Here is a 115343-nt window from a genome sequence, read left to right on the forward strand (position 1 = left end):
TAATTACATCATTCTGGAATCTGATTTAGCACTAGCTTATAAAGATTACTTATCAAGAGGGGGAAATGCAAGTAGCCAACAAGCAAGGTGTGAGGTTTTAGAAAACCTGATTGTTAACAAACTTTTATTAGCGAAAGCTGAAATTGATTCAGTGACAGTACCAGAAGCTCAGGTTGATGCTCAACTGGAAAACAGAATGAGAATGATGGTACAACAAATAGGTTCTGAGGAAAAAATAGAAGAATATTACGGTAAATCATTAGAAGAATTCAGTATCGAAATCAGGGATGATGTGAAAGAACAAATGATAATCGGTGAAATGCAAAGAACCATCACTGCTGATATTGAAGTAACTCCAAGACAGGTAAAGAAATTCTATGCCGATATCCCTAAAGACAGTCTGCCTTTTTACTCAACTCAAGTTCAAGTAGGGCAAATTGTTAAAAAGCCAACCATGAGCAAAGAAGCTAAAGACAACATAAAGGCTAGACTTAATGGTTTAAGAGAAAGAATATTAGAAGGTGAGGATTTTAGCGACATAGCAAGGCTTTATTCACAAGAGCCTGGAGCTAAGCAAAGTGGTGGTAATATAGGTTTTTTTGAAAGAGGCCAATTAGCCCCTGAATATGAAGCAACTGCTTTAAGGCTGAAACCAGGAGAAATTTCCAAACCAGTTGAAACTGATTTTGGATTTCACATTATTGAATTATTAGAAAGAAGAGGAAATGAATTCAATACTCGTCATATTTTAATAATGCCAAAATTCACTCAAAAAGATTTAGATAGAACGGAAAATTTCTTGGATAGCATTCGAACATTAATCATTAACGATAGTATTACATTTGAAGCTGCAGCTGCAGAACACTCGGATGATATGCAAACTTCTTCTAATGGAGGATACTTTATGGAAGGAGAATCAGGAGGCACAAGAGTATCGGTTGACGAATTAGACCCTAATATATTCTTTACTATTGATACTATGCAAGTTGGTTCTATCACAAAACCTTTGACATTTCGGCAGCCTGATCGTTCTCAAGCTGTAAGAATTTTGTATTATAAAGATAGAATAAAGCCGCACAGAGCTGATATCAATATAGATTATCAGAAGATAAAGATGGCGGCATTGAATAAAAAGAAAAGTGAGAAGTTGGCAAAATGGTTTGAAGAATCTAAAGATGAAGTTTTCATTGTATTAGATGAAAATTACCAAAACTGCCAGATATTGAACTGACAAATATGGATAAATTTGAAAATGAAGTTGCAGCTGCTGATGCTTTGCATGAAAAATATGAAAGCCTAAGAAAAGAAATTTCAAAGGTAATTGTAGGGCAGGATGAAGTGGTAAGACTTGTTATCAGTTCTTTCTTCTGTCATGCACACAGCTTATTAGTGGGTGTACCCGGCTTAGCAAAAACTTTATTAATCAATACGGTAGCATCTGCTATGAATTTAAAATTTAACCGTATTCAGTTTACTCCTGATTTAATGCCTTCCGACATTATTGGGGCGGAAACCTTAGATAAGGATAGAAATTTCAAATTTATAAAAGGACCAATTTTTAATAACATTATCCTTGCGGATGAGATCAATAGAACGCCACCAAAAACTCAGGCAGCTTTATTAGAATCAATGCAGGAAAAGAACGTAACTGTTGCAGGTGAAACATATCCTTTACCTGATCCATTCTTTGTTTTGGCTACACAAAACCCAATTGAACAAGAAGGAACTTATCCTTTACCAGAAGCGCAATTGGACAGATTTATGTTTAACATCAATTTAGATTATCCTTCTTATGAGGATGAGCTAAACATTGTAAAAAGCTCTGGACAGGCAATTGATACTGTAAATGCAGTAATGAATGCAGAGGAAATACTTTACTTCCAAAAGCTGGTAGACAAAGTACCAGTAACGGACAATGTTATTGAATTTGCCGTGAAACTCGTTCAAGGCACAAGGCCTAATACTGAAAAGTCATTCGAGATTACGGATGAATATTTAGAATGGGGTGCCGGACCAAGGGCTTCTCAATTCTTAATAAAAGGTGCTAAATGTAATGCCTTATTAAATGGTAAATATTCTCCTGATATAGAGGACGTAAAAGCAGTTGCAATTCCTGTTTTAAGACACAGATTGGTAAAGAATTTCAAAGCGGATGCAGAAGGCATGACAATTGAAGAAATTATAGATAAACTTATCCAGAAAGTAGAGTCTAACTGATTAAAGTTTATTCATAAAGACTCTGTGATTTTATAAAAGCCAATCGATAGGGCATTTACAACATTTATGGAAGAATTTTGTCCATACATGGGAATGTGAAAATGCTCTTCACATAAATTCAACACTTTATCAGATACTCCCTGTCTTTCAGAGCCAACTATAATTGCAATTCTATCAACATTCGAGTTCTCAAAATGTTGAATGGACTTACTTTTTCCAGTTATTTCCAATGCGATTGATCGATACCCTTCTTTTTTAAGTCTTTCTAGTTCAAATTCAGCGTTTGAATTAAAAGTAGACTGTACTGTTTTGTAAGTATTTCTAGAGGCTCTTTTCACTTTGGTGGTAAAATCAACAGCTTTTTCTCCTGCAAAAAATATTTCTCTCACCCCAAAAGCTTCAGATAACCGCATCATCATACCCACATTTTCAGGTGTACGAATATTTTCAGCTATTAGGATTATGTTTAAATGATGTCCAGCATTTTGTGTTTCGTAATGAGATTTTTGCATAAAATATTGCCCCTTTTAGTGACAAAATAAATCATTTTGAATTTCAAATAAATAATAAATCTGACTATTTCCCATGTTAAGCTAATACAAATGTCATAATGTCAGACAAAATACAGCTATTTCCTATTGGCACATCCATTGTTATACAAGAAGAAAAAGAATTTAGAATTAGAAAATAAATAGATCATGGGAAAAATTATTGGAATTGACTTAGGTACTACCAACTCCTGTGTGGCGGTAATGGAGGGTAATGAACCCGTTGTAATCCCCAACAGTGAGGGTAGAAGAACTACACCTTCAATTGTAGCGTTTTTGGATGAAGGGAAAGGCGAACGAAAAGTAGGTGATCCTGCAAAACGTCAAGCTATTACCAACCCTGCCAATACAATTGCATCCGTAAAAAGATTCATGGGTAAGAAGTTCTCTGAAGTTTCAGAAGAGAAAAAAATTGCTTCTTATAAAGTAGAATCTGGAAATAACGATACAGTTAGAGTTAAAGTAGGAGACAGAAACTATACTCCTCAGGAATTATCTGCTATGATTCTTCAGAAAATGAAGTCTACTGCAGAAGATTACCTAGGACAAGAAGTAACAGAAGCTGTAATAACAGTACCTGCTTACTTTAATGATGCAGAACGTCAGGCTACTAAAGAAGCAGGACAAATCGCAGGTTTAGAAGTAAAAAGAATTATTAACGAGCCAACTGCAGCTGCTTTGGCTTACGGTCTTGACAAAAGAGATAAAGACCAAAACATTGCCGTATACGATTTAGGTGGTGGTACTTTTGATATCTCCGTTCTTGAATTAGGTGACGGTGTATTTGAAGTAAAATCTACTAATGGTGATGTACACTTAGGGGGTGATGATTTCGACCAAGTAATCATTAACTGGTTAGCTGACGAATTCAAAAATGAGCATGGCGTTGATCTGAAACAAGATCCAATGGCCTTACAAAGATTGAAAGAGGCTGCAGAGAAGGCTAAAATTGAATTATCAAGTTCTACTGAAACAGAAGTAAACTTGCCATACATCATGCCGGTTGACGGTGTACCAAAACACTTGGTAAGAAAATTAAGCCGTTCAAAATTTGAGCAATTATCAGATGACTTAGTGAAGAGATCAATGGCTCCAGTTAAGAAGGCTTTAGAAGATGCAGGTTTATCTGCTTCTGAAATTGATGAAGTAATCTTAGTAGGGGGTTCTACTCGTATACCTAGAATTCAGGAAGAAGTAGAGAAGTTCTTCGGTAAAAAACCATCTAAAGGAGTTAACCCTGATGAGGTGGTTGCTATTGGTGCAGCCATTCAAGGTGGTGTATTAACCGGTGAGGTTAAAGATGTATTATTATTAGATGTAACTCCTCTATCATTAGGTATTGAAACTATGGGTGGAGTGATGACTAAATTAATTGAAGCGAATACTACCATTCCTTCAAAGAAGTCAGAAACATTCAGTACGGCATCTGATAATCAGCCTTCTGTTGAGATTCACGTTTTACAAGGTGAGAGATCAATGGCAAAAGACAACCGTTCAATTGGTAGATTCCACTTAGATGGTATTCCACCAGCACCAAGAGGTGTTCCTCAAATCGAAGTAACATTCGATATTGATGCTAACGGTATCTTAAATGTATCTGCTAAAGATAAAGGAACTGGTAAAGAGCAGAAAATTAGAATTGAGGCTTCTTCAGGCTTATCAGAGGAAGAAATCGAAAAAATGAGAAAAGAGGCGGAAGCAAATGCTGAAACCGATAAAAAAGAGAAAGAGAAAATTGATAAAATCAATCAAGCTGACTCTTTAATCTTCCAAACTGAGAAGCAAATGAAAGAATTTGGTGACAAGCTTTCTGAAGGTAACAAAACTGCCATAGAAGGAGCTTTAACTAAATTGAAAGAAGCACACAGCAGCCAAAATGTTGAAGCAATTGATTCTTCTATGGAAGAATTGAATAACGCATGGCAGGCAGCTTCTCAAGAAATCTACCAAGCACAGCAAGCTGCTGGTGGCGCTGAAGGTGGGCAGCCTGGCGGAGACGCTGGTCAGCAAGCGCAAGGCGAAAGCGGTGATAGTGTAGATGATGTTGAGTACGAAGAAGTAAATGATGATGATAATAAAGATTCGAAATAAGAATCTGTAATTCATAGATTATAAGGAAAGCCTCTCGGAGAAATCTGAGAGGCTTTTTTTGTTAATAATTCTTGTGCAAAAAAATTAAGGTCAATGATACATATGTAGAGATACAATCGATGAATCCCTACATAGCATCGATTAACTGGATCAAAATCTTGTTATTGCTTTGTAACTTTAGTATTAAATCCAAAACCAATATGAGACCTATCCTAAGCCTGATTTTAATCCTTCCCATATTAGCTTTCTATAGCTGCAACAAAATTGAAAGCGGACATGGTAGAGCTTCTTTCTACTTAACAGATGGCCCCTTGGAAAGCAATAATGTTTCTGGTGTGGTGATATGTATCACAAGAGTGGAAGCCTTTGGTCCAGATGGATGGAAAGTAATAAAAGAATATGAAAAGCCCGAAGCAGTCGATTTATTTTCCCTTCAAGGTGGTGAAACACTTTTCTTAGAAGAGAAAGAATTAGTGAGCGGAAAATATGATCAAATAAAATTAGGTCTCGTTGTTTCTCAAACTTCTGATGGCGGAAATTTACCTGCACATTATATTAAATTCAATGACGGGACGGTTTCGGAAATAAGTGTACCTATTGGTGACCAAGCAGGATATACTATTATTGGGGATTTCACTATTCCTGATGGAGGTATAACTTCTATTATTATGGATTTTGACCTAAGAAAATCTGTATTAAAAATGCAGAATTCAGAACAAATCATTTTAAAACCTACTGTAAGATTACTCGAGGAAGCTAAAGTTGGATCAGTTCAGGGAGTTATCAGTGGAATTACAGGAACAAGGGTAGCATATGCCTATAAGGGCGGTAATTTTAATGATAATGAGTCCACTCCTAATGCTGATGGTGTTCTATTTAATAATGCAGAATCTAGTTCAAATATAGATGAAAATGGTAATTATTATATCTCTTATTTACCGTCAGATGAATATGATATTGTGGTTGCATCTTTTGATGGTGAAGGAAATTTCATTGAAGTGAAAACTATTGAAGAAGGCGTGGTGATTAATGACGGAGAACTAAAGACTTTAAACATAACAATTTAAATAGATAATCAAAAAATAGTACTCAAACTGTTCTTGATGCTATTATTAAATCATAAAAATATTTTAAGACGTCACAAAATGGAATTATTTAGATGAATCTTCCATTCATAGATTTTTACTCAATAAAGAAATTAATTAACATCCTGAATTATTGATTAACAACAGCAAAAACCTTTTGTGTATCCTCTCCACCCAAATCATCAATAATTTTTAGTTCATTCCAGCCTGATTTAAACTGAATGGCCATTTTATGTTGTCTATCGGTTTCTCCCAGAAAAACTTCATTTAAATACCAGTAAACCTTTTTGACAGAAGAGCTATGACCTACCTTACAAATTACCTTTTGCAATTCCCCGTTAAAATCAACAGGAAGAAACAGTTTAGCATCCATATTAGGATAAATAATTTTACTGCTATTTTCAGCTCTATATCGGCTACACTCAGGATTATGAGGCGGTATGCTTTCTATGAAAGTTCCTTTTCTTCTTAAGTAATAGGCTATATCTGGAGGATACGCCAATAATTTTGTAGGGATTGCTCCTAATTTATTCCAACATGCAGAGCAAGTCTGTAAATCCAATTGATGGCTCAGGTATTTGGTTTGATGGTATTCACAACTTTTCATTGACTTCATACTATAGGGTGCATTAACCACTTCCGTTTTAATGCAGTTTTCTGAAGATCTAAAACCTGATACAGCACATATTTCGAGTTTTTGAAAGTCCATTTCCTTAAACTGAAACCACTCATTTAAAGAATCCGCAGGAAGAGCTTCCAATAAATCAAAAAGAATAGGTCCTGCAGAATTCGCACCGCTCAAATTTTTATTACTTTCACCGTCAAAATTTCCCACCCAAACTGCAATGGTATAGTTAGGGTTCAAACCCACTGCCCATGCATCTTTATGCCCATAGCTGGTTCCTGTTTTCCATGCAAACTCTCTAGAGTTGTTAAACTTCTGCCAAAAATATTCACTGCCCGGTCGCTTTAGGTCTTTTAACATATCCAGTGTTAAATAGACACTTCCTCCACTGATGAGTTGCGCACTTTCTTGAGTTTTACGTGTTTCATTTTTCAAAATAATGTTATCCGAAAATTTTCCTTCATTGGCCAGTCCTCGGTAAAGTCTGGCCATATCCCACACACTCACTTCTGCACCTCCTAGAATTAAGGGGAGACCATATTGATCTGCAGAGCGAAATAAGCTACTGACTCCTGCTTCTTTCAGAAAACTGTAAAATTGAAACAAACCATAGCCATTTAGTAAACGAACTGCAGGGATGTTCAGGGATTTCACCAAAGCCTCTCTGGCAGACACCACGCCTTGAAAATCCTCATTGGCATTATTGGGGGAAAAGCCATCAAAGTAGGTCGGAAGATCCCTGATAAATGTTTCAGGAAGAATCATTCCCTCATCCATACTTAAGGCGTATAAAAATGGCTTAAGAATACTGCCACTGGACCGATTTGCCCTTACCCCATCAACTTGTCCTTTATGTGTATTATCATAGAAATCAGGAGAGCCCACATAAGCTTTGATTTCAGCTGTTTTCGAATCAGAAATCAAAAACGCAAGGCTGCTTATTCCATCTTCTTCATAAAGCTCTTTATATTTCAGGGCTATTTGATTGGCTTTATGCTGTAATCTTTCATCTATTGTAGTATTTAGTATTTTTTGATTAGGATATTGGGTTCTTAAAAAGGAAGCAGCATGAGGAGCTGAACTTTTGAAAGGGATAAAATCATCAGGTACGGATTCCAAAACACTCAATTGATAAGTGATTTCATCAATGAATTCTTTTTCATAAAGTTTTTTCAATAATGAATTTCGCTTTTGCAATAATTTATCACTGGTTTTAGACGGATAAATCAGACCCGGTGCATTTGGTAAAACGGCTAAAGTAGCGGCTTCACTCCATGTTAAAGCGTTGATTTGTTTGCCAAAAAATTTGTGTGCTGCTGTTTGATAGCCAATAACATTACCACCATAGGGTGCATGCTGCAAATACATTCTCAAAATTTCCTTTTTTGAAAAGTGTAAACTCAGCTTAATGGCCTCAATGGCTTCCAGTGCTTTGTAAAATAAATTTCTACTATTCTGATACTTTAAGCGAGCAACTTGCATGGTTAAAGTGCTGGCACCACTCACTATTCTTCCTGCCTTTATATTTTGTTTGAGTGCACGGAAAACAGCTCCGATATCGACCCCAAAATGCGAATGGAAATTTTGGTCTTCATAGGAAAGAACAGCAGTTTCCAGTTTCTTGGGAATATCTGAGGTGTCTGGAGGCAACAACCATTGCTCATTTTTATTGAGGAAAACATGCAAAAGACTGCCCTCCTCTGATTTCACCACTGTACTATAGTCCACCTGAAAATAAGGTTTTTTAAAGGGGTAGGAAAAATATATAATGGCAACGGATATGATCAAAATCAAGATCCATTGCCATTTTTTTACCTTAGTCCATGCTTTCCACATATACCTTTTTGCTTGTATTTCTGGCTTTATAATCTGGATTATACATGGCCTCCACTAAGGTTGCAGGAAGCTGATATTCCCCCACAGAGACTGCATTTAACTTCATCACGAAATCATATTCGGTATTACCTTCCAAATCAAAGAACCACATGGCTCGGTCATCCCGAATATCAACATAATCCTCCTTATTGATATTCCATTGATTCATCCACTCAGGCGCAACTGATTCTTTTAATCGAGTATTATCAATTTGCCAACCCGAAGGTAAAATTTGAACAAGTGCAATTTCAGATGCTCTGCTGGCAGGACTAGTATTTTTAACCCTAAAACGAGCATAGAATGATTGCCCTTGCTTTGTAGATTCAGGATTAATCATTCTTCCCTCATCATCATAATAATCAACTTCTAATGAAAGATTCTTTTCTTCGCTTGCTGCTTCATCTTTTAGAGGAACACCATTCCATGAAAGGGCAGCATAAACTTTATCTACATTAGAATCATCACTCAAGCTAATACTGATGTTTTGGCTAAAATTATTTTTTATTGGAATTCTGAATCTTCCATTTTCATTAAATTCAACCGTGCTCCCATCAGCCAATTTAACATCTCCTTTAATCACCTTTCCATCACTTAAGTCTATTCCTGCCTTATCGAAGTAATGCCCCAAAGCCAGTAGCATATAGCCGGAGCTTTGCGTACTTAAATACTCTTTGGAAGATAAACCTTTAGCTACTTGCTTAGCCATCAGCTCCGCTGTTTCCATATCTTCCAAAATGGTGGCGCAATACAAAATGATGGCATCATCACGGTATTTAGAACCAAAATTATAGGAGAAAGCATCATATTCTTCTGTTTCTGTGCCTGCCGCTACAATGATGTTATCTTTAACATTGTCAACTCCCGAAAGATGATATGCTGCAGCCAACATCCATCTTTCTGCATTATTCATTTTAGATAACTCATTTTCCATTAAAAGATTCATCTCTGAAATAGGCCTTTTCTTTGCCAAGCTAAGAATAAACACCCTGTTAACTCTGGTGCTTAATTCACCTCTTCTGCGACTTGATTGTCTGCTTAATCCATCAATAGCATTATCGTAAATAAAATCAGGAACTGAATAGCCCAAATTCTTAGCTTCAATCAGATAGTGCGTGGCATAATTTGTTCCCCACTCTGAAGGTTTATTGCTTCCAGGCCAATAAGAAAAACTACCACTTCCCAGTGCAAATTGTTGGAGGCGGTTGATCCCTTCGTTAATATTTTCATCGATCTCACTGAGTTCTTCCTTGCCAAAGTAGCCCATCTTCTTGAGATATAATTGGGGAAAAACAGAAGAAACGGTTTGTTCAATACAACCATACGGATATCTAATCAACCATTTCAAACGATGTTCAAAATCCATATTAGGGAATATATTGATATCTAGAGTAGCGTAGTTAGTCCCGTCTATTCCTATTTTAGGAACTTTCATATCAATGCTTTTGCCAACATTAACATCTACTGTCTTCTTATCATAAACCCTACTAGCGGAAGGAGTGATGGCAATATCAGTCTCATTTTCTACTTTAATATTTCCTGAAACACCTTCAATCCTGATTTTGGCTTTACCTACAGCTTCTTTTACCCTAACCTTAAACTTAATTTGTGTGTCATCCTGATTACTAAAATCAACCGTTTTGGAAGCTTCTCCAAGTATTTCTAAGGGCCCATCAATTTTCAGCTCAAATTTAGCTGTTTTAACATTTTGATTTACCTTGAATAAAGCAACAGGCAGGGTGAACTCATCTCCTGGTTTTAAAATTCTAGGAATGGTCGGTTGCATAATAATTTCGGATTTAACAGGAACCGTTTTTTCTGCATGACCATAACTTCCATTTTGAGTTCCCACTACCATTACCCTTACCGCTCCATTGTAATTAGGCATATGAAATTTCACCTTAGCCTTCCCATTTGCATCTGTCATAAAAGGCCCTTTAAACATACTTACCGGCTTGAATCGCTTAGTATCATCATTCAAATCGGTTTGTGATTCTCTGTAATCCATCTCCATGCCTCCTCCGATGGAAAAGGTTTGAAATACATCGTTTTTATTGGCACTAATTATATGAGAAAACACATCGTAAGTATTTACCTGCAGCCCTATCTTTTTGTAGAATGAAATCCACGGATTAGGTGTTCTAAATTGCGTTAAACTGAGCAATCCTTCATCTACTACAGCAATTGTAAACTGTGATTTTTTACCATTAGTAGTATTAATATTCACCTCGAAATCTTCATTTGGCACCAGATTTTGAGCCATATTGATATTGTATCCAATTTTAGTATCTGGATCTTCAACCATAATTGGAATAATTCCGAACATTCTAATGGGTCTGTCATTTTGAGTCTGCTCATGTCGTTGAATCACAGAAACTGTTGCATAGACATTCGGCACCATGTTTTTCCTAATCGGAATATCCACGATCAGTTCATCAGAATTCTCTTTAGAAGGATCTACCCAAAACCAATCCAACATATCATCGCCTTGTTCTAAAGTGACTAACACTCGTCCGGACTTCGGATTTGGTAATTTTATTTTGGCTGTCTCACTCGGAGCATACTTTTCCTCATCTGATTTTAGAGCCAAATTGCCTTCGTTCAAATCTCCACCGGGAACACTCCCATACCGATAAGCGCTAAAGAAAGAAGAACTGACATGTCCATTTCCTCCATCACTTACTTCAATCAAATACTCACCACTTTCTTGGGGACTAAAACTAATATAATCGATCTTGTCCGAAGTGGTGATTTTTCCTTCAGTTTCCAAATAGGTCTGGCTATCTTCCTTATATTTCAGCTGATAATTTCTTCTGTTGTTGTATTGATACCACCATCTACTGTCATTTCTATACACTTTGTAGTGAAGAGTTTTGCCACTCATTTTATTGCCCTTTTCATCTAAAAGAACAACTGGAAACCTTACTTCTTCACTAGTTTTATAATAGTGATAACCGCTAGGATCTTTTAATCCTACATAATTGGGATATCGGTGGAGATCTACAACATTATAATTCTCATTTGGCTGACCTCCGGTTTCAAATACTTTCGCAATAATCTTTGCTTTCAAAGCTGAAGGAATAGTGCCCAATTCTGGAATCACCCAACTACTGCTGAGCAAGCCATCTGCATCAAGCTGTGATTTTAAAACATTCTGACTAAGTGCTCTAAATTCAGCATCAGCACGGCTAAAATTGAAATCTTTGTATTTCGGGAAACTGATTTTCCATGGCAAGATTTCCACACTGACTTCGGTCTTCAATTTTGAGGCAGGGGTTCCGAATAAGTAGCGCGATTCAATATCAAAATCCAAGGTCTTATCCGTCCAGCTAAAAGTTCTCTTTTCTGGCTTTACCATCACTTTGAGCTTTTCTGCCACCACTGTTTCTATTTTTAAATTCTCACTAAAAGAGGAACCTCCTGCATTTATTCTGATGGAGTAATTTCCTGTTGGAGCATTATCTTCCGTATTGAAAGCAAACACAAAAAGACCATCATTAGATCTTGGTTGAGTGGCTTCATGAACAATTTTGTATTCAGGATCCCTGACGGTAATAGTTGCCTTATTATTTTGAGGGAAAGTATTGTTGGAATTTCTTACTATGGCACTAACATGAATGGAATCACCTGGCCTATAGACTCCTCTTTCTGTATAAATAAAAGCTTTGGTTCTACCTCTATTTGAATAAGTACCTCCCACATCAAAACCTGAAGTACTCCACTGCATTTCATTTTTTTTCAGTGCAGTAATTTGATTACTCTTTTCTGCTAACAAATAATAAAAATAACTTTTGCTGGTATGGACATGCCCGTTATCTCCCGTAGTGAAAGTGTAATCTACATTGCCATTATAATCTAACAGTTTAATATCTACTCCTGAGACAGGTTCAGCAGTAACGAGGTCTGTGGCAAAAATATCCAAGCCGTTAGAAGTACTTTTTACCGTGATACCTAAATCACTTATAAATAAAGGCTTGTATATCTGTCCCTTTTCCTGGATATGACTCAGCTCATCCCCTTCAATTGGAATGCTTACATCAGAAGGAGTAAAATTAACTCGGACTAAAAATATCCCATGCTGATAGGTGCTAAATAAATCCGATAGATCAAATTCATTCAATACCCACTCATTTTTTTTATCCTTCAGTTCAATGGTTTGGTTTTTTACTATAACACCAACCGTACTGGAGTAATCATTATTAAAAGCTTCATTTCGTGTTTTTTCACTCTTGAGTTGCTCAGCAGTAAGAAACTGACCTACCTTATTTGTATAAAGCTTTTTGACTTCCAAATGAACCCGTTTCAAATTAGAAGTATAAAATTGAATTTTACTTTGGTTGGAGGAAGGCAAAATGATACCATTTGACCCAAATTCAATTTGTGGTTGAATGTTTGACAGACTGATTTCTTCGGTTTTTTTACTTTCTGTTTTGGTACCCCACTTACTTCGAATCCCCTTTTCAATGGTAACAGCATAACTTTCACCAAATTTAAATTCTCCATCTAGGATTACTGCTTTCCCCAATTTTTTAGGTGATATTTTTACATTAGGTGAGATGCTTACTAGGCCTGATATATCTTGATCCACATCCAAGTCATCAGAAAAAGTTAAGCGCAATCTTGGCTTTTTACCACTTTCATCTGCTGACAATTTTGTCATTTTCATCTGCGTAATTGGCGCAATATTGAAAACTTCTGTATAGCCATTTGAAATATCAAGACTCTTTTTATCTATATTAAAACTGAATTCCTGATCTTCATCAGTTCTATCAATGGGACTGGAAGTGAATTTGAAGTTTTTGTCATCAAGTTTACTCCAATTTATTATAACATCGCCACCTTCAATCTCCGTGGCTTTTTCAACAGCTTCGAGAGTAGTTTTTTCAGTAAAGGACAGCCCACCGCTGTATATTACCTTTTTAGGATTATTTCTCTCTACTAATTCTACGTTTCCAGTGAAGCTACTAATCTCTCTACCGATAACGCTTAAATGAAATATTATATCTTCTAATCCTTTTTCTTTAAAAGAGGGTGAAAGCTTTTGAAGATCGAGTTGACCTTCTATCTCTTCTCTCATGGGAAGTGCTGCTTCAGGAATAAATTTTAGCACACTTGTACTTACCCAAACAGCCTTTCCATCTATCGATGGATCGAAATTGAAAATGTCAGTAGGACTACTATCCACCTCATTTTCTTCAATAACGGGATTGTTGAAAATCACCTGTATTTCATCATCAAAGTGAACATCTCCATTAGTCACGAAACTGACTTCTTTTGCAATCTCTTCAGAGAATTCCAATTTGGCCTCCTGACTTTTCTTTTCAGAATTCTTTCCACAGGAAACCAACAATATTAAACAAAGTAAACTAAACGCGATTTGCTTGAAGGGGAGACTAGATTTCATAATGTATAAATGCTTTGTAAAGTTAGACCTTAAAACTAAGTAAAAATGAAACAAAGCATATCGGCTATAAACAGATTTATTTAAAAAATTATTTAATTCTCAATGGATTGTATAAATGAATGTTTCATGCAATATCCACAGTTCTGATTTCAGAAAATTTTTAGAAATAAATTAATGCAAGCTTGTTTTAGAAATCAAGTACCTGATTTTTTCATCCATTCTGGTGTTTCAGGTGCTTTATAGGATTCCATCTTTTGAAGTAGATTATTCATATCAGTATCCTGCAAAAGCATATCCTTATTTATCGTTTTTAGAAAATCCTGCTTGTTCATTCCTTGTATCATTGCCAATAAAGGCTGATAGAACTCTTTGATGTTTAATAATCCAATAGGCTTATGATGAAGACCTAGTTGAGCCCATGTTAAAATTTCAAACAGCTCTTCCATGGTACCGAAACCCCCAGGTAAAGCAATAAAGCCATCTGACAAATCATGCATTTTTAATTTTCTTTCATGCATAGATTTCACCACTATCATTTCCGATAAATCGTTATGAGCTACTTCTTTGGTTTGTAAAAAGTCAGGAATAACGCCTATAACTTCTCCCCCTTTATCTAAAGCACCTTCTGCAACCGCACCCATCAGTCCAATTTTTGCTCCACCGTATACTAGCCCAATATTTTTTTCAGTAAGCAACTGACCCAGTCTAAAAGCTTCCTGTTCAAAATAAGGGTCAATCCCAGCACTCGAACCACAAAATACCGCTATTCTATTCATAAAAAGCTATTTAATTAAATTAAGGTTCTAATCACAATTTTCTACCACCTGGATTTTTATAATTATTGAAGAAGGATAAAATAATAACAGCTTTTTTCTCTTCATCAATTTGATAATAAAGACTATTGTATTTCAGAATCACTGCTCTGTATATGTCCTTACTTTCAGACTTGGGATATAATCTGGGGTTCTTTTCAATAAGATTAATAGTGATATTTATGGCTTCTTTCAAATTATCAGTAACTACATCAGGCCATTTATTCTTCAAATAATTAGAAATCTCTTCTAATTCTCTTAACGCTTTTTCAGTCTATAAGACTTTATAGCCATTTTTCATATCGCTTTTTCGCTTCAGAATGAGGAATCAGTTTGCCTTTTTTTGCATCTTCCCTTCCCAACCTTATTGACTCTTTTTCGGCTTCAGATAAATCTGCCCAAAAATCTTTTTCAGAATATTTTCTAATATCCTCAATTTGACGCAATATGGCATCATTTTCCTGAGCATTAATCCAGCTTATCAGATCTTGCTTTAAATCCTCTATTTTGGTATTCCTCATATTCTTAAGTTATTAAATATAAAACTTAAATCAAATCATTTAAATTCCGTTGTTTTTAAACAGCATCCTCTCCCCTGTTCCAGCCTCAATAATTTCCCCATTATCATACGCCTTATTACCATTAATAAAGGTAGTAACTACAGAAGCTGGAAATGTATGCCCTTCAAAAGGAGACCATTTACATTTAGCCAGAATATTTTCTTTTGAAACCGTGTATGCAGTATCAAGGTCTACCAATACACAATCAGCGTGGTAACCTTCTCTAATGAATCCCCTATCTACTATTCTGAATAATTTAGCTACATTATGCGAGGCTTTTTCTACTATCTTTTCTAAGCTTATTTTTCCTTGCTTATAAAACTCAATTAAGGCTAGTAAATTATGCTGAACCAAGGGACCACCCGATGGTGCAGAAAAATATTTATTTTGTTTCTCTTCCAGGGTATGAGGTGCATGATCTGTAGCTAAAACATCAATTTTGTCATCTAATAAAGCCTGAAAGATGGTATCTCTATCATTAGCAGTTTTTACTGCAGGATTCCATTTGATTAAAGTTCCTTTTTCTTTATAATCTTCATCAGAAAACCATAGATGATGCAAGCATGCCTCAGCGGTGATTTTCTTCTGCTCTAATGGAATTGAATTATCGAATAGTTCTGTTTCTTTTCCTGTTGAAATATGGAGTACATGAAGTCGAGAACCATGTTGCTTTGCCAACTTAACCGCTAAAGATGAGGATAAATAGCAAGCTTCCTCCGAACGGATAATAGGGTGCATTTCTATTGGAACATCTTCTCCGTATTGCTCTTTGAATTTTGCTGTATTAGCCCTAATTGTTGCTTCATCTTCACAATGCGTTGCAATCAACATCGGCACTTTTGAAAAGATGTTGTTCAAAGTATCTTCATTATCCACTAACATATTTCCTGTTGAGCTTCCCATGAAAACTTTTACACCACAAACTTTAGAAGCATCAGTTTTGAGTACCTCCTCAATATTATCATTGCTAGCCCCCATAAAGAATGAATAGTTAGCTATTGAATTTTTAGCAGCTATCTGATATTTATCTTCTAATAATTCTTGGGTAAGGGCATTTGGAACCGTATTTGGCATTTCCATGAACGAAGTTATACCTCCAGCTACAGCCGCTCTTGATTCAGTAAAAATATTAGCTTTATGAGTTAAACCAGGCTCTCTAAAATGGACTTGATCATCGATTAATCCAGGTAAAAGATATTTTCCATTTGCATCAATTACTTCATCTGCCTCTTCTGGATTTATTTGTGAAGTAATCTTTTCAAAGCGTCCATTTTTCATCAGCACATCTAACTGCTGAATTCGGCCTTCATTTACTATATTTGCATTGACGATCAGAGTGGTTTTCATAATTCACTAATTTTTCTCTAAATAATTGACTATATGTCGCAATTTACCGCATCCTTCCAAAATTTTAAACTTAATAAACAATTATTAAACGCTATTAAGGATTTAGGCTACGAAAAACCTTCTGAAATCCAAGTAAAAGCCATTCCAAGAATTTTAAATGGACATGATGTTATTGGTATAGCCCAAACAGGAACTGGTAAAACTGCGGCTTTTGTATTGCCTTTAATCATGAAATTAAAATATGCTCAATCTGATGATCCTAGAGCATTGATCTTAGCACCCACTCGAGAGTTAGTGATGCAGGTATATGAAAATATTTTAGAACTGGGGAAATATACTGATTTAAGAACAGTATGTCTATACGGGGGAATTGGTCCTAAAAAACAAGCAGAAGAAGTAGCTCAGGGTTGTGATATTATAGTTGCTACGCCTGGCCGACTATTAGATATTTATAATGCTGGTGTATTGCAAACAAAGCAAATCAAAACCTTTGTTTTAGATGAAGCTGATCGCATGATGGACATGGGATTCATGCCTCAAATTAGGAAAGTGTTGGAGCTTCTACCCATGAAAAAGCAGAATTTATTTTTCTCTGCTACCTTTCCTGAAAAAGTGGAAAAATATGCTCATGAGTTTACCGATTTTCCTGAAAAGGTTGAAGTAACTCCTCAAGCAACAACCTCTGAATTGATCGATCAGTATCTGTATCATGTCCCTAACTTTTTAACCAAAATAAACCTACTTAAATATTTACTGGATCAAGATGAATTCAGCAGAGTATTGATTTTTGTGAGAACCAGAACAAATGCTAATAATGTTTTTCACTTTGTAGAAAGAAAAATAACTAAAGAGGCCAGAGTTATTCATGCCAATAAAGCACAATCCACAAGGATTAATGCCATTAAGGACTTTAAGGAAGGAAATATAAAAGTTTTGGTAAGTACCGATGTAAGTGCCAGAGGTATTGATGTGCAAGAAATTTCTCATGTGATAAACTTTGAAGTACCTAATAAATATGAAGAATATGTTCACCGTATTGGTAGAACTGGAAGAGCTGAACATCAAGGAATTGCCATTAGTTTTGTTGACCCTTCTGATGTTTATCACATTGAAAAAATTGAAGAATTAATTAATCAAAAGATTACGGTTAATAAACTTCCACAGCAAGTGGAGCTAATGGAAACCATGCCTAAAGAACAAAAAGACATGGATCAGGAAATTGATAGACAAAAACATCTTGAAAACCCTGACTTTAAAGGCGCTTTTCATGAAAAGAAGAAGAAAAACTTAAGTGGCAAAGCAAGAGATAAAGCTTTTGGTAATAAACCTAAAGATAAAAGAAGGAGAAAAAGATAACATTGTAATTGAGTAGAATGGTTTATTTATCATGAACGTATAAATCTCAAATAACGAATGGTCACTTTCATTCGTAGCCTATTAAAGTAATTATAAATTGTAAAGACTTTTATTCTTAAATAGATATGAAATTAAATTATAAAGAATTAGGAGATAGCGGACAACCCCTTATAATTTTACACGGTTTATTTGGCTCTTCAGATAATTGGATGACCATCGGGAGAAAGTTATCTGAAAAGTTTAAAGTTTATTTGGTTGACCAAAGAAATCATGGTGATTCTCCACATAATGAAGTTCATAATTATGAAGTGATGGCTTCCGATTTGGCTGAATTTATAAAAGATCATCAAATTGAAAATCCACATATTATAGGCCATTCAATGGGAGGTAAAACGGCTATGCATTTTGCTGTTGAGCATCCCGACCTTTTCGATAAATTGATTATCGTGGATATTGCCCCTAAAGCCTACCCTGTTCATCATGATACTATTTTAGAGGGATTATGCAGTCTGAAATTAGATGAATTGAAATCGAGAGGCGATGCAGATAAGCAGCTTGCAGAATTTGTACCTGAAAAAGGCGTGAGACAGTTCTTATTAAAAAATTTAACTCGTAATCAGGACAAAGAGTTCGAGTGGAAAATAAACTTACCTATTCTAGAAAAAAATATTGAGGTAGTAGGAAAAGGTTTAGAAAAAAGATTGGCTACTGAAAAGGATGTGTTATTTATTGGAGGAAAAAATTCGCATTATATAAAATCAGAAGACTATATTGCTATCAATAACTTCTTCCCTAATGCAAAAATTGAGATGGTTGAAGGTGCTGGGCATTGGATACATGCAGAAAAACCGGAGGAATTTTTAGCCTTGATAGAAGATTTCCTAAAATAATATGTAATACCTTAATATTTTCAAAAATGAAAAAGCTACTGACCGCCTTCTTATTGAGCACCATACCTGGTCTTTTATTGGCACAAAATTCAGATTACAATGCTGAATTAGCCGATTCTTTAGGAGCAGACGACTATGGTATGAAATCTTATACCTTAGTAATGTTAAAAACTGGCGGTGTCAATATTGAAGATAAGGCAAAGGTAGACAGTCTTTTCAGGGGTCATTTGGATAATATCGGAAAGTTAGCCGCTGAAGGTAAAATCGTTGTAGCGGGTCCTTTGGAAAAGAATGAAAACAATTACAGAGGAATATTTATTTTTGATGTATCCGATAAAGAAGAAGTAGCAAAATTACTACTTACAGATCCAGCCATAAAGGAAGATCTATTAGCATATGATTTATATAATTGGTATGGCTCAGCAGCTTTGCCTGTTTATTTAGAAACTCATTCCAAAATAGAAAAAATAAGACCTTAACATATCCTAATTATTCTTTTGAATGCAATTACAATATGCCCTTGAACTTTTAGGTACATTAACATTTGCTATTTCTGGAGCACTGGCTGTAAAAGATAAATCAGAAGACTGGTTTGGTGCTGGCTTTACTGGATTTGTAACCGCTATTGGTGGGGGCACCTTAAGGGATATAATGCTAGGTAGTTATCCATTATCTTGGGTGGGTGATATGAATATAATTTACACCATCTTGGGAGGTGTTTTACTCACTAGTTTCTTCAATAAGTATCTACAAAAATTAAGAAGAACCTTAAGCTTATTCGATTCTATGGGAATTGCATTGTTTACGGTTTCTGGAGTTGAAAAAGCTCTTTCAATGGGTGTAAGATGGGAAATTGCTGCTATTATGGGAATGTTTTCAGCAGTATTTGGAGGTGTAATTCGAGATACATTAGTAAACGAAACGCCAGTTATTTTCAGGAAAGAAATATATGCAAGTGCATGCCTATTAGGAGGCATGCTTTACTTGTTATTAAGCTATTTTGATTTTGACAGAAATCTCAATTTTATTTTATCAGCTTCATTTATAGTATCAGTAAGACTTTTGGCTGTTAAATATCATATCAATTTTCCAAAGATTTAATTATAAAACAATATCTTCAAGTCTCAACTGCTTGGTAAGGTACTCGATCACCTCATTTTCTTCCTCAGAAACTCCATCAGAGGCACTGGCAAATAAGTACATAGTCTCTACCACAAATTCTCTGGAAGTCTCATTTTCACTGAAATAATCTTTCAATGCTGCTAAGAATTTATCTTGCCATTTGTCTAAATTTTTAATGAGATGACGAAATTCTGAACGGTATATCAGCATCAAATTCTCTTCTTTTTCCTCACCGAGATCATCAGAAGCAAATTCATCCCCTAATATTTTAGCTAATCTTTTAACAGTCACCCATTCTTCCTGATCGATAATTCCATCAGACATTGCTACCCTAAATGCCGGAAACAAATTCACTATGTATACAAATTGCTCCCTATTTAATTTTAAAAATCTTTCTTTTGTATACTCTTTGAAAAGTTTATCAATCTTTGACATGCTGTGTGTTAATTAAATTAATGTATTATCATCTGGTTTAGTTAAATCATTTTCAGAGTTCATCAATAGTTCATATTGTTGATAACGCTCTAAAATTTCTTTTACATAATTGACAGGCTCTTGCCCTCTACAATATCCATATTTTACAACTGGATCATTATAATATTTCTTTTGAGATTTTAACAGCAGATATTTTTCTACATTATCTTCCCAAACTGAAGGATCACCTCCATATTTTTTAGTTAGCTTAATGGCATCCTCCATATGACCAATACCTACATTATAAGCGGCTAACACGAATTTCTGTCTTTCTACGCTGTCTGCAACATACTTTTTAAAGTTTCTTTGTAACCATTGTATGAATTTACCACCTGCTGCTAAACTTTGTTCTGGATCATACAAATTAGTAGCACCAAATTCATGAGCAGTAGGCTCCATCATCTGCATTAAGCCAATAGCGCCTGCCCATGATTTTACGTTTGGGTCAAACTTACTTTCCTGATAAACTTGAGCCGCCAATAATTTCCAATCCCAGCCAATACTATCGGCTGTTGCCTTAATTATATCATCAAACGGAGATAGTTTGCCGCCTTGTACAGAAGAATATTCAGAATACGATCTGCTAGCAGATCGTTTCAAGTTTTTGAAGTACTTATTATATATAACATAATAATCTGTTTCTTTTTGTCTTTGTTCTAACCAATAATTTATTCTATTCTCCAAAGAATCAGCATTTGGCCTTAAAGCCCAAGCGATTTTTTGAGAAAAACTAATAGGCGTTTTAACATCTATATCAGGATAGTAAGTGGCATTTAACATTGCTACATCTTCATCTGCAACTGTGTATTCTATTTCACCTTCTGCCACCATTCTAATCAAACTTTCTACCTCTAAACTGCTGCTATCCTCTATTATTACAATATCACCCCCTATTTCATCAGAAAGATTAGCTAACCTCATAGAAAAAGAAGAACTTTTTCTGACATGTACCTCTTTGCCTGATAATTGAATTGGATCACGAATTAATTCATTTTCAATTTCATGGAGCTTCATTTGTCTCCAATTTTCGGGCTTTCTTTGAACTAAAACTTGCCTAACAAAATAAAGTGGATCTGTAAAATCAACGAATTGTTTTCTTTCTTTTGTTACCGTAAGGTTGAAAGCTGCTATATCTGCCTCACCTCTATTCACCTTCTCTAAAGCTGAAGAAATGCTATTATCTTTAATGATTTTAAGTTCTACATCAAGATCATGGGCTAACCAATTTAACATTTCATACTCATAGCCCATGGGTTGCCCTTTGTATATGAAATAGCTTGTAGCGCTATTATCTACTACAGCAGTAAGGTATCCTCTTTCTTGAATTTTCTCGAAGTCAAAATCAATTGGTTCTATTGCATAGGATAAATCCTGACTTTGGGTGTCTGTTTTAGTTGAACAAGCCCCTAAAAGGACAAAAATTAAGATTGATAACCAATAAAAATATTTGTTGAAAAAGTTCATCATATCTTTATTTTAGATTTTTAAATATAGCCATTAAAATGATGGGCAAGGAAAATGCTTTTAGTTTTTCGATTGAATGCCCGTTTTAACGGATAATACTATGACTATATAAAATACTAAAAAATTAATAAAGAGTTTAAAACTATTTGATTATCAACAAAAAAGCCATTCAGCATATTGCTGAATGGCTTTTCAAATAGTTTAAATAACTATTAAAATTCTTCTTCTTGATTTTTCTTTTTATTAATACCTCCTACAATTAATGCTCCGATTGCATAAAGGACTAATTTCCATAAAAATCCTAAAGCCTGTGCTTGAAGTGTATAACCTTTTTTTATGCCTTCTGCCATACCATCCATCATCTCAGTGTTTCCTCCACCAAATGTCTCCATGGCTTTCATAGTAGTTTCCATTTGAGTATCAATCAAAATTGGAATAATATCCGGATCGATAAAATTGAAAAGAATAAAATCAAATACAGTTCCGATAAACCCACCTACTGCAAAAGCTACAAATGCATGTAAAAAAGCATCTTTAAATGATAAATAGCCGCCAACTTTGGATCTGAAATCTCTTCCAGAGAAAATGCCAAATCCTATAAATAAAGCTATCCATACGATGGATATATAGGAGCTAACAACTAAAGTAATATCAATAATATATATCAACAATGAAATAATTATTAATAAAAGGCCTAATATACCACCCCATTTTAATGAATGTTGGGTGTTGTTTACTTCAATTTCTTGGTTTTCCATATTCTAAAAATTTAGGTTTTAGTTTATTATTTAGTTCATTTCACATTTATCCTTTAAACGTGAATCAATGATATAAATAATTTTCCATTTTTCATTCATTTTGATAAACTGAAATGAATTTATTCCGCAATGGCTCAATTGATCTCCTAAATAAAATGTATAGTTCATCCAGGCGGTTGCAACCGCTCCATCAGAAATAATTTTAATATTATTGACTTGTTCATTCCATACCTTTCCACTCGTATTATTAGCAACTGCATTTAACCAGGCTTCAGGACCATTCAGTTTACTCACTTTATTACCCTCAGTTGAAACAGTTAAGCTTTGCATTTTTGCCTCTTCATGAAAGTGGGGAGCCATTTTACTAGTATCTGATTCCCGCATGCCATCAAAGACATTTTCAATGATTGCCATAATGGCAACAGAATCAGATTCTGAACTTTGTGAAAAAGCTGGATAGAGAAAAAGTGTAAATACACTTAATAATAATAATCGCTTCATAATTGAAATTTAGTTCGAAGTTTGAAAAATTATGGACACGAATACAAATGTATTTACACAAATGGTAATTGTAAATTATTCAATTACATCTTCAAAGAAGGACCAAACGAATGCCTTTGGTATTGGACTCACCACTTTAAAAGGTTCTTTTTTAACAGGATGTTCGAAACTTATAGCGCGGGCATGTAAAGCAATCGAGCCATCTTTAGTGGGTTTAGGAAATCCATATTTTACATCTCCTATTATTGGACAACCAATTCTTGATAGTTGCACTCGTATTTGATGCGGCCTACCAGTTATGGGCTTCACTTCAATTAAATTCCTATCTCCAAGCGCTCTCACTAATCTGTAAGATAAAGTTGATTTTAAGCCTCCCTTCTTATCACTCATATAGGCATGAGTCATATTTTTATTTGAATCTTTTTTAAGCCAATGCGTAATAGTATCTTCTGTTTTAGGAGGCCTCTTTTCAGTTATTGCCCAGTAAGTCTTGTCAACTTGTCTTTCCTGAAACATCTTTGAGAGTCTTTCCAAAGCTTTGGAAGTTCTAGCTAAAACTACGGTTCCACTTACAGGTCTGTCTATTCTATGAGGTGTACCACAGAAGACATTACCTGTTTTATTGTACTTCTCAGCAAGATATTTCTTTGCGTGTTCAGGTAAAGGTGTATCACCGGTTTGGTCACCTTGAACCAGCATGCCAGAAGGTTTATTTACCACCAATAGGTGATTATCTTCATACATTACGATTTGTAGAAATTCTTGATAAGTCATAATTAACCTTTTAAATATTGATTAAAATTCAGATTGGAAGTGGAATTCAATTTCAGGGAAGTTATCCTGCACCATTTGTAACCAGGATTTTGTTTCTGCCATAAACACAAGCTTACCATCTTTATCTCGGGCAATATGTCTATGTTTTGATTTCACAAACTCATCCAACTTCTTTTTATCAGAACTGCTAAACCAACAAGCCTTATATAAATTCATAGGAGCAAATTCACAAGAAGCCCCATATTCATTTTTCAACCTATGTTGAATCACCTCAAACTGAAGATTCCCTACAACCCCCACAACTTTTCTAGCTCCCATTTCAAAAGTAAATAGCTGCGCTACTCCTTCATCCATTAATTGCGTTAAGCCTTTATCAAGTTGTTTGGTTTTCATGGCATCTTTATTGATGACCTCCTTAAAAATTTCAGGAGAGAATGAAGGTATACCTTTATAAATACCTTTTTCACCCTCTGATAAGGTATCACCAATTTTCAAATTACCTGTATCAAACAATCCGACAATATCACCAGGATAGGCCTCATCAACTGTTTCTTTATCCTGCGCCATGAAAGCTGTAGCATTTGAAAATCTAAACTTCTTATCATGACGAACATTTAGGTAGCTACTTCCTCTTTCGAATTTTCCAGAACATATTCTCACGAATGCAATTCTATTTCTATGTTTAGGATCCATATTAGCATGAATCTTAAATACGAAACCTGAGAATTTATCTTCATTAGGTTTGATTACCCGCTCTTCTGTTTCTCTTTCTTTAGGTGCAGGGGAAATATTGATGAAAGTATCTAACATCTCTTTTACACCAAAGCTATTAATGGCAGAACCAAAGAATACGGGGGCTACTTTTCCAGTTAAATATTCTTCTTGATTCAACTCAGGATACACTCCTTCAATTAATTCCACATCTTCTCTTAATTGATCCGCTAGCGTATCCCCAACATTTTTATTCAATCTTTCATCAGAAAGATCTTTTATCTCAATCCCATCAGTATTTAGTTGCTGTTTACTTGGTTGAAACAACAATAAATTTTTACTAAATACATTATATACACCTTTGAATGTTTTACCCATACCAATTGGCCAGGTTAAAGGACGTACTTGGATATCGAGTTTCTCTTCAATTTCATCGAGTAAATCGTAAGGATCACGACCTTCTCTATCTAATTTATTAATAAAGCAGATAACAGGCGTATTTCTCATCCTACAAACCTCCATTAACTTCTCAGTCTGTTGCTCTACACCTTTCACACAATCAATTACCATCACTACGCTATCCACAGCAGTTAAGGTACGATACGTATCTTCTGCGAAATCTTGGTGACCAGGAGTATCAAGTAGGTTGATTTTAATGTCTTTGTACTCAAATCCCATAACTGAGGTTGCGACCGAGATACCTCTTTGTTTCTCAATCTCCATCCAGTCGGACTTGGTTGCAGTATCAATTTTATTAGATTTTACCGCACCCGCTTTATTTATAGCACCACCAAAAAGCAAAAGCTTCTCCGTTAGGGTTGTTTTACCTGCATCAGGGTGAGCAATAATCCCAAATGTTCTTCTCTTGCTAATCTCTTGTTCTAACTTATTCATATAGATTCCTCAATCAAGCTGCAAAATTACGAATAAGTATTGGAATTGCAGAACAAAGGCCTTAATGAAAATTAAAAGCAGTATAAGCTAATAAAAACACACTGCTTTGAGCTGAGCAATGTAAATTATCATCTAGTTTACTTCAATATGTCTCTCATTACTACAAATAACACAAAAGCCTGTTAAAAGAATAAAGGACGATTTTAAGTATAAAATACGTAATTTTACTTAATTTATTAATTTACATTCTTACTATATTTACATTATTATAAATATAATATAACATATTAAATAACTTAAATCATAATAATATGGTAGAATCTAAAGAGTTTGACAGTATAAAATTAAGTTATGATGAGGATGACAAATATATCAATTTCGAATATTTGAAATCATCAAAATCAGATGATTTTAGAGCTGCTTGGAATGCCGCACTCAAAATACAAGAAGATAAAAACTGTAAGAAATGGCTACTAAACCAAAAAAAACAAAGTATACATCCTGAAGATCAAAAATGGGTAGAAACGGATTGGATTCAAAGATCAATGAAAGCGACCCCATTCTCTGAGGACGATCCTCGCTATGTAGCAATAATCCAAGCCGAAAATTTCTTTGTAGAATTTTCAACAAAGAAGTTTATCAAAGAAAATAGCTTCCCTGGCTTTATTATCAATATTTTTCGCAATGCAGAGGATGGCGTAAAATGGCTGAAGGAAGTAGGCGCATAGTTTATAATAAGGGGGGGGGCGGTAAATCACGGACATCAAAAAAGCTTTTAACTTCTTTGATGTCCTTATATTAGAATACATATTGTAATGAAAGAATATAATTTCTACCTGGAGCAGATAGTCCAGAGCTGTATGGTCTGTATCTCTGATCCGTTATATTCTCAACACCTCCATTGATATGCAAATCTTTAAATAATTGATAACTCAGTTTTAAGTTCAAAGTATACCAAGCAGGGGAATACGTATTTCCATCCTCATCCAGCGCATAAATTTCAGTTTTTCCTCTTTCATCAACTGCTAGTTGATCATGACTTCTTTCTACTTGATAATTTGTATAGACCTGAACCATAAAATCAGCTGAATTATAAGTTATGCGAGTTACTCCAAACATAGGAGCAGCATGTCTTGAAGGACTAATTTCTCCATTATCTAATTCTTCTTCACCTAATTGATAATTTAAGTCTGATGTTATGTTTATTCCTGCCCATAGTTTTACTTCAATACCTGCCTGAACGCCATAAACTGTAGCTCTGGCAGCATTTTGTATGGCTTGAACTCTACTATTAACACCATCGTATATTATACTGTCCTGACCATTTAATTGAAAGTTTCTACGGACCATGGCATTGTTTAAGAGTGTATAATAAGCTGTAGCATCAACCTTCAGAAAATCATTGAAAACTTTCGTAACTCCTAAATCCCAATTATAAGCATATTCAGCATTTAAATTAGGGTTAGGAACTGTGACAGCACCTGGTTCTGAATCAAATATTTTACCTACATCATCAACATTGGGTGATCTAAAAGCTGTCCCAAAGTTAGCATTTATGATTAAAGAAGAATTAGGTATATAAACTGTGCCTATACTTCCTGTAAGAGCTCCATTATTTATTTTAGCTTCTTTAAAAGGAAAATCATAAAATGAATTATCAAAATCAGCATTTAATAAAAAATGATTGTAGCGCAGCCCCCCTTGCAAAGTGATTTGACTAGAAGGTTTGTATTCATAATTGGTATAAAAAGCCATAGAGTTCCAATTGGCATTAGGATATCTGGAAGCGGAGATAATTTGGTCACCATTTAGGATATTCTCTTCCATCCCATTTGAACTCACATCATTTCTCACATACTCAACGCCATAGAACAATGTATTGTCCTGATTAACAGATTTAATCAAGTCAACATTAGCAGAATAGGCCTCTACATTCTCCGCTCTAGTTCTTCTAATTTCATCCTGAAAAGAACGATCTATTCTACTCTCCTGGAAATTTTGATGTGCCAGTCTTACAGAAAGCTGATCAAAAAATAAAGACTCATTAGAATAAGTGATGTTTAGATTATTCATCATCCATTTCTGAGGCCCATATTTCCATTCTGCATATCGTGGCAACCCATTTCTCACTCTATTATGCCTATCATACCTGCCGTAATCAGAAGTTTCTGAATAGTGAAATCCATATTGAAAGTCTAATTTATCATTAGGCCGAAACCTAACTTTCTGCATTAAGTTGGTTTGCGTATAGGCACTTGGTATTTGCAATAATGGATCATCCTGTTCAAGGATGCGGTCTTCACCATTCTCCGTCTCTACATAATAAGGTTTCACATAATCCTGTGGCCCATTACTACCCTGTCTCAAATGATCATAATCCCATCGACTTGCACTTGTCACAAAAGCCCATTTTTTCCATCCGTAATTAAAATCCGCATGTAGAGTTTTTTCTTTATTAGCTGAAGATATTCTAGTATTTACCTTACCTGAAAGGATCATATTATTAGAGTCCGAAAGTTTAGGGGTTAAGGTCTGAAAACTCATTACACCACCAATTGCATCACTTCCATAAATAACAGAACCTGGGCCAAATAAAACTTCTGTATTTTCTATTGCAAAAGGATCTAAGCTGATGACATTCTGAATATTTCCACCTCTGAAAATCGCATTATTCATCCTTACCCCATCAACTGCATATAACAAACGATTGGTTGCGAAACCTCTAATCATAGGGCTTCCTCCACCCTGCTGACTTTTTTGAATATATACTTTTCCAGATACTCCTAGCAAATCAGCTGCAGTTTGTGGATTTTGTAAGGCTACCTCCTCAGGAGAAATTGAAATGATTTTTGAAGGGGTATCAGTACTAAATTGCTTCCATCTGGTTGCAGATACCACAACTTCATTCAAATCAAAATTTTGTGACCTTAACAAAATGATAAAATCATTAGCCTTAAGCTGATCATAACTAAAAGTTTCAGTATGATAGCCCAAACGTTGAATTTGAATCTGCTTCTCTCCTTTTAGTTTTGATATATCTGCTTCTCCGTTTTTATTAGTATTAATAAATATATTTTTATTTACACTCATAATGGACACCATTTCTATGGGTTTAGAAGTTTCGGCATCCTTTATTAGAACTGTTTGAGCATAGGTCATAGAAAAATTACCTAAAAACAAACAGAGCAATAAGATATTCCTCATTATAATTTAGTTTATAAATTTTTAAAAAGTTTTATGAAGGCTGGTCTAAAAATTTAAAAGCCTTACATTCAGGAAAATTTATATGAAGAATTTCGGAGGGGGTGTTTCGGCAATATGGTCAGCATTTACCAAACGACAATTAAAATCAGATTGATGGTTGATGAAACTTGTGAACTGAATAAAGTTTACGGTAAATGATTGCTCGCAAAACAATGATTTATAAAATGAAATCAATTGAGATTCTTGTTCATTTTTCTTTTTATCATTCCCTAAAATCTCATTGACTAATTTTGTAAGTTTTTTATTTAATGCAGTCTCTTCATGATCCCACCAACACCAATATTTAATACTATCATAAGTTTTTTCTACTTGAACTATATCATACATCTCGCCTTTATATTCAAATTCCTTTGAATGTTCCCAATCTAATTCAGTTTTTGCTTCTGCTTTTGAAAGCTTAATCAATACTAATTCTGACTTGTCTAGTGATTGTATGATATTCTCCTTTACCTCACGCTTAATTACGCTTTTCTCATACTGAAATATTAGAAAAGTAACACCTGCAGGAGCAAGCAAGCAAAATATGAGCAATATTTGAATAGATCTGTTTTTCAAATCTTGAGGTATATAAAGTAAATTTACTGATTTTGTTTGACTATACTGTTAACAAATTCTCCAGTTCCATAAATGGTTAATGCCAGTGATAAGTTCAAATCAATATAAACCTTAATTAAAAATTAATTAAATTGATAAGATTAAATATCAATATTATGAAAATAAAGCCTACAAAAAGAACCTATGAATCGGACGATATAGTTGTAGTATGGCAACCTTCACTATGTATGCACAGTGAAAAATGCTGGCGTGGATTACCAGATGTATTTCAAAGAGATGCAAAACCATGGGTAAATACTGATGGTGCAGATGATAAGCGAATTAAAGAGCAGGTTGACATGTGTCCTTCAAGAGCGCTTTCTGCATATTGGAAAAATCAAGAGGCAGAAAATTCATTCGAACACGCAGATATAACGCATATAGAAGTAAGTAAAAACGGACCTTTAATTGTAAAAGGAAAAATTAAAATTTCCGATTCAGAAGGGAATACTGAAATAAAAGAGAGGAATACAGCCTTATGCAGATGTGGGGCTTCGAATAACAAACCTTTTTGTGACGGAACGCATAATAAAATTGATTTTAAAGGATAAAAAAAGAGGAAACAATTATTAGTTGTTTCCTCTTTTCATCTTAATTACTCAGTTTGAAATATATCGGAATATTCATCCTTACACGAACAGCTCTACCTCTTTGTCTGCCTGCTTCCCATTTTGGAGCATTTTCAATTACTCTTTTGGCTTCTTCATCAATCCCTTTTGAAACTCCTTTTAAGACTTCAACTTGCGTTAAGGATCCGTCCTTTTCAATGACAAAAGTTAAAACTACTCTTCCTTCAATACTTCTATTTTGTTCATATCGCGGATATTCAATTGATTCAGATATGTATTTGTAAAATGCTTCAATTCCGCCATTAAATTTAGGTGCTACCTCAAGCAAGTTGGAATTATAAACCTTATTATCCTCTACTTTTTCTTCAGGAATTTTAAAGGTAGTCCCAACATCAACCAATACTTCCTCTATTTCTACTTCAGTCGGCTTCTTTTCTGCAGGCAATTCTTTCGCCTCCACTATATTAATCTCACCTTTAGGTTCAATTACTGGTTTTGGTTTCGCTTTAGGGGGTTGTGATGTGCGTAATACATCCTGACTTATAATAAGAATTTCATCTTCAGGAAAATCTATCTTTTCGTCCTCTGAAATAGATACTTTAAATTCAAAAGCAATAAAGCATAGACTAATTGCTAAAACCAAACCTACATTAAAAAATAAAGGTCGTTTTGAATACAATTCGCGAGTGGCATTTTTGAAATGTTCCATAGTGAATAATCATTTTAAGTTGAACATGATTATTCATACACCTACTACTTTAACGCAAAGCAATTGCATTAATTGTATATCCTAAGGATTTTAATGTTTATTGGCTAGCTGACCACAAGCTGCATCAATATCTTTACCTCTACTTCTTCTTACATTTACAATCACCCCTCTATCCTCAAGAAATTTTGCAAACTGATCTAGTTTATCTTCTTCTGTATTCGTGAAATCAGCTTGGTCAATTGGGTTATACTCGATTAAATTAACCTTAGCTGGAACATATTTAGTAAACTGCCAAAGTTCTTTTGCATCTTCTAAACTATCATTAAAGTTATTAAAGACACAATATTCAAAGGTTACTCTGCTTTTAGTTTTATTATAGTAATACTCCAGTGCCTCTCTTAATACTGGTAAATTATTGCTGTCATTAATTGACATGATGCGGCTACGCTTTTCATCATTTGCAGCATGTAATGAAAGTGCAAGATTAAATTTAGCTTCATCATCAGCTAATTTCTTAATCATTTTGGAGATACCAGCTGTAGAAACAGTGATTCTTTTTGGAGACATGAATAATCCTTTCTCGGAAGTAATATGTTCAATTGACTCCATCATATTTTTATAGTTAAGTAATGGTTCTCCCATCCCCATATACACTATATTAGTAAGCGGCATGTCATAATGAGTTTCGGCTAGTTCTTTAATCATTACGACTTGGTCATAAATTTCAGCAGCCTCAAGGTTTCGCATTCTTTTTAAATAACCCGTTGCACAGAATTTGCAACTTAATGAGCAACCAACCTGAGATGAGACACAAGCTGTCATTCTATTTTCGGTAGGAATTAATACACCTTCTACCTCATGACCATCATGTAGTTTAAATGCAACTTTTATGGTTCTATCATTACTTAATTGTTTTGATGCAATAGTAATTCTATTGATACAGTAGTTTTCATCTAACCACTCTCTCAATCCTTTTGATAGGTTAGTCATTTCTTCAAAAGAGGCAGCTGATTTAACCCAAAGCCATTCATAGATTTGCTTAGCTCTAAATGCTTTCTCACCAAATTCAGTCAAATCTTGAGCTATGGCTTCAATAGACATCTTTCTAATGTCTATCTTTTTCAGATTAACCTCAATTACTTCCTTTTCAATATGTACTGCTTTCTCTTGCATATCACAAAATTACAATAATCAGCAGACATAAGCCTAATGAGTTGGTATTAGTTCAAAAATTGTAAGGAAATTAAATAATTAGGCGAATAAATCGATTTCTTTAGCAATACCTTTAGCGTTTACTATACTAATCTTTTTGCCATTAATATCGATTAATCCATCCTTTTTAAAGTCAGACAGTAATCTAATTAAGGTTTCAGTAGCGGTTCCCACTATTTTAGCTAAATCTTCTCTTGTTAAGGCAATATCAATTTCTGTTTTTTGATCGCCATCAATTCCATAGGAATTTTTTAGCATCAACAAAGTAGTGGCTAATCTTTGACGTACTGTTTTATTTGCCATATCGGCCATCTTTTGTTCCATCACTCCTAAATCATGACAAACCGCTTGCATTAACTTATTCTGAAAATCTTGATCTTTCGAAATAAGATCCGTGAAGCTACTTTTAGGGATGAAGCAAACTTTTGCATTTTCAAGGATAGTTGCAGATGAATTATAGTTTTCACCAGAAAGTAGTGCTCGGTAACCTAAGAAGTCCCCATCTTTAGCTAATCTTACAATCTGCTCTCTTCCTGAGTCATCAGTTTTGTAGATTTTCACCTTCCCTTCGCTTATGCAAAATAATCCCATTGGTTGGGTGCCTTCAAGGAAAAGAACTTGACCTTTATTGTGTGCTAAAGTACTTTTATGCTCACTCAATGTGCATAAAGCTTGTTCAGGAATTTCATTAAACATAGATTTCCTCCTACTAAGGCATAGTTCACAAGGGATATTTTTAACTTTTTTGGACATAACAACGGATAATTATCATATTCTTTTAGGCTACATAAAGATAAACTTTTTCCGAGAAACTCAAAAGATATAAATATCATGTTTTTTCATATTACCCTTTAGTTTTAATAACTTCATATTTGACGTAAATTTAATAATTATGAAAAAAGGGCTTTTAAAAGGAATTATTTTGATTGCGATAGGAGCATTTATAATCTATTGGTCTGTCGATCATAGTCCAAATGCTTCCATTGGTGAGAAAGTAAATGATTTATTAGATGATAATGCTTACCGAATGAGCGAGACTTGGTATTACACCTCGCTTGTTGGGGGTAGTATTATAGCATTATTAGGTCTGAGAAGTTTGTTAAAATCTTAAAGTAATTCCCAAGGCCTCTATCTGAGCCCTTGGGAAATAATTTTTATACTTTATTAAATACTTTAATCACTCCATTCCTAATTTCGGGATGCTTAAAGTAGTGATGTATTGTATCTGCTATTTGAGAAGGTTTTACCCAATCATCAAAATTCATATCAGACATTGCCTCCCTATTTGGTGGAGTATCAATAATGCTTGGTACTACCACGTGGGCACTAATATTATGCTCTGCGAAATCTGCATTGATTATATCTGCAAGACTAAATATTAGTTGTTTGGCTAAACCATATGAAACTACGTTTTTCAATTCGTCAGCTGATAAAACAGGTTTGGCACCAATTAAAAATATTTGCCCTCCTTTAGGCATTTTTTCCATCAAAGGCTTTACAATATTGTATGCAGTATCAAAATTCAGCTTGATTTGCTTATGGATATCTTCTATTCCCACATCCTTAATACCTCCACCAGCGTAACCTCCAACTGTCAGAACTGCTCCGTCTAATTCACCATAGGTTTTGGATGCATTTTCCACTGCTTTTTCAGCTGCACCAGCATCCATCAAATCAAACTTTTGCTTTTGAAATGATTTTTCGGCATCACTTACATTTTCATCTAGTCCTACTAAACCGAATATATTATGTCCTTCAGAATTGAGTTTTTGAGCTACTGCGCTTCCTAAATTACCATCAGCGCCACTTACGATTATATTCATAGTTAATTTTATTTTTCAAAAGTTATACCCTCTGGGTTCGCACCCAACATTTCTAAATATTTACTAACATCCTTTACCATAGCATCAGGACCGCACACATAAAAATGCTGAGTAAAATTTTCTATATGCCTTTTTAGAAAGTCCATATCTACCATTTTGTTTTCATGACCTTCAATATTTTGATGTGTCAAGGTTGAAATGAAATTCTCTCCTAAAATGTCATTGAAATATGATTCTAAAATGACATCATCACCAGTTTTATTTGAAAATATCAGACTATTCTCCCCTATCTCACCTTTTTTTTCTAAGTCTCTAAAAATTGCAATGAAAGGAGTGATCCCCGCACCACCGGCAATGAAAGTCCCTGTTCCTTTATATTCTATGGCACCCCATGCATCATCTATAATTAATTCATCTCCTTCAACAAGGCTGTCAATTTCATTGGTTACACCATTATGATCATGATAAGTTTTAATTACAAATTCTAAGTGATCCTCATCTGGCAATGAAGTAAATGTGAAAGGCCTTTTTTCTTCAGTCCAATCTTTTTTATTGATTGCTACCTCTGTCGCCTGTCCTGGTGTGAATTGATAGCCATTAGGTTTTTCGGTTTTGATTCGCTTTACGTTGTGCGTTAGAGACAGCACATCCAAAATTTTTACCTTATTTGCCATTTTTATAAAGTTTAGTTCTTTTATAAAAACGGATATAGAAAAATATGTTTAGCAAATAGAAAATCTATTGATCTAGTTTATTAACTATTTGTTCGAGGTTAAGATTTTCCCAGTTTTCTAACACATCGGGTTGTTGCATTACTTCATCCATAATGCGCTGTTGTTTCATGCCTATTTCACAAGCTTCAGAATATCTTAAATCACTGAAAGTTACCATAGAATATAATGGCATCCATTTTTCAGGGTATAAATCATGAAGTTTTGCTTCAATTTTCTTCTGAATCAGAAATTTATCATCTGCTACCAAATCCCGCATCTCCACAAAATTATGTAAAGCTAAATCTGCGATAGCATCTCCATCACTTTTTCGCAAGTTTTGATAATCTTCCAACACCTTTTCCCAATCATCCTCATATTTATCTAGCAAAACATTTAACTCAAAGCAGTCTTCAAAACCAGCATTCATTCCTTGCCCATAGAATGGAACAATAGCATGAGCAGCATCTCCGATAAGAACACAATTATTTTTCACCCAAGGCTCACATTTGATGGTCACCAATGATGAAGTAGGGTTTTCAAAATACTCTTGCTGAATATTTTTCAAATGTGGTAAGCTATCAGGGAAGGTATTTTTGAAAAAATGTAATACTTGTTGCGGTGTTTGTAAGCTTTCGAAAGAAGGTTGTCCTTCAAATGGAAAAAACAAAGTACAAGTGAAACTCTTATCTAAGTTTGGAAGTGCAATTAACATATATTGACCTCTAGGCCAAATATGTAAGGCGTTGGGTTCAATTGCAAACTCACCATCTTCAGTAGGGGGAATGGTTAATTCCTTATAACCATGAGGAATATAATATTGATTATAATTAAAGCGATCAGATTTCATCATAGCCTGACGCAATTTTGAAAATGCGCCATCGGCACCTAAAACTAAATCAAATTCAAGAGTTTTCTCCTTAGCTTCAGGTGTTCCGAAAGTTACTTTGGTTTCTTCTAAATCAACTGCTTTACAAGGATGTTCAAAATGAATTTTAACTCCTGATTTTTCAGCTCTATTTAATAATATTTTATTCAGATTTGCCCTCGATACGGAATTAATATATTGCCCTTCTTTACCATAAGGCTGAAATGTCAAATTGCCATCTAAGCTATGCATCATTCTGCCCTTCATTGGAAGCATAATCTCCTCCACTTCATCCAATACATCAATATCTTTTAACGCTTTTATCCCCCTTCTGCTGAGCGCCAAATTTATTGAGCGCCCTGAATCAGAAGAAGACAATCTCATGTCATCTCTTTTTTCAAAAAGATCGACATTATAGCCTCTTTTTTTAAGATATATACTTAATAATGTACCGACTAATCCAGCTCCTAATACTGCAATATGTTTAATTTCCGTATTCAAAATAGGCTTATTTTAATGCTTCAACAGACTCTTTCAATTTTTGGATAAAAAGATACTGTTCTTCAAAAGTATTGTATAGTGGAACGGGCGCTAAACGGATTACATTAGGCTCTCTCCAATCACCTAAAACACCTCTTTTCATTAATTCATCGAATAATGGCTTCCCGTATTTTAATAAATATAATGATAATTGGCAACCTCTATTTTCAGGCTCTTTAGGTGTAATTATTTCTAATATTTTTTCTTCTTTATTGAATTCATTAATTAAGTATTCCAGATAACCGGTCAACTTAATACTCTTTTCACGTAAAGCTTTCATTCCAACTTCTTTAAATATTTCTAAAGAAGCATAATGAGCAGCATGACCCAAAACATTTGTATTGCTTAATTGCCAGCCATCAGCTCCTTCCATAGGAATAAAGCCTTTTTTCATTTGGAACCTCTCTCCTTCATCATGTCCCCACCAACCCGCAAATCGAGGAAGCTCTTTATCATTTGCAAAGCGTTCATGTACATAAATTCCCGACACATTTCCAGGTCCTGAGTTTAAATATTTATAGGTACACCAGCTGGCAAAATCAACATCCCAATCATGAAGTTTTAATTCTATATTACCTGCTGCATGAGCAAGGTCAAAACCAGCATAAGCACCCACCTCATGTGCTGCTTTCGTAATTTTTTCTAAGTCAAAGAATTGTCCAGTATAATACTGAAGACCTCCCATCATCACCAAACATAGCTCATTCTGATGCTTTTGTATAGTGGAAATAATATCCTCCGTTCTTAGGGTGTCTTCACCTTCTCTAGGCGCAATTTCTACTAATGCCTTTTCAGGATCAAATAGATTTTGACCTGCATGGTGAGCGTGAAAATTTAATTGTGATTCGAATACATATTGATCCGAAGGAAAGGCCCCTTTTTCTACAATGATTTTATACTTCTTTGCAGTTGGTCTATAGAATGAAACTAACAGCAAGTGAAGATTTACCGTTAAATTATTCATGGGAACCACTTCAACTGGTTTAGCCCCTACGATTTCAGCTATCGCCTCCTTTCCATATTCATGGTATTTAAACCATATATTTTCTTTTTTCTTATTGAAATGACCTTCAACCCCAAACAGCTCCCAATCTTTCATTTCCTTTTCAATAAATGCCCGGGTTCTTTTAGGTTGAAGTCCTAATGAATTTCCTGTATAATATATTACTTGTTGTCCATCAATTACTGGAATATGGAACTCATCTCTGTATTTATTTAATGGATCTTCTTGATCCATCTTCTGTGCATATTCTAGTGAATTACTGTAATTTTCTATCATTATTGAGTTAATATATTATTTAAAATAAGCCTAGTTGCCGGTTTGATTCAATTTCAATTAACTGTCTTTTTATGGCTAATCCGCCTACATAACCTGTAAGTGCTCCCTTAACTCCTACTACTCTATGGCATGGGATTAAAATTGGAATTGGATTTTTACCTACTGCATTTGCTACTGCCCGTATTTTTTTGACATCTCCTAATTGAGCTGCTAATTTACCATAGCTAATGGTTTTTCCGTAGGGTATTTCCATCAATTTTTCCCAAACTTCTTTTTGAAAGTCTGTTCCATTCAAATAATATTCAAACTGAAAATCTTTTCTATGACCATTGAAGTATTCCAAAAGTTGATTTTCTATTGAAGTAACTACTTTAGGCTTAATCCCTTTTAATGAATTTTGTGGTTGATTAAATGAAATTCTAGCAATTTTGTTTTGTTTTATTCCAATTAGAAGTTTACCAAATTTAGAATCTATGAAAAATTCTTGCTCAATGTGTTGCATATTCTTCTTTCTCCAAGCCTAACCACTTTAAAGCATTTTTACCTAATAATTTTGCTTTTAGCTCATCTGAAAAATTACTCGTTTCAATAATTTTCCCAGGCTCTAACTCTCCTAATGGAAAGGGATAATCAGTTCCTAAAGCAATAAAATCCTCTCCCATGGTTTTAATAAGATATTCAAGCGTTGAAGGATCATGTACTAATGAATCCACATAAAACTTTTTCAAATACTTAGTGGGATGATGCGGATTATCAATTGCGCATAAATCGGGTCTAACATCAAAGCCATGACCAACTCTACCTATAGTTGCAGGAAAAGAACCGCCACCATGCGCAAATGCAACTTTTAAATTAGGTAAACGCTCGAATACCCCTCCGAATATCATGGAACATATTGCTCTTGAAGTTTCAGCGGGCATACCTACTAACCAAGGAAGCCAATATTTTGGCATTTGATCCTTACCCATCATATCCCAAGGGTGGATGAAAATCGATGCTCCTAAATCCTCTGCAGCTTGAAAAACAGCAAAAACCTCAGGAGCTTCTAGGTTCCAATCATTAATATGCGTTCCGATTTGAACTCCAGCTAAACCTAGTTCTTTTACACATCTTTCTAATTCTTTAATAGCCAAATCGGGTGCCTGCATAGGCAAAGTTCCCAATCCTATAAAACGATCAGGATAGCGACTAACAACTCCAGCAATATGATCATTTAACATTCTAGATAGATCGAGAGTATCTTCTGGTTTTGCCCAATAACTAAACATTACTGGAACTGTAGATAGCACTTGAACATCTACATTATGATTTTCACACTCATGCATACGTGTAACTGGATCCCAGCAATTATCTTCTACTTCCCTAAAGAATTTATCATCCATCATCATCCTTGCGCAACAAGGTTTATGATGCTCAAGCCTGATGAAGCCGCCATATCCATAACGCTCTCTCAAATCTGGCCAATTTTCAGGCAAAATATGAGTGTGAATATCAACCTTTAAAGGTCTTTTATTTGCTAAATTCTCTTTAGTTTCCATTACACAAATCTTGGATCTGTTTCCATTACATGACCACAGTTATTGCAAGTTCTCAAATCTTCTGAGGCATAAAACTCTGTAAACCTTGGTAAAAAGTCTTTTTCGATATCCACCAAAGGAAAATAGGTTTCATGTAATTTGTGATTACAATTATCACAATACCATAATAAACCATCCTTCATATCCGTTCCCTTTCTAATTCTTTCAACCACTAACCCAATAGAACCTTCCTTTCTTATGGGGCTGTGCGGTGTTTTAGCCGGACATAAAAACATATCTCCAGGGCCTAAATCCATTGTAACCGCTTTACCATCTTCTTGTATCTTAACCTGAATTTCACCTTCAAGCTGATAAAAAAGTTCTTCGGTTTCATTATAATGATAATCTTTTCTGGCATTAGGCCCAGCTACTATCATTACAATATAATCACCTGCTTCTTTATATAGATTTCTATTTCCAACAGGTGGCTTTAAAGAATCTCTATTTTCTTCTACCCATTTGGTTAAATTAAAAGGTTTTTGAATTGCCATTACTAATTATATTTATATGAGCTTATATCTTCTAATATAAGATTTGATTTTGTTTATCTTTTAAATTTAGTGAAATTAAGACGTAGTTTAAAATCAGATAATTAATAAAATTTAAAGACATAAATCAGAAGTATAATGGATTTAGATCTATCAGGAAAAAGAATATTAGTAGGTGGAAGTACAGCAGGAATTGGAAAAGCAATTGCTCATGCATTTGCAAAGGAAGGTGTAAATGTTACTTTAATTGCAAGAGACCAATCTAAACTAGAATCCACTAAAAATGAATTAAATAATGATAATCAAGACCACCACATATTAGTAGCGGACTTCTGCCATCCTGAATCCTTACGCGATATCGTAATTGATTATTGTGCTAAAAACACAGTTGATATTTTAATTAATAACACAGGCGGGCCTAGTCCGGGCGCTGCGCATGAAGCATTAGGTAAAGATTATATGACTGCTTTCCAACAGCATTTGATATGCAATCAATACTTAGCTCAGGCTGTTATTCCTAAAATGAAAGATCAAAACGAAGGTAGAATCATTAATATTATTTCCACTTCAGTAAGACAACCCATCCCAAATTTAGGGATATCCAATACTATAAGAGGTGCTGTGGCAAGTTGGTCGAAGACTCTATCAAAAGAATTAGGCCCATTTGGCATTACTGTTAACAATATTTTACCAGGCGCAACAATGACAGGTCGATTAAAAGGTTTAATCCAAAATAAAAGTAAGGCCAGTGGAAAAAGTATGGATGAAGTTAGCGCTGAAATGCAAGCACAAATTCCTGCCAGACGTTTTGCTGAACCCGAAGAAGTAGCAGATGCAGTTTTATTTTTAGCATCAAAGAAGGCAGCATATATCAGTGGGGTCAATTTACCAGTGGACGGTGGTCGATTAGATTGTATTTAAAATGGAAAAAATAGCTAATTATATAAATGGAGAACTTATCACTCCATTTTCTTCACAATACATGGACAATATTGCTCCTTCAACTGCTGAGAAATATTCAGAAATACCTTTATCTGATAATTCAGATTTAGATGAAGCTATAAAGGCGGCAGAAATTGCATTTCCTAGCTGGAGTAATTTAAGTGCCAATGAAAGAGCCTCTTTTCTTTTAAAAATATCTGAAGAGATTAAAAAGAATTTACATGAATTAGCTAAAGCTGAGAGTAGGGATACAGGTAAACCTTTAAGCCTTGCTATGAATGTTGATATCCCCAGAGCAAGCGCAAATTTTGAATTCTTTGCTCATGCCATAACTCAATTTAGCAGCGAATCACATTCAGGGGTAGATAGTATAAATTACACCTTAAGAAAACCTATTGGAGTAGTAGGATGCATTTCACCATGGAACCTACCACTTTATCTTTTTACTTGGAAAATTGCTCCTGCCTTAGCTAGTGGGAATTGTGTAATTGCAAAACCATCTGAAATCACACCTTACACTGCTTTTTTATTAAGTAAAATCTGTAAAAAAGTAGGCTTACCAAAAGGTGTATTAAACATCCTGCATGGTAAAGGAGCAGAAATAGGAAATGAAATTGTAAAAAACGGTAAAATCAAGGCTATATCATTTACAGGCGGTACCGCCACAGGTAAGAAAATAGCCGAGATTTCTGCCCCCATGTTTCGGAAAATCTCACTTGAATTAGGAGGGAAAAATCCTGCTTTAGTTTTTGCAGATTGTGACTTAGAAAAAACTGTGGATGAATTAGTAAGAGCCTCATTTGCCAATCAGGGTGAAATATGCCTATGTGCTTCTAGAATATACATTGAAAGCTCAATTTATAAGGAGTTCAAAAAGATATTTGTTAGTAAGGTGAAAAACTTAAAGGTAGGAGACCCAAATCAAGAGGATACCAATATGGGTGCCTTAGTTTCAGCTCAACATAAAGAAAAAGTTATAAACTATATTCAATTAGCAAAGGAGGAAGGTGGAACATTATTATGTGGCAATGAAACCTTAAAGCTAAATCCCCCTTATGATCAAGGTTATTTTCTAAGGCCTCATGTATTTGAAAACCTTAATTCATCTTGCAGAACGAATCAAGAAGAAATATTCGGCCCAGTAGTAAGTTTAAATACTTTTGAAAATGATGATGAAGCAATTCTATTAGCAAACGATAGTGATTATGGTCTTGCCTCAAGTATCTGGACTTCAGATTTATCAAGAGCTCATCAGATTAGTGAAAGAATTAATACAGGTATTGTATGGGTAAACTGCTGGATGAAGCGCGATTTAAGAACTCCGTTTGGTGGAATGAAAAATAGTGGTTTAGGTAGAGAAGGAGGACTTGAAGCATTAAGGTTTTTTACTGAACCTAAAAATGTATGTATTCAATACTAATTAAATTGTCCTAATTACTCTTAAAATAATAAAGGCCAATCAAATGATTAGCCTTTATATTCAAATTAGATATGCTCTTAAGCAGAAGCGTCAGTTGCTGTTTCAGCACTAGGCTCTTTCAATTTAGCAATGTGGAAAGTCTTTCTAGCTTTATGACCACAATATGAGCATTTGAAATATTTCATTAACTCACCATCTTCAGTTACTGTAGGTGATTTTATAATTTCTTCTTTTACAACTTTTAAAGTTTGGTAATTACATTCAGAACATTGTAATGCGTGTAAGTGACCAGAATACTTCTCGATTTTAGTATACCCAGTTTCTTCATCTACCCAAACATCATAATCCACTGAGAAAATATCTTCTTCCGCCTGCATACCTTCATCAAGGTAAACATCTTCTTCCTCTTCACTCAATAATTTCATTGGCTTACCAGTTTTAGGAGAGACTCTAGGCGTATAACGTAATTTCTTCAATCTCTTTTCGATGTAAAAAGGAAAGTAGAAACGTAATACATTTTGAATAATTACACCAATTATTAGAGCTAACATAGCCGAAACAAAAACTTTCACAGCAAACCATAAAAATTCTTGCTCTCCAAATACAGAGTTCACCCAAATAACTACACCTACTAATAAAATTACAGCAGAACGCCATAAAGCATCAATTTCATTTTTATTGATGTAATCATACCTCTGTTTGAATTCTTTCAAGGTGCCTAATCTTAAATAATAAAGTAAAACAAGTAAGACGGCTATTCCAACAGTAACCATTCCTACATATGGTCCGTATTGGTTAATCATGTCAAAGATATCTGCCATAATTCAGTTTTTTAGTGATGGTAAATTTAGTTTTCTAATGCGAAATATGAATAATTCATTGTAAAAAAACAACGAAACTTCAAGCAAGTTAAAATTAATTCGTTAAAATTCTATCAATAAAGTTATATAAATTAATTGAAATACCTAAAAAAATATTTTTTTATCCTTTCATCTTAAGTCAATACTCTAAGCAATGACTACTAATCAACTTATTACTAGATGATTACAAAGCCAATTTGAGATTATATCTTGATACAGAAGAATATAAAAAAGGATAGAATAAAAATTTACTGAAAATTATTCTTTAAATAGACAACCTTCTAGCAATTATTCGTGTCTTAAAATTATCCGAGTAACAATACTTGGATATAATTATATCGCGTATTTTTTATATTATTAAAAGAGATTTATTATGATGAAGTTATTGAAAAATGGATTGCTTCTAGCAATTACAGGTTTATTCATTTTCACAGCCTGTGATGAAACTGGAGATGAATTACCTACTGGTACTGCGCCAAATGTGACTGTTAGTGTTGCAGACCCTCAAGACGAATATTTTCCTGGAGATGAGGTTAATGTGTTAATCGAATTTACTGCAGATGCACCAATTGTTCTAGGAACTATAAGTGCAGAATCAGAAAATTTTTCACTTGATTTATCCGCCATTGACGGAATATCGGCTGCAGGAGAAAATGAACCTTACACTATTGATTTAAATGCTTTTGGAGTTGCTAATCAAACTAGTGGGACTATAGATTTAGGATTATTAGTAATAAACGAAGGACTTGTTAATGAAACAATAACTTTTACAGCAGCTATCGGAGATGAAGAAGATAGAATAGGTGAAGGAGATCTAGATGTCGCTGTAAGTGCCCTCCCAGAACCAGATCCATTAACATCATTCAGTGCGATTTTATTGGCTGCACCACTTCAGGATGCTGATGGAACAACTGCAAGTAAAACATCCAAAACTTTCTTTAGTACTAATACTGGGGAGACTTATTCTATGAATGACATTAATAGTACATCTGACCCACTATCTGCTAATATTGATTTTGGCTATTTTTATGGTTCAGGAAGTGCTAATACAGAAGCAACAATAGCTTCTCCAGCCAATTACCCATTTGACTATGGTCAAGATGCATGGGGAACTCTAAATAACACCTTAATTAGAGCAACAGATGTAACTGAATCACAATTCAACGAAGCTAACTTAACTTTCATTAATGACGCATTTGAGAATGGTACTCCAGGTTCAACTGATGGAAGAATCACTAATTTATCAGTAGGTGATGTATTAGCTTTTGAAACAGACTCTGATAAAGATGGAGGTGCTAAAAGAGGATTATTATTAGTTGAAGCTATTACTGCTGGTGATGGTGAAGATGGCCAGATTGAATTTTCAATTATAATGGAAGAATAAAAGCATTATTTATAAACAAAAAAGCTCAGAGTTACTTCTGAGCTTTTTTTATGCATATATTTCAACTAATTACTTTACCGCTTCTAATGCTTTTTCGTAATTAGGTTCATTTCCAATTTCAGGAACCAATTCGTTATAAACAACCTCTCCTTCAGGATTAACTACTACTACTGCTCTTGCATTTAATCCTTTGAATCCGCCATCAACTAACTCTACTCCATAATCTTTACCAAAACTATCATTTCTAAAATTTGAAACAGGAATTGCATTTTCAATGCCTTCTGCTCCGCAGAACCTAGCCTGAGCAAACGGTAAATCTTTTGAAATACATAAGACTACAGTGTTATCTAAAGCCCCTGCTTTTTCGTTGAACTCACGAACTGACATTGCGCAAACCTCAGTATCAACACTTGGGAAAATGTTCAATATAATGTTTTTCCCTTTGTAATCTGACATTGAGACTTCCTTCATATCAGTTTTAACCAGATTGAAGTCAGGAGCTTTATGACCTACCGAAGGTAAGTCTGATATGGTATTGGATGGATTGCCACCTAATGTTACTTGTGCCATAGTTTATTATTTGTTTTAGTTTACATTTGTTAACTTAAAATGCAAAGATTAGTTACTGATTATTTATAGTTATTAAAATGAAAGAACTTAAACTTTACGCTGTCGTATTAGGCGGGGCAGCTGAGAAATCAAATACTGAATTACATGATGTAGTTTTTGCGGTGGGTAAATCCATTGAAGATTGCTACACACAACTATTAGATAAATGGTTTGGCATTAAAGAGAAAATGCACATTGATTCCTACATTGAACTTGATGTGGTTGACGGTTATGAAATTAGTCTTGAAAAGGAAAAGAGTGATAATTCAGACAAAAAATTATTCTTTATTAATCTTGGAGCTTATAAAGAAGGAGATTTTATGGAACATCATGCCAATACTTTTTTAGTAGGAGGACTAGCCACCGAAATAAAAAAGAGAGCAAAAGCTAAACTATTAAAAGGATATGACGAAGTTCATAAAGATTATCTATATGAGGTGGATGATATGATTGCCATTGAAGAATTAGAAGGTTATCATGTTCATCTTAACCCTACTACTAAAACTGAAAACTTGAAACCGATCAATGGTTATCATGTCCTACCCAAAAAAGTAGTAAGAGATTATTTAGCATCACATTAATAAAAAAGGGATCAAATGATCCCTTTTTGTTTTATAATCTATTTTTACTCTTCCTTCTTTTTGTCCATGGTTAAGGCTTTAAACAAAAACACTAAAAAACCTCCCACTGTGATAGTAAGACATACTATCATTCCTATTATTGCTTCTGTACTCATTTTTTAACAAATTTTTTGTAAAACCATCCATTAAATACTATTGCGATTAGTAATGCTATCCCCCACTGCGTTACAATGGTCGCATTACTATAAATATCCATCACATTCCAATTTCCATTTTCATCAAACCACGGATATTCACTGTAGCCTTGGCTCATCCACCAATAAACAAGGAATAAACCTGCAACAAAGTTGAAATAAATCATTCCAGTGAAATACTTAGGCGACACCTTAAAATCAGAATTTTGATCAATAAAATCTTTCTTGAATTTAGCAGGGCCGTATTTGATGATAAGAAATGAAATAAATATCCCACTTACTAATAATCCAACTCCCCATACCCAGTCTTGGTTCTCAAAAACAGATAAAAACCATGCTGATGGAAATCCAATTACAAAACAGGCTGCACCTGCAATTATAGCAGCCTGTTTTTTAGATAAATCATAATCCGTTAAATTCCTGATGATTAATTGCATCATCGGCAATATCGAACTAAAAGCAGCCATTGCGAAAGCCCCGAAGAATATCCACGATAAGAATGGACCACCCGGCATTTTAGCAAATAACTGAGGTAAAATAGTAAATACTAAGGCTGTGTTTCCGTCATGAAGAAAATCAACCGCTTCATTAGGGGTAGCTGCCATTGCAAATACTGCTGGTAAAATAGCCATTGCCGCTAATAATGCTGCCGTATTATTACCAAATGCACCTAAAAATGTATTTAAAGTAACATCTTCTTTCGATCTTGAGAAGGAACCAATCGTGATCATTAATCCCCAACCTGCACCTGTACTCCAGGCTGAGTCGGTAATTGCTTCAATCCAAATTATTGGATCTTTAAATTTCTCAAAATCGATTGTGAAAAGGTATTCTAACCCCTGTGTACCACCCGGCATTTGAATTGCAAATGCAGAAACTACCATAAGTAAAATAAAAAGGGTCGGTATTAATATCTTGTTCGTTTTCTCTAAGCCTTGCTTAATTCCTTTACTTAATACCCAAATGGCAATACTAATGGTAAACATGTAGCATAAAACTGCTTCCCAACTTGAGTTAGATAAACCTGCCCAAAATGTGTCCATGAAATTTACATTCGGATCAGCAAATTTTGCATTCATGGCGCCTGAGCCAAAAATGTAATCTATTAAATTTTGTGTATTTAAAAGGAAGTATCTCAATGACCACCCTGTCACAACGGAATAATAAAATGCAATACCCATAGTAACAATGGTCACGAAGGTACCCATCCAGTTAAATTTTTTACCTGCTAAGCTACCCAAAGCACCTAAAGTACCCTTTTTGTAATGCTTACCAATGGCTAGCTCTGCCATTAAAAGAGGAATGGACCATACTACAAGAAAAAGCATCCAAAGGATGATGAATGCGCCACCATGTTCTCCGGCTATTCTAGGAAATCTCCATAAATTTCCAGCTCCAATAGCCATACCTAAAGCGGCCAATATTATTCCCCACCTATTACTAAACTCTTCTGTTTTTTGCGCCATATATGTTTTATTTTGATTAAAAACATGCCGAAATTAGTTAAACAAATGGCTTATTCAAACTTAAACGGAGATTGATTTCAAGATTTGCAATCAGGGAAAAGTTATAATTTCAGTCTTTTGCGAAAAAATTTTGAGATTTTAAGAATGTTAGGATATATGAAAATTTTTAGCTTGCTTTTTGCTTTTTAGCTTTCTGGTTTAAGTATTTCACTAATTTATCATATTCTGTATTCTCTTTATTAGATAGCTTGATCACCTTTTTCTTTCCATAAAGAATTTTAGTCTCCTTAAATTCTCCTTGTTTGGTTTTCACCACATCTTCTCTCCAACCCCTGATTTCGGATAGCGGTAAATCAACTTTTGATCTGGTTATTGGGAAAAATATATTCAATTTATTATTTCCAGCCTTAACAATTTTTATAGCTGCTAATAATTTACCTAGCACTAACAAGCCAATTACCAATACTATCGGTGTTAGTATGAGTTTTATAATGAAATAAGATTGATTATTAAGTAAACTATCTAATAAAAGAAAAAAAGAACCAAAAATAAGGACCAAAAAGATTGATAAAGCAAATACAGTATTAATTCGTGGTTTTGATACTATCATGCTTATTTGCTTTGAAATTCTAAATCAATTTTTGATAATAATTCGAGTTCCCCACTTTCAAATAGAGCTGGCAATTCTGTAAGATCTGTTCCTTTTTCCACTTTATAATTATTATAGTCTCTAAAAATCACTCCGTTTACCCTTTCCGAATTAATAGATTCTCTAAATCTCACACCTCCACCATTAGTATGATAGGAATATGCAAAATAGTCCATGTCATACGTTTTGGTATTAAACCAGAACATGAAAATATCTTCATAATCTGTACCTCCACCCTTTTGCTTAAATTTTACTTCAATGGTTTTATAGGCTTCACCATTTATTAATGCATCATCCTTATTGGTAGCAATCACAGCTGCATCATTTAAATTATAAGGAAGTAATGCGAAATAATGCACTGAATTTACTGAATTAGCATAGGCTGCAGAATCTTCAGTAGACAAATCTGCATTTTCTCCATCAATTAACCTTTTAAACCCATCATTATCTAAGATATCATCAATATGCTGACCAGTGCTATCTGTAAATATTCTCTCGTATTTAAAGATTCCATTATTATGATATAATTTATAATCCTTATCTCGGAATTTGAACTCAACTTCTAAATTGGAGTATGCATTCCCCCCATGATGTTGAATGGCTTCTTGAATATGTTCTTCTGCTGATTTCTCAGTTGGATTACAGGCAGCAAATATTACTGCAATAAAAACGAATGCTAAAGTTTTTCTCATAAGTAAAAAATACGCCTCTCCATTAAAATAGTTTAGAATGCATAACAATCCATCGTTCAGGTAAATCACCATTCATAGCTTGTTGATAATCTGAATAGCTGCATGGAACAATAGAATTTCTATTAAATCTATTATCGCCTGAAGGATTAGGCACTTCCATCCACCATTTATCTATAAAATTACTTTTATAAAAAGTTAATGATTCGGGTTCATTAGGCATAGCCACTACATATTTCATGTAATCATTCGATCTGAAATCACGTGACTCTTTTCTTGAATAAAAACCTTCAATAAAATACCAAATCATAGTGGCTAAAACGGCTGCTGATTTATCAGAGTCATCTTCCCTCGTAACATCAAATTCGTAAAAGCCTGCAGCGCTTAGTTTTTCATTAATACCAGCATACCAACATAATTGGCAAGCCTCCTCCCCTGTCAAACCAAATGGCTGTGGTTGACTGGTTGCGGGGAAATCCGCTGACTTTATAGCTGATAAATCAAAACTTAGCATATCAGCCTGACGAATTACGGGCTCCATTTCTTTTATATCATGTCGTAAAGCCCCAATTCTATGAGCTTCAAAATAGAGTTTTTCAAGTGTTGCTATTGCCTGAGGATTAACTAAATAAGTTTGATAGGCAAGATGACTATAGTTAAATAAAAAATTAGGCTGATGCATTAGTAGCTTTTGAACATGCCTTTGGTTTGCTGGAGAGTCTTTATCCTCCATATCTAAAAAAGCATCAACATTTAAGACGCTAATTAGCTTCTCCATTTCTTCATAGGCCAAATATTGAGCAAAACTCATATCATGTGAGCCTCCAATTAAAATAGGCAACACATTATTCTCAATACATGCATGACATACTTCTTGAACTCTACCTAAAGTTTGTTCAGTATCGATGGCTTCAGAAATATTACCAAGATCAACAATATTGTAAGCTCCAGAACCTTTCGTAAGCCTATATAACTTTTTCCTTAAGGCATCAGCGCTACCCACAGTTCCAGCATTTTCTCCATTTTCACCTTTATCCGATATTCCAATTAGTGCGATATCCGCGCTTTTATAATCTGGAAATTTCTCTTGGTATACTTTAATGCTTTTGTAGAAGCTTCCTTGTTTTTTAATGTCTGAATAAAGTTGCTCCTGAATTGGGGTGAAGAATAGTCTTAAATCCATGGCATGAATTTAATAACAATAATTAGATGAACACGAAATATAATCTAAAGAAAATCAATAATTAGTTTACAATTCCCCTTACCATTTCTTTTTTTCCGGGAGGACCCGCTAATGTTTCTACCTCAAACCCAACTTTTTTCAAATCTCTCTTAAGTTGTCCTTTAGCACTATAAGTAGTAAAAACACCATCTTTTCTTAATAATTGATAGCATTTTTGCATCATTTCTTCAGTCCACAATTCTGATTGTTTATTAGGAGCGAAAGCATCGAAAAATATAATATCAAACTGCTTTTCCCCAGTGAAATCTTCCAGCTTACCTTTAACTTTTTTCAATGAAAAAAAAGGGTTAATCTCTACTAATTCATCCCACTTAGCAGTATGTAATTGTTTAAAGGTTTCTTTTAATTCTTCCTTACCGATCTGATCAATATAATTTAGCTGGTTTATGGTATCCATAGGAACCGGAAAAGGTTCTACAGAGGTGAAATTTATTTTGACCTCATTTTCTGTAGCAAATTTTGCAGCTAATAGTGCATTTAGCCCTGTGCCAAATCCTACTTCAAAAATATCTACCTCTTTGGGCAGTCCGTTTTTTGTTCTCCAAAATCTTAAGCCTTTTTCTATAAAAACATGAATAGACTCTTGAAGTGCACCATGAAAAGAATGGTAGGTTTCTTTCAATCCCTCATGATAAAGAGAATGAGACCCGTCTTCAGTAGTTATTATTTTAATATCAGCCATAGCCTATGAATCTAAATCATTATGATGCCCAACTTTATAAATCAAGGCAACTGCATGAGCGTCTACTCCTTCTTCTCTACCAACAAACCCCAATTTCTCTGTTGTAGTAGCTTTTAATGATAAATCATCTTCACTGATCTTCATCACCTTCGCTAATACACTCTTCATTTCAGGAATTAGTGGATTGATTTTAGGTTTTTGAAGCCCTACTGTTACATCTAAATTCCCAATTTCATAGCCTTTATCGCGTAATAAGGCTACTGTCCTTTCTAATAATATCTTGCTATCTATCCCTTTATATTGTGGATCCTGATCAGAAAAATGATAACCGATATCTCTTAAATTAGCTGCGCCCAATAAAGCATCGCATATAACATGAATCAAAACATCAGCATCGGAATGACCAACACCGCCTTTATGATAATCCAGCTTTATTCCACCTAGCCAAAACTCTTCACCTTCAGCTAAACGGTGAACATCATATCCATACCCTATTCTAAAGTTCATTTGTTTGATTTATAATAAATAGTGGAACAATTATCTTCTCTCAAAACCTCATTGGCAGCATTATAAATATCATGAGTATTCACCGCTTTAATAAAATCAGTTTCTTCATTCACAAGATTGGGATTACCCATAGCAGCCCCGAAGGCAATCGACATAGCCCTATTAAGAATATCTACCTCTCCGTAAACTATTGAAGATATTGCCTGATTTTTAACCTTTTCTAATTCTTTGTTAGCAATTTCTTCTTCTTTTAATTCTTTAATAATTTGCTTTACGGCTGTATCAGCTGCTTCAATACTAATTCCTGAGGAAACCTGGCCACTGATCACTATCAATCCGGGATCAACTGAACCAGTTACATAGGCTGCTATACCAGAAAATATGCCTTCTTCTTTAACTAATTTTTTATACAATCTACTAGACTTCCCTCTTCCTAAAACATCACTCATTAAATCTGTAGAATAATATTTTTCATCCGTTTTGGCGGGCATGTGATAAGCTTTGTATAAAGCATCCACTGGAACATCTGCTTTAATTTCTAAAAACCTAGCTTCTTTTTGTTTTGGTTCTTTTGGTAAATCTCTTTTCTTCTTTTCCCCTGCAGGAATTTCACCAAACCATTTTTCAGTTAATTTTTTAATGTTCTCAGTTTCCACATTACCCGCCACTACTAAATAGGCATTATTAGGTCTATAGTGAGTAAAAAAGAAATCCTTTACATCCTCCATGGTTGCATCCTCAATATGAGAAATTTCTTTACCTATTGTAGCCCATCTATAAGGATGCTTTTGATATGCTAAAGGCCTCAATTTCAACCATAAGTCTCCATAAGGTTGATTTAAATAACGTTGTTTAAATTCCTCAATCACAACACTCCTCTGAACTTCTAATACTTTAGGATCAAAAGAAAGAGACATCATTCTATCGGATTCTAACCAAAAAGCAGTTTCAATATTTTCAGCAGGAAGTGTTACATAGTAGTTTGTAACATCCGGACTGGTAAAAGCATTATTCTCACCCCCTACTCTTTGTAAAGGTTCGTCATAATTTGGAATGTTTTTAGAACCACCAAACATTAGATGTTCAAAAAGATGGGCAAAACCTGTTTTTCCAGGCTTTTCATCACGTGAACCCACATCATAAAGTAAATTTACAATCGCTAATGGCGTGTTTTTATCTTCATGAACATACACGTTTAAACCATTATCAAGCGTAAATGAATTATATTTTATCATAAGCTTAAGAGTGAATCAAAAATAAAAAATATAATGGCTTTTGCAGATTAGACCATTACTTTAAATTTGTCAGATAATTCTATCTGATTTTTAGGAATCCCAAAGATAGAAACAGTAATTTAAAAACTAAACTTAAACTTATAAAGCCTCAATCAAAGGTATTTTTTAATGCAATTCGATAGAAAAAAATTATCCGACAACCAGTTAATTAACCTCTATAAACATATTTTGTTGCCCCGCCTTATCGAGGAAAAAATGTTGATTTTACTTCGTCAAAATAAAATCAGTAAATGGTTTTCAGGGATTGGGCAAGAAGCTATTTCTGTAGGCTCTACAGCAGCTCTTGAAACTGATGAATATATTTTGCCAATGCACAGAAATTTGGGAGTATTCACAACTCGAAACATTCCGTTAAACAGACTTTTTTCTCAATTTCAAGGAAAAATGCAAGGCTTTACTAAAGGTAGAGATCGATCTTTCCATTTTGGAACGAATGATTATAACATTGTAGGAATGATCTCTCATTTAGGCCCACAATTAGGTGTAGCAGATGGAATAGCTTTAGCTAATAAGTTAGTTAAAGATCAAAAAGCCACATTGGTTTTTAGTGGTGATGGTGGAAGCTCAGAAGGGGATTTTCATGAGGCATTAAATGTAGCCGCAGTATGGGATTTACCTGTGATCTTCATGATTGAAAATAACGGATATGGTCTTTCTACTCCAAGTGATGAGCAATTCAAATTCAAAAATTTTGTAGATAAAGGGCCTGGTTATGGCATGGAAGCCATTAAAGTAGATGGTAACAATATATTGGATGTTTACCATGCAGTGGCTAATGCGGCTGAAAAAATGCGAAAAAATCCAAAGCCTATTTTAATTGAAGCCATTACTTTCCGAATGAGAGGACACGAAGAAGCTTCAGGAACCAAATATGTTCCTCAAGAGCTTTTTGACAATTGGGCTAAAAAAGACCCAGTTGAGAATTATGAAAAATATTTACTAAATGAAAAAATTATTTCAGATAGTGATATTGAAGCTTGGAAAGCGGATATCAAAAAACAAATAAATGAAGGATTGAAACTGGCTAATGAAGACCTATATCCTGAAATAAGCACAGAACAGCAACTCCATGATATTTATGCTAAAAGTAAAGTAGAAATCATTGAAGCAAGTAAAAATAAAACTACCAAAAGATATGTTGATGCTATTTCAGATGGTTTAAAACAATCATTGGAAAAATATCCTGAATTGGTAGTAATGGGACAAGATGTAGCTGATTATGGTGGCGTTTTTAAAATTACAGAAGGATTCATAGATCAATTTGGGAAGGACAGAATTAGAAACACCCCTTTGTGTGAATCTGCTATAGTGGGAATTGGATTAGGAATGAGCATTAAAAAGCAAAAATCGGTAATTGAAATGCAATTTGCTGATTTTGTAACCTGTGGATTCAATCAGATTGTAAACAATTTAGCCAAATCTCATTATCGTTGGGGCCAAAATGCTGATGTAGTGGTTAGAATGCCTACAGGAGCAGGTGTTGCAGCAGGCCCATTCCATTCACAATCAAATGAAGCCTGGTTTTTCCATACTCCTGGTTTAAAAATAGTTTTCCCATCAAACCCATCAGAAGCAAAAGGATTATTAAATGCTGCCATTGCGGATCCAAATCCAGTTATGTTTTTTGAACATAAAGGCTTGTATAGATCCTTATCAGAAGAGGTAAGTGATGATTATTACATAACTGAAATTGGAAAAGCTAGAGTTATAAATGAAGGAACTGACATTACTATTATTACCTATGGAATGGCTGTCCATTGGGCAAAAGAAGCAATGAATGATTTGGGTGACATTTCTGTTGAGCTAGTAGACTTGAGGACTTTATTACCATGGGATAAAGAAACTGTTAAAGAAAGCGTTAATAAAACGGGCAAGGTTTTAATATGTAATGAAGATTGCTTAACTGGAAGTATCAGTGGTGAAATCGCAGCTTGGATCAGTGAAAACTGTTTTGAAGCTTTGGATGCTCCGGTTATGCGTGAAGGAAGTTTAGACACTCCTGTTCCATTTAATGCTGATTTAGAAAAGAACTTTTTACCTAAAGAAAGAATTAAAGAGAAGCTTAAAAAACTTGCTGAATACTAAAATTTATTACCTCTGGTATTAAAAAATTCATATTCTAACAATTTGGAATTAAATTGTAAGTTGATAAATCAAACTTGATTAAAAAACTACCATATTATCCTTTTTTAGCAATTGTTGTAATGACAATTGCTTTTGCTATGCCAAATAATTTATTCGCACAAAAGACTGATGGCGATAAATTAGAGGTTACAAAAAATGATGGCCCACAGAAAATGGATAATAAAAAGATTAGGACCAAAAAGCAGATAAAGGCAAAAGGCAATCCTAATCAAGGTAATAATAGAGTTATCAAAATAAATCCCTTCAAGTGGGATTGGGATAAAGTGATGTGGTTTAAGGCTAAAAAAAGCGATTATAAAACCAAAAAATACAATCCTAATAAGAGAACCAAACGTGAAACTTATGACAATAAGCCAAATTATAAGTCTGCTGATCGAGATGCGATAACCAATCCATCGGAGATGAGAGAGCCTTTGATTCCTTATGATAGCCGAATTTCAGAAAAGGGGCCAGTCTTGAACAAAAAATCAAAACCTAAAAATGTCAACCTTCAATCTGGTGGGCCACAAGATAAACCTCATTTGATTGAACTTAATGAACCCTCTCAAACATTATCAAAAGCATCTAAAAAAGAGAGAAATAGCAAAGTAGATGGTAAAAGATTATACAGTAATAATAAAGATACTAATAGAAAGCCTTTCAATAACAGTAAACTAGAAACAGCTGAAAAGATTGATCCAGAGCCAAAAATGGATGATGATAAAATCATGTTCAAAAAGCAGGATAAAGATTATTCAAAAATGAATAATGACAAACTAATGACTGCTCAAAAGCCTGATTATAAAGAGCAAGATTTAAATGGCGACCGACTCAACACAGTAAAAGTGAAAGATAACAAGAGAAAGCCATTTGATGATGATAAATTAATGACCGCCACAGTTCAGGATAAAGAGAGAAAGCCTTTCGATGACGATAAACTGATGACCGTTAAAATTAATGACTCTGAACGAAAAGAATTTGATGAGAGCAAATTAATGATTGTAAAGGTTAACGATAGGGAACGAAAACCTTTTGATAATGAAAAATTAATGACCGCTAGCCCTGCTAATCCAAAAAGAAAGGAATATGATTACGATAAATTAATGGTAGCCGAAAAGATTGATCCTAAAAAACAGGATTTGCATGATGACAGACTTTTAACAGTGCCAGAAAGAAAAATACCAACGGCCGAGATGAAGGACTTATCAAAGGATATTTCAAAAGAAGATGGTGATTATGTGAGACATTTTTATGTTACTAATGAATCGCATCCTGGCACAAAAATCTTAGCAGCAGAAAATTCAAAAGCTCCATTCTTTGCAAGAACTTTTCAATCCATTTCTTCGTTTTTCACCAATATTTGGTCAGATGATACGCAACCCAATTATGTAACTCGTAAAAAACCGAAAGAAAGAAGGGATAAAAAAGAGGGACAAATTTGGGATAATTCGGTTCATCCTGACACATGGAAGAAACCTGAAGCGGAATCAGGTGAAACTCAAGAAAATTAAATTATTAAAAGTAATGAACTGGGAAAGAATAGACAGTATAGAAAGTTTAAACAACATTGTAGAGGAATCACAAGACAAAGCTGTGATGATATTCAAACACAGCACTAGCTGTTCCATAAGCTCTATGGCATTAAATAGATTAGAAAGAAGCTGGAGTGAAGACGAAATGTCAAATGTAAAAGCCTATTACCTTGACCTAATTTCTTATAGAGATATTTCTAATGCTATTGCTGATAAATTTGGAGTGATGCACCAATCACCACAGATTTTATTAATAAAAAATGGAGAATGTGTGTACGATGACTCACATATGGGTATCAGTTATCAAAATCTAAAATCTAGCGTGGGCGTCTAGTTAAAGCATAATAAAACTGATTTTTTGCTCAATATCGGGATGCAAACTTTTTGCAACTGGGCAATTCAACCCTATATTTTTTAATTTTTGAATCTCTTTTTCAGGCAAATCAGTTTTCCAACGCATTTCTATAGTTATGGCTTTTATCCTTCGTGGGTTAGAAGCCATTTCTTTTTGTAAATCACATTCAATTTCTCCAAGATCTAAACTGTTCTGATCAGCATAAATTCCCATAACGGTCATCATGCAACTTGCAAGAGAAGTAGCTGCCAAATCAGTAGGAGAAAAATAAGCGCCCTGCCCATTATTATCCACTGGGGCATCAGTAATTAAAGAATTTCCTGAACGATTATGGATTGCAGTTGTTTTTAATGGATGTGTATATTTTATTGTTGAAGTTGGCATAAACTAAGTCAATCTTTTATCGTTATTTCATTGCAAGATAACATTTATGATTAAAATATCTTTTAATGTTGCATTGATGTAAGTAGTTTTAGATGAAAGGATTAAAAAATTATTTAGTTTCCGCATTTAAAACCATAAATTTGTAATTCATTTAAAATACAATGAAAAAAGTTTTTATACTTTCCATATTTATGATAGCCCTTCTTTTTGATGCCAAAAGTCAAAAAGAAGATCCATTTGATTATGGACAAGAATTCCTATTTGGAATTACAAAAGCTACAAATGGCGGGCTTTTTTCAGGAGGTTTTTTTAGATATAGCGCTAAAAAGTCAGATAGAATATTCCAAACTTTTGGAATTGAGGTTGCCAATATTAGACATCCACAAGAAAGACGAGTTCCTAGCCCAACTTTTTTTAGCACATCATCATTTTACGAAGGCAAAGAAAAATATTTAATCAGTACTCGACTTATGTATGGCTATGATATGTTGCTATTTAAAAAAGCAGAAGAAAAAGGTGTACAAATAAATGGAGTACTAACTGGTGGGCCAACCTTAGGATTTGTTTCTCCATATTTATTAAGAAGTGAAGGTGGTGGACTTGTAACCTATTCACAATTTTTAAATGGTTCAGCAATTATTGGACCTGCTGGTTATTTTGCTGGAATCGATCAAATGGAATTAGTATTAGGCGCACACATTAGAGCCTCATTGCTTTTCGAATTCGGAACATTTAAATCTAAAATAACAGGTTTCGAAGTAGGCTTTTTAGGCGAAATATTTAGTAGAGAAATTCAAATAGTTCCGCTAGGAACAAAAAATTATAGTTTTTACCCGGCAGCCTTTGTAAGTATTTTGTTTGGGTCGAGAAAATAAGTTTAAGGATAGAATAATAAGTTGATATGATAGATTTACCGGTAGTAAGCCAGGAAGAAAAGAAGAAAAATAAAAAACCGGATTGGTTAAGGGTAAAGTTACCTGTTGGTAAAGAATATGCTAATGTTCGAAAAATTGTAGACGAAAATAAGCTACATACTATTTGCGAAAGTGGAAACTGTCCTAATATGGGTGAGTGCTGGGGTGCTGGTACTGCAACTTTTATGATTTTAGGAAATGTATGTACTAGAAGTTGCTCATTCTGCGCAGTTGCTACTGGCCGTCCACCAGAATATGATGAGCAAGAACCTCAAAGAGTAGCGGAAGCCATCAAAAAAATGGGCGTTAAACATGCCGTTATCACTTCTGTTAATAGAGATGAATTAAAAGATCGTGGTGCAGAAATTTGGTATCAAACTGTTGTAAAAACGAAAGAACTTTCTCCTGAAACAACAATAGAGACCTTAATTCCTGACGTGAAAGGAAAATGGGATGCTCTTTATAGAATGATTGAAGCAGGGCAAGAGGTAGTTTCGCATAATATCGAAACAGTTCCAAGTTTGTACAGAAGAGTTCGTCCTCAGGCAAAATATCAAAGAAGTTTGGATCAAATTAAATTGACTAAAGAATACGGTAAAAGAACAAAAACCGGAATCATGGTAGGTTTAGGCGAAACTCAAGATGAAATGTTTTCTACTATGGATGATTTAGTAGAGCACGGATGTGACATTTTAACTGTAGGACAATATTTACAACCTACTAAAAGACACCACGATGTGATTGAATATATTCACCCTGAAGTTTTTGATATGTACAGAGAAGAAGGCTTAAAAAGAGGACTTAAATATGTTGAGTCAGGGCCATTAGTTCGTTCTTCTTATCATGCTGAAAGACACGTAAACGTACCTATCTAAGGAATACATATATTTTGAAGAACCACAGCATAAAGTGATAATCACTTATATTGCTGTGGTTTTTTGGTTTTAAACATCAATGGTAAATTTTTACATTTTTTTAGTTCAACAGCTTAAATTTTATGCAAGATAATTTCATCATAACCCTAGAAAACTTAAAGTTAAAAGACTATCGAAGCTTAATAAAGTCTATGAAAAAGGCTTATGCGGGTTGGGATGACTTGTGGGAGGTTGAACATATCAAAAGTTTAATTGATAAATTCCCTGAAGGACAGTTATGCGTTTTAGTGAATGGTCAAGTTGCAGGATGCGCCTTATCAATTATTGTGGACTATTCCGATTTTGGTGACAATCATAATTATCCTGAAATAACAGGAAAAGAATCTTTCAATACTCATAATCCTGAGGGGGATGTATTATATGGAATAGATGTATTCGTACATCCTGATTTTAGAGGAATGCGAGTTGGAAGAAGATTGTATGATGCACGGAAAGATTTAGTGGAACAACTTAACCTCAGGTCAATAGTGGCAGGCGGCAGGCTTCCGGGGTATTCAAAATATTCAGATAAATTTTCTGCTAAGCAGTATATTCAAAAGGTAATCGCCAAAGAAATTTATGATAAAGCATTATCCTTTCAATTATCAAATGACTTTCATGTTAAAAAAGTATTAAAAGGATATCTACCAGGTGATAAACAATCTGCTGAATATGCAGCTTTAATTGAATGGAATAATATTTACTACGAACCGTCTGAAGAATATGTTCATATTCCTAAAACAGTTATAAGATTAGGATTAGTACAGTGGCAAATGCGTCCCACTCCTTCCTTAAAAGCTATGCAAGAGCAAATTGAGTTCTTTATTGATGTAGTAAGTGGTTATCAATGCGATTTCATATTATTCCCAGAATTATTCAATGCCCCTTTAATGGCTGAATTCAATCATTTGGATGAAGCATCAGCAATTCGTGAATTAGCTAAATATACGGAACCACTTAAAGAGGTTTTTCAAGAATATGCTATTAATTATAATGTAAATATAATTACGGGTAGCATGCCAGTGATGAGTCGTGGAAAACTTTACAATAAAGGCTTTTTATGTAGAAGAGATGGTACCAGTGAGACCTATGAAAAAATTCATATGACTCCTGCTGAAGTAAGTGCCTGGGGAATGAGTGGAGGCAAGAAAATTCAGGCCTTTGATACGGATTGCGGAAAAATTGGAATCAATATTTGTTATGATGTGGAGTTCCCTGAAATGGGAAGACTATTAGCAGATGAAGGAGTTAAAATTTTATTTGTGCCTTTCTTAACTGATACTCAAAACGGATATATGCGAGTAAGGCTTTGTGCGCAAGCACGCGCTATTGAAAATGAGTGTTATGTAGCTATAGCTGGAAGTGTAGGGAATTTACCAAAAGTAAATAACATGGATATTCAGTTTGCTCAATCTGGAGTATTCACCCCTTCCGATTTTTCATTTCCAACAAATGGCGTTAAAACAGAAGCTACTCCTAATACAGAAATGACAGTAATTGCAGATGTAGATGTTAATTTGTTAAAAGAATTGCATACTTACGGAAGCGTGCGTAATTTGAACGATCGAAGAAAAGATCTGTACTCATTAAAAAAGAATAAGTGAAGTGAAGGTAGAAGAGTTTGTAAATTTAAGCCTGTTTAAAAAGATAAAAACATTATATGTTGAGGGTGAATTTGTCACCTCTATTCGGTATTATCGGTATAAGGTGAATTTATTTTTATTAAATGATTTTTATGTTGAAGCCTTTTACCATCCCAAAACAGATAGAATCGAAAAGATTGTTCCATTCGATAGTAACCACTCTAGAAAAAAATTCTATACTGACCAGGTAAAACTACCACATTGGTTCGAAAAAGTTTCCTAATATGATTGATTTAAGAAGCGACACCATTACTCAGCCTACTACCGCTATGAAGCAAGTTATGTTTGAAGCTCCAGTTGGTGATGATGTTTTCGGTGAAGATCCCACTATAAATGCTCTTGAGGAAAAGGCTGCTGCATATTTTGGTATGGAAGCCGCAATATTCTGCCCTAGTGGCACCATGACGAATCAAATTGCGATTAGAGTTCATACTGACCCCCACACTGAAGTAATTTGTGATGAAAAATCTCATATCTATCTATATGAAGGGGGTGGAATTGCTTATAACTCTTTTGCATCTGTCAGACTACTGCACGGAGACCGTGGCCGGATAACTGCGGAAATGGTAAAAGATAATATCAACAATCCTGATGATGTACATGCTCCTATTTCCAGACTTGTTTCATTAGAAAACACGATGAACAAAGGGGGTGGATGTGTTTATGATTTCAAAGAGATTGAGAAAATTGGTCGATTATGTAAAGAAGAGAAGCTGAAGCTTCATCTTGATGGAGCTAGGTTATTCAATGCTTTAGTAGCTTCAGGAGATGATCCTGAAAAATACGGTGAAACCTTTGACACCATCTCCATCTGTTTATCCAAAGGTTTGGGATGCCCGGTTGGTTCTTTATTAGTGGGCGATAAAGATTCCATTAAAATGGCCCGAAGAATTAGAAAAGTAATGGGAGGTGGAATGAGGCAGGCTGGTATTTTAGCTGCTGCTGGAATTTATGCTTTAGATCATCATATAGAAAGACTAACCGAAGACCATAATAGAGCCAAAACCATTGCTGAAAATATAAAGGATTTAGCCTTTGTTGAATCGGTTCTTCCGGTAGAAACCAATATTGTAATATTTAGATTATCAAATAATCAACTCGCTACGGATTTTGTAGAAAAGCTTAAAAATCATGGGATATTAGCCGTTCCTTTTGGAAAGCATGATGTTCGCTTTGTAACTCATCTTGATTTTTCGGATGATATGCTGGATGAGCTTATTAAAAAATTAAAACAGATATAAATGACCCTTTCAGAAAAAATTAATGCTGAAATCCGTGATATTAAAGACTTTCCAAAGCCTGGTATAGTATTTAAAGACATTACCCCAATTTTAAGCCGTCCAAAATTAGTATCTGAAATTGTGGATTGGTTCGTTGAAAAAGGAAAGCAGGATAAAATAGATGTAATTGTTGGAGTTGAATCCAGAGGTTTTTTATTTGGGATGATGGTAGCAGAACGATTAGGATTACCTTTTGTGCCCGTTAGAAAAGAAGGCAAACTGCCACATAAAACCATTAAACATTCTTATGAATTGGAATATGGTAGTGCTACCATGGAAATTCATAGCGATTCCATAAAGCCAGGACAAAAAGTAATGATTCATGATGATTTATTAGCTACAGGGGGAACAGCACTTGCGGCAGCAAAACTAGTGAAAGAATTAGGCGGAAAAGTAGGCAACTTTACATTCTTGATTGAGTTAGGTTTTCTAGAAGGAGAAAAAAAGCTGAAAACAGAAAATGAAGCGGTTTACAGTATCGTTACTTATTAATATATTTGAAATTTAGTTGAATAAAGATTTTTTAAATAAATCATGGAAGAAGCACAGTTAGAAAAGAAAAATGAATTACAGCAAAAAGTAAAAGACGTAATGTCTGAAGTTAGCAAAGTTGTTGTAGGTCAAGATTATATGGTGAATCGCCTTTTAATTGGATTATTCACCAATGGACACATCTTATTAGAAGGAGTTCCAGGCTTAGCCAAAACACTAACCGTTAACACTTTAGCGAATGTTTTACATTTAGATTTCCAAAGAATTCAGTTTACTCCAGATTTAATGCCTTCTGATTTAATCGGTACGATGATTTATAATCAGAAGCAAGGTAACTTTGAGGTTAAGAAAGGTCCGATTTTTTCAAATTTAGTATTAGCAGATGAGGTCAACAGATCTCCAGCTAAAGTACAATCAGCCTTACTTGAGGCGATGCAGGAAAAGCAAGTAACAATTGGAGAAACTACTTTTCAATTAGATCGTCCATTTTTAGTATTAGCCACTCAAAACCCAGTAGATCAGGAAGGAACTTATCCTTTACCTGAAGCGCAAGTTGACCGTTTCATGCTAAAAGTAATGGTGGACTACCCTACTAAAGCTCAGGAATTAGAGGTGATGCGTAGAATGTCTAATATGACTTTTAATAAAGAAGTCAAAACTATTCTTACGAAGGAAGAAATATTCAGCATTAGAGAACAAGTGAATAATGTTGAAATTTCTGAATCTTTAGAGCGATACATTATTGAATTGGTTTATGCTACTAGATCTCCTTTGGAATACGGATTAAAGCAAGAAGCTGATTATATTCAATATGGAGTATCTCCTAGAGCAAGTATAAATCTTAACTTAAGTGCTAAAGCAGTAGCCTATATGGAAGGTCGAGATTATGTTTTACCAGAAGACATTAAAGAAGTAGCCTTTGATGTTATGAATCACAGAATACTTTTAAACTATGAGGCTGAAGCTGATGGTGTTACTACTAAGGATATCATTGAAAAAATCTTAAAACAAGTTCCCATTAGTTAAAATTAAATTGACCCTAAACCGTCCTAAATAAAAAGCATCCGATGACTAGCGGATGCTTTTTTTGTTTTACCTCAATATTAACACATTAATGAATTAGTAACAATTTGCTAAAAAGTCTGACAAATTCAGTTAACAATTAAAAACCACCTTTGCATCAAAGAAATTTAAACTTATTCAAAATTAGTCACAATGAAGAAATTTAATTTAATCGCGATGCTAGCAATGGTATCAGTTTTTATCTTCTCATCATGCGAAGAAGAAACTGCAGAACCAAACAACCTAGTAACAATCGAAGGAATTCCAGCAACAGCTGAAATTGAAAACTTAGGGACTGTAGGCCCTGTTTCTGCTACAGTTACAGCTCAAGATGGTATTTCAAGCATAGTAGTTACAAAAGATGGTGACACTTTCTTAGAACCAGAATTCACAGCTGAAGCAACTACAGCAACATTTGAATTCTCATATACTGCAACTGAAGCAGATGCTGATCAAAACATTGTTTTTGAATTTACTGCTACTGATGCAGATGGTGATACTGAGTCTGTTACTCACGTATTATCTGTTGGTGCTGCTCCTCAACAATTACCAAATCAAGTATTATCAGGTCTTATCGAAGAGGATCTAACATTAACAAACGACAGAATATGGGAATTAGCAGGTCGCGTAATTGTAACTGCAGGAAATACTTTGACCATTCAACCAGGAACTGTAATCAAAGGACGTCCAGGTGATGCTGCTGCAGCTTCTGTATTAATTATAGCTAGAGGTGCAGATATCCAAGCTAATGGAACTGCTGAAGCTCCAATCGTATTTACTTCAACTGCTGATGAAATCCGAGTTGGTGAATTCGAAAGTTCTTTAGATTTAACAACTCAAAGAGGTCTTTGGGGTGGTGTATTAATTTTAGGAAATGCTCCAATCTCTGCTGAGGCGGATGAAGCTCAAATTGAAGGTATCCCAACTACTGTAACCGAAGGTTTATACGGTGGTGATGATGCGGCAGATAATTCTGGTGTATTTGAATACGTTTCAATAAGATTTACTGGTGCTGAATTAGGCCCTGGAAACGAATTACAAGGATTAACTTTAGGCGGTGTAGGATCTGGTACTACAATCAATCACGTAGAATCAATCAATAGCTCTGATGATGGTGTCGAAATTTTCGGAGGTACTGTAAACATTACCAATTTTATTGTTTGGGCACAAGATGATGACGGTTATGATACTGACCAAGGATGGAGTGGAACTATAGACAACTTCGTTTATATCGGTGCTGATGAAGCAAATGGTTATGCTTGGGATGGCGATCACGGTATGGAATTAGATGGTTCTGAAGGTGACGATGGATCTGCTAACTTAGTAGGTAAATTCATCAACGGATCTTTAAGAGGACTTTCTTCAAGTGATTACGCTGATTTAAGAGATGGTGCAAAATATGATATTCAAAACACTTATTTCTTTGACTTTGCTGAAGGTTCTGATATTGAGATAGATGCTGATGATAATGATGATGATCCAAGAGGATCTGACAACTATGCAAATGATATCACAGTATTCAGTGGACTTGAATTCAATACTACAAATGTGATTGGAGATATATTTGTTGATAAATTAGATGCTGCTGCCGCTGCTGCTGCTAATGATAGAACTGAAGCTGAATTTGCTGCACAAATCACTGCGAATGGTGAGAAATTTGTTAGCAATAATTCAGTGGTTACTGAAGCAACTGTTGGTGCTGATGTAAGCGTTTTATCTTGGTCTTACGCTGCTGCACAAGGCCAGTTAGACAACTTCTAAGATACTTAAACATATTCTTTAGGAATAGCTCTCAGGAAACTGAGAGCTATTTTTTTTTAATGTATATTAAGTTAATGTTTTTGTTAACATATTATTAACACATAGACAATTCTATGATAAACTAATCTGATTTTATTTGAACTACTTTTGCATGAAATATTTAATTAAAATTAATTATGAAAATTAAAGTAGGAATTTTTACTGTCGCATTTCTTTTTATATCAACTCTTTTAGTGGCACAGAAGGGTACTATTAGAGGTAAAGTAATTGATAATAAGACAGGGGAAGAAATGATTGGAGTTTCTGTTGTAATTAAAGGTACAGCAAATGGTGCTGCAACAGATCTTGATGGTGCTTTTTCTTTTGGTGCTGCACCAGGTGTTTATGACCTACAAGTATCTTTTATTTCATTCGAAACATTAACTGTAAGTGGAATAGAAGTAAAAGCAGGAGAAGTTAGCAATGTAGGAACAATCAGACTTGGAGAGTCGGTAGAGCAAATGCAGGAAGTAGTTGTTAAAGCCGAAGCCATAAGAGAGACTGAAGCTGCTTTATTAACAGTAAAAAAGAAATCTGCTAATATAATGGATGGAATATCATCAGAAACTTTTCAATTAATTGGTGATTCTCATGCTGCAACTGCCGTAAAACGTGTTGCTGGTGTTTCCATTCAAGATGGTCAATATGTTTTTGTAAGGGGACTTGGAGATAGATACACTAAAACCACCCTGAATAAAATGAACATTCCTGGACTAGATCCCGATAAGAATGCTGTTCAGATGGATATTTTCCCTACAAGTTTAATAAACAATATAATTGTATATAAATCATTTACTCCAGAATTAAACGCTGACTTTGTTGGCGGAACTGTAGATATTGAATTGAAAGACTTTCCTACTGCAAAGACTTCTAGCTTTTCATTTAGCACAACCTATAATCCTTCTATGCACTTCCAGTCAGATTATAGAAGTTATGAAGGAGGTAGTTTAGATTTCTTAGGAATTGATGATGGCACAAGAGACTTACCATATAATGCAAAATTAGATGGTGGAAAACTTCAAAGCACAATCCCAACCAATGATGAAAGTATTAGATTTCTAAGTAATGTAACTAGAAGTTTTGATTCAAAAATGGCTGCCCAAGTTTACGGAAACAATTTGCCAGATATGAGTGCTTCATATTCTAGAGGAAATCAATTTGACATAAATACTTACAAATTAGGTTACAATCTAGCAATCAATTACAATAAAAGCACTAACCACTATCAAAACGCGATAGATGGATATTACCTAAGACCACAGGATGCAGATGAATTTGAATTAATTTCTGATAATATCTATGAGGGTCCTTTAAGCTCAAGAGACACTAGATTAAGTGGGCTAGCTGGACTATCATTAAAAACTGATGCTTCTAAATATTCTCTTAAAGTACTAAGAATACAAAACGGCATATCAAGGGCAGGACAAAGAACTAGAACAGCTTCATTGACCAATTCATATACTGCATTTTTAGATAATTTGGAGTATACTGAAAGAATTATGAATAATGCTACTTTAGATGGTACGCATAGCTTCAATAGAGGTGAATTTGAAATTGATTGGATTTTGGCTTCAACTTTTTCTTCTGTAGAGGATAAAGATGTAAGAATAACCCCATTCACAATTGCTGATGATGAAGGAAATCTTGCTATTCAATCTCAAGAAGGTGGGGAACCACAAAGAATTTGGAGATTATTAGATGAGCAGAATTATAGTGGAAGAGTAGACTTCAAAAAAGGATTTAACCTAAATGAAAATGAATCAAAAATTTCATTTGGAGTTAGTGAAGATTTCAAACAAAGAGATTACGAAATCCAAGATTTTGGAATTGACTTCTTCGGTAATCAAAACCTTTTAGAACTAAATGGTGATGCTGACAGAATATTTTTACCAGAAAATATAATTGGTGAGCTTGAAGGTGTTGATGATTCTAGATTTGGAACATATGTTGGAACTAGATTTACACCTAGTAACGCGTTTAATGGAAGCATTAACATAGTTGGAGCATATGTAAGTAGTGAATTAGTTTTCACTGATCAAATCAAAGCGATCGTTGGTGTTAGATCAGAGAAGTACGATCAATTTTTCACAGGTCAAAATCAGAATGGGTCAAGGGTATTTGAAAATGAAAATGTTTTATCATCTTTAAAATTATTCCCTTCACTAAATCTAACTTATTCACCATTTGATGATACTAACTTAAGAGCTTCATATTCTAAAACTGTTGCTAGACCTTCTTTTAAAGAGAAATCAACTTTGGAAATTCCTGATGTATTAACAGGTTTAACTTTTATTGGTAATATCGACCTTGTAGAAACAGATATTGACAATTTAGATTTAAGATATGAAATGTTCATGAGCAGAGGTCAAACAGTATCAGTTGGGGCATTCTTTAAAAGATTTGTAAATCCAATTGAACTTGTAAGAAATGATATTCAGTCTGATAATGTTAGCCCTCAAAATGTTGGGAACGGTCAAATAATGGGTGCTGAGTTCGAAATCAGGAAAAGTTTAGATTTTATAACTCCTGCTTTAGAAAACTTCTTATTCAAAGGAAATTTCACTTACGCTAGCTCATTTATAGAAAGAAATGAAACAGAAGCTGACGGTACAAAAAATGGCTTGAGAACTGGAGAGGAATATTCAGATAGAAGAGATTTCCTTGGACAACCACCATATATCATAAATGCTGGATTAGATTATGTAGATTTTGAAACTGGTTTTGAATCAAGTATTGCATACAATATCCAGGGACCTACTTTAGCTATTGTTGGTGTTAATAGAACTCCAAGTACTTATACTGTTCCTTTTCACAGCTTGAACTTTAATATGAGCAAAACTTTTGGTTTAGATGGGAAAAACAAAATTGGATTAAGAGTTAATAATATTTTAGGAGATATTCAAGAAAGAGTATTTAGATCTTTTAATGCTGAGGATCAAATTGAATTTAGCAGAACTCCTGGAAGATCTTTCAGAATTAAATACTCAAGAACATTCTAAGTTTAGGTTGACTTAAATATTTAAAAGCTTTCGGGGAAACTCGAAAGCTTTTTTATTTTGTACAATTTCTTAATCGCATAAAAAAACCTGTGAAGGACACTCCACAGGTTTATATAATTTATCTTAAAACCGTCAACCAATCTTAGGACGGATCAGCGTTTTATTGAAATTTATCTCTCAAGCTGATAAGCCACTACTTTATTGCTAAAGAAAGTAGGAACGTATACAATTTCTTTTTCCGCATTCAAACCAATATCAGCAGTTTGAGAAGCTTCCTCAGTATCTAATAATAAAGTGGCTTTATTACCCGCTACATGGTAAATTTCTCCTTTCCATCTACTTGCAATGTAAGTACCGTCATTTAAAACTGTAAGTCCATCTCCACCTGTAACTGACTCATTAACCATTTCAAATTTATTAGAAGCTAAGTCTAAAGATCTTAGTCCCATTCCATCTAAAGTCATTAAATGATCTCCTTTGCTTAAAAGGCCATTAATACCTTTAACTCCTTCAGCTACAGTTGATAGTTCTCCATTTTCAATTTTATGAATTAAACCTAAACTCATATCTGAAATGAAAACAGCAGATTCTGAAGTTGTAATATCATTCAAAAACTCAGCTTTTTCAGGAGTAAATTCTTTTGCTATTTCACCCGTTTCAAGATCAATCGCAACCACTCTATCTATATCAGTAACATACAGATGACCATCAAAAATGCCCATTCCTTTAGGTGCATTTAATCCGGTAGCCCAATTTAAAGACTCAACACTACCATCTAGATTTAAAATAGAAATAAATCCTTCTCCGTTTTTATCTAGTGGCTGTCCATTGATGTTTGACACGAAAAGTCTGTTTCCTTCACCATCATACAAAACTGACTCACAAGTAGTCATGACTGTATCCGTTTCCCAAAGCTTCACAAATTTTGGATCAGCTGGTTTTTCCACTACTTCTTTTTCTACTGCCTCTTTCTCTTCTGAATTTTCTTTTTTTGCTGGTTGGCATGCAAAAATTAATAATGCGAAGCCTAAAATAAATAATGTATTTTTCATAGTAACTTATGTTGATTTGTTATAAAGTTACAAAACTTATGAAAAACCTAAGTGTTTCGTTTTTATGATAATACCTTAAACTTTTTCCTCTCCTATATATTGTAATACTTTCCTTAAAGCTACTTTTCTAATATCTTTTTCTCTAACTGCAGAATGTCTATGCAATACAAATTGAAATTTTAAGGAAGTGAAATTTTCATTTATTTTAATTATCCTTAACATATAACTATCGTCTTTAATGTATTGCTGATAGTCGCTTAAAGCTTCTATAATATATTTTTCAACGGCACTAACATCCGTGATTAATTCATTTTTGAGGTCAAAATCAAAACTAACCTTTCGAATAGCTCTTTTAGTGTAATTATAGATTTGAGAGGTAAACACTAATGAGTTTGGGATGTAAATTAAATCTTCATCATCATTAGTTATATGTAGATTAACTAGTGTAATATCAGTGACTTTCCCCTTAACTTCACCAATCTTAATTTCATCTCCAATCATAACTTCCCCATTAAACATGATCAACATACCATTGATCATATTGGCTATATAATCTTTAGATAAAATAGCAATGGCAGCAGCGACAATACTTAATGAGGTGATTAAAGCGATGGGATCTATATTGAATAATAATAGAATTGTCCCAATCAAAATAAAGGTGTGTAGAATATTAGCAATATGATCTATGCCTAATACAAAGTTATTTTTAGTACCCCTTGAGAGTTTATGCTTTTTCTTATAATAAAATACAACCCCCAATCTGATGAGTGAAACCCATAAATCAGCATAAAGGTAAAAGCGAGCTGCTTTAACATAATTCTCCCCTATTCCATATTTTAATATTTCAGCATGATAGGTGTTGATGGCAAATAATGCAGCAATAAAAATGATTGCTTTCACTAAAAACTTGATTCTTCTTTTATACTCAAGTTTACTGGCCGGGTTAACAGATTTTCTATTCATTTCTCAAAGTTATAACAATCTAATAACACTTAAAGTAGGTGCTCTCGGCTTCATCCATTATTTTTGTGAAAATATTTTACAAATTAAAAATGATAGACAACAAAAGAAACCCTTGGCACGACATCCATTATGGTGATGAAGCGCCAGAATACGTGAACGCTGTAATAGAAATTTCGAAAGGGAGTAAGGGTAAATTTGAGTTAGACAAAGAAACTGGTTATTTAATGCTTGATAGAGTATTATTTAGCTCTGTACATTATCCAGCAAATTATGGGTTTATTCCGCAGACTTATTGTGATGATAAAGATCCATTAGATATCATGGTAATTACTTCTATTGAATTACCTCCTCTATGTATGGTAAAAGCTAAGGTATTAGGTGTAATGAAAATGATGGATCAAGGCGAAGCAGATGATAAGATCATTGCTGTTGCGGCTAATGATATGTCAGTAAACCATATGAATGATATTCACGATTTACCTCCTCATACATCAAAGGAAATGCAGAGATTTTTTGAGGATTACAAAAAGCTTGAAAACAAAAAGGTAGTAGTAGAAGACTTTTTTGATAAAGCCGAGGCTCACAAAGTGATTAATGACAGTATTGAATTATACAATAAAACTTTTTAATACGCTTAGATAAGCAAAAAAGGCTTCTTAAATAATATTTAAGAAGCCTTTTTATATCAATCAAAAGAATTACATTCTTGAAACTTTACCTCCTGAACTTGAATCTGCATCAACAATTGCCGGGCTTCCTCCATAACTGATCTTACCTGATGAAGATGCTTTTGCCACTAATTCTTTTTCTACATTAAATTCAACTCTACCTGATGAGCTTGCTGAAACATCAGCATTATCACAAGTAAAATCAGTCGCAGAAATTCTTGCTGAACTACTTACCTTAGCTTCAAAATTATCTGATTTCCCGGATAGCGTTATTCTGCACGAGCTACTAGCTTTCGCTTCAATATTGCCTGCCTTAACACCTACATCTATTCTTGCTGAACTTGAACCTGAAATTTCTACATTTGTAGCCTCAACTTCAACATCAATTCTTGCTGAGCTAGAGCCTTTAATTTCGATATTATTAGCTTTTATTAGCCCTTCTGCTGATAATCTTGATGAGCTGCTAGCTTTCAACTCTTCCAACTCTTGATAGTAAACTGTAACTTCTACTTCAATATTTCTATAACTTTTATTTGAGGCCATTTCGATAACCAAATCCTCACCTTTAACATCAGTGATAACATCTTCTAATTCACCAGTTGTGCTTACCTCAACTTCTGGCTGGCTCCCCTTTTTCAATATAACTCTTATGCTTTGTGATGATGATACAGATGTAAAATCATCAATAGATCTGGTTTCAGTTTCCTGAGCAAATAACTGAACGCTTAAAAGAACAAAGATTAGGGCTAATAGTGATTTTTTCATGATTTTATAAGTTTGTTTATTTGATAGATTCAAAAATCATGAAAAGGTTGCATGTTCAAAAAAATAAAATAAAAAAGGCACGACTGATAAAGCCGTGCCTATAAAATTGTTAGTATTTTATACGATTAAAACTTACTTAAAACCTTATTCACTTCTGAATCAGGGTTAGCACATTTTTCTCCAGGTTGTTTCCCGCAGAAACTACATGCTTCACCATCCTTATTTAAAAAAGGGCTTTGAGAAGCACATGTACCTTTAAATTCACCATTTTTTACAAATAATAGCCTTACTGACATTAATACGAAAAACGCTGCTATTAATCCGATTGCTAATAAAAAAGTAGTCATATTTTTAATTTTTAAGACTTTCCAAAAGCCTTTTGAATTCGTTGTGCAAATTTAACATTCTAAAATCATAACGCCTAGTAAGAATGCAAAGTTTCTTAAATTGCGATTAACTAATGAAGAAACACATCCCTATGAAAGAAGTTCAAAAATTCCCTGATAATAGAAGAAAAGAAAAAATTGAAGCTTTCGATAGATTATTAACCATAATGGATCAATTAAGGAATTTATGTCCTTGGGATAAAAAACAAACTATTGAAAGTATAAGACATTTAACCATTGAAGAAACTTTTGAATTATCTGATGCCATTCTCGATAATGATTTAGAAGAAATCAAAAAAGAACTAGGTGATATTATGCTTCATATAGTGTTTTATGCAAGAATGGCAGATGAAAAGAATGCATTTGATATGGCTGATGTATTAAATGGTATTTCCGAAAAATTGATAAATCGTCATCCTCATATCTATTCTGATGTTGAGGCAAAAGATGAAGAAGCCGTAAAAGAAAATTGGGAAAAGATTAAGTTGAAAGAGAAAGGAAATAAGTCTGTTCTAGGAGGAGTACCCAAATCGTTACCCGCATTAATAAAAGCAATAAGAATACAAGAAAAAGCAAGAGGCGTTGGCTTTGATTGGGATAATAAAAATCAGGTTTGGGATAAGGTTGAAGAGGAAATGAATGAATTTCAACATGAGGAGGAATCTGGCAATAAAGAAAAAGCAACTGAAGAATTTGGAGATTTACTATTTAGCTTAATTAACTACGCAAGATTTTCCGATATCAATCCTGAAGAGGCATTAGAAAAAACCAATAAAAAATTCATAAAACGATTTCAATTTCTCGAAGAGGAAAGTAAAAAGGATGGAAAGCAGATTTCTGAAATGAGCTTAGCTGAAATGGATACTTACTGGGAGAAAGCTAAAAAATTACCCTAAAAATTTAAAATTATTGCAAATATATAAGATAACAGTTTGAAAATAAACCATAAAATTAATAAAAAACAATTTTTTACCACATAGAGGTTAATTATTATACCTTATCCATTTAATTTTTAGGTTAAATTCATAAATTAGGGTTTCATTAAACCCGATTTTTATGAATTTAATGTTTTTAAGCTCATTTAAAGCTTTATTTACACCCTTATTAGCAACAAATCTAGAAAGTGCGGCTTCTCAAGTTAACATTGAAGTACTAACAGTAAATAATGTATGGATGATGCTATGCATCGCTCTCGTATTTATCATGCATTTAGGATTTGCATGCGTGGAAGCAGGCTTCACACAATCTAAAAATACAGTTAATATTTTATTTAAAAATACAGTCACACCTGCAATAGGACTAGTTTCTTATACGATTATAGGTTTTAACCTTATGTATCCTGAATTTGCTGATGGTCCAGGTTGGTTTGATTTCAATGGATTTTTCTTAAATGATTTTGCCGGCATTAATTATAATCAAAACTATACCTATTGGACAGACTTCCTTTTTCAAGCCATGTTTGCAGCTACAGCCGCAACAATTGTTTCTGGAGCTGTTGCTGAAAGAATAAAAATTTCCGGCTATTTTATTTTCACCATCATATTTGTAGGGTTTGTCTACCCTGCTATTGGAAGTTGGAAATGGGGCGGTGGCGCATTAGATGCTATGGGCTTTTATGATTTTGCAGGCTCAACTTTAGTTCATTCAGTAGGTGGCTGGGGAGCTTTAGCGGGCATTATTGTTCTTGGACCTAGAATTGGTAAATACGTAAATGGAAAAGTGATTGATAAAGAAGGATCAAGTGTTCCATTAGCTACTATAGGCGTATTCTTATTATGGTTCGGATGGTTTGGTTTTAACGGTGGATCCGTACTTTCTGCAGAACCCAGAGCGACATCTTTAGTCATTATGAATACCTCATTAGCTGCCGCAGCAGGCTCATTAGGAGGATTTCTAATGGGATATATCACCTTTAAAAGACTTGATTTAGGCATGGTGTTAAATGGTACACTTGCGGGATTGGTCGGTATCACTGCGGGTGCTGATTTAATGACCCCTGGACTATCTTTATTGATAGGTTTTATTGCGGGTATGTTGGTGGTATTGTCAGCGATTGGACTAGACAAATTGAAATTAGATGATGCAGTGGGAGCTGTGTCCGTCCATCTAACATGTGGAATATTCGGAACTTTAGCGGTTGGAATTTTTGGACAAAAAGCGGGTTGGGAACAATTCGTCAATCAATTAATAGGCGTAGCTGCTTGTGGAGCTGCTGCATTTGGTTCTGCTTTTATTATATTCTATGTACTAAAGAAAACGATTGGCTTAAGAGTTTCGAAAGAACATGAGGAACAAGGCTTAGATAGCCATGAACATGGTATAAGAGGATACACCATTACTTATGAATAAACTATACAGAGCTTGTCTTATTAGAAGCAAGCTCTTTTCTTTATAAATACTGATCTAGATATCCCGCCATATCTTTTTGAATCTCTAAAGCTTTGATACCAGCAGTTTTAGCAAAATCTTGACCATTTGAAGCATATATAATTCCTCTGGATGAGTTAACTAATAATCCTCCATCTTTATTTAGGCCATTTTGAGATAGCTCTTTAAGATTGCCTCCTTGTGCGCCTACTCCTGGAACTAAGAGAAAATGATTGGGTACTAGTTTTCGTATTTCTTTAAACTCATCAGATCGGGTAGCTCCCACAACATACATCATATTTTCTTTAGTACCCCATTTTTGAGAAACCTCTAATACTTTTTGGTACAATAGGCCTCCCGAATTTAAAGATTCAAATTGAAAATCCTTACCTCCCGCATTTGAAGTGAGAGCCAATAAAATCACCCACTTATCTTCAAATTCAAGAAAAGGCTCCACAGAATCACTCCCCATATAGGGCGCTACAGTTATGGAATCAAAATTCATTTGTTCAAAAAATGCTTTTGCATACATTTTTGATGTATTTCCTATATCCCCTCTTTTTGCATCTGCTATCGTAAAAACATCATCAGGTAAGTATTCAATAGTCTTTTGAAGACTCTCCCAACCTTTTACACCCATTGATTCATAAAATGCTATATTAGGCTTGTAAGCAACAGCATAGTCAATTGTTGCATCAATGATCTGTTTATTGAATTCAAATATCGGATCCTCTTCTTTTAAAAGATGTTGAGGTATTTTATTAATATCAGAATCCAAACCCACACATAAGTAGCTAGACTTAGATTTAATTTGTTGAGAAAGTTCTTGGTAGTTCATGATAGTATAAAGGGCTACAATATAAACCTGTCAGGTTTCTAATTAAATCTACAATGGTTGTATTCAGGAATAAATCATAATAAACCTTAAACCTGACAGGTTTGAATCATTTAATAAATGAATTATCTGAAGTCTAATACCTCAATATCAGGGTATTTAGATGGGTCAAATATGAAATCTTTATCTGTTAAACTATTATCAACTTTAAAATTAGTCACTTCGTAGTTAAAGATGTTTCCTGCCCTGTCAAAGATGGTCCACTTGTCTAACAGATTAGTTTTCTTGTCAATTTTTAATCTTATTTTATAAAATGATTCATCTTTATCTTCAGGCACTAGATCAATTACATGGTATTGAGCATTTCCTTCGCCCGCCATATATAAATATTTGTAACCTTCTTGATAAGCCTTATAAATCTTACTTGGATTCATCTCTCCAGCCTCTGCATCATAATCATTAATCGTAACTTCATTAGCATCTCTCAGGTAAGTCCAAACCGTTTCATTATTATTAACAATTAACTGACCTGCAACATCTGCTTTGAATTTATCGCCACTCACTACAATTTCACCTTTAAAGGTATCAGTGAAATCTTCCATTTTATTTTCGAGCGATTGAGTGAAAGTTGCTGTAAAGCCAGGTATATCACTGTATTTAGCACTCATATCATCTAAAATTGCTTTGGCTTTTGGATCATTTTGCGCAATTACTGCGATGCTAAAAAGGCCTAGCATCAAGATTAGTGTGTATTTTCTCATCTCTTTTATATTCTTATTTAATTGTTATTATCGATATTGTTCAATAATTGTTCCAAACTATATTCATCAGGAATTAAAACTTCTCTCGCTTTACTTCCTTCGAAAGCTCCCACAATCCCGGCAGCTTCTAATTGGTCAATTAATCTACCTGCTCTATTATAACCTAGTTTAAGTTTCCTTTGAATTAAAGATGTACTTCCCTGTTGGTGCATCACAATCAATCGTGCAGCTTCATCAAACAATGCATCTCTTTCCGATAAATCAACCTCTCCCACTTTACTATTATCATCATCACCTGAAAATTCTGGCAACTGATATGCTTGTTCATATCCTCTTTGATTACCAATAAATTCAACAACCTCATCAATTTCTGGTGTATCTATAAAAGGGCATTGCAATCTGATTAAATCCGAGCCTTGAGAAAGCAACATATCCCCCATTCCTACTAATTGTTCTGAGCCACCTGTGTCTAAAATAGTTCTGGAATCAATTTTTGAGGTAACTCTAAATGATAATCGAGCAGGGAAATTCGCTTTAATTATACCTGTAATAACATTAACAGACGGACGCTGAGTAGCTACTACTAAGTGAATTCCAATTGCTCGAGCTAACTGAGCTAATCTAGCAATTGGAGTTTCAACTTCTTTTCCAGCCGTCATCATCAAATCGGCCAACTCATCTATTACTAATACAATATAAGGTAGGAACCTATGCCCTTTTTCAGGATTAAGCTTCCTGTTAACAAACTTATTATTATACTCTTTTAAATTTCTACAGCCTGCATCCTTTAATAAATCATATCGATTATCCATTTCGATACACAGTGAATTCAATGTATTGACTACTTTTTTAGTATCGGTAATGATGGGTTCCTCTTCATTTGGAAGCATTGCTAAAAAGTGGCGCTCTAACTTATTAAATAAAGTTAATTCCACCTTTTTAGGATCAACTAATACAAACTTCAACTGGGATGGATGCTTTTTATAAATAAGCGAAGCAAGCATCACGTTTAACCCTACTGACTTACCCTGACCTGTAGCACCTGCCATTAATAAGTGAGGCATTTTAGCTAAATCAGCAATAAAAACATCATTGCTAATAGTTTTCCCTAAAATGATGGGCAATTCTTTATCGCTTTTTAAGAATTTATCAGTGGCAAGTACTGATTTCATACTTACCATCTCTCTATTCTTATTGGGTACTTCTATACCAATAGTCCCCTTTCCAGGTATAGGGGCAATAATTCTAATACCTAAAGCAGCTAAACTAAGGGCAATATCATCTTCTAAGTTTTTAATTTTAGAGATTTTAACCCCAGCTTCTGGCACTATTTCATAGAGTGTAACTGTAGGGCCAATTGTAGCCTTAATACTCTGAATTTTAATTTTAAAGTTAGTAAGCGTTTCTAGAATTTTATCTTTATTGGCCTCTAACTCTTCCTGCGTAACCTTTACTTTTCCTGAATTATGATCTTCAAGCAAGTCTAATATAGGATACTTATAAGATGATAGATCCAAAGTCGGATCATAATTCTCAACCTTTTTACCCAGTTTTTCATCAAAAGCTGATTCTTCTACCTCAAAATCTTGATCTTTAACTTCAGATTCAATCTCTGGCTCTGAAATCACTTTATTTTCTAAAGTGTTCTCGACTTCCATGGTTAATTCTTCTTTCTGAGGTGACTTTTTAGGTTTTTGTTCGGTTACTGTCCAAGTACTTGCATCATCAAAAGATTCATCATCATCTTTATCAACTTTATTTTCTTTTTTGTCGAAAACTTCTTCTTTCTCAGGCTTATTTACTTCATCAACAGAAACATTATTCTTTTCAACTTCCTCTTCTTCATCCATAATTTCAGAAGGGTTTGATGAAAACAATGAAGTCACATCAAAATAGAAGACCATGAAAATCAATAAAGATAAGATTAATACTAAATAAGTCCCCCACCCGAAAAGACTATTGAAGAGTACTGCTAATTCATATCCAATACCACCGCATAAAAATGAAAAAGCTGTTATTTTTCCAGATTCAAAAACCATGAATCCTAATAATAAACTAGCCCAAAACAAAAAGAAGACCATGAAAGTAAAGGCCCTTCGAATAGAAAATATTTCTTTTTGAAAAGTAATTTTGTAGCCCGCCAAAAATAAAAAAGGCGGAATAAGAAAGGCAGCAAGACCGAACCATTTAAAAACGAAATAATAAGCAGACTGAGCTCCTAATAAACCCAACCAGTTGTCCATTTCAGCTCCAGATGCTTTGATTCCATTTTCATAAGCAGACTGTAGAACACTCATATCTGCTTTACCAGTAAATAAATAAGAAATAAAGGCAGTAAATAAAAAAATAGAACTTGACAATAGAAAAAAGCCGAAAGCAAGGTGCAATCTTCTATCTTTAAGAAACCCAATATTAAAATTAAACTTTGGACTCTTCTTTTTACTATCAGATTTTTTAAATGTATTTGATTTATAGGTGTTTTTAGCCATAAAAATTGCCTGCTAAGCTGTAATAAAGTTGCATAAATTCCATTAAAGTGCAAAATACTAATCTTCAATTAGAATATAGTATGTTTTTAACGATCGCTGAGATTAATTCTTACTTCTTAAAATTTGAATTATGATTAACTCAGTAAAAACGACTTGCTTGGACAAAAAAATAGCCTGAATAATTAAATTCAGGCTATTTGAGATGGGTGGAAGATGGGACTCGAACCCACGACCTCCTGAACCACAATCAGGCGTTCTAACCAACTGAACTACGACCACCATTTTGAGCACACAAAGGTAAGAAGGTTTCTGAAATTCAAAAAAGGTTTTAGTAAAAATTATTATAAAGATTTGTTAATGCTTTTCAGTCAATGATAATGGATATAATAAAAGACTTCCCAGAAATCTTGAGTGTATATTTAAGATTTAAATTACATTCCCTTTTTAAGTATTATAAAATGACTAATTTTGCACTTCATTTGGATTATATATGAAGAAAATAGCAGTAATCGGTTTAGGTTATGTGGGATTACCACTAGCCGCTGAATTTGGTAAATATAGAGAGGTTCTCGGTTTCGATATTAATGAGAAACGCGTTGAAGAACTTAAAAAAGGTTTTGATAGAACCTTAGAAGTTGAAGATGAGGAATTAAAAAAATCAAAACATCTCACTTACACTTCTAAAGTAGCAGATTTAAAGGACGCAGATTATTATATTGTAACTGTTCCAACACCTATAAATGAGTATAAACAACCGGACTTAACGCCATTAAAGATGGCTTCTGCTACTGTTGGCAAAACTTTAAAAAAGGGAGATGTTGTAATTTATGAATCTACCGTCTATCCTGGTTGTACAGAAGATGATTGTGTGCCTATTTTGGAAAAAGAGAGCGGATTAATATTCAATCAAGATTTCTTCTGTGGATATTCACCAGAAAGAATCAATCCAGGAGATAAAGAACATAGATTGCCTACTATCAAAAAGGTTACCTCAGGCAGTACTCCTGAAATTGCAGAGGAGGTAGATCAATTATATAAAGAAATCATTACCGCTGGTACTCACAAAGCCGCTACCATTAAAGTAGCAGAAGCCGCAAAAGTAATTGAAAATTCCCAAAGAGATCTAAATATTGCTTTTGTGAATGAGTTGGCACTGATATTTGACAAAATGGGTATCGATACTGCAGATGTATTAGCAGCAGCAGGAACAAAATGGAACTTTTTACCATTCAAGCCAGGTTTAGTAGGCGGTCATTGTATAGGAGTAGATCCCTATTATTTAACTCACAAAGCTGAGTCATTGGGCTATCATCCACAAGTAATTCTTTCTGGTAGGAGAATCAATGACAATATGGGAGCACATGTAGCCAGTTCTGTTGTAAAATTAATGGCACAAAAAGGTTCAGTGATCAAAGGCTCAAAGGCATTAGTCCTCGGAATTACTTTTAAGGAAAATTGTCCTGACATTAGAAATAGTAAAGTAATTGATGTTATTAAAGAACTGGAATCCTACGGTATACAAGTAGAGACCTACGACCCTCAAGCTGATAAAGAAGAAGTGAAGCATGAATATGGGGTTGAATTAATTGACAAGCCAAGTTCAGATTACAACGCAATCGTATTGGCAGTTTCACACAAAGAATTTAAAGATTTCAACTTATCCAACCATTTGAGTGATAATGGTGTCAGCTACGACATAAAAGGATTTTTTGAAAGAGGTTTAGCAGATAAGAGATTGTGATAATGGATAACATTCAAATGGTTGACCTTGGAGGTCAATTGAAACATATTAGAAAGGAAGTAGATGAGGCGATTGCAAATGTATTGAATACTACTGCTTTTATAAAGGGTGAGGATTTTAAAGAATTCACTTCAGAATTAGCCCTTTGGAATAATTCCAAACACACGATAGGTGTAGCAAACGGTACGGATGGTTTACAGATTGCCATGATGGCTTTAGGTTTGAAGCCAGGTGATGAAGTAATTGTTCCTGTATTTACATATGTGGCAACTGCTGAGGTGATTGCTTTATTACAATTAAAGCCTGTTTTCATTGATGTTGAACCAGACACATTCAATATTGATGTCCGACAATTAGAAACAGTTTTAACTGCAAAAACTAAGGCAATTGTTCCTGTTCATTTGTTTGGACAAATATCTAATATGAATTCAATAAATGAATTTGCTATAAAAAATAGTCTTTATATAATTGAGGATGTTGCTCAAGCCATAGGAGCAGAATACAATGGCAAAAAAGCTGGTAATTTAGGACATATAGGAGTAACCTCTTTTTTCCCATCTAAAAACCTAGGTTGCTTTGGCGATGGGGGAGCCATATTCACAAATGATGATCAACTGGCTGAAAACATCAGGATGATTGCCAATCATGGACAAAAGGTTAAGTACTACCACGATGTAATTGGAGTAAATTCTAGATTAGACACTCTTCAAGCGGCAATACTAAGGGTTAAATTGAAAGAATTGAATAATTATATTATTAGTAGGCAAAGTGCTGCACAATATTACGATCAAGAACTATCAGAGGTAGATTGGATTGAAACACCTGGTAGATTTGAAGATAGCACACATGTGTTTCATCAATATACCATAAAAGTTAAAAATGGTAAGAGGGATAATTTAAAAGAGTATTTACAGAATAAGGGTATTCCATCCATGATCTATTATCCTGTACCTTTACATTTGCAAAAAGCTTATAGTGGTTTGGCAGTAAAAGGAGATTTCCCAGTTTCCGAACAACTATGTGATGAGGTTTTATCATTGCCCATGCACACTGAATTAGATGACCACCAATTAGAGTATATTTGTAGTACTATAAAATCATTTAAATGACAGAGTTAAAATATTTTGTACATGAGACTGCTGTAATTGATGAGCCATGTGAAATTGGGGCAGGAAGCAAAATATGGCACTTTTCTCATATCATGCAAAATTGCAGGTTGGGAGAGAATTGCAATATTGGCCAGAATGTAGTGGTCTCTCCTGAAGTAGTATTAGGGAAAAATGTTAAGGTTCAAAATAATGTATCTATCTATACAGGAGTAACTTGCGATGATGATGTTTTTTTAGGGCCAAGCATGGTTTTTACTAATGTTATTAACCCAAGAAGTGCTGTCAACAGGAGAGGCGAATATTCTAAAACTCATGTTGGTAAAGGTGCAAGTATTGGTGCAAATGCAACTATAGTTTGCGGACATAATATTGGTAAATTTGCATTTATTGGCGCAGGTGCAGTAGTAACAAAGGAAATCCATGATTATGCACTAGTAGTTGGAAATCCTGCTAAACAAATCGGTTGGATGAGTGAATATGGACATAGGTTAAAATTTGATAACAATAACATCGCGATTTGTCCAGAAAGTAACGAAAAGTATAAAATTGAAGATAACAAGGTAATAAAATTATAACATGAAGAATTTTGCACTTATAGGAGCGGCAGGTTATATAGCCCCACGACACATGAAGGCTATGAAAGAAACAAACAACAACCTTGTTGCTGCTTACGATCCCTTCGATAGTGTTGGAATCATTGATAGTAATTTTCCTGATGCTGATTTTTTTGTCGAATTCGAGAGATTTGATCGACATATAGATAAATTAAAAAGGGAAGGAACAAAAGTTGATTACGTTAGTGTTTGTTCACCAAATTATTTACATGATAGCCATATTCGTTTTGGTTTAAGACAAGGAGCAGATGTAATTTGCGAAAAGCCCATAGTGTTAAATCCTTGGAATATTGACGCCCTTCAAGAAATTGAAAAAGAGACAAATCAAAAGGTATACAATGTATTACAGCTCAGATTACATCCAAGTATAATCGATTTAAAGAAAAAAATAGAAAATGGATCAAAAGACAAGGTGTATGATATTGACCTTACTTATTTAACTTCAAGAGGCAGTTGGTATTACACCAGTTGGAAAGGGGATATGACCAAATCTGGAGGTATTGCTACAAATATTGGAGTCCACTTCTATGATATGCTAACTTGGGTGTTTGGCTCAGTAAAAAGTAATAAGGTAAATATCCATACACATGATAGGGCAGCTGGTATTTTAGAGTTAGAAAAGGCTAATGTAAGGTGGTTCTTGAGTATTAATTACGATACAATCCCTGATGAAATAAAAGAAAAAGGTATGAGAACCTTTCGTTCCATTACGATAGAGGGTGAAGAAATTGAGTTTAGTGGAGGATTTACGGATTTGCACACTTTAACATATCAGGATATTTTAGATGGTGGTGGTTTTGGTTTGGAAGAAGCAAAAACAGCAATTAACATCGTTCATGATATAAGGCATTCTGCACCTATTGGTTTGCAAGGAGACTATCATCCTTATGCTGCTAAGAAATTAACTAGACACCCATTCACTTAAAATTGCTAATCTTAATTTAATAAGAACGGAACTGCAAAACTTTTAATACTTCAGATTTATCAATTGCACTGTAGCTCAACATATAAAAAGGCGTACTGCATAGCAATTTATGTGGATCGAATTATTTGATTTAATTTTAAAAATTATTTAAACCTAAGGATTCTAAAAAAACGGACTTCGAGAGTTTTAAAATAAAATAATGAAGCTTAATTCAACATAAAACAGAAAAATGATTTATTTTAAAATGAAACATCTTGTTTTTCTTATTGTAATAAGCACTTTGGTTGGATCCTGTAAGGGAATTGAAGGTTTACAAACTCAAAAAAAGTGGAGAAAATTATCAATCGACTTAACTGAGAAGGCTGAAACTACAACAATCAAGTTAGGTCAAAATCATTATATCGCCTATCTTACATATGCCAACGCATTGTTATATGGTTGGAAACATGAGAAAGTGAAAACTAAACTTAACGCTTTATATGAAGAGATTGAAAAGAATGGTTATGGACTAGGTTATTCATGGGATGCATTTCAAGATGGATCAGTTAATCCGGACACTACAAATTATACTATAACTATAACTGACCACGTAGGATTAGTGCTATTGAAAGGCTATTTAGCCGGAGTTGTAGAAGAAGCTAGAATACATCACCTAGTCAATGCCTTGCAACGAATCCCTCTGGCGGATTCAATAAAGTTGGGGAATTGCTTAGCGTACTCCGATAGTCCTTATGATCAAATTGGGTGTGTCCATAACGTTAATATTAGTGCGGCACAATTTTTAAATTCCATTAATGTACTAACAAATTTGAAGGTAAAAAATATAGATTATGAGATTGATCAAATTTTAACTCGTGAGATTAATAGCTACCAACCAGCAGAAAAGAACTTTCTTTATTGGGATGGTGGCTCGAGATTAACGGATCAAAATCACTTGGCTTTTCAGGTTTGGTGTATGTTAGATTTAGATAAAAGTAAATTAGATGTGATAGCAGAAGAGATTTTAGATTCATTAATAGTTAATAGAGAAAAAACTATTTCTGCATTGATTGGGCAGTTGAGGTTATTGACTTATAATGATACAAATGCTAATTCTATAATGACAGAATTATTACTACTACTGTCAAATCATAAACCAACACTTGATGAATATAAAATAATTAATAAGTTAGACAATCCACGGGAATTAGCTCAATTGGCAGTTTGGTCAGCAGTTTACAGCAAATATCTACAGGGAAATACTTGGTAATGATAAAATCATGAAAACCATAGTTGAAAATAGAGGCGATGCAAGTTCCTAAAATATTTAAAATCTTTTTATCATTTTCTTATGGCTCATGGGTAAATGCGCTGATCTCATTAATTAGTGTTCCTATTATAACTTCATTTGTATCTCCGGATGAATTTGGGAAAGCCGCGATGTTCACTTTGTTTTATAATTTAAGTGTAAACATCTCATTGCTAGGAATAAATCACAGCTATATACGTTTCTATAGCGAGATTAATCCAAATAAACGTTTTATGCTGTTCTCACAGTGCTTGAAGTTAGCTGGGGCCGCTACTACTATCTATTTTTTGATTGTAATTTTGTTTGCCAAAGAGCTTACACTACTTCTATTTGGGTCACACAATAAAGAATTAATGCTAATTCTTCCTTTAAGCGTAATTATCGGCTTTTTACATCAGTTTGCTTCTGCTCATGTAAGAATGCATCAAAATGGTGCTTTTTATAGTTTTAATCAAATTTTATTTGCTTTGGTAAGCTTCACCTCCAGTGTGAGCTATTTCGTATTAATTGAACGTAATTTTACGGGGATAATTTGGGGTTTTATTTTTGGATATTTTACATCGGCAATATTATCAATCTGGAAATATAAAAATGACTGGATACAGGCAATTAAGACAATTCCTGTTCAACAAAATTATAAAGCTTTACTAACATATGGCTTACCACTGATTCCTGCTTTCCTATTTGCTTGGGCTATGGAAGGAGTTGATAAAATGTTACTCCGGACATTTTCAAGTCTAGCAGAGTTAGGCATTTATGCAGTTGGCCTGAAACTTGCACTTAGTCTAAATATAATCAAATCGGGATTTACGAGCTTTTGGATTCCGTTTTACTATGAAAAATATGAGATCAATCCGAATAATAAAGCATTTTACAACAACATTTTTTCAGCCCTGTACCTTTCCTTTTTTCTTTTCATCAATTTTTTTATCCTATTAAAGGACTATATTTTTTTTCTGTTTCCACAGAGCTATCAACAATCATCTGTTCCTTTTATTTATCTATTATTTATACCTACTTTTTACACTTTAGCAGAGATTGCCGGTGTGGGCATTAGCCTTAAGAAAAAAACATACTTTCACATGTTTGTATTTATCTGTTCACTAATACTTAATGCAGGACTTGGATTTATTCTGGTTCCAAAACTAGGATCGCTTGGAGCGGCAGTTTCAACAGCCATCACATTTATTTTCTTTTTTTTACTTAAATCAGCAATCGCCAATAGTTTGTATAGCTTAAAGCTTAATTGGAAATCCTTTTTTGTATGTCTTTTATTAACTTTAGTTTCAATTATAATTATGCAACTCTATGATAATAATACCTTTGCTGTAATAAGCTGCATCTTAATAATTATTATAAACTGGCGAACTCTTTTAAACCTCACTGCTAAATTTAGTGCCTAATATGCATATTCTCAAGATTTGTCACGATTACCCTAATTATTACCGTCAGAGTTCGGGCTTCTTTTGTCATCAGCAAGCCCAAGCCGTTTCTGGGTTTTGCCGCGTTGGAGTTTTAGCTATTGAGTTAATCTCCCCCCAGTTAATTTTTAAAAGAGGCCTAAAAATAGGCATACAGCCATCTACAGACCAAAGATTAAATCAATTAGTATTTTTGTTTCCTAACATTCCAAAGGTGATTCGACTTCAGTATGCCATTAGATTGGCATTAGGTAAATACTTATTCGATAAATACATAAAAGATTTTGGAAAGCCTGACTTAATACACCTACACGTTTATGTTATGGGAGAACTGGCTGCGTGGATAAAAGAAAAATACGATATACCTATTGTCTACACAGAACATTTTAGCAATGTTTCTCGCAATCAGCTCACGAGATCAGGTAATTACGCGATTAACCGGGTTATTGCAACTTCCGATTATAGAATAGCAGTAAGCAAGCAGTTTAAGAATTTGTTGGAAAATAAATATCACGTGAAATTCAATTATGTCCCAAACTTGTATCAAAGTGATATTTTTTATTACACCTCTCCGGTGAAAAATAATAATTATTTTACATTCATTAATGTTGGTTATTTAAACAAGAACAAAAATCACCTTAGATTATTAAAAGCTTTCAAACAAGTCCATAATCAGATTCCCCATGTACGACTAATAATCGTTGGGAGTGGTCCTGAAAAGGCCAATTTAACATCATTTATAAGAAAAAACTGTCTTGAAAAAAATGTGATATTAGCTGGTGAAAAAAATAGTATACAGTTAAAAAGCTTATTTGATAAGTCTCATGTTAAAGTACTGTCAAGTAATATTGAAACTTTTGGGGTTGTATTAATCGAAGCGATGGCGTGTGGGCTTCCTATCATTTCAACAAAGTCTGGCGGTCCGGAGTCTATAATTGAAAATGAATCTCTCGGCATTTTGGTCGAAAAGGAAGATTACGATTTATATTTAGCTATGAAAAAAGTTTTAGAAAATTATAATAATTATAATTTAAAACTAATTTCAGAAAATGCCTTGCTCAAATACTCATATAATGCGATAGGTAAAAGATTATTTAACATATACACCCAATGCTTACTCGATTACTAAGATGGCTATTATTTATCGGGGTTTTCTTTGGCCCGTACGCTCATGTCTTTTATCAAAAACTACATTTGATAAGGATCGTAGCGCCTTTAACTATTTTGTTTCTATTAGTAAGTAAAACGAGACTAAATAAATTACAAGCCTATTCAGCCACATTTTTCATTTTTTATTATTTGTACACGTCTTCAATTTCTTTGTTTAGAATAGAGCAAGTGGAGCTAAGTTCATTCTTAAATTTCAGTATTCTTCTTTGTGTCATAATCAGCGTTATTGGAATCTCTTCGAAAGAGAACGGAAAATTTTTGAGGGATTTAAACGCATTTTTATCAATTTATCTGATTGCATCTTTTTCGCTTGCCGTTTACGAACATATAACATTAAAGCACCTTCCTCTTTCAGCGTCATACCTGGTCACAACTATTTGGGATGGTTATTACCATGCTCCTTCAGGATTTTTTACTAATCAAAATGATTTTGCATTGGTTTTCGTAATGGCAACGATGTTTAAGTTAAGCTATCTAAAAAAAGGTAAAAAAAATCATTTAATCAATTGGTTGCTAATAATTATGTGCCTATGGATAACACATGTCACCGGTTCAAGGCTTAACCTTATGGGTTTTATCATCTTTCTCGCTTTCTATTTTAGATTTTGGGAACTGAAAAAGTTGCTTCTTATTGGAATATCGTCCATCATCATTATTTCTTTTTTTAGTTATATCTTCGTTAATAGCTCATTCTCTTTAAAGGGGCATTCAACCAATACCAGGATTAACTTATACTATCAGGCCTTATTATCTATTCCTGAAAGTTACGGAGTCGGTTATGGAATCGATTTGTCAAAAAATTTTTATCAAGATAGGCCTTCTAATGCTGGTATATCAAATTTTATTAATCCCCACAGTTATATATTTGAGCTACTAATCAACAGTGGTATTCTAACCTTTATTGTATACTTATCACTTTATGCCTTGATTTTAAGAAAAGCTATTGTTTTCAAAACTAGATTGGATATCTTTATACAACTTATTCTTTACAATTTATTACTTTTTTCATCCAGCAGTAGTCTTTTTCTATGGCCACATTATTTCTTTTTCGTAGTTTATATTAATTATGAATTTTTAAAACCAAAAGATGATTGAGCGCATTCTGCATTTCCTACTTATAATATTTAGTTTTTCATTGCCTTTTGGCCTTAATTATTCCAAATGGGTAATACCTTTGATCATTATAATAATATTTGTTCATTTCATAAGGACGAGAAACTATTATCCCCCTAATAACTATCAATTTTTTTTGGCTAGTTACTTTTTCCTGTATTTGATTTCCTATTTAGTTAATTTCCAATCCGGAAACTTCATTGCTATTGAAAAGAGACTCTCATTTATTTTATGGCCTGTTCTATTATTATTTTTCAACCCAAACCTCGTACAGACAAAGATTAAGCAATCATTTGTTTATGGATGCGCAACGGCTATTTTAATCAACTTTGCAAATGCCATATGGCATTCTTTAGAGTTACGGGAGGGTGTGTTAATTTTTGATGCCTCAGTCTATGGAGATACGGATTTCTTTTTCTCAATCAATCACGTGGGTAACTATTTCTTTTATTCCTATTTTTCCTCTTTCTTACATCCTTCATATGCTTCAATATACTACATTTTTTCCCTAGTATTAAGCCATTTTATCAAAATTAGATATAAATACTCTATTCAGAGCATTCTGTTAATGGGTATTATATTAAATTCGTCAAGGATTGGGTATGTGATTTTATTCTTGATACTCATAACATATTTCATTTACATCCTGGTATACCAGAAGAATAAAAGATTGCTAATAGTAGTCACTGTGACTTTTATAATACTGTCAACGGCATTGAGCTTTCATCCACGAGTACAGGATTCCATAAAAAATCCATCCGGATTTTTTGATGGGGAGAAATATAAAAGAATAAAAATATGGGAAACTTCAATGCAATTAATAGGTGAAAATCCTTTTTGGGGCGTTGGTGTTAATAATGTGCAATTAAGAATGCGTGAGATGTACAATATAAAAAACCATGAAGAACTATATGAAAAGAATTACAACGCTCACAATTTGTATTTTGATACTTATCTGGCAATTGGTGTTTTTGGTTTCTTCGTACTTCTAGCAATTTTTTACTTATCCACCTATCTAGCTTACAAGAACAAGAATTATGAGCTTCTTTTCTTTGGAATTATTTTTGGGATATTTGGTTTAGTTGAATCCAATCTTTCACTTTATGCAGGTGTTTCCTTCTTTTCTTTCTTTTTAGTAATGCTATCTAAAAAAATATGATATACTAGTTCTTATGTATTTCAATATTAAATTGTTTTCTTATTTTATATCATTGAGACCTTCCAAATAAATTAAATTATGAAAAAACATCTTATCTGCCACCTAACAAGTGCTCATTCCAGATATGATACAAGAATATTTCTTAAAGAGTGTCATTCTCTTAAAAAGAATTCGTATGATGTAATATTCATTGTTGCAGATGGATTAGGTGATGAGATTATTAATGGTATCCAAATTCTGGACGTGGGCTTATCTAAACCAGGTAAGATACAAAGAATGATTTCAACTACAAGAAGAGTATATCTAAAAGCTAAGTCTTTGAAGGCCGACCTATATCATTTTCATGACCCTGAAATGATGCCCTACATGCTAATATTGAAGTTGAGTGGAAGAAAGGTAGTTATGGATATTCACGAGTTTTTCCCGAAGCAAGTTATCACGAAGGATTATATTCCTAAATTCATTAGACCCGCCTTAAGTATGATCGTTGCAAAAATAGAGAAATTAACTGCAAAACAAATGTCAGGAGTAATTGTGGCTTTACCAAATTTGAAGATTCAATTTAAACAAGTAAACGAGAATACAGCATTAGTTCAGAATTACCCCATATTATCTGAATTAAAAACAGATGGTAATGCTCTTCCTTACTCGAAAAGAGAAAGGGCAGTTGCATTTGTGGGCGGAATTACTAAAATAAGAGGTTTAGATTACTTGGTAAAGTCTTTAGAAATATCAAAAGTGAAGTTATATTTGGCAGGAAATTGTGCTTCAGAGCCATATTATAATTATTTAAAATCGTTACCTGGTTGGAAGTTTGTAGTTGAATTAGGACAGATATCTAGAGAGGATGTTTCAGTTTTACTAAATAGAGTGATGGCAGGATATGTGACTTACCTTCCTGCTCCCAATCATATTGAGGCACAACCCACAAAAATGTTTGAATATATGTCTGCAAGCTTACCCGTAATATGCTCTAATTTTCCTTTATGGCGGTCCATTGTAGATGATAAATGTGGAATTGCAGTCGACCCTGTAAATATCGATGACATCGCTCTAGCAACAAAAAGCATCACTGAAAATGAATCTCTATGGAATAAATTTAGTGCTGTGGGTCAGAATTTAATTGAAAACAAGTATAATTGGGAACATGAGGAAAAAGCTCTATTAGATTCTTATAAAAACATTTTATCATGAAAATATTAACTGTAATTGGTGCAAGACCTCAATTTATTAAAGCGGCTGTGGTATCTAAAGCAATACTTGATAAACCTGGGGTTGAAGAGATAGTTGTACATACTGGTCAACATTTTGACCCCAATATGTCAGAAATTTTTTTTAATCAGCTTAATATTCCTAAACCAAAGTACAACTACAATATTAATGGTATGTCTCATGGGGCAATGACAGGGAAAATGCTCGAAAAAATTGAAGAGACACTTTTAGCTGAGAGGCCTGATGTAGTATTGGTATATGGTGATACAAATAGCACATTAGCAGGAGCTTTAGCTGCTAAGAAACTACATATAAAAGTAGCCCATGTAGAGGCTGGATTGAGAAGCTTTAATATGGAAATGCCAGAAGAAATAAATCGAATTTTAACCGATCGAGTTAGTGATGTTTTATTCTGCCCTACAGAAACGGCTATAAATAACCTTAAAAATGAAGGTTACGCTAACTTTGATTGTGAAATAGTAAACTCGGGTGATGTTATGTATGATTCCTCTTTATTATTTAAAGAGATTTCAGATAAAGACATAAATAATTCGAAAAACATACCTTTAACGGACTACGTTTTAGGAACTATCCACAGAGCTGAAAACACGGATGATACCAGTAGGTTAAAAAGTATTATTGAAGGCCTGAATGAAATACATAACACCTTGATCAAGGTTCTGGTACCGCTACATCCAAGAACAAGGAAAATTATTAGCGATAACAACATAGATATTGATTTTGAGATTATTGATCCCGTAGGTTATTTAGAAATGCTTCAACTTATAAGTAAAGCAAGTCTAATAATTACTGACAGTGGTGGATTGCAAAAGGAAGCCTATTTTTTTAAGAAATTATGCGTAACCATGCGAGATCAAACAGAATGGATCGAATTAATCAAAAATAATTACAATGTTTTGGTAGGAGCAAATCATGATAGAATTGTCGAGAAAACTAAGGAATTTTTAGAAGGAGGAAAGCATTTTGATAAGCTGCTTTATGGTAACGGAAAATCTGCAAGTAAGATTGTAAATCACTTGTTTGATAATCTATAATTATTTACTCATCTTGAAAACTTTTTTTATGACAAATAATTACAATAAGATTTTAGTATTAGCTCCCCACACAGATGACGGAGAATTAGGGGCCGGAGGAACTATAGCTAAATTTCTAGAACAAGGCTCGGAGATAACCTACGTTGCCTTTTCTACAGCAGGTGATTCTGTTCCAAAGCATTTACCAAGAGATATATTAAAAACTGAGGTCAAGCAGGCAACGAATGTCCTAGGTATTAAAGAAGAAAATTTGATTATCTATGACTATGCAGTTAGAAAATTAAATTATGTACGACAAGAAATTTTAGAGAATTTAATTGAATTACGAGCGCAAAAAGATTTTGACTTAATCCTTATCCCTTCTATTAATGATATCCATCAAGATCATCTAACAATTGCACAGGAGGGAATTCGTGCATTCAAGCAATACAATATATGGGGTTATGAATTGATTTGGAATAACTTACAATTTAATACAACTTGTTTTGTTAAACTTGATTTGTCTCATGTACAGTCAAAGGTAAATGCATTGAAAATGTATAAATCACAAGGATTTAGAGATTATATGTCTTCAGAATTCATTCATGCACATGCAAAAACAAGAGGGGTGCAAATTGGGTGCAATTATGCTGAGGCATTCGAAGTAATAAGGTCAATAAATTAATACTAATATGTTAAAGTTAAAAGATATTATCTCAGAAATCAAATATAGTTCATTTATTGGCGCGGAGGAGACTAGAATTGAAAAACTAGCCCCAGCAAAAGACTTTCAAAATTTTACGTCTGCAACTTTATGTTGGGTCAGCAAGAAACATGAAGCTATTATATCTGATATTAAATCAGGTTCAATAATTTGTGGTCAAGATGTAGACAGTTCCCTCCTAAAAGATAATTGTAATTATATTCTAGTAAAAGACCCAAGAAATACGTTCTCTGAGATAATTAATAAATTTTTTAAAAAGCAGGATCCGGTCGGCATTAGTAAAAGTGCCAAAATAGAAGAGGATGTGCAAGTAGGTCAAAACGTATGGTTAGGTGAAAATGTTGTGATTGAAAGTGGTTGTATTATAGGAGACAATGTGAAAATTAGCCATAATTCAGTAATTAAAAGTGAGACCATAATAGAAGAAAATGTTACTATCGGATCAAATACCACCATAGGAGGAGTTGGTTTTGGTTATGAAAAAGATGAAAAAGGTTTTTTTTATCTCATTAATCATATTGGAAATGTAGTGTTAAAGAGAAATGTGGAAATCGGTAACAACGTTTGTATTGATAGAGCAGTTTTAGGAAGTACCTTGTTGGGTGAGAATGTAAAAGTAGATAACCTTGTTCACATAGCACATGGAGTAGATATCGGAGAAAACTCTGTGGTTATTGCAAATGCAATGGTTGCTGGCAGTGTTGAGATTGGAGCAAACACTTGGGTTGCCCCATCATCATCTATACTTAATGGGCTGAAAATTGGTTCTGATACCCTAATAGGTATTGGTGCAGTAGTTCGAAAAAATGTTGAGGATTCTGACATAATTGTAGGAAACCCAGGTAAAAGCATCAAGAGAAAATGAAAAATAATACCAAGAAAACGATTTGGATGTTTTTCCAAGAAGGTGGTACTCCCACCAATAACTCTTTTTGTAGACATCACTTTTTAGCGCTTGAGTGGATAAAGTTAGGATATGAAGTGAAAATATTTGTGGGGAGTTTTTCACATTTATCTTCAACGGAGGTTAAATTTAACAAATGGTTCAATGAAGAACAGATTAATGGAGTTGATTACTATTATGTCAAAACACCTGTCTATTCTAACACAAGCGGATTAGTACGAATATATTCTTGGCTTTTAACTAGTTTAAGGCTACTTTTTTATAAAGCAGCGAAAGGCTCACAACCTGACTACCTTCTTCTATCTTCCATGCCCATGTTTGCCATGATTAATGCTTTGATATTTAAGAGGAAATACAAATCCAAGAGGATAATTTTTGAAAAATTGAATTTCCATGGATTGGTAGATCGCAAAAAAATGCCTGAGTTTATTAGCAAGCAAGATATTATAGTTTATCCATCATAAAATGAAAGCTTTGGAGTTTCAACATTGGAGGCAATGGCAATGAAGAAACCAGTGGTAGCCTCTAAAATACAAGGACTAGCGGAAATTATGGAAGATGGCAAAACAGGTTTACTATTCAAAGTAGGCGACTACAAGATGTTAGCAGAAAGTATTTCATGATTAATTGAAAATGAAAATTTTCGATATGAAATTCCTAATAATGCATACGAAATAGTACACAAGAAATATAACTGAGATTACTGTGTAAATACGATGTTAGATATATATAAAAAAATATTATGAAAGTTTGGGTGTTTTTTCAAGATGGTGGTACTCCTGATCAAGGATGGGGTGAGAGACATTATTATATTTCTCAATCTCTACTTCATAAAAATGATTTATCTTATGAAATTTTTGCTGCTAATAATTCTCACCTATTTAAAAAAAATAAAAATTTTAAAGGATTATATAAAAAATGCAATGAAAATGGTACTTTCTATAATTGGATCAAAATTCCTTCATATAAAAAGTCTATATCACTCAAAAGAATACTTTCTTGGTTTTGGTTTACCATTATGACCTTTATTATTGGCATATTCAAAAAAAAACCAGATATAATTATAGTTTCAAGTATACCACTTTTCCCGATCTATTCAGCATTAGTCTTTAAGTTTCTATTTCGTACAAAAATAATATTCGAAATAAGAGATATTTGGCCATTAAGTGTATTAGAATTATCAACAATAAAAGCCTCTCATCCTTTTATTAAGTTATTAGCCTACACAGAACGAATTGCCTATAAGAATTCAGATCATATTGTCTCAGTTCTTAATAATGCAGACAGACATATAAAATCAATAATCCCTAACAAAAAATTTAGCTTTACCTGGATTTCAAATGGATACTTCCCGGCATCAACAAAAGTTTATGAAGAGTTTAATATTAAGCTAAAGTATAAGACTATAGCATACACAGGAACAATTGGAGAAGCTAATGCTCTTGAATATTTATTTGATGCCTTTATTGAATTAATCGAAGAAGGTCACGAAATCCAACTCATTATAGCAGGAAGTGGCCCATTGGCGGAAGAGTTTAAAGAAAAATATGCTTGTTCTCAAATCAAATTTTTAGGAAAAATAGATAAAAGTGCTGTTTCAGAATTATTACGGAAAGTTGACGCATCTTACATTGGTTCGCGAAATAAAAATCTTTATCAATACGGGGTTTCTGCAAACAAAATCTTTGAATATATGAATGCTGGTAAACCCATACTATATAGTGGGCTTTCAAATAATTTGATTGAAAAACATCGCTTGGGTTTAACATGTGTACCTGAAGATTCACAAGATATCAAGAAGGGAATTATGCAAATCTTAAATCTGTCAAAAAATACACAAGAAGAAATAAGAATTCGTTCAAAAGAGATACTTCAAAGCAATTTTACATACAGAGTACTTTCTGAGAAATATTATAAACTTTTAAAGGAATTAAGTTAAATTCGATCACAATTTTCAAAATAACTAAAATGTTACTAATCACAGGAGGTTCAGGATTTATAGGTTCATATTTTAATGAAAAAATGTATACAGAAATAATCAATTTTGATTTGAGAAAACCTATTCATCCAACAAAGCATAAATATATCAAAGGAGATATTTGTAATTATGATGAGTTAAATAAAACTGTAAAAGAAAATAATATCCAGACAATAATTCATCTAGCAGCTGCTCATCATGATTTTGGAATATCGGAAGATGAATATTTTAAAGTGAATGAGTTTGGGACTGAAAATATTTGTAAGGTAGCAGAAGAGAACAACATAAAACGGATTGTATTTTACTCATCCGTTGCAGTTTATGGTGATAATAAAAAGCCCTCAACTGAAGAAATGACTCCAATTCCTTCAAACCATTATGGTGCATCTAAACTCGCAGGTGAAGCTAAACTGAAAAAATGGGCGGATAAGGAAGGGAATCAAGCAATTGTCATTAGGCCCTGTTTAGTTTACGGTCCTCGTAATACAGCAAATATGTATAATCTGATTAAGCAAATTGATTCGGGTAATTTTTTTAATGTAGGAAAAGGGAATAATGTAAAGTCAATCTGCTTTGTAGAAAATATAGTAGAGGCGACAATCCATTTGATGAATACCGATCCCCACAAAGGCTTCAGTTTTTATAATTATGCTGATTCCCCTCAACTGACTTCGAAAGAAACTGCTAACCACATTTCTGAATGTTTAGGAAAGAAAAAGCCGGTTAGTGTACCGAAATTTTTACTGCAAATTGGTGCTATCCCATTTGACATATTGATTAAAGTTACAGGAAAAAATCTACCTGTATCATCAGCTAGAGTGAATAAATTTGCAACTGAGACATACCATAAAGCAGAGAAGATTTTAAAAACTGGATTCAAACCAAGATATGATAATTACCAAGGTTTAAAAAAGATGGTTGAATGGTATAAAGTCATTAAAAATGGTTGATACCTTGAAAACACTTTTATAAAAATTTATGTAAGGTGTAATTATAAAAATTAGATAGTTCCTAAAAACCCGTTAAATTTGTTGAACTTTTAATAGCTAACTGCCATATTATTAGCTATCAAAATTTACATATATTAGAATTTAATTATGCCCCAAACCCTCGCTAGTTTAATAACATCATTTATATTAACCTTTTTGGTAACGCCATTGGTTATAAACTTTTTTAAGAAAAAGAATATAATGGATAAACCTGGTGGAAGAAAAATCCATACAGGTGATACACCTTCGATGGGAGGGATAGCAATTTTTATGGGAATGATAATTGCACTACTGATCTGGATGCCAATGCTTGGGTTACAAAGGTTTAAATTCTTTTATGGTGCAATAGGAATTATGTTCATAGTTGGACTGAGGGATGATTTGGTTCCTGTAAGACCAATAGTAAAACTTGCAGCCCAATTATTATCTTCTTGTATGGTGATCTTCCTTATGGATATTAAATTAAACTCTTTATATGGAGTATTAACTATTGAAGAAATTCCTTATATAATAAGCTTTTTCTTATCATTATTTACCTTAATAGTTGTCACTAACTCCTATAATTTAATTGATGGATTGGATGGTTTAGCAAGTAGTATTGGTATAATAGCTTTTTTCTTTTTTGGGATTTATTTCTTTTTAGTCGGGCAAACTTATTATTCTATGGTATGCTTTGCATTCATTGGAGCTTTAATCGCCTTTCTCAACTTTAATTGGGAACCTTCTCGCATATTTATGGGAGATACTGGAGCATTATTAATTGGTTTTGCATTAGCTGTAGTTACTATCAAATTCATTGATTATAATCATTATCTGCCAGCTGAAACTCCTTTTAAACTTAATTCATCAATCGCTGTTGGAATCTCTGTAATAATTATACCACTATTCGATACATTGAGAGTATTTATCTCAAGAGCAATTAAGAAAAAATCTCCATTCTCTCCTGATAAAACACATATCCATCATATCTTGATGCGACTTGGTTTTAGTCACTCTGGAACCACATTAATTATGATTGCAACTAATATTGTGATTATATGCATAGCTTTAGCACTAGACTTTTTAGGTGACAATATTTTAGTCCCAACAATAATTGTATTATGCATTCTCCTAAGCTTAATGCTTGATCAAATACTACAGGCTAATATTAGAAGAAAAAAGAAAGAAGTGGTGAAGAACTTTAGAAGAGATTAAATAAAAAAGGAGCTATAAAGCTCCTTTTTTTATTGTGTTATATACGTTATCTCTATTTATTCAACTGTAACGGATTTTGCCAAATTCCGAGGTTGATCTACATTAGCTCCTCTCATTACGGCTATATGATATGATAATAACTGCAATGGAATAGTTGATACCATTGGCATTAAAGCTTCATGTGTACCAGGAACTTCAATGGTATGGTCTACCATAGATGGAATCAATGAATCTCCTTCTGAAACCACAGCTATGACTTTTCCTTTTCTAGCTTTTACTTCCTGAATATTAGATACGATCTTATCATAAGAACTATCTCTTGTGGCAATTACCACTACTGGCATTTCCTCATCGATTAAAGCAATTGGACCATGCTTCATCTCAGCTGCAGGATAGCCTTCTGCATGTATATATGATATTTCTTTTAATTTCAATGCTCCTTCTAAAGCCACAGGGAAATTGTAACCTCTTCCTAAATACAAGAAATTTCTTGCATCTTTAAATAACTCAGCAATACCTTCAACTTGCTTATCGGTTTTTAAAGCTTTTTCAACTTTTGCTGGTATATTCTCTAAATCAACTAATATTTCTCTATATCTCTGTTCAGCAATTGTTCCTTTCCTAAAAGCAGTTTTTAATGCTATCATTGTGAGAACTGTTAACTGAGCTGTAAAGGCCTTTGTACTTGCCACACCGATTTCTGGACCTGCATGGGTATAAACTCCTTCATGAGAAACTCTAGATATAGAAGACCCTACTACATTACATACTCCTAAAACTATGGCTCCTTTAGACTTTGCTAATTCCATAGCTGCTAAAGTATCTGCGGTTTCTCCCGATTGAGAAATAGCAATTACTATATCTCCTTCTTTTATTACTGGGTTTCTATACCTAAACTCTGAAGCATATTCAACTTCAACAGGTATCCTGCAAAATTCTTCGAAAATATATTCTGCAACTAAGCCTGCATGCCAAGAAGTTCCGCAAGCTACAATTACAATTCTTTCAGCATTAATTAGAGCATTTGAATAATCTCTAATACCGCCTAGTACTAACTTTCCTTCATTAGCCATTAAACGACCTCTGAAACAATCTTTAATTGACTTAGGCTGCTCAAAGATCTCTTTCAACATGAAATGCTCGAAACCACCTTTTTCGATAGCTTCTAATTCCATATCCACTTTTTGGATATAAGGAGTCATTTTAACATCTTTAGTATCCCTGATGCTTATATCACCATCTTTAATTAAAGCAATTTCATAATCATTTACATAAATGACTTCATTAGTATATTCTACTATTGGAGTAGCATCTGATGCTAAAAAATATTCACCTTTTCCAACTCCAATTACTAAAGGGCTTCCTTTTCTCGCTGCAATAAGCTGATTAGGGTGATCCTTTGACATAACAACAATAGCATACGCTCCTATCACTTTCGTTAGTGCTAATCTAACTGCCTCCTCAAGAGATCCGTCATTATTTTTATAAATATCTTCAATGAAATTTATAAAAACTTCTGTATCAGTTTCACTTTTGAATGTGTATCCTTTATTCTCTAGATCTTTTCTTAATGAAGAATAATTCTCAATGATTCCGTTGTGAATAATTGCTAAATCACCACTTTGAGAAAAATGGGGATGTGCATTTTCATCACTAGGAGCCCCATGCGTTGCCCATCTAGTGTGACCAATTCCAATGGTACTCTTTGTGTTTTTATCTTTTAAAAAGGATTCTAATTCTGCAACCTTTCCCTGCTTTTTATAAATATTTAATCCATCATTCATTAGTGCAATTCCAGCACTATCATATCCTCTATATTCAAGTCTTTTTAAACCTTTTAATATGATCTCAGAAGCATTCTGATGACCAATATATGCTACAATTCCACACATATTCTAATTATTTAAATGTTGTGTAATAGATTCTTATTTTGATATTCTCTTTATCTACAAAGAAATGATCAAAGTTACCTAAATTAATTTTTGGAACTTCATTAAATGGAGTTGAGTTTCTTCTTATAAACTGGCCTGTAAATATGAAATCATAGTCAGGATTCCATAAACCAGGATTATTATAAATCTCTTGTAAAAAGAAACTTATATCTCCTTTAATTTCCTTCTTACCCTCATCATAAGAAAGTGCAATTGGAGTTGATGCTCCATTAGGATTTACTGGTAATCCACCACTTCCGAAATTGGCTTGAAATGCCCAGAAATCCTCTCCTTGTTTTTCAATATTTCCATCTTCTCCTAAAATGTAAGGAATGATATTATTCGCGGGCCTTATTTGATTCGTTTGATTATCCTCTAAAACAAAATCAGGGCTACTGATAACTAACTCTGCTCTATTTATCTGCATAAATTCAACAGTATCCAAGAACGTAAGATAGTTTGACAATTTTACTTTAGGGGAGATTCCAAGCATATTGTTAAAATAAGCTTTAGAATCATCAGCTAATTCAAATTCTTCTTTACCAGAATAATTCATTGGAATCATAGAACCCGGCTGGAAATCAACTTGAGTAAAACTAGATCCCGATAAAGATAATTGTACACTTCCTAATGTGTCTAATTCTGGAGATTCATAAATGACCTCAAGATAGGACTCTCCATCTGCCAAATTTATACCCTGAATATTGTTCAAATCTGAACCAAGTTCAATTTTAAAACCTTTCAAAGCATTGTAAATATCAATTGAATTATTATCTGAATCATTGATAAGATTTAATATTTCACTACCTAAATCATTAGTAATAGGGACAAAATACTCAATTGAATCAATTGGACTTACAAAAATATTGGCATCTGTAGATACTTTACTATCAACTGGAAATTGATCGAATATCCCGTAGAATTCTCCACTGATACTTAATGTATCAGCTAGTTGACTAATTACAAAATTTTGTAGATTTGAAAATTCAGAGCCATAATAGTAATTGAATCCTAATTTTAATCTGGTTTGCGTTACTGAAGCATTACTTGGAATGCTGTCTCTTCTAAAATCATTATCAAGCAATAACCCAAAATAACCACTTGCAGAAAAATCTCCAATTAAAGGATCATTCTGTTTCCCTACAAAAATTTGCCCTCTTGAACCCGCAACAGCATTTGTGCTTACGATTAATGAATCGAAAGCTGTATGATTCATCTCCAATGGTATTTCCACAAATCTGATTTCTGTGCTATTACCACCGGGTACTAAATCACCTTCAACTTCAATAGGTTCCTCACATGAGACGAAAAAAAAGGCCAGCAGGATAGCTGGCCCTGATAAAAATGTTCTTGCAGTATTAACCTGCCAATTCTGTATATAGGTTGAAATAAGACTCTTCAAAGTCTTCTCCTTTTTCAATAGTGTCAACTTTCTTTTCTTTTTCGAATGTTGAAAATAATTCATCAAGGTTTTCTTTAAACTCATCACCTGCTTTAATAACTGCATCTGCATATTCTGCACCGATTTTTATGAACCCTTCATAGTCGGCTGATTCTAAGTGTGACAACATGCTATCATCTATATCAAGCATTTTTACTTTGTCCACTAAATCTGTCCCAAATTTATGAGAGAATTCTGTATTATACACAGTAAATACAGATTTTGCATCTTTAAATATTGGGTCATTTTTATAAGTGGTCTTTAAGTACATTGGAATCAAGCTAGTCATCCAGTCATTACAATGTACTACATCAGGAGCCCACCCTAATTTCTTAACTGTCTCTAACGCTCCTTTGCAGAAAAATATTGCTCTCTCATCGTTGTCTGGATAGAAATTATTTTCCTTATCATGAAATACAAATTTACGCTGAAAATAATCTTCATTATCAATGAAATAAACCTGAAGTTTAGCATTAGGTATAGAAGCTACCTTTATGATTAAAGGTTTTTCCTCCTCTCCCACTGAGATATTTATTCCAGAAAGACGAACCACTTCGTGTAGTCTGTTCTTTCTTTCATTGATCAGCCCGAAGCGAGGCACTAAAATACGAATTTCCATTCCTCTTTCCTGCATGGCTTGAGGGAGCTTTCGTACAAATTCTGCTACTTCTGATGTTTTTAAAAATGGATTGATTTCATTGGCTACGTAAAGAATTCGAAGCTTTGACATATGCTTATTGGATTTGATTAATTCATAAACGAAGCACAAAAATACAAAAAAATACTCACTTTCCATTATTTTTTTGATTAAACAGCTAGATTTGTTCTGAAACTTTATAATTTAGCGCATTTTTTATGATTACAACGGGCTCAATCGCTGAAATTCAATCACTTATTAGAAAATATAAAGCTGAAGGTAAAAAAATCGGCTTTGTCCCTACTATGGGAGCGCTTCATGACGGACACTTAAGTTTGGTAAATAAGGCTAGAGAAAAATCTGACATTGTTGTGTCTAGCATTTATGTAAATCCTACTCAATTCAATAATCAAGAAGACTTACAACATTACCCAAGAAAGACGGAACAGGATAAAAGTCTTTTAGGCAATTGTGGTTGTGACATTTTATTTCTTCCATCTGATGAAATCATGTATGCAGATAAAAGCATTATTTCTTTTGACTTTGGCCCATTAGATAAAGTGATGGAAGGGGAATTCCGGCCTGGCCATTTTAGCGGGGTAGCATTAATCGTTTCCAAACTATTTAACATTGTTCAGCCTGACTTTGCTTTTTTTGGGCAAAAAGACTTACAGCAATTATCCATTATCAAAACATTAGTTAAGGATTTATTATTCAATATTGAGATTGTAAGCGTCCCAATTAAAAGAGAAACTCATGGTTTAGCTATGTCATCTAGAAATGAGCGTTTATCAGAAGAAGATAGAAAAGAGGCTAAAATATTCTATGAAGCCTTAAATGCCGCGAAAAATATTATCTCTGAGAAAAAATCAACAGAGGAAGCCAAATCTAAAGTTCAGGAGCTATTTAAAAACCATAAAGCCGAATTAGAATATTTTGAAATCGTAAGCGATAAAGATTTACTTCCTAAATCTGAGAACTACTTAGCCCCAGATACCGTTCTTTGCATAGCAGGGTTTATAGGAAATGTGAGATTAATAGATAACATGTATATTATTTCTTAACTTTGCGGCCAAATTGAAGAGTAGAGTATGTTAATCGAAGTTTGCAAATCAAAAATTCACAGAGTAAAGGTTACTCAGGCAGAATTACATTATGTAGGAAGTATTACCATTGATGAGGACTTAATGGAAGCCTCCAACATAATTGAAAACGAGAAAGTACAAATAGTCAACATCAATAATGGTGAAAGACTAGAAACTTACGTTATCAAAGGAGAAAGAGGCTCTGGGATGGTCTGCCTAAATGGCCCTGCTGCAAGAAGAGTACAAGTAGGTGATATTATTATTATCATCAGCTATGCTCAAATGGAGTTTGAAGAAGCTAAATCTTTTAAACCTTCCTTGATATTCCCTGATGCTAACAACAAATTATCTTAATCCTTGAGGAAAGGACTTCAATCATTTATTAAATACACCCTATCTCTTGGTGTTGCAATTTTGTTATTCTGGTATCTTTATAAAGATAAAGATTTCAATGAAATGATGTTAAGCTTTAAAAAAGCTGACATCAAATGGATTATCCTTTCTATTGCCCTTGCTATTTTTAGCCATTACTTAAGAGCTTGGAGATGGAATATGTTATTAGAGCCAATTGGTTATAATTTAAAAACTTCAAGAACTTTCCTGGCGGTGATGGTAGGCTATTTAGCTAATTTTGTAGTTCCTAGAATGGGTGAAATCTCAAGATGTGGAATTTTAAAGAAAACTGATAATGTAGCAGTTACCCAAGGGTTTGGCAGTGTTGTAACTGAAAGAGTCTTTGATTTAATCTGTTTAATTGCTATTGTTTTCATTACACTCACTTTGGAATTCAAAAGATTGAATGAATTCTTCCTTAACTTATTTCTAGATAAGGCCTCGGGTATTCAAAAAAACTACATTACTCTCATTGTGATTGGTATAACTTTAATTACTGTGTTGCTTTTAACTGTTTTTTTCTTAAAAAGAAACCACAGAAAGCTTCAGCAGAATGAATTATACAATAAAATCATAAGCTTTTTAAGGCAATTAGTTGAGGGGCTAACTTCAGTTAGTAAATTGAAAAATCCTGCTTTATTTTGGCTTGCCACCATTGCCATTTGGGTTTGCTATTACTTCATGACCTATGTGTTCTTTTTTAGCATGGATGTCACTCAGAATTTAGGGATCTCAGCAGGATTTGTTCTTTTAGTATTAGGAGGAATAGGCATGGCCACTCCTGTTCAAGGAGGTATTGGAGCCTTTCATTATTTAGTTAGTGCAGGACTCTTATTGTATGGAATAGCCGAAAAAGATGGAATCACATTTGCCTTTCTTCTGCATACTACGAATTCTATTGCTATTATTGTAGTAGGAAGTATCTCACTATTTATTAGTATGATAATTCCTAAAAGATTCTCAAATCAAAATTATGCCAACAGCTGATAAAATAATAGTTAAGAGAGAGCTTCTTGAGTTAAGAAATGAGTGGAAGAATGAAAAGCTTGTATTTACCAACGGCTGCTTTGACATTCTACATTTGGGACATGTTGACTATTTAGAAAAAGCTGCAGAAAAAGGCACAAAATTAATTGTTGCAATCAATACAGATCAGTCTGTAAGTAAATTAAAAGGCCCGGATAGACCGGTAAATGATGAATATTCAAGATGCCGCTTAATTGCAGCATTAGCTTTTGTAGATGCTGTAATTCTGTTCTCTGAAGATACTCCCCTATCCTTGATTACCGATATAAAGCCTGATGTTTTAGTTAAAGGAAATGACTATACAATTGACAACATTGTAGGAGCAGATGTCGTAATTGAAAACGGTGGAAAAGTTGAGACTATTGAACTTGTGAAAGGATATTCTACCACAAATATTATTAATAAATTAAGTAAATAAGATGTTTCTAATCGTAATAGTAATTGGTTTTACCATTATCAGTTATAGTGTAAATGCCAGATTAAAGAGTAAATTTAAAAAGTATTCACAGATTAGCCTTAGTTCAGGAATTTCTGGTAAAGAGGCTGCAGAAAAAATGTTGCGTGATAATGGAATACATGATGTACAGGTAATGTCAGTTGAAGGGCAGTTGACTGATCACTACAATCCTGCAAAGAAAACGGTAAATCTTAGTTCTGATGTTTATCATGGTAGGTCTGCTGCTGCAGTAGCTGTTGCAGCTCATGAGGTAGGTCATGCGGTTCAACATGCACAAGCCTATTCATTCTTAGAATTAAGATCTGCCTTAGTGCCCTTACAAAACGTAAGTGCTAAAATCATAAACTTTGTTTTTATGGCCATGCTATTCGGAGCATTTTTTATCCAAGGATTATTTAGCTTTGAATTAGCCATGATGGTCATTATAGGATGTTATACAGTATTTACATTATTTGCATTTATAACATTACCAGTGGAGTACGATGCCAGTAAAAGAGGTTTAGCTTGGATGACAAGCTCAGGCGTAACCACTTCACAAGAGCATGATATGGCTAAAGATTCATTAAAATGGGCTGCAAGAACCTATTTAGTTGCTGCAATTGGTTCATTAGTGACCCTGCTCTATTATGTGATGATGTTTATGGGTAGCCGAGATTAAATGGATTTTTCCTATATTTGCCAAACTTTTGCACAAACACTATGTTTTTGCACCACAACGACTAAAAAATAATTAATAGATGGATTTTCAACTTACGGAAGAGCAGTTAGCCGTGCAAGCTGCTGCAAGAGATTTTGCACAAAACGAATTATTACCGGGTGTTATCGATCGTGACACTCATGAAAAATTCCCAGCTGAACAAATTAAGAAAATGGGTGAGCTAGGATTCATGGGGATGATGGTTGATCCTAAATATAATGGTGGCGGAATGGACACAATTTCTTATGTCCTGGCTATGGAAGAAATTTCAAAAATCGATAGTTCTGCTTCTGTTTCAATGTCTGTTAATAACTCTTTAGTATGCTGGGGGATAGAAAAATACGGTACTGAAGAGCAAAAAGAAAAATATCTTAAAAGATTAGCAACGGGTGAGATAATAGGTGCATTTTGTTTATCAGAGCCGGAAGCTGGTTCAGACGCCACTTCACAAAGAACAACGGCAGAAGATAAAGGTGATTATTACTTATTAAATGGTACTAAAAACTGGATAACTAACGGTAATAGTGCATCTGTTTATTTAGTAATTGCTCAAACGGATAAAGAAAAAGGCCACAAGGGAATTAACGCCTTGATTGTTGAAAAAGACATGGAAGGCTTCCAAGTAGGTAAAAAAGAAGAGAAAATGGGAATCAGAGGTTCTGATACTCACTCTTTAATGTTTACTGATGTAAAAGTACCTAAAGAAAATAGAATTGGTGAAGACGGTTTCGGATTCAACTTTGCTATGGCTACTTTAAACGGTGGTAGAATTGGTATTGCTGCTCAAGCATTAGGTATTGCATCAGGTGCTTACGAATTGGCCCTTAAATATTCAAAAGAAAGAAAAGCTTTTGGGAAAGAGATCAACCAGCACCAAGCTATTGCTTTTAAGTTAGCGGATATGGCTACAAACATCGAAACCGCTCGTTTATTATGTTTAAAAGCTGCATGGTTGAAAGATCAAAAGAAAGATTTCTCTCAAGCAAGTGCTATGGCTAAACTTTTTGCTTCACAAGTGGCAATGGACACTACTGTTGAGGCTGTTCAAGTTCATGGTGGATACGGTTATGTTAAGGAATACCATGTTGAAAGATTAATGCGTGATGCAAAAATCACACAGATTTACGAAGGTACTTCTGAGATTCAAAAAATTGTGATCTCAAGAAATATTCTAAAGTAAAGATCATATAATTGAAAGGTTAGCGCTTTTCAAAAGCATATAATCTTAAAATAATTCAATAAAAGTAATTTTTAGGCGTTCAATCTTACATGACGGGAAAGGTTGAGCGCCTTTTCTTTTTTTTGATATAAAACTATTTATCATTAGATTTATACAATTATTAGAAAAATTACTTTTACTTTTTATAGTTAATCCATTCATAAAAAAAGAAAATGGAAGATTACAACAAAATCATTGAATCCCTTGGCGTTAAGTTCGTCAAAGCAAAAAATATTAAAATACAAAAACCGGTAACCGTTAGTAACCTGTATGAAGTAGAAAATAAAATTATATGGGTTAATAAAGGAGAAGTACTATTAGGGGAAGAAAAACTTTTAGCAAAAGAGGGAGATTTTGCTTTTATTCCCGGTGGAAAAGCACATCAAATTACTTACGGAAGAGGAAGTCAGATTGAAACTATTACTAATGATAAATTCATAAGTGGTAAATCTGAGTACTTCAATTCAATTACACACGATGAGTTACTTTCTGAAGGTGGAGATAGCTTCAGCTATATTTCATTCGAAGCAAAAGTATTTGATTCAGTTAACTTCTTTGCTTCTTTAGATATTCCCCCGTTCATATTCAGTAATGATGTGATTAAGTCCTTACACGATAAAATCTTTTCTGAATTAAATACGGATGAGCCTGGTGCTGATCGTATGGTAAAAGTGTTGACTGAATATTTATTAGTAGAGTTATTCAGACATATCGTTAGAAATAAATTATTTGTGGAGCAATTGGCTACCAACAGTACTTATTTCAAAGATCCAAGATTAATTGATATCTTCAACTACATCAATGAGCACTTAGGCGGTGATTTATCAAATAAAAAGCTAGCCGAGGTTGCGAATGTATCTGAAGATTATGTAGGCCAGTATTTCAAGATGCTTACAGGTATTAATCCTCAAGATTATATTGAATACCAAAGAATGGAAGAAGCGGTAACGCTATTAAGAACTTCTAAAAAGAGCATTCGTGACATTGGACATGAAGTAGGTTATAAAGATACTGCTTATTTCTGCCGAAGATTTAAAATGATGTTCGGAATTCCTGCAGGAAAAATGAGAAGAAGAGAATCTTTAATGAACGTTTAATTGCTGATTGAGCACAATCTTAGCTTCAGTCATTTCAATTAGTAAGTCGGGATTTTGCTCAATAGCATTCCCTACAACCACAACATCAGCGCCTGATTTCCAGGCGCTTTTTGCTTTTGATACAGAATTAATTCCTCCACCAATTACTAAAGGGATTTCTATTGCTCTTTTTACAGAAGCAATCATTTTTTCACTGATCATCTTCTCTGCCCCACTTCCTGCATCCATATAAATAAGCTGGAGACCTAGAAGTTCACCCGCAATAGCCGTACTTACCGCGATATCATACTTATCATGAGGAATGGGATTGGTATTACTCATATAAGAAACAGAGGTTTTATTCCCCCCGTCAATCAACATATAACCCGTTGGCCACACTTCCATTTTACTTCTTTTTAAAATTGGAGCTGACAAAACATGTTGACCTATCAACAAATCAGGATTTCTGCCAGAAATGAGAGAGAGATAAAGAATTGCATCCGATTGCAAGTCGATATATTGATTATTTCCAGGAAATAGAATTACAGGAATGTCTGTTGCTGATTTGATTTCTGATATGCACGCACTTAATAAATCAGAAACTATTAAACTACCGCCAACAAAAAAGAAATCAACTTCATTTTCAATAGCCATATTGACTAGCCTTTGCAATGAAGCTCTATCTTTTACTTTATCAGGATCAATTAATAGGGCAAAGAATTTACGTTTATTTTCACTGCCTGAGCTAAGTTGGTTAAGCTTCTTCTTTGTCATTCTTGTCGTTTTCTAACTGACTTAAAAATTCTAATATTTTTTCCCTAGCAATTGCTACTAATATACTACTTACTTCAGCTTTTATAGAGTCAATAATGCCATGATTGCTCTCTTCTCTTTTGATGATAAGTCGAGGTGCGTCATCATAATCATTTTCATCTTCCTCTACTTCCTTATAAACCTTAGTATTTCTACTTTTTTTACTTCCAGTAATCAGCCTTACAGCCTGATATGCTAAAAACACACCTCCTGCAATCATCAATGCATTTTTGCCTATCTTTTCAGCCTTACCTGAAAATTCAGTTAGTTGCTCTGATAAGTCCTGCTCATATTTTTTACTTTTCTCAAGTAATTTCTCCTGATTGCTCATGATTGTAAATTTAATAATTAAAATTACTGATTTTCAGATTCTTGATCCTCTGGTTTTTTAAACGAATTCTTTAGGCTTTTGCTGTCTTTTAAAAAATAAAAGATCACCGTTAGTAATAAATAGAATAATGTTACGATTCCAAAACCATAAACAAAACTATCCAAAAGTTCAGCCAAATAGAAGCCTAAAGTAAAGCTGGCAAACAACACCACTAAACTTAAGAATAGAAATACAAAAAGTATAGGAAGGAATTTCGCTATCTTCTCAGCAATCTTATCTTCTACCTCGTCTTTAATGATGGCAATTCGTACTTCTATTAATTTCTGTAGCGATTCTATTATATTTTCTATTCCCAAAAGCCCTAAGAGTTTACTTTTTTTCACAACTTTAAGTGTTAATTGATTCCTAAGTTATATAAATTTCGGTTGATGTTAAATTTACACGTAAAAATAATTAGAAAGATTGAGGCAGCTTATAGCAGATAGTGGATCGAGTAAAACAGATTGGAGGATTATTAATGAGGATGGATCTATTCAGCAGCTCAAAACAAAGGGTATAAATCCGTATTTAATACCAGGAAATGAGCTTCTAGATAGTTTAAAGAATGAATTGAGTGAAATTGTAAAGATCGAATTTGATATCATTCATTTTTATGGAGCGGGCTGTGGGCAATCAAAAAATAAAGCCAAAATAAAATCAGTACTTAATAGTATTTTCAAGAATAGTAAAGTTTTGGTAGAAGATGATATGCTAGCAGCAGCAAGAGCATCATGTTTAAACCAATTGGGCATAGTATGCATTTTAGGAACAGGTGCGAATGCCTGTTTTTACGATGGAAAAAGCATTACGCAAAAAATGATTTCTCTTGGTTATGCATTAGGTGATGAAGGAAGTGGTAATTATATCGGTAAAATGATATTAAAAGCCTATTTAGAAAACGAATTATCTGAAAAACTACAAACGGCTTTTAAAAATACTTTCCCCGAAGTTACATTAGAAAATGCCTTAGAAAATATCTATCAGAAACCGTATGCAAATCGCTATTTTGCTCAGTTTTTTGAGTTTGTATTACTGCATCAAAAAGAAAAATACTGTTTCGAATTAATGACAGATGCATTTCAGCAGTTTTTAGAAAAGTCAGTATTGAAATTCGACCATCATCAGGAATATCCTATTCACTTTGTAGGAAGTGTGGCTTTCCATGCTAATTCCATCATGAGAATGGTACTGAACAAAAATCATTTAACAGCCGGAAACTTTATGGAAAGTCCTATTGCTGGCCTTACGCTCTATCACAAAAATCAGAATTCATGAGCATTACAGAATCAGAATCAAATTTTAATGATTTAGAAAAATTATCTATCTCTGAATTATTAACAGGTATAAATCAAGAAGATCAATCCGTAGCATTATCCGTTCAAAAAGCTTTACCGCAAATTGAAAAAGCTGTTGAATCGATAGTGGGTAAGATGAGGCAAGGAGGTCGTATTTTTTATATTGGAGCCGGTACCAGTGGGCGCTTAGGAATACTGGATGCCTCTGAATGCCCTCCTACTTTTGGAGTTGATCACAATACAGTGATAGGGTTAATTGCTGGGGGCGATCATGCGATTAGAAAAGCTGTAGAATTTGCTGAAGATGACCAGAATCAAGCCTGGAAAGATCTTTTAGAATATAAAATCTCTGAAAATGATTTTTTAATTGGAATTGCAGCATCGGGTAGAACCCCTTATGTAATCGGTGGACTTAAAACTGCACAAGAAAAAAACATCAAAACGGCCTGCATTACCTGCAATCCTGATTCTGCAGTGGTTGAATTTTCAGACTACCCTATTGAAGTTCCCGTTGGGCCGGAGTTTGTTACAGGAAGTACCCGAATGAAAGCGGGCACCGCACAAAAAATGGTGCTCAATATGATTTCAACCACGGCTATGATTCAATTAGGCAAAGTAAAAGGCAACCGAATGATAGATATGCAACTGAGCAATGATAAGCTGGTGGATCGCGGTACGAAAATGATTATGCTGGAGCTTAAAATTAAATATGATGCAGCTAAAAAATTATTGCTTGAACATGGATCTGTAAGAAAGGCTATTGAGGCTTGCAAAGGGTGAATTAGGATAATCTATTGATAGTGACTGGTATGTTACAATTCTCGGAAATGCTTTATTAAAAAACCTGTCAGGTTTGTATAATCAAATTTTGATTAGATTTTTATATTCTATCACTATCTGCTTTTTTTAAACCTGACAGGTTTCATTTGCTGAGAAAACAAATCTTAATTTTATAAAACTTTTTCACCTCAATTCGCATTAAAACCTATTACTTAAACCCTAAAACTTATTACTCATTAATGCATCATATCGAGCCCTACTATAATTGGTTAAAATATTACGATTCTTCACAGGATGAGCTTTCCCCTTTTTATGGAAAGGAATATAATTATGAATTATACACAGATACCATATATGGATATTATATAGATCCTGCCTGGGATGCTATTGGCTCTGAAACTCTTTATATTAAAATACTATATGCTAATTATGAGGATGGAATTGCGGTAATTGAAATGATAGGCGAATGGAATGACACTTTGCATAATGACATCATGCATTTAAAAAGAAATATAATCGAGCATATGATTATGCAAGGTATCAATAAGTTCATCTTAATTGGTGAAAATATATTGAACTTCCACGGCTCTGATGATGAATATTATGAAGAGTGGTTTGATGAGGTTGAAGAAGGCTGGATAGTAGGGGTTAATTTCAGAGATTTTGTACTAGAAGAATGGGCTCAATACAATGTTGATCATTATATTAATTGCGGTGGACAGTTTGAACATTTGAATTGGAGAACTTTAAAACCTCAGGTTTTCTGTAAAAGAATAGAAGAGCATGTGATGAGAAGATTAGATTTCTGATATTATTTAACTGGAATAATCATCGCCATTTTATGTACTAAATAATATTTTCCCGATTTTATCTCTTTACATCTCACTCTTGTTCTTCTACTCTCTAGCTTTTCAAAAACACGATTTTCTAATTTAAACTTTTGCCCTTTCTCAACATCTAATAAGCTAACTTCATCCGGATTAATAGGATCATGATTCTTTAAAGCCTTCGCCAAATGAATGTCAGATAAGGAAGCGGCCTTAGGGTTTCGCATATAGAGATTCAAAGCTTTTAAAACCTCTTCTGGGAAGATTGTTGTATTCTGAAAAGGCAGCATCAATTCTTTAAAAGCTAATTTCCATTCTACCCCATGTGGACTCACCCTACCCTTATATTGTTCATATACCCAATGATGCGCCACTTCATGTACATAAGTGATAAGAAAGGAATAAGGATTTAAATTTTCATTCACCGTAATCACTGCCTCCTCACCTGGCTTAATTCTGAAGTCACCCAATTTGGTATTCCTAGCTTTTGAGATCACAAAACGAAAAGGTTTTTGTTGCCAAAGTTCGAAGGCTAAATCAGTAGCTGATTCAGGAATAAATCGACTAATCCGCTTATATATTTGTTTTTCGTAATGCGTCATATTCGAGCCAAAATTAAGCAGAAATAATTAGTAAATAAGCATTTAGCTCACCTAATGCACTATTTCCTCTTGATCTCAAAAAATATTTCCAGCTGTATTTTTTTTGTAATTTCCATATTAAACTGTAATTTCAGAGCCCTTTAGAAGGTTAACATAACCTTAATGGGGCAAAAGCTTGTAGAGTAGACAACTTTTTCTAATATCATACTCTTAAACCATTAAAACTATGATTCAAATTATTCCATCCATTGCCATAAAAGATGGCAAAATTATTAGAGTTGAAGGTTCTGACATTGGAAGCGCTAAAGTGTATGATGATTCCCCGATTGATGTTGCCAGAAAATTGGAAGATAATGGCATCAAAGTCGTGCATATTGTGGATTTAGATGGTGCCCACAGAAGCCAGCCCGTTAACTACCATATCCTGGAAGCAATCCATGGCTATACAAATCTTGAATTAGATTTTACAGGTGGTATCAATACGGATGGGGATATTAGCAAAGCTTATGAATATGGTGCTGATTATATCACTGCGGCCAGTGTCGCTGTTGAAAATAAAGAGCTTTTTGCTTCGTGGATTGTATCCTATGGGAGAGAAAAAATCACTTTAGGAGCTGATGCTTTAAATGGAAAAATTGCCTACAAAGGATGGATGCAAAATACAGACATCGACATTATTGAGCACATCCGCTACTTCTATGACCGAGGACTAAAATACGTTAAAACAACTGATATTAGTAAAGAAGGCTCATTATCAGGTCCTGCTTTTGATTTGTATGAAAAAATATTGAAAGAATTCCCAGACATCTGTGTATTAGCCAGTGGTGGAGTTAGGGATATTGATGATATCCGAAAGCTTAATGATATGGGAATATTTGCTGTAATCTTTGGTAAAGCTTATTATGAAGGTAATATCAAGCTTGAAGATTTGAATGAATTTTTACAGTAAAAGACAAGTGTAGATTAAACGTTTAATAAACGGATAAATCTACGGTTATTGCCCCAATAACAAGCTTTAATTAGCTTTAAAGTGGTTTTTTTCTTCCTTACTTAAATTCTAAAGAAACCAAAAATATAATAATGATAACAACACATTTGGTGCACATATCCAGATGTTGTGGTGAATTTGCATTACTAATTGTCTTCAGATGAAAACACTAATATTTTTAATTCTAACAGTAATGAAGGCAGCGGTAATTTTATACTTCGTTGCTCGAATTATGAAGAACCTCATCCAAAAGAACGAGCCAAATTATAAACGTAAGGCACTAATACAATTTCTGTCGATGTTCGGGTTCCTGATAGGTATAGCAATTCTTGAATTCGGAATAGCTTACATTTTACCCATGAACTAATAACTCGAGGACATTCCATCATGAGCGAAATGCTTTACAAACCAAAAACCATAGGAATCTCAGCTATTATAGTAAGCCTAATTCCGACATACTGGACATTTTTTTTCTTTATCACTATTCCTGTAATGATTGTTGGTTTACTCTTTCTGTTTATCAAACCGGCTACACAACTTACTTATGAAATCCCAGCAACTTTGCTGCTGATTGGTTCGCTTTTATCTAATACTAACAATAATATCCTTAATGGAGATGTCCCAAAACATCTAAAAAACACCACAACATGATATAAAACCCATTTGCTCACCACCTTGTAGCCAAGTGTCTGCTAAATAGCCTGTTATTTATGCTTGCATTTCATAGCCAGCGAGCAAGGATATTGCTTTTATAAATTATAGCACTAAGTGATTTTAATATTTTGCAATTAATGAAGTGTATCAGTTTGCGGAGAAAGCATAAATAACTACTTTCAGTATTTCATAGCCTAGTATAACAAACGGGTTTTATACAGGCGTTGTAACCAATTCGAGAACATGCTTGCTAAATCAGGAAAATACACGATCGAATTATTCATAGATGATAATTATTCGGAGGACTCGAATGATAATTTGATTTCTTATGACAAGGTTCATTTAATAAAATCTGAGCTCTTGTTTTCGACAAAAATTGGACTAAAAATACATGAAAATGATAAAACCATTAGTTCGGCAATTATTGGTTCTGATGGTGGCGGAACTGGAATTGATAAAAACTCTCATATAATAGAAGATGACCGAATTGCAGTTTGCTGTTCCGATTCGATCTTTTGCCTTTCAATTCCTGAACTTAATTTAATTTGGAAAACTCAAGCTGACCAATCTTCTTGTTTTGAAATATTTAAATTCAATGAAAGTTATATAATACATGGAGAAATGGAAATATCTCGACTGGATTTGAGTGGAGAAGTCATGTGGAAAAGAAGTGGTGCTGACATTTTTACAACTGAAAAAGGAACTGATGACTTTGAAATAACAGAGTCATATATAAAGGCAACAGACTGGGAAAATAGAATATATAAATTCGATTTTAACGGAAAATTAATTGAATAAAAACTGGTCACAACATTCTGTCATAAATCATGGCTGTTAGTAGGTTATTTTTCCTTCAGCTCTTTGTAGATAGTCCGGCAATCCGCAGGATTGCCTTAATGGGAAACATTAAATTAATAAGCCAATCCTGCGGATTGCCTCGGTAGTTAATTGAAATTTTTATACTTTTAATCAGCCACGAATTTATACAGTGGCGTTGTATTTAATTCCTTTCTTAAGATTATTCTGCTAGGCAGTTGGCAGAAAGAGGGCATAAAAAGCGGATTGATTAGCCTTGAAAAGGCCTAATTTTTGCGGGCAAGCCGTGGAAGCAATGTGCTTCTAAACGGTAGAGACCGTTAAAAAACTTAGATTGAAGTTAGCCGAGTTCAGCCATAAAGTCAAGAAATACAGAGGCTAATGAAAAAAGCAATCATTTTTATTTGGGAAGGATTTGGGCTTTCAACCGGCATGACAACGGATACATAGTTTCTCCTATATACCATTTAGTCATGACTCCAACTGACATAGCAGACGATGTAGAAGGTTTTAAGAAAGGAACATCGTATTTTTCAATTACCATTATTTCTACTACTTTAGGAGTAATTAAAAATATACTAAAGACAACATCAGCTATCGAATCATTAATGAAAGGTCATCAAATTACTAAGATTCCCAATCAAAACGATCGATAGCCTGACGTTGGCATTCATTCGCCACTCCGTAGAAAATCAATATGACTAAGAAAAAAAACTGGAAAAGTGGATGCTTGAAAGCACTCGGAATTGGAGCAATTACACTGGTGTTGCTTGTCATCGGATTCTTTTGGATGCTAAGACAAGCTTTTGGACCAATTGAACGAAGTGGGGAACTTGAACTGTCTGACGAACTAACTCTTCAATATCAAGAAATGTACAACGCAGATTTTGCGGATGTATTCTATGATGTGACTTTCGAACTTCCTAACTCTAAGGGTGAACTTTTTGAAATTGGACGAGCAACTTTCAACAATGAGAATTGGGAGTCAGAAGTTCAATTTGTAGAATCAAATAACTGCCTTATTTTTATAGTCCAAGACATAGGATCATTGGCAAAAGTAATTGTCGTTAATCCAGAAAGGACATTTTCAATTGAAAGAACTTTTGACCCACAAAAACTAAGAGATGACCCAATTTGGCAGGCAGGCAACTTTGAGAATCCCGTTCACCTTTACTATGGCTCATCATCTGTAACTTCTGTTTCTAATGACTCTATTCAAGTGGACTTTGAATACCGAACTGGTTACAACGAACCTATCATTTTTTGGAACCAGAAACTCAATTATAGGCTCGAAACAGCACCACTACGGATATTAACGACAAAAGCTTATCAACCAACCGAAAAATAACGAAATGCCAACATTCTGTATAAATCATGGCTGTAAGTAGCTTATTGTAACTTTAGCTCTTTGTAGAGAGTACGTCAATCCGCAGGATTGACTTATTGGTGAGAATTAATTTAATAAGCCAATCCTGCGGATTGTCTCGGTAGTCAAAGCAAATTTTTATACTTTTAATCAGCCACGAATTTATACAGTGGCGTTGTGTACAATACCTCGTATAGCTAAGCCATTGACATTACAAGCTAAAAGGGGAGAAAAGAAATTGAAAGAATTATTGGGAATCAGAAGCTTATAAAGCTATGATTTGCCAAATGTTACAAAAAGCTTGGCAGAATAAATGGAAGATTAAACAATGTCTGGTTTAAAGAAGGAATCTGATAAACGGTTAACAAAAAAAAGGATATTTAAAGCATTAGCAGTTGTGACTTTTTTCCCAACTATTTTTGGTTTTATAGTAGCTAGGTCAGGATATATTGGATATAGCGTTATAGATGAATTGATACCCTTAAAGGTTAAAGTAGATAGCATCACATCATCAACAACAGGGGGTGGTAAATCACATGTATCAGCGCATTTTAGTAATAATGGAGACTATCACATAGTTTGCATCTCCTGTTACGAAGCAAGGGCAGGTTATTACATGAAAGATTCAATAGAAGTGTGGCTTAAACCTGGTCGGGAAACGGCATATTTGAAACATATTAATCCTAATAAAGAAGAACTGAGAAATAGATATTATCGCCAAATATTTTTAGTTGCAGGTTTTATGATTTACCCTTTCTTAATTTTTCTGTTTCTGTATATTCGTCAGGTTCATCTCGATAAGAAAAAACTCGAGGTTAATAGTATTTAAAAGTAATGATATGCTTTGAAAC

At 34.0% G+C, this 115343-nt stretch carries 111 protein-coding genes, 1 tRNA gene and 2 pseudogenes (1 of these 114 only partly in view); 63 read left to right on the top strand and 51 right to left on the bottom strand.

Annotated features, from left to right (window positions below):
• Together QYS47_RS16730 and QYS47_RS16735 are read left to right on the top strand one after the other, a co-directional pair.
• Nucleotides 1-1231: the 3' portion of a peptidylprolyl isomerase gene (locus tag QYS47_RS16730; RefSeq protein ID WP_322347192.1), read on the top strand. It extends 125 nt beyond the left edge of the window; only the last 1231 of its 1356 coding nucleotides appear in the window; its start codon lies beyond the left edge, outside the window; the stop codon is at nt 1229-1231.
• A 5-nt stretch (nt 1232-1236) separates the two neighbouring features.
• A complete protein-coding gene (locus QYS47_RS16735; RefSeq protein ID WP_322347193.1) occupies nt 1237-2217 on the top strand; it encodes an AAA family ATPase in 981 nt (326 codons plus the stop codon).
• Between the two features lie 11 nt (nt 2218-2228).
• Here QYS47_RS16735 and QYS47_RS16740 read toward each other — a convergent pair whose 3' ends face one another.
• A complete protein-coding gene (locus QYS47_RS16740; RefSeq protein WP_322347194.1) occupies nt 2229-2729 on the bottom strand; it encodes a TrmH family RNA methyltransferase in 501 nt (166 codons plus the stop codon).
• A 186-nt stretch (nt 2730-2915) separates the two neighbouring features.
• On the opposite strand from QYS47_RS16740, the gene dnaK reads away from it, so the two are divergent.
• Together dnaK and QYS47_RS16750 are read left to right on the top strand one after the other, a co-directional pair.
• On the top strand, nt 2916-4856 hold the full coding sequence (dnaK, locus tag QYS47_RS16745; RefSeq protein ID WP_322347195.1) for a molecular chaperone DnaK: 1941 nt from the start codon (nt 2916-2918) through the stop codon (nt 4854-4856).
• 200 nt (nt 4857-5056) lie between these two features.
• Nucleotides 5057-5923, top strand: coding sequence for a DUF4382 domain-containing protein (locus QYS47_RS16750; protein ID WP_302122589.1), 867 nt, complete (start codon nt 5057-5059; stop codon nt 5921-5923).
• 148 nt (nt 5924-6071) lie between these two features.
• Here the strand turns inward: QYS47_RS16750 and pbpC are convergent, their stop codons facing one another.
• The 6 genes and pseudogenes from pbpC to QYS47_RS16780 all read right to left on the bottom strand — a co-directional run bounded on the left by pbpC (nt 6072) and on the right by QYS47_RS16780 (nt 16561).
• A complete protein-coding gene (gene pbpC / locus QYS47_RS16755; protein WP_322347196.1) occupies nt 6072-8402 on the bottom strand; it encodes a penicillin-binding protein 1C in 2331 nt (776 codons plus the stop codon).
• The gene (locus tag QYS47_RS16760; RefSeq protein WP_322347197.1) at nt 8383-13842 is read right to left on the bottom strand and encodes an alpha-2-macroglobulin family protein; all 5460 of its coding nucleotides are present in this window, start codon (nt 13840-13842) and stop codon (nt 8383-8385) included. Before QYS47_RS16760 ends, pbpC begins: the two co-directional genes overlap by 20 nt.
• 194 nt (nt 13843-14036) lie before the next feature.
• Nucleotides 14037-14618 carry an LOG family protein gene (locus QYS47_RS16765; RefSeq protein ID WP_322347198.1) on the bottom strand — a complete coding sequence of 194 codons (582 nt, stop codon included), beginning with the start codon at nt 14616-14618 and terminating at the stop codon, nt 14037-14039.
• Between the two features lie 31 nt (nt 14619-14649).
• Nucleotides 14650-14916: pseudogene (locus QYS47_RS16770) on the bottom strand (type II toxin-antitoxin system RelE/ParE family toxin); the annotation flags it as partial.
• Between the two features lie 22 nt (nt 14917-14938).
• Nucleotides 14939-15175: a hypothetical protein gene (locus tag QYS47_RS16775; protein WP_302122567.1), complete on the bottom strand. Its 237-nt coding sequence runs from the start codon at nt 15173-15175 to the stop codon at nt 14939-14941.
• 39 nt (nt 15176-15214) lie between these two features.
• Nucleotides 15215-16561 carry a dihydroorotase gene (locus tag QYS47_RS16780; protein ID WP_322347199.1) on the bottom strand — a complete coding sequence of 449 codons (1347 nt, stop codon included), beginning with the start codon at nt 16559-16561 and terminating at the stop codon, nt 15215-15217.
• Nucleotides 16562-16594: 33 nt separating this feature from the next.
• Here QYS47_RS16780 and QYS47_RS16785 point away from each other — a divergent pair, with 33 nt between their 5' ends.
• From QYS47_RS16785 to QYS47_RS16800, 4 genes are all read left to right on the top strand, one after another.
• Nucleotides 16595-17917 (top strand): DEAD/DEAH box helicase, encoded by a 1323-nt coding sequence (locus QYS47_RS16785; protein WP_308355610.1) that lies wholly within the window; start codon nt 16595-16597, stop codon nt 17915-17917.
• Nucleotides 17918-18042: 125 nt separating this feature from the next.
• On the top strand, nt 18043-18807 hold the full coding sequence (locus QYS47_RS16790; protein WP_308355609.1) for an alpha/beta fold hydrolase: 765 nt from the start codon (nt 18043-18045) through the stop codon (nt 18805-18807).
• A gap of 26 nt (nt 18808-18833) precedes the next feature.
• Entirely contained in the window at nt 18834-19286 is a 453-nt protein-coding gene (locus tag QYS47_RS16795; RefSeq protein WP_302122565.1) for a YciI family protein, read from the top strand.
• Nucleotides 19287-19308: 22 nt separating this feature from the next.
• Nucleotides 19309-19908, top strand: coding sequence for a trimeric intracellular cation channel family protein (locus QYS47_RS16800; protein WP_302122563.1), 600 nt, complete (start codon nt 19309-19311; stop codon nt 19906-19908).
• Here the strand turns inward: QYS47_RS16800 and QYS47_RS16805 are convergent, their stop codons facing one another.
• The 6 genes from QYS47_RS16805 to QYS47_RS16830 form a co-directional block, all read right to left on the bottom strand.
• Nucleotides 19909-20364 (bottom strand): hypothetical protein, encoded by a 456-nt coding sequence (locus tag QYS47_RS16805; RefSeq protein ID WP_322347200.1) that lies wholly within the window; start codon nt 20362-20364, stop codon nt 19909-19911.
• A 12-nt stretch (nt 20365-20376) separates the two neighbouring features.
• Nucleotides 20377-21870 carry an MltF family protein gene (locus tag QYS47_RS16810; RefSeq protein WP_322347201.1) on the bottom strand — a complete coding sequence of 498 codons (1494 nt, stop codon included), beginning with the start codon at nt 21868-21870 and terminating at the stop codon, nt 20377-20379.
• A gap of 209 nt (nt 21871-22079) precedes the next feature.
• On the bottom strand, nt 22080-22625 hold the full coding sequence (locus QYS47_RS16815; protein ID WP_322347202.1) for a DUF4199 domain-containing protein: 546 nt from the start codon (nt 22623-22625) through the stop codon (nt 22080-22082).
• Between the two features lie 30 nt (nt 22626-22655).
• A complete protein-coding gene (locus QYS47_RS16820) occupies nt 22656-23126 on the bottom strand; it encodes a nuclear transport factor 2 family protein (protein WP_322347203.1) in 471 nt (156 codons plus the stop codon).
• Nucleotides 23127-23201: 75 nt separating this feature from the next.
• On the bottom strand, nt 23202-23900 hold the full coding sequence (locus QYS47_RS16825; protein WP_322347204.1) for an RluA family pseudouridine synthase: 699 nt from the start codon (nt 23898-23900) through the stop codon (nt 23202-23204).
• 21 nt (nt 23901-23921) lie between these two features.
• On the bottom strand, nt 23922-25505 hold the full coding sequence (locus QYS47_RS16830) for a peptide chain release factor 3 (RefSeq protein ID WP_322347205.1): 1584 nt from the start codon (nt 25503-25505) through the stop codon (nt 23922-23924).
• A gap of 311 nt (nt 25506-25816) precedes the next feature.
• On the opposite strand from QYS47_RS16830, the gene QYS47_RS16835 reads away from it, so the two are divergent.
• Nucleotides 25817-26233: a hypothetical protein gene (locus QYS47_RS16835; RefSeq protein WP_302122549.1), complete on the top strand. Its 417-nt coding sequence runs from the start codon at nt 25817-25819 to the stop codon at nt 26231-26233.
• A 70-nt stretch (nt 26234-26303) separates the two neighbouring features.
• Here the strand turns inward: QYS47_RS16835 and QYS47_RS16840 are convergent, their stop codons facing one another.
• Complete coding sequence (locus QYS47_RS16840; RefSeq protein WP_322347206.1) at nt 26304-28709, bottom strand: TonB-dependent receptor; 2406 nt, start codon at nt 28707-28709, stop codon at nt 26304-26306.
• Between the two features lie 78 nt (nt 28710-28787).
• The gene (locus QYS47_RS16845) at nt 28788-29324 is read right to left on the bottom strand and encodes a hypothetical protein (RefSeq protein WP_302122547.1); all 537 of its coding nucleotides are present in this window, start codon (nt 29322-29324) and stop codon (nt 28788-28790) included.
• Nucleotides 29325-29479: 155 nt separating this feature from the next.
• On the opposite strand from QYS47_RS16845, the gene QYS47_RS16850 reads away from it, so the two are divergent.
• Entirely contained in the window at nt 29480-29914 is a 435-nt protein-coding gene (locus tag QYS47_RS16850) for a (4Fe-4S)-binding protein (protein ID WP_322347207.1), read from the top strand.
• A gap of 40 nt (nt 29915-29954) precedes the next feature.
• Here QYS47_RS16850 and QYS47_RS16855 read toward each other — a convergent pair whose 3' ends face one another.
• The 3 genes from QYS47_RS16855 to QYS47_RS16865 form a co-directional block, all read right to left on the bottom strand.
• Nucleotides 29955-30641, bottom strand: a complete 687-nt coding sequence (locus QYS47_RS16855) for an energy transducer TonB (RefSeq protein ID WP_322347208.1) — start codon at nt 30639-30641, stop codon at nt 29955-29957.
• 90 nt (nt 30642-30731) lie between these two features.
• The gene (gene rlmN, locus QYS47_RS16860) at nt 30732-31814 is read right to left on the bottom strand and encodes a 23S rRNA (adenine(2503)-C(2))-methyltransferase RlmN (RefSeq protein ID WP_322347209.1); all 1083 of its coding nucleotides are present in this window, start codon (nt 31812-31814) and stop codon (nt 30732-30734) included.
• A gap of 78 nt (nt 31815-31892) precedes the next feature.
• Nucleotides 31893-32606 (bottom strand): Crp/Fnr family transcriptional regulator, encoded by a 714-nt coding sequence (locus QYS47_RS16865; protein WP_322347210.1) that lies wholly within the window; start codon nt 32604-32606, stop codon nt 31893-31895.
• Between the two features lie 139 nt (nt 32607-32745).
• On the opposite strand from QYS47_RS16865, the gene QYS47_RS16870 reads away from it, so the two are divergent.
• Nucleotides 32746-32964 (top strand): DUF3185 family protein, encoded by a 219-nt coding sequence (locus QYS47_RS16870; RefSeq protein WP_302122540.1) that lies wholly within the window; start codon nt 32746-32748, stop codon nt 32962-32964.
• Nucleotides 32965-33007: 43 nt separating this feature from the next.
• Here QYS47_RS16870 and QYS47_RS16875 read toward each other — a convergent pair whose 3' ends face one another.
• From QYS47_RS16875 to QYS47_RS16905, 7 genes are all read right to left on the bottom strand, one after another.
• Nucleotides 33008-33676: an SDR family NAD(P)-dependent oxidoreductase gene (locus tag QYS47_RS16875; RefSeq protein ID WP_322347211.1), complete on the bottom strand. Its 669-nt coding sequence runs from the start codon at nt 33674-33676 to the stop codon at nt 33008-33010.
• Nucleotides 33677-33684: 8 nt separating this feature from the next.
• Nucleotides 33685-34350, bottom strand: a complete 666-nt coding sequence (locus tag QYS47_RS16880; RefSeq protein WP_322347212.1) for an FAD-binding oxidoreductase — start codon at nt 34348-34350, stop codon at nt 33685-33687.
• A gap of 64 nt (nt 34351-34414) precedes the next feature.
• Nucleotides 34415-35755, bottom strand: a complete 1341-nt coding sequence (locus QYS47_RS16885; protein ID WP_322347213.1) for an FAD-dependent oxidoreductase — start codon at nt 35753-35755, stop codon at nt 34415-34417.
• A gap of 7 nt (nt 35756-35762) precedes the next feature.
• Complete coding sequence (kynU, locus tag QYS47_RS16890; protein ID WP_302122528.1) at nt 35763-37073, bottom strand: kynureninase; 1311 nt, start codon at nt 37071-37073, stop codon at nt 35763-35765.
• A 19-nt stretch (nt 37074-37092) separates the two neighbouring features.
• Nucleotides 37093-37575, bottom strand: a complete 483-nt coding sequence (locus tag QYS47_RS16895; RefSeq protein ID WP_322347214.1) for a methylated-DNA--[protein]-cysteine S-methyltransferase — start codon at nt 37573-37575, stop codon at nt 37093-37095.
• Complete coding sequence (locus QYS47_RS16900) at nt 37562-38611, bottom strand: amidohydrolase family protein (RefSeq protein ID WP_322347215.1); 1050 nt, start codon at nt 38609-38611, stop codon at nt 37562-37564. Before QYS47_RS16900 ends, QYS47_RS16895 begins: the two co-directional genes overlap by 14 nt.
• Nucleotides 38611-39141 carry a 3-hydroxyanthranilate 3,4-dioxygenase gene (locus QYS47_RS16905; protein ID WP_302122522.1) on the bottom strand — a complete coding sequence of 177 codons (531 nt, stop codon included), beginning with the start codon at nt 39139-39141 and terminating at the stop codon, nt 38611-38613. The genes QYS47_RS16900 and QYS47_RS16905 overlap by 1 nt, the downstream gene beginning before the upstream one ends.
• Nucleotides 39142-39276: 135 nt before the next feature.
• Between QYS47_RS16905 and QYS47_RS16910 the strand changes: the two genes are divergently transcribed.
• Together QYS47_RS16910 and QYS47_RS16915 are read left to right on the top strand one after the other, a co-directional pair.
• Nucleotides 39277-40059: an SDR family oxidoreductase gene (locus QYS47_RS16910; protein ID WP_322347216.1), complete on the top strand. Its 783-nt coding sequence runs from the start codon at nt 39277-39279 to the stop codon at nt 40057-40059.
• Nucleotide 40060: 1 nt separating this feature from the next.
• On the top strand, nt 40061-41500 hold the full coding sequence (locus tag QYS47_RS16915; protein ID WP_322347217.1) for an aldehyde dehydrogenase: 1440 nt from the start codon (nt 40061-40063) through the stop codon (nt 41498-41500).
• Between the two features lie 77 nt (nt 41501-41577).
• Here QYS47_RS16915 and QYS47_RS16920 read toward each other — a convergent pair whose 3' ends face one another.
• Nucleotides 41578-42321 (bottom strand): hypothetical protein, encoded by a 744-nt coding sequence (locus QYS47_RS16920; protein WP_308355586.1) that lies wholly within the window; start codon nt 42319-42321, stop codon nt 41578-41580.
• A gap of 412 nt (nt 42322-42733) precedes the next feature.
• Here QYS47_RS16920 and QYS47_RS16925 point away from each other — a divergent pair, with 412 nt between their 5' ends.
• A complete protein-coding gene (locus QYS47_RS16925; RefSeq protein ID WP_322347218.1) occupies nt 42734-43744 on the top strand; it encodes a hypothetical protein in 1011 nt (336 codons plus the stop codon).
• 69 nt (nt 43745-43813) lie between these two features.
• Here the strand turns inward: QYS47_RS16925 and tpx are convergent, their stop codons facing one another.
• The gene (tpx, locus tag QYS47_RS16930; protein ID WP_322347219.1) at nt 43814-44314 is read right to left on the bottom strand and encodes a thiol peroxidase; all 501 of its coding nucleotides are present in this window, start codon (nt 44312-44314) and stop codon (nt 43814-43816) included.
• Between the two features lie 77 nt (nt 44315-44391).
• Here tpx and QYS47_RS16935 point away from each other — a divergent pair, with 77 nt between their 5' ends.
• A complete protein-coding gene (locus QYS47_RS16935) occupies nt 44392-44934 on the top strand; it encodes a DUF1543 domain-containing protein (protein ID WP_302122512.1) in 543 nt (180 codons plus the stop codon).
• Nucleotides 44935-44978: 44 nt separating this feature from the next.
• Here the strand turns inward: QYS47_RS16935 and QYS47_RS16940 are convergent, their stop codons facing one another.
• The 8 genes from QYS47_RS16940 to QYS47_RS16975 all read right to left on the bottom strand — a co-directional run bounded on the left by QYS47_RS16940 (nt 44979) and on the right by QYS47_RS16975 (nt 51599).
• The gene (locus QYS47_RS16940) at nt 44979-45089 is read right to left on the bottom strand and encodes a MetS family NSS transporter small subunit (RefSeq protein WP_308355582.1); all 111 of its coding nucleotides are present in this window, start codon (nt 45087-45089) and stop codon (nt 44979-44981) included.
• Nucleotides 45086-46594 (bottom strand): sodium-dependent transporter, encoded by a 1509-nt coding sequence (locus QYS47_RS16945; protein WP_308355581.1) that lies wholly within the window; start codon nt 46592-46594, stop codon nt 45086-45088. The genes QYS47_RS16940 and QYS47_RS16945 overlap by 4 nt, the downstream gene beginning before the upstream one ends.
• A gap of 166 nt (nt 46595-46760) precedes the next feature.
• Complete coding sequence (locus QYS47_RS16950) at nt 46761-47204, bottom strand: hypothetical protein (RefSeq protein ID WP_308355580.1); 444 nt, start codon at nt 47202-47204, stop codon at nt 46761-46763.
• Nucleotides 47205-47206: 2 nt separating this feature from the next.
• Nucleotides 47207-47935: a DUF6503 family protein gene (locus tag QYS47_RS16955; protein WP_322347220.1), complete on the bottom strand. Its 729-nt coding sequence runs from the start codon at nt 47933-47935 to the stop codon at nt 47207-47209.
• A 22-nt stretch (nt 47936-47957) separates the two neighbouring features.
• Nucleotides 47958-49115 carry a formimidoylglutamase gene (locus tag QYS47_RS16960; protein ID WP_302122496.1) on the bottom strand — a complete coding sequence of 386 codons (1158 nt, stop codon included), beginning with the start codon at nt 49113-49115 and terminating at the stop codon, nt 47958-47960.
• A 61-nt stretch (nt 49116-49176) separates the two neighbouring features.
• Nucleotides 49177-49857, bottom strand: a complete 681-nt coding sequence (gene mnmD, locus QYS47_RS16965) for a tRNA (5-methylaminomethyl-2-thiouridine)(34)-methyltransferase MnmD (protein WP_302122494.1) — start codon at nt 49855-49857, stop codon at nt 49177-49179.
• Nucleotides 49858-49860: 3 nt separating this feature from the next.
• The gene (gene ispF / locus QYS47_RS16970; protein WP_308355577.1) at nt 49861-50364 is read right to left on the bottom strand and encodes a 2-C-methyl-D-erythritol 2,4-cyclodiphosphate synthase; all 504 of its coding nucleotides are present in this window, start codon (nt 50362-50364) and stop codon (nt 49861-49863) included.
• A complete protein-coding gene (locus QYS47_RS16975) occupies nt 50361-51599 on the bottom strand; it encodes a M16 family metallopeptidase (protein ID WP_322347221.1) in 1239 nt (412 codons plus the stop codon). The genes ispF and QYS47_RS16975 overlap by 4 nt, the downstream gene beginning before the upstream one ends.
• Before the next feature lie 168 nt (nt 51600-51767).
• Here QYS47_RS16975 and QYS47_RS16980 point away from each other — a divergent pair, with 168 nt between their 5' ends.
• From QYS47_RS16980 to ytxJ, 3 genes are all read left to right on the top strand, one after another.
• Nucleotides 51768-53744 carry an alpha-ketoacid dehydrogenase subunit alpha/beta gene (locus tag QYS47_RS16980; protein WP_322347222.1) on the top strand — a complete coding sequence of 659 codons (1977 nt, stop codon included), beginning with the start codon at nt 51768-51770 and terminating at the stop codon, nt 53742-53744.
• 74 nt (nt 53745-53818) lie between these two features.
• Nucleotides 53819-55294 (top strand): hypothetical protein, encoded by a 1476-nt coding sequence (locus QYS47_RS16985; protein ID WP_322347223.1) that lies wholly within the window; start codon nt 53819-53821, stop codon nt 55292-55294.
• A 13-nt stretch (nt 55295-55307) separates the two neighbouring features.
• On the top strand, nt 55308-55649 hold the full coding sequence (gene ytxJ / locus QYS47_RS16990; RefSeq protein WP_322347224.1) for a bacillithiol system redox-active protein YtxJ: 342 nt from the start codon (nt 55308-55310) through the stop codon (nt 55647-55649).
• On the opposite strand, the gene QYS47_RS16995 is transcribed toward ytxJ, so the two are convergent.
• On the bottom strand, nt 55650-56054 hold the full coding sequence (locus tag QYS47_RS16995) for an OsmC family protein (protein ID WP_308355571.1): 405 nt from the start codon (nt 56052-56054) through the stop codon (nt 55650-55652).
• Nucleotides 56055-56215: 161 nt separating this feature from the next.
• Here QYS47_RS16995 and QYS47_RS17000 point away from each other — a divergent pair, with 161 nt between their 5' ends.
• From QYS47_RS17000 to QYS47_RS17040, 9 genes are all read left to right on the top strand, one after another.
• Complete coding sequence (locus QYS47_RS17000) at nt 56216-56929, top strand: hypothetical protein (protein ID WP_308355570.1); 714 nt, start codon at nt 56216-56218, stop codon at nt 56927-56929.
• Nucleotides 56930-56955: 26 nt separating this feature from the next.
• Nucleotides 56956-57843, top strand: coding sequence for a lipoyl synthase (lipA, locus tag QYS47_RS17005; protein WP_322347225.1), 888 nt, complete (start codon nt 56956-56958; stop codon nt 57841-57843).
• Nucleotides 57844-57965: 122 nt separating this feature from the next.
• Entirely contained in the window at nt 57966-59486 is a 1521-nt protein-coding gene (locus QYS47_RS17010) for a bifunctional GNAT family N-acetyltransferase/carbon-nitrogen hydrolase family protein (protein ID WP_308355567.1), read from the top strand.
• Between the two features lies 1 nt (nt 59487).
• A complete protein-coding gene (locus tag QYS47_RS17015; RefSeq protein ID WP_308355566.1) occupies nt 59488-59748 on the top strand; it encodes a hypothetical protein in 261 nt (86 codons plus the stop codon).
• Nucleotide 59749: 1 nt separating this feature from the next.
• Nucleotides 59750-60766, top strand: coding sequence for a threonine aldolase family protein (locus tag QYS47_RS17020; RefSeq protein WP_322347226.1), 1017 nt, complete (start codon nt 59750-59752; stop codon nt 60764-60766).
• Nucleotides 60767-61297 carry an adenine phosphoribosyltransferase gene (locus QYS47_RS17025; RefSeq protein WP_322347227.1) on the top strand — a complete coding sequence of 177 codons (531 nt, stop codon included), beginning with the start codon at nt 60767-60769 and terminating at the stop codon, nt 61295-61297.
• 42 nt (nt 61298-61339) lie between these two features.
• Nucleotides 61340-62323 carry an AAA family ATPase gene (locus tag QYS47_RS17030; RefSeq protein ID WP_308355563.1) on the top strand — a complete coding sequence of 328 codons (984 nt, stop codon included), beginning with the start codon at nt 61340-61342 and terminating at the stop codon, nt 62321-62323.
• 189 nt (nt 62324-62512) lie between these two features.
• Complete coding sequence (locus QYS47_RS17035) at nt 62513-64120, top strand: hypothetical protein (RefSeq protein WP_322347228.1); 1608 nt, start codon at nt 62513-62515, stop codon at nt 64118-64120.
• 176 nt (nt 64121-64296) lie between these two features.
• On the top strand, nt 64297-67158 hold the full coding sequence (locus tag QYS47_RS17040) for a TonB-dependent receptor (RefSeq protein WP_322347229.1): 2862 nt from the start codon (nt 64297-64299) through the stop codon (nt 67156-67158).
• Nucleotides 67159-67328: 170 nt separating this feature from the next.
• Here the strand turns inward: QYS47_RS17040 and QYS47_RS17045 are convergent, their stop codons facing one another.
• Together QYS47_RS17045 and QYS47_RS17050 are read right to left on the bottom strand one after the other, a co-directional pair.
• Entirely contained in the window at nt 67329-68210 is an 882-nt protein-coding gene (locus QYS47_RS17045) for an SMP-30/gluconolactonase/LRE family protein (RefSeq protein ID WP_322347230.1), read from the bottom strand.
• Between the two features lie 75 nt (nt 68211-68285).
• Nucleotides 68286-69173 (bottom strand): mechanosensitive ion channel family protein, encoded by an 888-nt coding sequence (locus QYS47_RS17050; RefSeq protein ID WP_322347231.1) that lies wholly within the window; start codon nt 69171-69173, stop codon nt 68286-68288.
• Nucleotides 69174-69262: 89 nt separating this feature from the next.
• Between QYS47_RS17050 and QYS47_RS17055 the strand changes: the two genes are divergently transcribed.
• A complete protein-coding gene (locus QYS47_RS17055; protein ID WP_322347232.1) occupies nt 69263-69802 on the top strand; it encodes an inorganic diphosphatase in 540 nt (179 codons plus the stop codon).
• Nucleotides 69803-69871: 69 nt separating this feature from the next.
• Here the strand turns inward: QYS47_RS17055 and QYS47_RS17060 are convergent, their stop codons facing one another.
• Together QYS47_RS17060 and QYS47_RS17065 are read right to left on the bottom strand one after the other, a co-directional pair.
• Nucleotides 69872-70606 (bottom strand): head GIN domain-containing protein, encoded by a 735-nt coding sequence (locus tag QYS47_RS17060; RefSeq protein ID WP_322347233.1) that lies wholly within the window; start codon nt 70604-70606, stop codon nt 69872-69874.
• 125 nt (nt 70607-70731) lie between these two features.
• Nucleotides 70732-70953, bottom strand: a complete 222-nt coding sequence (locus QYS47_RS17065) for a hypothetical protein (RefSeq protein ID WP_308358414.1) — start codon at nt 70951-70953, stop codon at nt 70732-70734.
• A gap of 113 nt (nt 70954-71066) precedes the next feature.
• Here QYS47_RS17065 and mazG point away from each other — a divergent pair, with 113 nt between their 5' ends.
• Nucleotides 71067-71888 carry a nucleoside triphosphate pyrophosphohydrolase gene (gene mazG / locus QYS47_RS17070; protein ID WP_322347234.1) on the top strand — a complete coding sequence of 274 codons (822 nt, stop codon included), beginning with the start codon at nt 71067-71069 and terminating at the stop codon, nt 71886-71888.
• A gap of 160 nt (nt 71889-72048) precedes the next feature.
• On the top strand, nt 72049-73341 hold the full coding sequence (locus QYS47_RS17075) for an ammonium transporter (protein WP_302122447.1): 1293 nt from the start codon (nt 72049-72051) through the stop codon (nt 73339-73341).
• A 40-nt stretch (nt 73342-73381) separates the two neighbouring features.
• Here QYS47_RS17075 and pyrF read toward each other — a convergent pair whose 3' ends face one another.
• From pyrF to QYS47_RS17095, 4 genes are all read right to left on the bottom strand, one after another.
• Nucleotides 73382-74197, bottom strand: a complete 816-nt coding sequence (gene pyrF, locus QYS47_RS17080) for an orotidine-5'-phosphate decarboxylase (protein WP_308358411.1) — start codon at nt 74195-74197, stop codon at nt 73382-73384.
• 122 nt (nt 74198-74319) lie between these two features.
• Complete coding sequence (locus QYS47_RS17085; RefSeq protein WP_302122445.1) at nt 74320-74955, bottom strand: LolA family protein; 636 nt, start codon at nt 74953-74955, stop codon at nt 74320-74322.
• Nucleotides 74956-74972: 17 nt separating this feature from the next.
• Nucleotides 74973-77444 (bottom strand): FtsK/SpoIIIE family DNA translocase, encoded by a 2472-nt coding sequence (locus QYS47_RS17090; RefSeq protein WP_322347235.1) that lies wholly within the window; start codon nt 77442-77444, stop codon nt 74973-74975.
• A gap of 204 nt (nt 77445-77648) precedes the next feature.
• Nucleotides 77649-77724: transfer RNA gene (locus QYS47_RS17095), tRNA-His, on the bottom strand.
• A 210-nt stretch (nt 77725-77934) separates the two neighbouring features.
• Between QYS47_RS17095 and tviB the strand changes: the two genes are divergently transcribed.
• The 18 genes and pseudogenes from tviB (at nt 77935) to QYS47_RS17185 (ending at nt 96019) form a co-directional block, all read left to right on the top strand.
• A complete protein-coding gene (gene tviB / locus QYS47_RS17100) occupies nt 77935-79185 on the top strand; it encodes a Vi polysaccharide biosynthesis UDP-N-acetylglucosamine C-6 dehydrogenase TviB (protein ID WP_322347236.1) in 1251 nt (416 codons plus the stop codon).
• Nucleotides 79186-79187: 2 nt separating this feature from the next.
• A complete protein-coding gene (locus tag QYS47_RS17105) occupies nt 79188-80294 on the top strand; it encodes a DegT/DnrJ/EryC1/StrS family aminotransferase (protein ID WP_322347237.1) in 1107 nt (368 codons plus the stop codon).
• Nucleotides 80291-80869, top strand: coding sequence for an acyltransferase (locus QYS47_RS17110; protein WP_322347238.1), 579 nt, complete (start codon nt 80291-80293; stop codon nt 80867-80869). The genes QYS47_RS17105 and QYS47_RS17110 overlap by 4 nt, the downstream gene beginning before the upstream one ends.
• Before the next feature lies 1 nt (nt 80870).
• Nucleotides 80871-81833, top strand: coding sequence for a Gfo/Idh/MocA family protein (locus tag QYS47_RS17115; protein ID WP_322347239.1), 963 nt, complete (start codon nt 80871-80873; stop codon nt 81831-81833).
• A 244-nt stretch (nt 81834-82077) separates the two neighbouring features.
• Nucleotides 82078-83082: a hypothetical protein gene (locus tag QYS47_RS17120; protein ID WP_322347240.1), complete on the top strand. Its 1005-nt coding sequence runs from the start codon at nt 82078-82080 to the stop codon at nt 83080-83082.
• Between the two features lie 38 nt (nt 83083-83120).
• Complete coding sequence (locus QYS47_RS17125) at nt 83121-84524, top strand: lipopolysaccharide biosynthesis protein (protein WP_322347241.1); 1404 nt, start codon at nt 83121-83123, stop codon at nt 84522-84524.
• Between the two features lies 1 nt (nt 84525).
• Nucleotides 84526-85671, top strand: a complete 1146-nt coding sequence (locus tag QYS47_RS17130) for a glycosyltransferase (protein WP_322348408.1) — start codon at nt 84526-84528, stop codon at nt 85669-85671.
• A gap of 191 nt (nt 85672-85862) precedes the next feature.
• Nucleotides 85863-86807 (top strand): O-antigen ligase family protein, encoded by a 945-nt coding sequence (locus QYS47_RS17135; protein WP_322347242.1) that lies wholly within the window; start codon nt 85863-85865, stop codon nt 86805-86807.
• A gap of 586 nt (nt 86808-87393) precedes the next feature.
• The gene (locus QYS47_RS17140; protein WP_322347243.1) at nt 87394-87984 is read left to right on the top strand and encodes an O-antigen ligase family protein; all 591 of its coding nucleotides are present in this window, start codon (nt 87394-87396) and stop codon (nt 87982-87984) included.
• A gap of 78 nt (nt 87985-88062) precedes the next feature.
• The gene (locus tag QYS47_RS17145; RefSeq protein ID WP_322347244.1) at nt 88063-89178 is read left to right on the top strand and encodes a glycosyltransferase; all 1116 of its coding nucleotides are present in this window, start codon (nt 88063-88065) and stop codon (nt 89176-89178) included.
• A complete protein-coding gene (wecB, locus tag QYS47_RS17150) occupies nt 89175-90251 on the top strand; it encodes a non-hydrolyzing UDP-N-acetylglucosamine 2-epimerase (RefSeq protein ID WP_322347245.1) in 1077 nt (358 codons plus the stop codon). Before QYS47_RS17145 ends, wecB begins: the two co-directional genes overlap by 4 nt.
• Before the next feature lie 28 nt (nt 90252-90279).
• The gene (locus QYS47_RS17155; RefSeq protein ID WP_322347246.1) at nt 90280-90915 is read left to right on the top strand and encodes a PIG-L deacetylase family protein; all 636 of its coding nucleotides are present in this window, start codon (nt 90280-90282) and stop codon (nt 90913-90915) included.
• A 7-nt stretch (nt 90916-90922) separates the two neighbouring features.
• The gene (locus QYS47_RS17160) at nt 90923-91819 is read left to right on the top strand and encodes a DapH/DapD/GlmU-related protein (RefSeq protein ID WP_322347247.1); all 897 of its coding nucleotides are present in this window, start codon (nt 90923-90925) and stop codon (nt 91817-91819) included.
• Nucleotides 91816-92322: a glycosyltransferase family protein gene (locus tag QYS47_RS17165; protein WP_322347248.1), complete on the top strand. Its 507-nt coding sequence runs from the start codon at nt 91816-91818 to the stop codon at nt 92320-92322. The genes QYS47_RS17160 and QYS47_RS17165 overlap by 4 nt, the downstream gene beginning before the upstream one ends.
• Nucleotides 92323-92337: 15 nt before the next feature.
• Nucleotides 92338-92481, top strand: a pseudogene (locus QYS47_RS17170) (glycosyltransferase); the annotation flags it as partial.
• 119 nt (nt 92482-92600) lie between these two features.
• Complete coding sequence (locus QYS47_RS17175; protein WP_302122426.1) at nt 92601-93797, top strand: glycosyltransferase family 4 protein; 1197 nt, start codon at nt 92601-92603, stop codon at nt 93795-93797.
• 29 nt (nt 93798-93826) lie between these two features.
• The gene (locus QYS47_RS17180) at nt 93827-94786 is read left to right on the top strand and encodes an NAD-dependent epimerase/dehydratase family protein (RefSeq protein ID WP_322347249.1); all 960 of its coding nucleotides are present in this window, start codon (nt 93827-93829) and stop codon (nt 94784-94786) included.
• A gap of 240 nt (nt 94787-95026) precedes the next feature.
• Nucleotides 95027-96019: an MraY family glycosyltransferase gene (locus tag QYS47_RS17185; RefSeq protein ID WP_322347250.1), complete on the top strand. Its 993-nt coding sequence runs from the start codon at nt 95027-95029 to the stop codon at nt 96017-96019.
• Nucleotides 96020-96075: 56 nt separating this feature from the next.
• Here the strand turns inward: QYS47_RS17185 and glmS are convergent, their stop codons facing one another.
• From glmS to QYS47_RS17200, 3 genes are read right to left on the bottom strand one after another with little or no spacing between them, the layout of a single operon-like run.
• Nucleotides 96076-97911, bottom strand: a complete 1836-nt coding sequence (glmS, locus tag QYS47_RS17190) for a glutamine--fructose-6-phosphate transaminase (isomerizing) (RefSeq protein ID WP_322347251.1) — start codon at nt 97909-97911, stop codon at nt 96076-96078.
• Nucleotides 97912-97918: 7 nt separating this feature from the next.
• Nucleotides 97919-99352, bottom strand: a complete 1434-nt coding sequence (locus tag QYS47_RS17195) for a DUF4270 family protein (RefSeq protein WP_322347252.1) — start codon at nt 99350-99352, stop codon at nt 97919-97921.
• Nucleotides 99309-100121, bottom strand: coding sequence for a glycogen/starch synthase (locus tag QYS47_RS17200; RefSeq protein WP_308358393.1), 813 nt, complete (start codon nt 100119-100121; stop codon nt 99309-99311). The genes QYS47_RS17195 and QYS47_RS17200 overlap by 44 nt, the downstream gene beginning before the upstream one ends.
• Before the next feature lie 125 nt (nt 100122-100246).
• Between QYS47_RS17200 and panC the strand changes: the two genes are divergently transcribed.
• The 7 genes from panC to QYS47_RS17235 all read left to right on the top strand — a co-directional run bounded on the left by panC (nt 100247) and on the right by QYS47_RS17235 (nt 106002).
• Nucleotides 100247-101092, top strand: a complete 846-nt coding sequence (gene panC, locus QYS47_RS17205; protein WP_322347253.1) for a pantoate--beta-alanine ligase — start codon at nt 100247-100249, stop codon at nt 101090-101092.
• Nucleotides 101093-101119: 27 nt separating this feature from the next.
• Nucleotides 101120-101467 (top strand): aspartate 1-decarboxylase, encoded by a 348-nt coding sequence (gene panD, locus QYS47_RS17210; protein WP_322347254.1) that lies wholly within the window; start codon nt 101120-101122, stop codon nt 101465-101467.
• 3 nt (nt 101468-101470) lie between these two features.
• On the top strand, nt 101471-102493 hold the full coding sequence (locus QYS47_RS17215; RefSeq protein WP_322347255.1) for a lysylphosphatidylglycerol synthase transmembrane domain-containing protein: 1023 nt from the start codon (nt 101471-101473) through the stop codon (nt 102491-102493).
• Nucleotides 102480-102950 carry a D-glycero-beta-D-manno-heptose 1-phosphate adenylyltransferase gene (gene rfaE2 / locus QYS47_RS17220; protein ID WP_308358389.1) on the top strand — a complete coding sequence of 157 codons (471 nt, stop codon included), beginning with the start codon at nt 102480-102482 and terminating at the stop codon, nt 102948-102950. Before QYS47_RS17215 ends, rfaE2 begins: the two co-directional genes overlap by 14 nt.
• A gap of 1 nt (nt 102951) precedes the next feature.
• The gene (locus tag QYS47_RS17225) at nt 102952-103647 is read left to right on the top strand and encodes a zinc metallopeptidase (protein ID WP_322347256.1); all 696 of its coding nucleotides are present in this window, start codon (nt 102952-102954) and stop codon (nt 103645-103647) included.
• A gap of 79 nt (nt 103648-103726) precedes the next feature.
• Nucleotides 103727-104866, top strand: coding sequence for an acyl-CoA dehydrogenase (locus QYS47_RS17230; protein ID WP_308358387.1), 1140 nt, complete (start codon nt 103727-103729; stop codon nt 104864-104866).
• Nucleotides 104867-105078: 212 nt separating this feature from the next.
• The gene (locus QYS47_RS17235) at nt 105079-106002 is read left to right on the top strand and encodes an AraC family transcriptional regulator (RefSeq protein WP_308358386.1); all 924 of its coding nucleotides are present in this window, start codon (nt 105079-105081) and stop codon (nt 106000-106002) included.
• Here the strand turns inward: QYS47_RS17235 and QYS47_RS17240 are convergent.
• From QYS47_RS17240 to QYS47_RS17250, 3 genes are read right to left on the bottom strand one after another with little or no spacing between them, the layout of a single operon-like run.
• The gene (locus QYS47_RS17240; protein ID WP_322347257.1) at nt 105988-106755 is read right to left on the bottom strand and encodes a phosphoglycerol geranylgeranyltransferase; all 768 of its coding nucleotides are present in this window, start codon (nt 106753-106755) and stop codon (nt 105988-105990) included. The two genes, QYS47_RS17235 and QYS47_RS17240, sit on opposite strands and share 15 nt — an antisense overlap.
• Entirely contained in the window at nt 106736-107125 is a 390-nt protein-coding gene (locus QYS47_RS17245) for a hypothetical protein (RefSeq protein ID WP_308358384.1), read from the bottom strand. Before QYS47_RS17245 ends, QYS47_RS17240 begins: the two co-directional genes overlap by 20 nt.
• A gap of 23 nt (nt 107126-107148) precedes the next feature.
• The gene (locus tag QYS47_RS17250) at nt 107149-107508 is read right to left on the bottom strand and encodes a phage holin family protein (protein WP_302102401.1); all 360 of its coding nucleotides are present in this window, start codon (nt 107506-107508) and stop codon (nt 107149-107151) included.
• A gap of 79 nt (nt 107509-107587) precedes the next feature.
• On the opposite strand from QYS47_RS17250, the gene QYS47_RS17255 reads away from it, so the two are divergent.
• The 3 genes from QYS47_RS17255 to QYS47_RS17265 all read left to right on the top strand — a co-directional run bounded on the left by QYS47_RS17255 (nt 107588) and on the right by QYS47_RS17265 (nt 110048).
• A complete protein-coding gene (locus QYS47_RS17255; protein ID WP_302122404.1) occupies nt 107588-108439 on the top strand; it encodes a BadF/BadG/BcrA/BcrD ATPase family protein in 852 nt (283 codons plus the stop codon).
• Nucleotides 108436-109239, top strand: coding sequence for an N-acetylmuramic acid 6-phosphate etherase (gene murQ / locus QYS47_RS17260; RefSeq protein ID WP_322347258.1), 804 nt, complete (start codon nt 108436-108438; stop codon nt 109237-109239). The genes QYS47_RS17255 and murQ overlap by 4 nt, the downstream gene beginning before the upstream one ends.
• A 239-nt stretch (nt 109240-109478) precedes the next feature.
• Complete coding sequence (locus QYS47_RS17265) at nt 109479-110048, top strand: hypothetical protein (protein ID WP_308358381.1); 570 nt, start codon at nt 109479-109481, stop codon at nt 110046-110048.
• 2 nt (nt 110049-110050) lie between these two features.
• On the opposite strand, the gene QYS47_RS17270 is transcribed toward QYS47_RS17265, so the two are convergent.
• Complete coding sequence (locus tag QYS47_RS17270; protein ID WP_322347259.1) at nt 110051-110668, bottom strand: SprT-like domain-containing protein; 618 nt, start codon at nt 110666-110668, stop codon at nt 110051-110053.
• Between the two features lie 226 nt (nt 110669-110894).
• Between QYS47_RS17270 and QYS47_RS17275 the strand changes: the two genes are divergently transcribed.
• From QYS47_RS17275 to QYS47_RS17295, 5 genes are all read left to right on the top strand, one after another.
• Nucleotides 110895-111617: a 1-(5-phosphoribosyl)-5-[(5-phosphoribosylamino)methylideneamino]imidazole-4-carboxamide isomerase gene (locus QYS47_RS17275; RefSeq protein ID WP_322347260.1), complete on the top strand. Its 723-nt coding sequence runs from the start codon at nt 110895-110897 to the stop codon at nt 111615-111617.
• A gap of 936 nt (nt 111618-112553) precedes the next feature.
• Nucleotides 112554-113108, top strand: a complete 555-nt coding sequence (locus QYS47_RS17280) for a hypothetical protein (protein WP_322347261.1) — start codon at nt 112554-112556, stop codon at nt 113106-113108.
• Nucleotides 113109-113599: 491 nt separating this feature from the next.
• Nucleotides 113600-113782: a hypothetical protein gene (locus QYS47_RS17285; protein ID WP_322347262.1), complete on the top strand. Its 183-nt coding sequence runs from the start codon at nt 113600-113602 to the stop codon at nt 113780-113782.
• A gap of 74 nt (nt 113783-113856) precedes the next feature.
• Entirely contained in the window at nt 113857-114474 is a 618-nt protein-coding gene (locus tag QYS47_RS17290; RefSeq protein WP_322347263.1) for a hypothetical protein, read from the top strand.
• 346 nt (nt 114475-114820) lie between these two features.
• Nucleotides 114821-115321 (top strand): hypothetical protein, encoded by a 501-nt coding sequence (locus tag QYS47_RS17295; RefSeq protein WP_302122392.1) that lies wholly within the window; start codon nt 114821-114823, stop codon nt 115319-115321.
• Nucleotides 115322-115343: the final 22 nt, after the last annotated feature.

Origin of the sequence: Marivirga arenosa (assembly GCF_030503875.2) — a bacterium.
Taxonomy (GTDB): Bacteria; Bacteroidota; Bacteroidia; order Cytophagales; family Cyclobacteriaceae; genus Marivirga; species Marivirga arenosa.

Excerpts from the sequence above, each read along its gene's own strand:
- QYS47_RS16735 (WP_322347193.1), top strand. The coding sequence starts at position 1,237 with ATGGATAAATTTGAAAATGAAGTTGCAGCTGCTGATGCTTTGCATGAA.
- QYS47_RS16740 (WP_322347194.1), bottom strand. The coding sequence starts at position 2,729 with ATGCAAAAATCTCATTACGAAACACAAAATGCTGGACATCATTTAAAC.
- dnaK (WP_322347195.1), top strand. The coding sequence starts at position 2,916 with ATGGGAAAAATTATTGGAATTGACTTAGGTACTACCAACTCCTGTGTG.
- QYS47_RS16750 (WP_302122589.1), top strand. The coding sequence starts at position 5,057 with ATGAGACCTATCCTAAGCCTGATTTTAATCCTTCCCATATTAGCTTTC.
- pbpC (WP_322347196.1), bottom strand. The coding sequence starts at position 8,402 with ATGTGGAAAGCATGGACTAAGGTAAAAAAATGGCAATGGATCTTGATT.
- QYS47_RS16760 (WP_322347197.1), bottom strand. The coding sequence starts at position 13,842 with ATGAAATCTAGTCTCCCCTTCAAGCAAATCGCGTTTAGTTTACTTTGT.
- QYS47_RS16765 (WP_322347198.1), bottom strand. The coding sequence starts at position 14,618 with ATGAATAGAATAGCGGTATTTTGTGGTTCGAGTGCTGGGATTGACCCT.
- QYS47_RS16775 (WP_302122567.1), bottom strand. The coding sequence starts at position 15,175 with ATGAGGAATACCAAAATAGAGGATTTAAAGCAAGATCTGATAAGCTGG.
- QYS47_RS16780 (WP_322347199.1), bottom strand. The coding sequence starts at position 16,561 with ATGAAAACCACTCTGATCGTCAATGCAAATATAGTAAATGAAGGCCGA.
- QYS47_RS16785 (WP_308355610.1), top strand. The coding sequence starts at position 16,595 with ATGTCGCAATTTACCGCATCCTTCCAAAATTTTAAACTTAATAAACAA.
- QYS47_RS16790 (WP_308355609.1), top strand. The coding sequence starts at position 18,043 with ATGAAATTAAATTATAAAGAATTAGGAGATAGCGGACAACCCCTTATA.
- QYS47_RS16795 (WP_302122565.1), top strand. The coding sequence starts at position 18,834 with ATGAAAAAGCTACTGACCGCCTTCTTATTGAGCACCATACCTGGTCTT.
- QYS47_RS16800 (WP_302122563.1), top strand. The coding sequence starts at position 19,309 with ATGCAATTACAATATGCCCTTGAACTTTTAGGTACATTAACATTTGCT.
- QYS47_RS16805 (WP_322347200.1), bottom strand. The coding sequence starts at position 20,364 with ATGTCAAAGATTGATAAACTTTTCAAAGAGTATACAAAAGAAAGATTT.
- QYS47_RS16810 (WP_322347201.1), bottom strand. The coding sequence starts at position 21,870 with ATGATGAACTTTTTCAACAAATATTTTTATTGGTTATCAATCTTAATT.
- QYS47_RS16815 (WP_322347202.1), bottom strand. The coding sequence starts at position 22,625 with ATGGAAAACCAAGAAATTGAAGTAAACAACACCCAACATTCATTAAAA.
- QYS47_RS16820 (WP_322347203.1), bottom strand. The coding sequence starts at position 23,126 with ATGAAGCGATTATTATTATTAAGTGTATTTACACTTTTTCTCTATCCA.
- QYS47_RS16825 (WP_322347204.1), bottom strand. The coding sequence starts at position 23,900 with ATGACTTATCAAGAATTTCTACAAATCGTAATGTATGAAGATAATCAC.
- QYS47_RS16830 (WP_322347205.1), bottom strand. The coding sequence starts at position 25,505 with ATGAATAAGTTAGAACAAGAGATTAGCAAGAGAAGAACATTTGGGATT.
- QYS47_RS16835 (WP_302122549.1), top strand. The coding sequence starts at position 25,817 with ATGGTAGAATCTAAAGAGTTTGACAGTATAAAATTAAGTTATGATGAG.
- QYS47_RS16840 (WP_322347206.1), bottom strand. The coding sequence starts at position 28,709 with ATGAGGAATATCTTATTGCTCTGTTTGTTTTTAGGTAATTTTTCTATG.
- QYS47_RS16850 (WP_322347207.1), top strand. The coding sequence starts at position 29,480 with ATGAAAATAAAGCCTACAAAAAGAACCTATGAATCGGACGATATAGTT.
- QYS47_RS16855 (WP_322347208.1), bottom strand. The coding sequence starts at position 30,641 with ATGGAACATTTCAAAAATGCCACTCGCGAATTGTATTCAAAACGACCT.
- rlmN (WP_322347209.1), bottom strand. The coding sequence starts at position 31,814 with ATGCAAGAGAAAGCAGTACATATTGAAAAGGAAGTAATTGAGGTTAAT.
- QYS47_RS16865 (WP_322347210.1), bottom strand. The coding sequence starts at position 32,606 with ATGTCCAAAAAAGTTAAAAATATCCCTTGTGAACTATGCCTTAGTAGG.
- QYS47_RS16870 (WP_302122540.1), top strand. The coding sequence starts at position 32,746 with ATGAAAAAAGGGCTTTTAAAAGGAATTATTTTGATTGCGATAGGAGCA.
- QYS47_RS16875 (WP_322347211.1), bottom strand. The coding sequence starts at position 33,676 with ATGAATATAATCGTAAGTGGCGCTGATGGTAATTTAGGAAGCGCAGTA.
- QYS47_RS16880 (WP_322347212.1), bottom strand. The coding sequence starts at position 34,350 with ATGGCAAATAAGGTAAAAATTTTGGATGTGCTGTCTCTAACGCACAAC.
- kynU (WP_302122528.1), bottom strand. The coding sequence starts at position 37,073 with ATGATAGAAAATTACAGTAATTCACTAGAATATGCACAGAAGATGGAT.
- QYS47_RS16895 (WP_322347214.1), bottom strand. The coding sequence starts at position 37,575 with ATGCAACACATTGAGCAAGAATTTTTCATAGATTCTAAATTTGGTAAA.
- QYS47_RS16900 (WP_322347215.1), bottom strand. The coding sequence starts at position 38,611 with ATGGAAACTAAAGAGAATTTAGCAAATAAAAGACCTTTAAAGGTTGAT.
- QYS47_RS16905 (WP_302122522.1), bottom strand. The coding sequence starts at position 39,141 with ATGGCAATTCAAAAACCTTTTAATTTAACCAAATGGGTAGAAGAAAAT.
- QYS47_RS16910 (WP_322347216.1), top strand. The coding sequence starts at position 39,277 with ATGGATTTAGATCTATCAGGAAAAAGAATATTAGTAGGTGGAAGTACA.
- QYS47_RS16915 (WP_322347217.1), top strand. The coding sequence starts at position 40,061 with ATGGAAAAAATAGCTAATTATATAAATGGAGAACTTATCACTCCATTT.
- QYS47_RS16920 (WP_308355586.1), bottom strand. The coding sequence starts at position 42,321 with ATGGCAGATATCTTTGACATGATTAACCAATACGGACCATATGTAGGA.
- QYS47_RS16925 (WP_322347218.1), top strand. The coding sequence starts at position 42,734 with ATGATGAAGTTATTGAAAAATGGATTGCTTCTAGCAATTACAGGTTTA.
- tpx (WP_322347219.1), bottom strand. The coding sequence starts at position 44,314 with ATGGCACAAGTAACATTAGGTGGCAATCCATCCAATACCATATCAGAC.
- QYS47_RS16935 (WP_302122512.1), top strand. The coding sequence starts at position 44,392 with ATGAAAGAACTTAAACTTTACGCTGTCGTATTAGGCGGGGCAGCTGAG.
- QYS47_RS16940 (WP_308355582.1), bottom strand. The coding sequence starts at position 45,089 with ATGAGTACAGAAGCAATAATAGGAATGATAGTATGTCTTACTATCACA.
- QYS47_RS16945 (WP_308355581.1), bottom strand. The coding sequence starts at position 46,594 with ATGGCGCAAAAAACAGAAGAGTTTAGTAATAGGTGGGGAATAATATTG.
- QYS47_RS16950 (WP_308355580.1), bottom strand. The coding sequence starts at position 47,204 with ATGATAGTATCAAAACCACGAATTAATACTGTATTTGCTTTATCAATC.
- QYS47_RS16955 (WP_322347220.1), bottom strand. The coding sequence starts at position 47,935 with ATGAGAAAAACTTTAGCATTCGTTTTTATTGCAGTAATATTTGCTGCC.
- QYS47_RS16960 (WP_302122496.1), bottom strand. The coding sequence starts at position 49,115 with ATGGATTTAAGACTATTCTTCACCCCAATTCAGGAGCAACTTTATTCA.
- mnmD (WP_302122494.1), bottom strand. The coding sequence starts at position 49,857 with ATGGCTGATATTAAAATAATAACTACTGAAGACGGGTCTCATTCTCTT.
- ispF (WP_308355577.1), bottom strand. The coding sequence starts at position 50,364 with ATGAACTTTAGAATAGGGTATGGATATGATGTTCACCGTTTAGCTGAA.
- QYS47_RS16975 (WP_322347221.1), bottom strand. The coding sequence starts at position 51,599 with ATGATAAAATATAATTCATTTACGCTTGATAATGGTTTAAACGTGTAT.
- QYS47_RS16980 (WP_322347222.1), top strand. The coding sequence starts at position 51,768 with ATGCAATTCGATAGAAAAAAATTATCCGACAACCAGTTAATTAACCTC.
- ytxJ (WP_322347224.1), top strand. The coding sequence starts at position 55,308 with ATGAACTGGGAAAGAATAGACAGTATAGAAAGTTTAAACAACATTGTA.
- QYS47_RS16995 (WP_308355571.1), bottom strand. The coding sequence starts at position 56,054 with ATGCCAACTTCAACAATAAAATATACACATCCATTAAAAACAACTGCA.
- QYS47_RS17000 (WP_308355570.1), top strand. The coding sequence starts at position 56,216 with ATGAAAAAAGTTTTTATACTTTCCATATTTATGATAGCCCTTCTTTTT.
- lipA (WP_322347225.1), top strand. The coding sequence starts at position 56,956 with ATGATAGATTTACCGGTAGTAAGCCAGGAAGAAAAGAAGAAAAATAAA.
- QYS47_RS17010 (WP_308355567.1), top strand. The coding sequence starts at position 57,966 with ATGCAAGATAATTTCATCATAACCCTAGAAAACTTAAAGTTAAAAGAC.
- QYS47_RS17020 (WP_322347226.1), top strand. The coding sequence starts at position 59,750 with ATGATTGATTTAAGAAGCGACACCATTACTCAGCCTACTACCGCTATG.
- QYS47_RS17025 (WP_322347227.1), top strand. The coding sequence starts at position 60,767 with ATGACCCTTTCAGAAAAAATTAATGCTGAAATCCGTGATATTAAAGAC.
- QYS47_RS17030 (WP_308355563.1), top strand. The coding sequence starts at position 61,340 with ATGGAAGAAGCACAGTTAGAAAAGAAAAATGAATTACAGCAAAAAGTA.
- QYS47_RS17035 (WP_322347228.1), top strand. The coding sequence starts at position 62,513 with ATGAAGAAATTTAATTTAATCGCGATGCTAGCAATGGTATCAGTTTTT.
- QYS47_RS17040 (WP_322347229.1), top strand. The coding sequence starts at position 64,297 with ATGAAAATTAAAGTAGGAATTTTTACTGTCGCATTTCTTTTTATATCA.
- QYS47_RS17045 (WP_322347230.1), bottom strand. The coding sequence starts at position 68,210 with ATGAAAAATACATTATTTATTTTAGGCTTCGCATTATTAATTTTTGCA.
- QYS47_RS17050 (WP_322347231.1), bottom strand. The coding sequence starts at position 69,173 with ATGAATAGAAAATCTGTTAACCCGGCCAGTAAACTTGAGTATAAAAGA.
- QYS47_RS17055 (WP_322347232.1), top strand. The coding sequence starts at position 69,263 with ATGATAGACAACAAAAGAAACCCTTGGCACGACATCCATTATGGTGAT.
- QYS47_RS17060 (WP_322347233.1), bottom strand. The coding sequence starts at position 70,606 with ATGAAAAAATCACTATTAGCCCTAATCTTTGTTCTTTTAAGCGTTCAG.
- QYS47_RS17065 (WP_308358414.1), bottom strand. The coding sequence starts at position 70,953 with ATGACTACTTTTTTATTAGCAATCGGATTAATAGCAGCGTTTTTCGTA.
- mazG (WP_322347234.1), top strand. The coding sequence starts at position 71,067 with ATGAAGAAACACATCCCTATGAAAGAAGTTCAAAAATTCCCTGATAAT.
- QYS47_RS17075 (WP_302122447.1), top strand. The coding sequence starts at position 72,049 with ATGAATTTAATGTTTTTAAGCTCATTTAAAGCTTTATTTACACCCTTA.
- pyrF (WP_308358411.1), bottom strand. The coding sequence starts at position 74,197 with ATGAACTACCAAGAACTTTCTCAACAAATTAAATCTAAGTCTAGCTAC.
- QYS47_RS17085 (WP_302122445.1), bottom strand. The coding sequence starts at position 74,955 with ATGAGAAAATACACACTAATCTTGATGCTAGGCCTTTTTAGCATCGCA.
- QYS47_RS17090 (WP_322347235.1), bottom strand. The coding sequence starts at position 77,444 with ATGGCTAAAAACACCTATAAATCAAATACATTTAAAAAATCTGATAGT.
- tviB (WP_322347236.1), top strand. The coding sequence starts at position 77,935 with ATGAAGAAAATAGCAGTAATCGGTTTAGGTTATGTGGGATTACCACTA.
- QYS47_RS17105 (WP_322347237.1), top strand. The coding sequence starts at position 79,188 with ATGGATAACATTCAAATGGTTGACCTTGGAGGTCAATTGAAACATATT.
- QYS47_RS17110 (WP_322347238.1), top strand. The coding sequence starts at position 80,291 with ATGACAGAGTTAAAATATTTTGTACATGAGACTGCTGTAATTGATGAG.
- QYS47_RS17115 (WP_322347239.1), top strand. The coding sequence starts at position 80,871 with ATGAAGAATTTTGCACTTATAGGAGCGGCAGGTTATATAGCCCCACGA.
- QYS47_RS17120 (WP_322347240.1), top strand. The coding sequence starts at position 82,078 with ATGAAACATCTTGTTTTTCTTATTGTAATAAGCACTTTGGTTGGATCC.
- QYS47_RS17125 (WP_322347241.1), top strand. The coding sequence starts at position 83,121 with ATGCAAGTTCCTAAAATATTTAAAATCTTTTTATCATTTTCTTATGGC.
- QYS47_RS17130 (WP_322348408.1), top strand. The coding sequence starts at position 84,526 with ATGCATATTCTCAAGATTTGTCACGATTACCCTAATTATTACCGTCAG.
- QYS47_RS17140 (WP_322347243.1), top strand. The coding sequence starts at position 87,394 with ATGGGTATTATATTAAATTCGTCAAGGATTGGGTATGTGATTTTATTC.
- QYS47_RS17145 (WP_322347244.1), top strand. The coding sequence starts at position 88,063 with ATGAAAAAACATCTTATCTGCCACCTAACAAGTGCTCATTCCAGATAT.
- wecB (WP_322347245.1), top strand. The coding sequence starts at position 89,175 with ATGAAAATATTAACTGTAATTGGTGCAAGACCTCAATTTATTAAAGCG.
- QYS47_RS17155 (WP_322347246.1), top strand. The coding sequence starts at position 90,280 with ATGACAAATAATTACAATAAGATTTTAGTATTAGCTCCCCACACAGAT.
- QYS47_RS17160 (WP_322347247.1), top strand. The coding sequence starts at position 90,923 with ATGTTAAAGTTAAAAGATATTATCTCAGAAATCAAATATAGTTCATTT.
- QYS47_RS17165 (WP_322347248.1), top strand. The coding sequence starts at position 91,816 with ATGAAAAATAATACCAAGAAAACGATTTGGATGTTTTTCCAAGAAGGT.
- QYS47_RS17175 (WP_302122426.1), top strand. The coding sequence starts at position 92,601 with ATGAAAGTTTGGGTGTTTTTTCAAGATGGTGGTACTCCTGATCAAGGA.
- QYS47_RS17180 (WP_322347249.1), top strand. The coding sequence starts at position 93,827 with ATGTTACTAATCACAGGAGGTTCAGGATTTATAGGTTCATATTTTAAT.
- QYS47_RS17185 (WP_322347250.1), top strand. The coding sequence starts at position 95,027 with ATGGATAAACCTGGTGGAAGAAAAATCCATACAGGTGATACACCTTCG.
- glmS (WP_322347251.1), bottom strand. The coding sequence starts at position 97,911 with ATGTGTGGAATTGTAGCATATATTGGTCATCAGAATGCTTCTGAGATC.
- QYS47_RS17200 (WP_308358393.1), bottom strand. The coding sequence starts at position 100,121 with ATGTCAAAGCTTCGAATTCTTTACGTAGCCAATGAAATCAATCCATTT.
- panC (WP_322347253.1), top strand. The coding sequence starts at position 100,247 with ATGATTACAACGGGCTCAATCGCTGAAATTCAATCACTTATTAGAAAA.
- panD (WP_322347254.1), top strand. The coding sequence starts at position 101,120 with ATGTTAATCGAAGTTTGCAAATCAAAAATTCACAGAGTAAAGGTTACT.
- rfaE2 (WP_308358389.1), top strand. The coding sequence starts at position 102,480 with ATGCCAACAGCTGATAAAATAATAGTTAAGAGAGAGCTTCTTGAGTTA.
- QYS47_RS17225 (WP_322347256.1), top strand. The coding sequence starts at position 102,952 with ATGTTTCTAATCGTAATAGTAATTGGTTTTACCATTATCAGTTATAGT.
- QYS47_RS17230 (WP_308358387.1), top strand. The coding sequence starts at position 103,727 with ATGGATTTTCAACTTACGGAAGAGCAGTTAGCCGTGCAAGCTGCTGCA.
- QYS47_RS17235 (WP_308358386.1), top strand. The coding sequence starts at position 105,079 with ATGGAAGATTACAACAAAATCATTGAATCCCTTGGCGTTAAGTTCGTC.
- QYS47_RS17240 (WP_322347257.1), bottom strand. The coding sequence starts at position 106,755 with ATGACAAAGAAGAAGCTTAACCAACTTAGCTCAGGCAGTGAAAATAAA.
- QYS47_RS17245 (WP_308358384.1), bottom strand. The coding sequence starts at position 107,125 with ATGAGCAATCAGGAGAAATTACTTGAGAAAAGTAAAAAATATGAGCAG.
- murQ (WP_322347258.1), top strand. The coding sequence starts at position 108,436 with ATGAGCATTACAGAATCAGAATCAAATTTTAATGATTTAGAAAAATTA.
- QYS47_RS17265 (WP_308358381.1), top strand. The coding sequence starts at position 109,479 with ATGCATCATATCGAGCCCTACTATAATTGGTTAAAATATTACGATTCT.
- QYS47_RS17270 (WP_322347259.1), bottom strand. The coding sequence starts at position 110,668 with ATGACGCATTACGAAAAACAAATATATAAGCGGATTAGTCGATTTATT.
- QYS47_RS17275 (WP_322347260.1), top strand. The coding sequence starts at position 110,895 with ATGATTCAAATTATTCCATCCATTGCCATAAAAGATGGCAAAATTATT.
- QYS47_RS17280 (WP_322347261.1), top strand. The coding sequence starts at position 112,554 with ATGCTTGCTAAATCAGGAAAATACACGATCGAATTATTCATAGATGAT.
- QYS47_RS17285 (WP_322347262.1), top strand. The coding sequence starts at position 113,600 with ATGACTCCAACTGACATAGCAGACGATGTAGAAGGTTTTAAGAAAGGA.
- QYS47_RS17295 (WP_302122392.1), top strand. The coding sequence starts at position 114,821 with ATGTCTGGTTTAAAGAAGGAATCTGATAAACGGTTAACAAAAAAAAGG.